This window comes from Paenibacillus sonchi (assembly GCF_016772475.1).
GTDB lineage: Bacteria > Bacillota > Bacilli > Paenibacillales > Paenibacillaceae > Paenibacillus_AQ > Paenibacillus_AQ sonchi.
The window spans coordinates 287,368-402,710 of sequence record NZ_CP068595.1 but is presented as its reverse complement, the minus strand read 5'-3'; the positions used below and the strand labels follow the sequence as shown (position 1 = coordinate 402,710).

The window sequence follows — 115,343 nt, the reverse complement described above, 5'->3', positions numbered from 1 at the left end:
GTGCTGGGGAACCAAGTGCTCGGCAAGCCGGCGGACAAGCAGGACAGTAGAGACATGCTGCAGCTGTTGCAGGGCCGGACACATCAGGTATACACCGGAGTAGCTTGCATAGGGCTGCCAGAAGGGAAGACCGTGGTAGAGCACCGGGTAACCTCTGTAACCATGAGAGCGATGAGCATGGATGAAATCTCCGCTTACATAGCGACCGGAGAACCTGCCGACAAGGCTGGCTCCTATGCGATCCAAGGGCTGGGCGCCACCCTGGTGGAACGGATTGAGGGCTGTTATTTCAACGTGGTCGGATTGCCGTTGTCGCTGCTTGGGGAGATGCTGTCGGGTTTTGGCATCTCGGTGCTGGGCCGGCAGCGGAGCTATTAGGAAAGAGGGATAGGGATGGAGTCGCAAACATTTATGCTGCGGGACCTCCCCCATGAAGAACGACCACGAGAGCGCATGATGCATTATGGGGCGGAATCATTAAGCCAAGCGGAGCTGCTGGCCATTCTGCTGCGTACAGGTACGCGGGCGGAATCGGCTATTCATATTGCCCAGCGGATGCTGGGGGTGGCAGGCAGTCTTCGCGGGCTGGCGGACCTAAGCATTGAAGAACTGACGAATATCAAAGGCATCGGCCCTGCCAAGGCCGTGCAACTCAAAGCTGGCATAGAGCTGGGAAGACGAATGGCAAACTCCCGGCTGACCGAGCCGGTCATCATCCGCAGTCCCCAGGACGCGGCGGAGATATTGACCGAGCAGCTGCGTTACTTGCAGAAAGAGCATTTTGTCTGCCTTTTTCTGAATACGAAGAATCATGTTATTGCGCAGGAGACATTATCCATGGGCAGCCTCAACGCCTCCATCGTGCATCCCCGCGAGGTGTTCAGGGCAGCTATGAAATGCAGCAGCGCAGCAATCATATGCGCACATAATCATCCGAGCGGTGATCCTACGCCCAGTCCGGAAGACATTTCTTTAACTTCAAGACTGCTTCAGGCCGGGGAGATTGTCGGAATCGATGTGCTGGATCACCTGATTATTGGAGACAGCAGATTTATAAGTTTGAAGGAAAAAGGATTCATGTAATACAATGGGCTAGATATACAAGGGAAAAGGAGAATACAAGCATGTTAGGTGGTTTTACGAAAGATTTAGGAATTGACCTGGGGACAGCGAATACGCTCGTCTATGTACGCGGCAAGGGGATCGTTGTCAGAGAACCTTCCGTTGTGGCCATTAATACAGATACCAAGACAATTGAGGCGGTAGGCGAATCTGCCAAAAAATGATCGGCCGCACGCCGGGAAATATCCGTGCCATTCGTCCAATGAAGGACGGAGTTATTGCCGATTTCGATACAACGGCGACTATGATTAAATATTTCATCCGTCAGGCACAGAAGCAGCGCTCGATGTTCCAGCGCCATCCGAATGTAATGGTGTGTGTGCCATCCGGCATCACCGCCGTGGAACAGCGTGCTGTTGAGGATGCTACCAAGCAGGCAGGTGCACGTGAGGCTTATATTATCGAGGAGCCTTTTGCGGCTGCCATTGGTGCAGACCTGCCGGTATGGGAACCGACCGGCAGTATGGTCGTCGATATCGGCGGCGGTACGACCGAAGTAGCTGTTATTTCCCTGGGCGGTATCGTAACCAGCCGTTCGGTGCGGGTTGCCGGAGACGAGGCGGATGATTCCATCATTCAGTACATCAAACGGCAGTATAATCTCATGATCGGAGAACGCACCTCGGAGCAGCTCAAAATGGATGTGGGTTCCGCTCTGCCGCTGGAGAAGACGGAAACCATGGAGATCCGCGGGCGTGATCTTGTAACCGGACTGCCAAAGACCCTGACCATTACCTCAGATGAGATTTGTGAAGCGTTATCGGATACTGTTAATGCCATAGTGGAAGCTGTGAAGGTTACGCTGGAGAAATGCCCTCCGGAGCTGGCAGCCGACATTATGGACCGGGGCATTGTTCTTACCGGCGGCGGCGCCCTGCTGCGCAATTTGGATAAGCTGCTGGCCCGCGAGACCGGGATGCCTGTGATCGTTGCTGAGAATCCGCTGGATTGTGTTGTCATTGGAACAGGCAAAGCGCTGGAGAATATTCATCTCTTCAAAAGCCGCACCGGCTCCAGTCTTCGCTCCAAGCGTTAGAACCTGGCTTGTCTGTGAACGTCAACCCCTAATATGGGAGAAATACGTTTGTTAGAGGGTGTTGAAACTGTTTAAGCTGTTTAATAATAAACGTTTGTTCATATTATTGATTGCCTTGGTCATGTTTATTGTTGTCATGGGTTTCAGCCTGGGGACCAGAAAATCCTTGTCCTGGCCGGAGAATTTCCTGAGAGATACGACCGGTTTCGTGCAGAACCTGTTCTACAAGCCCGCTGGATATGTAGCGGGCTTGTTCCAAGATATCGGGAATTTGCATAAGCTGGCTGAAGAGAATAAGGAGCTCAAAATCCTGGCTGCCCAGTATGCGCGCGAAAAGGCTCAGTATAATTTCATCAAGGCACAGAACGATCAATATCAAATCGATCTTAAGTTTACGAATGCCCAGAAGAATTTGTACAAATATGACTACCGGATTGCAAATGTTGTCAGCTTGACGACGGAGCCAAGCAACAACACGCTGGTTATTGACCTTGGAGCTAAGGACGGAATTAAGCTGAATATGTCCGTGACCTCTGTTGAGGGGCTGGTTGGCGTAATCAGCCAGGTAAGCAATTTCACTTCCACCGTGAAGCTGATGACCATGATGGATGTAAATGATCCGAACTCCCAGCCGCCCATTGCAGCGACCGTCTTCAACAAGGAAGGGAAGACCTTCGGGATGATTGAATCCTACGACCAGCAATCCGGGATGCTGATGATGAATAAAATCCCTGTGGGAAATCCGGTAGCCAAAGGGGATACCATCATATCCTCGGGGATTGGAGGGGTCTACCCGCGCGGGATGACCATCGGAACGGTTGAAAGTGTTAAGGTAGGGGAATACGGGTTGACTTCAACGGCAATCATCAAACCGGCGGCGGGTTTTCAGGACTGGAAGGAACTGTTCGTTGTCTTTACGGAGGAGCGTGCCGAATAGTGAAGATGCGCAGATCCGTCTTAGTACTGCTCTTATTTCTTTTATTTATCTTAGAAGGCACGATTATGCCCTGGCTGCTTCCAGACGCCTGGGAGATGCGGATTATTCCGAATCTTGTTTTTATTGTGATTCTGTTTGTAACGGTATACCATCACCGCCATACAGCTCTGATCTTGGGCTTGACCTTCGGGATGCTGCATGATGTGGTGTTTTATGGCCGGATTCTCGGTGCCCATTCCTTCGCAATGGGAGTGTCAGCTTATTTGATCGGTTTGATATTCCAGCTGCCGCGTGCGCCCTTGCCGCTGATGATGACGGTGGTCCTGCTGGGCAGTCTGCTTGAGGATAGTGTGCTTTTTGCCATTTACAGCGTATTTAATTTAAGCCGGGTTTCTTATGACTGGGCATTGCTGCACCACATGCTGCCCACCATGTTATTTCATTTTGCTGTTGCCCTGCTCCTCTATGTGCCTCTCCGCAAGCAGATTGAACAGCTGAAGAAAGAGACACGCAAGGAAGAGGCTGCATAAAGCCGGACTGCATTTTCTTACATGGGAAAGAAGGAATTTGCCTGGCCCGGCACGAATGAATGAGAATGGGGGGACAGGCAAATGACAGTACAATCCAAGCATGTAAGGATCAAGGGCATCAAGGATGGCCTGGTATTCCTGCTAGACGACAAGTGCCCCTTTGAAGATCTCTTAAGCGAGCTTCGCTATAAGCTGGAGCACAGCCATCAGAATATATTAACCGGACCGATTGTGCATGTGGACATTAAGCTGGGCAACCGTTCGGTGTCCGAAGATGAGAAGGAAGCTGTGCTGGACATTCTGAAGAGCCAGGGCAATCTGCTGGTCCGTTCCGTTGAAGCTTTGGAAGAACCAGGCGACAAGGACACTGATGCCCTGTTTATGGTCAGCGGAATGATTCGTTCCGGACAGGTCCTGCACCATGAAGGGAATCTTTTGTTCCTGGGTGATGTGAATCCCGGAGGGTCGATTACCTGTACGGGTGATATTTATATTCTCGGAGCACTGCGCGGAATGGCTCATGCCGGGGTGGGCGGCAATCAGGAATCTATTATTGCTGCATCCCTGCTGTCGCCTACACAATTGCGGATTGCTGACGTTATCAGCCGCCCGCCGGATGAATGGGAAACCCGGGAAAGCAGCATGGAATTTGCCTATCTATCGAGCGGTGCTATGCAAATCGACAAAATTCATAATATAGTCAAATTACGTCAGGGTTTAAATGTTTTTAAAGGGGTGTAGCCTCCATGGGAGAAGCGATTGTCGTAACCTCGGGCAAAGGCGGAGTTGGCAAAACAACCACTACGGCCAATATTGGCACCGCGCTTGCATTGCAGGGCAAAAAAGTATGTCTGGTCGATACCGACATTGGACTGCGGAATCTGGATGTGGTCATGGGGCTGGAGAACCGTATCATCTATGATCTGGTCGATGTTGCGGAAGGACGCTGCCGTCTGAATCAGGCGCTGGTCAAGGACAAGCGTTTTGATGAGCTGTACATGCTCCCTGCGGCCCAGACCAAAGACAAGACCTCCGTTACACCGGAGCAGGTGAAGGATATCATTCTTGAACTCAAAAAGGAGTATGAATACATCCTGATCGATTGTCCGGCCGGGATTGAGCATGGCTTCCGCAATGCCATTGCCGGAGCAGACAAGGCGATTGTTGTGACTACGCCGGAGCATGCTGCCGTGCGGGATGCGGACCGGATTATCGGCCTTTTGGAGCAGTCGCACGTAGAATCGCCGAAGCTGGTAGTGAACCGGATTCGGCCTGGACTTATCAAAACAGGTGATATGCTGGATATTGAGGATATTCTGCAGGTGCTGAATATTGATTTGATTGGTATCGTTCCCGATGATGAGCTGGTGATCAAGGCAGCGAACAACGGGGAGCCTACCGTCATGAATCCCGATTCGGCAGCGGCAATCGCTTACCGCAATATCGCCCGGCGGATTTTGGGGGATGCAGTGCCATTGATGCAGCTGGACAAGAAGCCGGGGGCCTTCAAGAAGTTGAAGAAGTTCTTTGGTATGGGTTGAACGGACTCAAGGTTCTAGCAGCATAGCAAACTTCAGCACAAAGAGCCTGCCTGCAGATAGTCTGCAGCGGGCTCTTTGTGCTGTAGATCACTTGATTCGGACTCATGCTGTAAAGCCCACACCAAAGCGTATCTGAACCGTTCAGCTTTGTTACTGTTTCTGTTCTCTGTCCCGGCGGGGCTTGTTCTAAATCAGCCCCGGTCTTTCATAAAATAATAGTAAAACAAGCCCGCCGGAGGGATCAACATGGAACAGAAATCAGGTATTAAAGGCCGCCGCAAGGAACGCATCCGCAGCCTGCTGGAGCTGGACGATTCTCCGCATACAGCTGTGCCGCCGCTGTATGCGCTGTCTGACCGGACAACAACTTTCAAGGAATGGGGAGAGGGAGCAGCCCATGATTATTCTACAGATCGCGAGCCTGACCCTGAGGCCCTATGGAAGCAGCGGCGCGGGGGCTGGGTGGATGAAGGGGGAGGGGACAAGCCGCGTTTTGCTTCGGGTTTTATGCGGAGAACCATCGCGAGCATTGTAGTGTTTGGCGCCGTATGGGGAATCTTTGCCATCCAGCAGCCCTGGGCGCTCAAAGCGCAGGCCTTCATTACCGATGCGCTCAGCAGGGATATGGATTTTGCCGCCGCGCAGGTCTGGTACGAGGAGCATTTCAGCGGAGCGCCGGCATTTATTCCGATCTTCGGCGGCGAAGATCAGCCGGCAGAGAAGGTAACTGCCGCGCATGATCTGAGCACCCCGCTTGCAGGCAGTATCGTCCGGCCTTTTGCTGCTACAATGAATGGTGTGGAGATTATGCCTGCAGAAGCTTCTAACGGGACGCTGACAGTCAAAAGTGTAGATACGGGAAGGGTGCTGTCCGTTGCCAAAGAAGCGCAGGGCGGAATCCGGATCACCGTACGCCATACCGGGGATATAACGGCTGAATACGGGCATCTGAGCGGGACGAAGCTGGCAGCCGATGACTGGGTGCAAAGCGGGGATGCTGTGGGCTGGCTGGAGGAAACGGAGAATGCTTCAGTGCCGCTGCTTTTTTTTGCAATTATGAAAGACAAGACTTATATTGATCCCGCTGAAGTGGTATCGTTTGATTAGGATCAGGGGTATCCAGCTGTCGCTGCACCCGCTGTTTGTTCTGATCATGCTGCTCTCTGTGGTCACAGGCCAGTTTCTGGAACTGCTGACGCTGTTCACAATTGTGTTCATTCACGAAATGGGACATGTCTGTGCAGCGCTGCTCTGCGGGGTTCAGGTGAAATCGGTGCAGCTGCTGCCTTTCGGCGGGGTTGCCGTGATGGAGGATCATGGGCGTCTGACCGCTGTCCGGGAGATGGGCATCGCTATTGCCGGACCGCTGCAGAATGTGCTGCTGATCGTCATGGCCTGCGGACTCCGGCAGACCGGATATGGCACCAGTGCGTTCCTGGATTATTTTATACAAGCCAATGCGATTATCGCGTTATTTAATCTTCTGCCTGTCCTCCCTCTGGATGGCGGTAAAATATTTCAGGCGATGCTTAGTCTGCTGCTTCCCTACTATGCTACTTTGCTATGGTGCGGCAGAGTGAGCATCGCGGCGAGTGTGCTGGTGGTCGGTTATGCAATGCTGCCGTTGGGCACAGGGGGAGGGCTTCGGCTGAACCTGCTGATGATCGGGGCTTTTCTGCTCTATTCGAACCTTACGGACCAGCGTAATCTGCCTTACCGCTTTGTCTCCTTTTTGATGAACAGAGAAGCTGTATATGAACGATACCAGCAATCGGGAAGTGCCGCGCGTCCAATTGTTGCCTTTTCCGCGAAACCTTTGGATGATATATTGCGTCTATTTAAACGTAACCAGTATCATTTTATCTATGTGATGAATGAGGATAAGAGCATCGTGGCCGTTGTGCCGGAGCAGAAGCTGATCTCTTCTTATTTTGGAATGTAAAATATGGACTTGAACCATCCCGCTGATGGATGACGGAGAAAGATCGATTGAAACCAGAGGTGAAGCCATGAAGCAAATGATCGTTCATTGCATGCAGCATGTTACCCGGATGGCTCTTCTGGACAATGGGAGTCTGGTCGAATATGCAGCCGAACGTGATCAGCAGCAAGGGCTGGTCGGCAGTTATTATAAGGGACGGGTCATGAATGTGTTGCCAGGCATGCAGGCCGCTTTTGTTGATATCGGACAGAAGAAGAATGCTTTTTTATATGTAGATGATGTGCTGCATCCCCATCTGGAAAGGCAGCCGGAGGTGAAGCCCTCCATTGAAACGCTGCTGCAGCCCGGCCAGGAAATTGTGGTCCAGGTGAGAAAAGAGCCGCGGGGCGGCAAGGGTGCGCGTGTAACGACCCATTATACGCTTCCGGGACGCTGGATGGTGTACATGCCCTTTGCGGATTATGTCGGCGTATCCAAAAAAATCAGCCGTGAATCCGAACGTGTCCGGCTGAAGGCCATCGGCGAGCGGCTGCGTCGGCAGGAGGAAGGAATTATTATGCGGACCGTCTCGGAGGATGAACCGGTGGAGGCCGTGGAAGGCGACCTTTCCTTCCTCCGGTCCCAATGGGAGATGATCACCCGCCGGGCGCAGGAGAGTGCGGCACCGGCTCTGCTTCACTCGGATCTCAGCATTGTCCAGCGATTCATCAGGGATGCCTTCAATCCGCAGCAGGATGAGCTGATGATTGACTCGGCGAAGGCGGTCCGGGAAGCGGAGGCTTTTCTGAACGATATGGCTCCGGGAAAGTACAAGCCCGTCCGCTTCTACCATGGACAGGAGTCGATCTTTACCGCGTACGGGGTGCAGGAGCAGCTGCACAAAAGCTTCGGACGCAAAATCACCCTGGAAGGCGGGGCGACACTGATCTGGGATGAGACGGAGGCACTCACCGTCATTGATGTCAACACTGCGCAATACACGGGCGGAACTTCACTGGAGGAGACGGTCACGCGCACGAATCTGCTGGCGGCGGAGGAAATCGGGCGTCTGATCCGCTTGCGGGATACGGGAGGCATTATTATCATTGATTTTATTGATATGCAGCGTGAAGAGCACCGGAAGATGGTTACGGAACGTCTGGAGAGGGTCATCAGCCGTGACCGCACACAGACGCATATTCTTGGCTGGACCCATCTGGGACTGCTGGAGATGACCCGCAAGAAGGCGAGACATGACTCTGCGGGCTTCGCCCCGGTGATATGCCAATGCTGCGGAGGCAAGGGCAAAGTCGGTGCGTGGCTGGAATAGATCCCGGTTTTACAGGAGCCCGGGTTATAGTTTTTTTCTGCCATTGACTGAACGTAATATGTGTGATACTATCTTCAAGTATGTGTTTGGTTGTTCTAATCCTGCACATGCTGCAACCGCTCCGATCGGGTACATAAGCGCGGTTCCTCCGGGAATTTGCCACCTAGACTAGGCGAGTCTGAGACATGAGGAGGTGCAAGTACAATGTATGCAATTATCGAAACTGGCGGTAAACAATACAAAGTCCAAGAAGGCGACGTATTGTTCATTGAGAAGCTGGATGCTGAAGACGGCGCAAGCGTAACGTTTGACCGTGTATTGGCTGTTTCCAACGACGGCGGTCTGACTGCAGGAACTCCGCTGGTAAGCGGCGCGTCTGTAACAGCTAAAGTCGAGAAGCATGGTAAAGGTCAGAAGGTTGTAGTTTTCAAATACAAACCGAAGAAGAACTACCACAAGAAACAAGGTCATCGTCAACCGTACACCAAAGTAACAATCGAGAAGATTCAAGCGTAAGAAGGTGCGTTAATGATTAACGTGCGGATTACACGGGCTTCTGCTCAAGGTGCGATTGTCGGTTTTGCTGTTAAAGGGCATGCGAACTACGCAGAGATCGGCAGGGATATCGTCTGCGCCGGTGTTTCCACCGTCACGGTTGGAACGGTGAATTCGATTGAAAGTCTGACAGGCGTTGTTCTGGATACTTCGATGAAGGATGGTTTTCTAAGCGGAACCCTGGTTCCGGTGGACGATCCCGAAGTTTCTGCCAAGGTTCAGCTATTGCTGGAATCCATGGTGCTTATGCTCGGTGATATCGCAGATTCATACGGGAAGTATATTAAGATACAGGAAGTCATTATTTAAAGAAGGAGGTTGACCAACATGTTGAAATTGGATCTTCAATTGTTCGCATCGAAAAAGGGTGTAGGTTCCACCAAGAACGGACGTGATTCCCACTCCAAACGTCTTGGCGTGAAACGTGCTGACGGTCAGGCAGTTACCGGCGGCAACATCCTGGTTCGTCAACGCGGAACCAAAATCCACCCGGGCACAAACGTAGGCATCGGCAAAGATGACACCTTGTTCGCTCTGGTTGATGGTGTAGTGAAGTTCGAACGTTGGGGACGCGATCGCAAAAAAGTGAGCGTGTACCCGGTTGATGTCGCTCCGGTAGCAGCGGCACTGGAAGCGTAAGCTTTCGGAAATCGAATTGCAAGTAGAAGCCTCCGGCATGAGTGCCGGGGGCTTTTTTTCAGAATATGAGGGTTTATATGGTTCACTCCACAAATCATCCTTATATTTCTCGCTTGGCTGAAATGCTGGTGATTGCCGTGAAAGCCTGTGTTATACTGGAAAATGGTAATTATCAGTGAAGAGGAACAGTTAAATATGCATGAATTTTGCGAACTGAGGGACGGGGAGAAAGAATGAAATCCTGGAAATGGTTGATCTGGGCAGTCATGTTATCCGTAATGCTTCCTTTAGGCCTCTTGTATTGGCATACTTCCCTTTTGACATGCCTGCTGCTTGCCGTATGGATAGCTGCGGTGCTTGCTTACAGCTTTTTTTACAACCGGCGTCATTTTGAAGAGGAGCTGCGCCTACAGGAGAAGACTTTACAGCAGGCGGCGAACCGGACACTTAATCATCACCGGCATGACTGGATGAATGATCTGCAGGTGCTTTACGGATATATCCAGCTCGGCAAGCCTGATAAATCCTTGGAGTGTGTGGGAAGAATAAAGGAGCGGATTGCCTTGGACAGCCGTATCGCTAAGCTCGGCATTCCTTCGCTTGTGTTCTATTTGCAGTCCTTCCGCACCTTCAGAAGCAGCCTGGAGCTGGAAGTGCAGGTAGAAGAAGGACTGCAGCTGGAGAATAAGCTCAGCCCGGACACGGGGGAAGAGCTGACACAGGTGATTATGCAGACGGTGAGGGCTTATCAGTACAGCGGACTCGCCCCGGAGGGCGATACACGGAAGCTTCTGCTCGGTTTTGCACAGGATGGAGGAGACATTCTGATCTCTTTCGAAAGCGAGGGGGATCATGGCGATCCCGAGCTGCTGCAGGGGCAAATTTATAATATAGTACAAGGGAAAATTATCAAAGCAGAGCAGTCTGGAAGGGGTAAACCCAATGTAGAGCTTCGGCTGCCTCTGGGAATGTAAGGAAGGTGAACATGAATGTTCGTAGATAAAGCTAAGATTTATGTAAAAGGCGGCGACGGCGGCGACGGCCTGGTGGCTTTCCGCCGGGAGAAATATGTGCCGGAAGGCGGGCCGGCCGGCGGTGACGGCGGACGCGGTGGAGATGTGATCTTCCGTGTGGATGAAGGTTTGCGCACATTGATGGATTTCCGTTATCAACGCCATTTCAAGGCGGACCGCGGAGTAAAAGGGCGCAACAAAAGCCAGCACGGGGCGAACGCCGAGCATATGATCGTACGCATCCCTCCGGGAACCGTATTGATCGACGACGATACCAAGGAAGTCATTGCCGACATGACCCGTCACGGCCAGCAGGTAGTGGTTGCACGCGGCGGCCGGGGCGGCCGGGGGAATATCCGGTTCGCCACAGCGGCCAATCCGGCTCCTGAATTGGCGGAGAATGGGGAAGAAGGCCAGGAGCGCTATATCGTGATGGAACTGAAGGTGATGGCGGATGTGGGGCTTGTGGGCTTTCCAAGCGTCGGCAAGTCCACCCTGCTCTCCGTCGTTTCCGCTGCACAGCCGAAGATCGGTGCGTATCACTTCACAACCATTACTCCGAATTTAGGTGTGGTGGATGTAGGGGATGGCCGCAGCTTTGTCATGGCCGATCTGCCGGGACTGATTGAAGGAGCAAGCGAGGGTGTAGGTCTCGGACATGAATTCCTGCGGCATGTGGAACGCACCCGGATCATCATCCATGTTGTGGATATGTCCGGCTCCGAAGGGCGCGATCCCTTTGAGGATTGGGTGAAGATTAATGACGAACTGAGGCAGTACAACGCCGGTCTCATGGACCGTCCGCAGATCGTAGCAGCCAATAAGATGGATATGCCTGAATCGGAGGCGAATCTGGCTGCATTCCGCGAGCAGGTATCGGAGCTTCGGCCGGATCTGGAAATTATGCCGATTTCTTCACTTACCCGTCAGGGAGTACAGGAGCTGCTCTACCGGGCGACGGATCTTCTCGACAGCATCCCGGTGGCTCCGGTTGTGGAAGAAGTAGCAGAGACCAAAGAACGCAAGGTCTACAAGCTCGAGGCGGAAGAGGACAACTCCTTCACCATTACGCGGGATAACGATGCCTTTGTGGTCAGCAGCCCGCGGATTGAGCGGATGCTGAAGCGGATGCAGCTCAGCACACATGATGCCATACTTAAGCTCGCGCGCACACTGCGCCACATGGGTGTGGATGCTGAACTGCGCAAACGTGGTGCGGTGGAAGGGACTATTGTCCGGATCGCTGATTTCGAATTCGAGTTCGTGGAGAACAGCAGTTATTATTAAGCTGCTGCCGATTTGTGGCTAAACCAAATGCCGACTGTGCTTTCCCGGATAAGGGAGGGCATGGCCGGCGTTTTTTTGCAAAAAGAACCCAAATTATCCCTTTGTCGTATACAATAAAGTAGGGGAAATTTCCAAGTCAACAACCGATATATATACTACATACCTATGATCAGGAAAGAAGGATAGGCAGATGGCAATCATTGAAGTTGTAAAATATGACGGGCCTCCTGGCGTATTTGCCTGGAAGTATCCGAACCAGGAACTGGGAACGTGGACGCAGCTGATCGTCAATGAATCCCAAGAAGCGATTTTGTTCAAGGGCGGTCAGGCGCTGGACTCATTTACCGCAGGGAGACACACGCTCAGCACAGCGAACATCCCGCTTCTCTCGAATCTGGTGAACCTTCCTTTCGGCGGCAAATCGCCGTTTACTGCGGAAATTTGGTACGTGAACAAACTGAACTCCATGAACGTGAAGTGGGGGACCAGCGCACCGCTTCAGCTTCAGGACCCGAAATATAAAATGATGATTGCTGTCCGCGCCTTTGGGCAGTTCGGTGTCAGAATCGAAGAACCGCGCAAGTTCTTGTTGAAGCTGGTCGGAACGCTGCCGCAGTTTGATCAGAGTACAATGCTTAGTTATTTCCGCGGGCTGCTGATGTCCAATATCAACGAGCTGATCTCTACCTACCTGGTCCACAAAAAAATCAGCATACTGGAGATTAATGCCTACGTATCGGAAATATCCAAGCATATTCAAGGCCGGCTGGCTTCAACCTTTCTGGAGAGCGGAATTGAGCTGAATAACTTTTATATTGATTCCATTAGCATTCCCGATGATGATCCGGCAACGGTCCGGCTGAAGGAAGCTTTGGCCAAAAAAGCGGAAATGGACATTATCGGCTTCACCTACCAGCAGGAGCGCAGCTTCAATACCATGGAGGAGGCTGCCGGGAATCCGGGGAGTATCGGTGCAGGTATGGTGAATACAGGACTGGGTCTTGGGATGGGGCTTGGTTTTGCCGGTCCGGCTTCCGAGATGATGAACCGGATGACCAGAGGCATCATGGAAGGCGGGGCTTCCGCAGCGGGCAGCACAGTCAAGACATGTCCAAGCTGCGGCGCGGGCAATTCTGCTGAGGCCCGTTTCTGCAGCGGCTGCGGCCGCAGCCTTCAGCAGCCGCAGCCGGAAGGCACTCCCGCTGACCGCACGGCTTGCCGGAATTGTGGGGAGGAGGTCGTGCCCGGCGCCAAGTTCTGTCCGCACTGCGGAACGAGCGTGATTATACCATGTGCAGGTTGCGGGCATGTGCTGCAGCCGGGCCAGAAGTTTTGTCCGGAGTGTGGAACAAGGGCCGGATAAAAGGAGAGTCTCATGAAGAGAAACAGAAAATATGTTAGTTGGTTTACAGGGATTTACGCCGCAGTTGTCATTTTCACGTTAGGGTCTGTGGTTATGCTGGGTTTTGCGGATTCTGTATTCCGTACAGTGGTATCCATGATTGCTCTGCTTATTGCAGAAACTGCAGTGTATGCCTACAGCCTGTTCTGGCTGCGGACAGCCGGGACCGCCAAGCGGACTCCGCCAGTCCTTTTGAGCGGGGCTTTAATTATGGCCGTATATATGGCGGTAGTCTTTTTTCGACAATTGTGCTGGACTGGATGCTGGCGCTGCAGCCTTACTGGTATGCCGGGGAGCAGCTAATCGTGCTGATCCTGAGCGCCATAGCGCTGGGGGCGGTTGGGCTGTACGGGTGGAATGCCGGAGTACAGGAGCAGAGAACGGCTGATGCCAGCCGAAGTCTGCGCCTTCATCTGATGGAGATAACGGAGATTGCAGCTATCGCCCGAACCTGGAGTAACCCGGGAGCGGAAGAATTGAACCAGCTGCTCAAGGATCTGGAAGAACAATTCAAGTACAGCGATCCCGTATCAGACCCGGCAATGTATGAGACGGAGGCTGTCATCAGCCAGCAGATTTCCCTGCTGCATGATCATGTATCCCTTCTGCTTGTATTGCAGGACCCCCCGGCCGATTGGAAAAAAGAAACGGAAACATTGACCGAGAGTATTGCCAGTACGCTTCAGCGGCGAAACCGGGAGCTTGCGGCACTGAAATAGGAGGATTGCAGTTCATGAATATGTTGACCGGGCAGGAGGGCCAGAACACGCTCCGCTTGCCTAAATATGACCGGCCGGTGTTTGATTATGCGATTATCATTATAGGTTATCTTTTTATGCCGCTGGGGCTGGTACTTGCCTTGGTACGCTTTGCGGGCAGCCATTTCAAAAACTACCGTAAGCCGGCCAATATCAGCCTGCTGTACCACGTTTTCGTGGGCGGTTTTATGCAGATGATGGTCTTTGTGATCTATATGGTGACTTCAGCGCCCATCGATACAGTTACCTTGATTACAATATTGATATTGTTTACGGTGCTTCTGCTGCTGCCTGCTTCCGGCTTCGCTGCCAGTGCGGCTAAGGCCAGATTCAAATTTTCACAGCTGGCCCAAGCCTATGTGCAGCTGATCAATGCTGGCGGCATACGCTACCTCGGCAATCTTTCCGAACAAACCGGGCAAAGTGAAAGCGATGTGCGGCGGGATCTCCTGTATCTCCAAAGTCACGGGGTGTTATCTGCTGATCTGGTTATAAGTGAGGGGCGTACCGCTGCAGCACCTCAGGAGCTTTTTCGGGAAGGCTTATCTTCGGTCCCGGGTTCAAGCGGCGGGCAGGCACAGCCTGTTCCACAGCCGGCAGCAGCACCGGCACCGGCACCAACGCAATTGCCCAAATCTGTCCGCTGCCCGGGCTGCGGAGCGCAAAATACCGTTTCGCCCGGCCAGTCGAAGAATTGTGATTACTGTGGAACAACAATAGCTTATAGCTGAGCAGATAATGGTGTATTAAAGGAATTGCCCCCGGATATTCGGGGGTTTTGCTGCATCTATACATAGCGTTATCTATTCAGCTTGCAGCATGAGGAACGGATGTAAACGGGCTGAGATACGGCTTTGGCGGCTTTTAAATGAAAAGTTATTGCAAAATACAGCGGTCATCCCGTATAATGTCCACTATCTAAACACAAAAGTCTTTGGGGTGAGGACGTTCGTGAAAGAACGCTATTATTTGGTCCGTGAGGACATATTGCCTGACGCTGTGCTAAAGACCATGCAGGTCAAACAGCTGCTTGAGGCAGGTGATGCCAAGACGGTACATGAGGGTGTAGAACAGGTTGGGCTTAGCCGCAGTGCATTTTATAAATATAAGGATGGCATTCATTTAATCCATCAGCTGGAACGGGAGCGTATTGTCACGATCTCCATTGATCTGGAGCATGAATCGGGTATGCTGTCCAAGGTGTTGGGGTCAGTTGCTGTCCATGGTGCCAATGTGCTGACGATTCACCAGAGTATTCCCTTGCAGGGGCGGGCCAATGTGGTTATCTCTGTGGAAATTTCGCATTTGAACGAAGAATTAGGCGACATGCTGGACAGCCTGAAGGCGATACCCGGAGTGAAGCGGGCTTTGATTATCGGGCAGGGGTAATGCCGTTTCATGAAACTCAGGTGTATACTTTCAAAGTCATTTCAGTAGTGTGCTCACAAAACTTAAGTTTATGCTTTCGATGTAGTTTTGTTCGAAGCAAATTCAGGAAAGTCATGCTCACAAAACTTTTAGGAGGATTCAAATGAAGCCGGTCAAAGTGGGGTTGCTGGGTCTGGGTACAGTGGGTACGGGTGTAGTCCGTATCGTGGAAGGGAATCAGGAGGATCTGAGCAGCCAGGTGGGCTCCCCGATTCTCATTGAACGCATTGCCGTTAAGAATACTGAGAAACCCCGGGATATCGAAGTGGATGCGGCTGCTATCACCGATGATCCCTGGGACGTTATCCGCGACCCGGAGATTGACGTCATCGTGGAAGTGATGGGGGGAATCGCGGGAACGAAGGAATACATTCTGGAGGCGCTGGAACGCGGCAAGCATATCGTGACGGCCAACAAGGACCTGATGGCTCTTCATGGCTCGGAGATTCTTGCGAAGGCGCAGGAGAAGCAATGCGATGTGTTTTATGAGGCCAGTGTGGCAGGAGGCATTCCGATTATCCGCACGCTTATCGAAGGCTTTTCCTCTGATAAAATCGTGAAGATCATGGGCATCGTAAACGGGACCACCAATTACATACTGAGCAAAATGAGCCAGGAAGGCGCATCCTATCATGATGTGCTGAAGGAAGCACAAGAACTCGGATATGCTGAATCGGACCCGACCTCCGACGTCGAAGGCCTGGATGCTGCACGCAAAATGGCTATTCTCGGCACACTTGGCTTCCGGACCAACGTGGAGCTGAGTGATGTCAGTGTCAGCGGCATTTCCGGAGTGAGCAAGGAGGATATCGCTTTTGCCAAAAGGCTGGGGTACGAAATGAAGCTGCTGGGCATTGCCGAGAGTCATGAGGATGAATTCAGCATCAGCGTGCAGCCGACAATGATCCGGACCGGTCACCCGATCGCTTCCGTCAACGGTGTGTATAATGCGGTATATGTATACGGTCAGGCTGTTGGAGAAACGATGTTTTACGGTGCAGGAGCAGGCGCTATGCCTACAGCTACATCCATTGTAGCGGATCTGGTCGCCGTTATTAAGAACCTGAAGCTGGGCGTTAACGGGCTGAAGCAGATTGTGCCTTACAAACAGAAGAAGCTCAAGAGTGACGAAGACATCTTTTATAAGAATTTTCTGCTGCTGCATGTAGATGATAAGGCCGGTGTACTGGCCAAAATTACGCAGGTATTCGCGGAGTATGATGTCAGTCTTGATTCGGTGGTGCAGCAAGCCAATCCGAGTAATCCGGATGCGGAGATTATTATTGTGACGCACAATGCCAGCAAGGCGAGTATGAATAAAGTAATGCGGCATCTGGAGCAGCTTAAAGTCATTCACCGGATTAAGAGCCACTATCGGGTAGAAGGCTAAACCTTGAATTCGTGCTGACAGCTAGACGCAAAAATAATGAAGGAGATTTACCAGCTATGAGTATGTACGGAAGGTCTAGAGTTAAAGTACCCGCCAGCACTGCTAATCTGGGGCCGGGATTTGATACGCTGGGCATGGCGCTTTCACTATATGCCTGGATTGAAATGGAGGAATCTGCAGAGACCGAATTTCATCTTTACGGAGACGAAATGGCAGGTGTGGCCAAGGATAAAAGCAATTTGCTTTATCAGGTAGCACAAATGGTTTTTTCGGAAGCCGGGGTAGTCGTTCCGGAGCTTTCCATCACCATGTACTCGGATATTCCGCTTACCCGCGGACTGGGCAGCAGCGCTTCAGCGATTGTCGGCGGAATGGCGGCGGCCAATGCCATGATTGGTTCCCCCTTGAGTAACGCCAAACTGTTCGATATGGCCACAGCCCTGGAAAAGCATCCGGATAATGTGGGCGCCTCGCTCTTTGGCGGCATCATCACAGCCGTGTGGGACGGTGAGCATGCGGATTACATCCGGATTGAGCCTCCCGAGGAGCTTGAGATTCTTGTAGTCATACCTGAATTCGAGCTGTCGACCACCAAAGCGCGCGGGGTGCTTCCATCTCAGATCACGGTGGGGGATGCTGTTCATAATATCAGCCGGACCTCGCTGTTAACGGCTGCCCTGGCGGCAGGCCGGCTCGATCTGATCGGCCGCGCCATGCAGGACCGCTTGCATCAGCCTTACCGGGCACCATTAGTGCCCGGGATGGAGAAGCTGCTGGCCGAGGCGGCAGGGCATGGTGCACTGGGCATTGCGCTGAGCGGTGCCGGGCCGACGCTGCTGTGCATGGTTGACCGGCAGGAGAGCCGCAAGCCGGAGCTGGAGCTTTTTCTGAAGCAAACGATGGAGGAGCATGGTATCCCTGCGCGGACCTGCTGGCTGCCGCCTAGTTCATCCGGTGTGGCCGTAGAACAGATTGAAACAAACCAGATGCAAAACAGATCATTTTTGGATATGATAAAAGGAGAAAAACAGTTATGAAATCAATAGCAGTGTTGCCGCAGGGCTCGGTGTCGCATGAAGCGCTGCTGCATTTATTCGGTGATGAGCCTGTAAATATTGAGCATCATAAGCTAATCTCCAATGTATTTCTGGCTACGGCCAATGGAGCGACGGACTTCAGCGTGATTCCGATTGAGAATACTATTGAAGGTTCGGTAAGTCTGCATATTGACTGGCTCATCAATGAAGTGAACCTGCCTATGCAGGCGGAGTGGATTTTCCCTTCTATACAGAATCTTATCAGTAATCCCAAGGAATTTGTGGACGCTGAGGGCCATAAGGATTACAGTAAAGTGGTCAAAATCCTTTCTCATCCCGTTGCCATGGCGCAATGCCTGCAATTTATCCGTAATCACGCTCCCTGGGCCGAACTGGAGTCCGTCGGAAGCACATCCGAAGCCGTGGAGATTGTTTCGAACAATCCCGGCAAAGGCTGGGCGGCGATCGGCACAGCTCTTGGTGCGGCTACGCATGGGCTTGAGGTTGTAGAACGGCAGGTGACAGACCATAATAACAATTACACGCGGTTTGTGCTTGTTGGACATCAGAAGCTGGAGCTTCCCCGGAAGAGCAGCGGTGACAAGACTAGCATCCTGGTGACCCTGCCGGAAGATTTTCCCGGAGCGCTCCATCAGGTGCTGGCTGCATTTGCTTGGCGGCGGCTGAATTTATCACGTATAGAGTCACGGCCGACCAAGAAGAAATTAGGTACTTATTATTTTTATATTGATGTGATGGAACCGATCGAATCGGTCCTGCTGCCTGCGGCGATTGAAGAGATCAAAGCCTTGGGCTGCCAGGTGCGGATTCTGGGCTCGTATCCCACATACACCTATGAGGAAGAGAAAGCGGAGGTGCAGTAAATTCATGGCTGAGCAATGGATCTATCTGGATGGACAACACGTAACGAAGGAAAATGCAAAGGTATCCGTGTTTGATCACGGATTTCTATACGGAGACGGTATATTCGAAGGCATCCGTATCTACAACGGCAATATTTTTAAATGCAAGGAGCATCTGGACAGACTCTATGATTCAGCCAAGTCCATTATGCTGGATATCCCGCTGACTTATGACGAAATGCTGGAAGCTATGGCTGAAACGATACGTCTCAATGATATGCGCAATGGATATATCCGCCTGATCGTTTCCCGCGGCCCCGGCAATCTGGGTCTGGACCCCCGCCGCTGTCCCAAAGCCAGTGTCATCATTATTGTTGAACAGCTGGCCATTTATCCGGAGCAGGCCTATCTGAACGGACTTCGTGCAGTTTCCGTCTCCCAGCGCCGCAATATTCCGGATGCGCTCAACCCTAAGATCAAATCGCTGAACTATCTCAACAACATCCTCGTCAAAATTCAGTCCAATCTGGCGGAAGCCGACGAAGCGATCATGATGAATGCCCAGGGGTATGTAACCGAGGGTTCAGGAGATAATATTTTTATTGTCAAAAGAGGCATAGTCTACACGCCGCCGTGCTACCTGGGCGCACTGGAAGGTATTACCCGTCTGGCAATCATCGAGCTATGCGGCAAGCTGGGACTGACTCTGAAAGAAGAGCCGTTTACTATGCATGACGTGTATATTGCAGATGAAGTTTTCTTCACCGGCACAGCTGCCGAAGTGATTGCGGCACGGGAAATCGACGGCCGCGTTATCGGCGCAGGGCATGCAGGCCCTATTACGCTGCAGCTGCTTGAAGAGTTCCGCAATGTTGTTGATAAGGACGGCTATAAAGTTTGGGAATGATCCTGGACTACAGTACAAGCTCAGGTTTACAAGCACAAATCCTTTCATGCTATGCATGAGAGGATTTTTTTGTTTGAGGGATGTCAATCGCCCATAGCCTGCATAAGATGTAGTAACGAAGGAGGCGGCTGTACCGCATATCAAGATGCTGGAAGCAGAATAACCTGAGGAAGGCTTTCGGCACCGGAGTTTGCAGCATAGCTGTACAGGATGCATGGCTTCAGGGAATTTAAGCCTATGCTTCTACACAATTTTAGTACAACGCCGTTTACAAAAGTATAAGCCTACACAACTGGCGTATGCTTTCGAAGCAAGCTTTGATGCTCACTAACAAAACTTTTAGGAGGTTATTGCTGCGTGAAAATACACATGGTCAAATCAGGCGATACGCTGTATGCCTTATCGCAAAAGTACGGGGTGCCGCTGCAAAAAATCATCGAGGCTAACCCGCAGATCAGCAATCCTGATGTGCTTGCCGTTGGGGATAAGGTGAAAATCCCTGCGGCTACGGTACCCGTTCCGGAGAATAATGAGGTCTATTACAAACATACTGTCAAGCAAGGCGATACCTTGTGGAAGCTGTCCAAAGCATGGGGAATTAAACTGAAGGATATGATTGATGCCAATACACATTTGAAGAATCCCAATGCCCTCTTGGTTGGTGAAATTGTCAATATCCCCAAAAAGGGAGATCCTGTTGCTGTTGAGCCCCAGTCCGCAGCCAATGCTATCATTGACAAAACAAAGCTGGGTGCTAAAGATTATACCGGCGTCAAAGAGCAGCCGCCTGCTGAGGTATCACCCGTCACAACGAATCTGCCGGCGCCTGCTCCAAACAAAGAGCCTGAAGTAGCTCCTATAATTAACAAAGTACCGGAAGTATCACCTGTCGTGAACAAAGTACCGGAAGTATCACCTGTCGTGAACAAAGTACCGGAAGTGTCACCTGTCGTGAACAAAGCACCGGAAGTGTCACCTGCCGTGAACAAAGTACCGGAAGTGTCGCCTATCGTGAACAAAGCACCGGAAGTATCACCTGTCGTGAACAAAGTACCGGAAGTGTTGCCTGTCGTGAACAAAGCACCAGAGGTACTGCCTGTCGCGAACAAAGCTCCAGAGGTGTTACCTGCCGCGAGCAAGGCACCGGAAGTGTTGCCAGTTCATGAAATGATTCATGAATCCCAGAGTTTGTTTGTGCAAATTTCAGTTCCGGCTCAGGAAGCGATGACCTATGAGATGCCTCCCCAGGGAAAATCCAAATCAGGGGTCGAGCCAGCTTACTTTCAGGAAAATAAGCCGTCGTCCTGCGACGATTCATTTGGCTACCCGGGCTTAAGCACAAATCCATATTTCATGGATTCTCCAACGGCATATCCGTACTATGAACCTATGGCTGTAATGGGAATGAACTCGGCCCCGGACTTTGTCCAGCCGGCAAGCTATATGCAGGATTGTCCTTCCCCATATGGCCTGTATTCGGCAACGGAGTTCCCGGGAGCCTGGTACCCGAACACAGCGCCGATCTATGAGAACATCAGTCCTGTCAGTGAAAATTTATCATATGTTATGCCTCAGTACAGCGAACCGTCCATGAATCTGCCATGGCCATCATGCGGTTGTGGTGCAGAGATGCCGGTACAATCAGTTCAACCGTATTCCTATGAGCAGCCCATGTTTAACAATTATCCCGGTTATATGCAGCCGATGCCAGGAATGAGCTCTCCATACGGAATAGATATGAGTCCGCAGGCGTATTCAGTAGCGCCAAGTACATTCGCAGCACCTATGGTCTCTAGTATTCCGGCGTATCCGGTGTACCCGGGAATGGAGAACCATGCGCATAACAGGGTGCCTGAAATTCAGGAGCCTGAATTTTTTCAGCAGGAGACAACTCCAGTAGCAGTGGCAGAACGTTCTGAACCTGCGGTGATCAGTAAAGACAGTACCAAACCGTCTGCAGCAAAAGTTAAGACATCAGGTCTGCCCGCCAACGCCAGCAGCAAAAGTTCTGCGAAACAGCGCACCAGCCAGAATGCCCGTAAAAACAAAACGAAAAAAAGCAAAAATCCATGGATTTCGAACTAAATTATTTATAAGCTAGGCTCATCAAGCATGCAGCACTGCATTAGCACAATGCAGTGCTGCATGCTTCTTGTGATTATTGGTGGGTAAATGGTCATGCATAGTGAAACTTAAGAGGGCATATGGCCCAGTTGATAATTGGTAATATTTGAGGTTGTATTTAGCGGAAGATACGTGTTATATTATAAATCCAGTCGCAAACGTTATATAAAAGTTTGTGGATGGGAATCATGGATATTTGATTAATAAGCTAACTTCTTTTGAAAAAAAAGTTGCAATTGATCGATAAACATGGTATATTATAAGAGTTGCTGGTGACGAGATAATCATCACCAACAACGAGTTTGATCTTTGAAAACTGAACAACGAGTGAGTAGGATTTCACGGAAGTGAGATCCAAAACAGATGAGTTTCACAGCGTGTTTCACGCTTTAGAAATTTCATCGAGAGAATGCAAATTCTCGTCAGATGTTTCAAAATGAGCTATCGCTCTTTTCAATACTTTTTGGAGAGTTTGATCCTGGCTCAGGACGAACGCTGGCGGCGTGCCTAATACATGCAAGTCGAGCGGAGTTATGAAGGAGCTTGCTCCTGATTAACTTAGCGGCGGACGGGTGAGTAACACGTAGGCAACCTACCCTCTAGACTGGGATAACTACCGGAAACGGTAGCTAATACCGGATAATTCCTTAACCCTCCTGGGTTTGGGATGAAAGGCGGAGTAATCTGCTGCTAGAGGATGGGCCTGCGGCGCATTAGCTAGTTGGTGGGGTAACGGCCTACCAAGGCGACGATGCGTAGCCGACCTGAGAGGGTGAACGGCCACACTGGGACTGAGACACGGCCCAGACTCCTACGGGAGGCAGCAGTAGGGAATCTTCCGCAATGGGCGAAAGCCTGACGGAGCAACGCCGCGTGAGTGATGAAGGTTTTCGGATCGTAAAGCTCTGTTGCCAGGGAAGAACGTCCGGTAGAGTAACTGCTATCGGAGTGACGGTACCTGAGAAGAAAGCCCCGGCTAACTACGTGCCAGCAGCCGCGGTAATACGTAGGGGGCAAGCGTTGTCCGGAATTATTGGGCGTAAAGCGCGCGCAGGCGGCTGCTTAAGTCTGGTGTTTAAACCTTGGGCTCAACCTGGGGTCGCACTGGAAACTGGGCAGCTTGAGTACAGAAGAGGAAAGTGGAATTCCACGTGTAGCGGTGAAATGCGTAGAGATGTGGAGGAACACCAGTGGCGAAGGCGACTTTCTGGGCTGTAACTGACGCTGAGGCGCGAAAGCGTGGGGAGCAAACAGGATTAGATACCCTGGTAGTCCACGCCGTAAACGATGAGTGCTAGGTGTTAGGGGTTTCGATACTCTTGGTGCCGAAGTTAACACAGTAAGCACTCCGCCTGGGGAGTACGGTCGCAAGACTGAAACTCAAAGGAATTGACGGGGACCCGCACAAGCAGTGGAGTATGTGGTTTAATTCGAAGCAACGCGAAGAACCTTACCAGGTCTTGACATCCAACTAACGAAGCAGAGATGCATTAGGTGCCCTTCGGGGAAAGTTGAGACAGGTGGTGCATGGTTGTCGTCAGCTCGTGTCGTGAGATGTTGGGTTAAGTCCCGCAACGAGCGCAACCCTTGACTTTAGTTGCCAGCAGGTAAGGCTGGGCACTCTAGAGTGACTGCCGGTGACAAACCGGAGGAAGGTGGGGATGACGTCAAATCATCATGCCCCTTATGACCTGGGCTACACACGTACTACAATGGCCGGTACAACGGGAAGCGAAGCCGCGAGGTGGAGCCAATCCCAGCAAAGCCGGTCTCAGTTCGGATTGCAGGCTGCAACTCGCCTGCATGAAGTCGGAATTGCTAGTAATCGCGGATCAGCATGCCGCGGTGAATACGTTCCCGGGTCTTGTACACACCGCCCGTCACACCACGAGAGTTTACAACACCCGAAGTCGGTGGGGTAACCCGCAAGGGGGCCAGCCGCCGAAGGTGGGGTAGATGATTGGGGTGAAGTCGTAACAAGGTAGCCGTATCGGAAGGTGCGGCTGGATCACCTCCTTTCTATGGAGAATCGTCACCTGCGATGGTGACATTCAAATCGGAAGCTTAGCTTCCAAAACTCAGGTTTAGGCCTGTTACTCACTCGTTGCTCAGTTTTGAGAGTTTAAGCTCTCAAAGGACATATTGGTTTCCAGAACTTGCTTGTAGCCAAGCAGCTTGGAAACATGATATGATCTTCTTCCGGGGTTCAATCCGGAATCACTTGATCCTTGAAAACTGGATACCGAAACGAAAATGCGTTTTAGAACATCTTTTAGCTGAAACTTGTGTGAACAAGTTGAAATAGTTATTAGTGACCGATATTTTCCTGACGGAAGTAAAGAGCTTTGAATTCATTCAATGTTCGATATTTCTCCTACGGAGAAAATCGTGGTTAAGCTAATAAGAGCACACGGAGGATGCCTAGGCGCCAGGAGCCGACGAAGGACGTGGCGAACAACGAAACTGCCTCGGGGAGCTGTAAGCAAGCTTTGATCCGGGGGTGTCCGAATGGGGAAACCCGGCTGTGGTAATTCGCAGTCACTCACATCTGAATACATAGGGTGTGAAGAGGCAGACCAGGGGAACTGAAACATCTAAGTACCCTGAGGAAGAGAAAACAATAGTGATTCCGTCAGTAGCGGCGAGCGAACGCGGAACAGCCTAAACCAAGGAGCTTGCTCCTTGGGGTTGTGGGACGTCTCACATGGAGTTACAAAGGAATATGGTAGGCGAAGAGGTCTGGAAAGGCCCGCGATAGAGGTAAAAGCCCTGTAGCCTAAACCCTGTTCCCTCCGAGACGGATCCCGAGTAGTGCGGGGCACGTGAAACCCCGTATGAATCCGGCAGGACCATCTGCTAAGGCTAAATACTACCTGGCGACCGATAGTGAAACAGTACCGTGAGGGAAAGGTGAAAAGCACCCCGGAAGGGGAGTGAAATAGAACCTGAAACCGTGTGCTTACAAAAAGTCAGAGCCCATTGTAGGGGTGATGGCGTGCCTTTTGTAGAATGAACCGGCGAGTTACGTTTAACATGCAAGGTTAAGGTGAGAAGCCGGAGCCGCAGCGAAAGCGAGTCTGAATAGGGCGATTAAGTATGTGGACGTAGACCCGAAACCGTGTGATCTACCCCTGTCCAGGGTGAAGGTGCGGTAACACGCACTGGAGGCCCGAACCCACGTACGTTGAAAAGTGCGGGGATGAGGTGGGGGTAGCGGAGAAATTCCAATCGAACTCGGAGATAGCTGGTTCTCCCCGAAATAGCTTTAGGGCTAGCCTCGGTGAATGGAGTCGTGGAGGTAGAGCACTGATTGGGTGCGGGGCCCGCAAGGGTTACCAAGCTCAGTCAAACTCCGAATGCCATGGACTTCTTGCCGGGAGTCAGACAGTGAGTGCTAAGATCCATTGTCAAAAGGGAAACAGCCCAGACCATCAGCTAAGGTCCCCAAGTGTGTGTTAAGTGGGAAAGGATGTGGAGTTGCACAGACAACCAGGATGTTGGCTTAGAAGCAGCCACCATTGAAAGAGTGCGTAATAGCTCACTGGTCGAGTGACTCTGCGCCGAAAATGTAACGGGGCTAAACACACCACCGAAGCTATGGCTTGATGCTTGCATCAGGGGTAGGGGAGCGTTGTGTAAGGGTTGAAGGTTGACCGGAAGGACAGCTGGACATTACACAAGTGAGAATGCCGGTATGAGTAACGAAAAGATCAGTGAGAATCTGATCCGCCGAAAGCCCAAGGTTTCCTGAGGAAGGCTCGTCCGCTCAGGGTAAGTCGGGACCTAAGGCGAGGCCGACAGGCGTAGTCGAAGGACAACAGTTTGAAATTACTGTACCACCGTAATCCGCTATGAGCGATGGGGTGACGCAGGAGGGTAGTGACGCGGACTGATGGATGTCCGTCCAAGCAGTGAGGCTGGTGTGTAGGCAAATCCGCACACCATAAGGCTGGGCTGTGATGGGGAGCGAAAATTACAGTAGCGAAGGTCATGATCTCACACTGCCAAGAAAAGCCTCTAGCCAGGAGAAGGTGCCCGTACCGCAAACCGACACAGGTAGGCGAGAAGAGAATTCTAAGGCGCGCGGAAGAACTCTCGTTAAGGAACTCGGCAAAATGACCCCGTAACTTCGGGAGAAGGGGTGCCTCGGTAGGGTGAATAGCCCGAGGGGGCCGCAGTGAAAAGGCCCAAGCGACTGTTTAGCAAAAACACAGGTCTGTGCGAAGCCGCAAGGCGAAGTATACGGGCTGACGCCTGCCCGGTGCTGGAAGGTTAAGGGGAGCGGTTAGGAGGCAACTCCGAAGCTGTGAACCGAAGCCCCAGTAAACGGCGGCCGTAACTATAACGGTCCTAAGGTAGCGAAATTCCTTGTCAGGTAAATTCTGACCCGCACGAATGGCGTAACGACTTGGGCGCTGTCTCAACGAGAGATTCGGTGAAATTTTAATACCTGTGAAGATGCAGGTTACCCGCGACAAGACGGAAAGACCCCATGGAGCTTTACTGCAGCTTGATATTGAATTTGGGTACGATCTGTACAGGATAGGTGGGAGCCGTAGAAGCCGGAGCGCAAGCTTCGGTGGAGGCGCCGTTGGGATACCACCCTGATCGTATCTAGGTTCTAACCTGGTACCCTGAGCGGGTACGGGGACCGTGTCAGGCGGGCAGTTTGACTGGGGCGGTCGCCTCCTAAAGAGTAACGGAGGCGTTCAAAGGTTCCCTCAGAATGGTTGGAAATCATTCGAAGAGTGCAAAGGCAGAAGGGAGCTTGACTGCGAGACCTACAAGTCGAGCAGGGACGAAAGTCGGACTTAGTGATCCGGTGGTACCGCATGGAAGGGCCATCGCTCAACGGATAAAAGCTACCCTGGGGATAACAGGCTTATCTCCCCCAAGAGTCCACATCGACGGGGAGGTTTGGCACCTCGATGTCGGCTCATCGCATCCTGGGGCTGAAGTAGGTCCCAAGGGTTGGGCTGTTCGCCCATTAAAGCGGTACGCGAGCTGGGTTCAGAACGTCGTGAGACAGTTCGGTCCCTATCTGTCGTGGGCGTAGGAAATTTGAGAGGAGCTGTCCTTAGTACGAGAGGACCGGGATGGACGTACCGCTGGTGCACCAGTTGTTCCGCCAGGAGCATGGCTGGGTAGCTACGTACGGACGGGATAAGCGCTGAAAGCATCTAAGCGTGAAGCCCCCCTCAAGATGAGATTTCCCAGTATGTAAGACCCCTTGAAGACGACGAGGTAGATAGGTTGGAGGTGGAAGCACGGCAACGTGTGGAGCTGACCAATACTAATCGGTCGAGGGCTTATCCAATAAACTAACACGCCATTTTCGTTTCGGATTCAGTTTTCAGGAATCAAATTCCTGAAGCATTTACGCTGTAAATGCCCGTTTGGTGGCGATAGCGGAGGGGTTCCACGCGTACCCATCCCGAACACGACCGTTAAGCCCTCCAGCGCCGATGGTACTTGGACCGAAGGGTCCTGGGAGAGTAGGACGCCGCCAAGCACATGAAGCCATTGTTGAGTAATCGACAGTGGCTTTTTTTGTTTTGTGAAAAATCATGATATTCTATAAAAAAGTGGAATTTGCCTGGTGTGATGGAAATCGTCAGATGAGAGATCCTTTTCTAACTGGTGCTTGCTCAACTGCTTCCTTGCAAGCGCTAGTTGGAAAAAGGGAACCTATTTCTCTGAAAAATCAATAATCGTGAGAAATAATTGGAGAAAGGAAACTTAATTGGGAAATATTACTATTTGAGAGGCGAAATGAGCTGAATTAGTTGACCTTTTTCCACTTGGAGCCGCCTAGGGGTTCATGGAGGGACCTCCAGCAACTCAACTGAAACCCCAAGCAGCTACGTTGACCAGGAGGACGGGGAGTTATTTTGTTTTTTAGAATAGAGAGTAAGTAGAAGGATAATCTTCGGAGGCGATGCCATGATTCTTTGGATAAATGGAGCTTTTGGTTCGGGAAAAACTCAAACGGCTTTTGAGCTAAATCGCAGAATCCCGCATTCCTTTGTGTTCGACCCGGAAAATGCCGGCTACTACATACAGAAGAACATACCTTCAAGGCTGAAGAAAAATGATTTTCAAAATTACTCTCAGTGGCGTGAATTTAATTATTCCATGTTACGATATATTGCCTCCGAATTTGAGGGGATCATTATTGTGCCAATGACGATTGTCGAGCCTGATTACTTTAGGGAGATCGTTGGACGACTGAGAGAGGACGGGATCAAGGTGCATCATTACACCTTGTGTGTATCGCGGGATCGGCTCCTGTCCCGGCTGAGAAGCCGTGGAGAAGGAAAACACTCATGGGCTGCCAATCAGATCGACAGATGCCTTAAAGGGCATCAGCATCCTATATTTGCCGAGCACCTGGTTACAGATAATATGAGTATTGAGCAGGTGGCAGAAGCCATAGCCGCCAAACTTCAGATTTCGCTGCTGCCCGCTGCACCAGGGAGGATGATAAGATTTATTCAACGCTTAAAAGTGAAATATCAGCACATTCGTTTGTTTGACAGATGAAGCAGATCTCCCAACTTTTCTTAAGAAACTATTGCTATATACCTCTTTGTTTGATATAATATTTTTTGTTGTCAAATGTTAGTTCTGCATTATGGCCCGTTGGTCAAGGGGTTAAGACACCTCCCTTTCACGGAGGTAACATGGGTTCGAATCCCATACGGGTCACCAATTACATCTTAGAATTCTGGGATGAGAATCCATAGGGTTCGTTGAAGCTTAGGCTTCGTAAGGAATACTTTGCAATCTCGAAACGGAGTGGAGAGTATCCCATACGGGTCATTATTTTATTCAACACACATTTTCACGACTTGCTTTTTTCAACTAACTGTGCTATGATCATTAAGTTGCTTCTTTCATGGAGGCTTAGCTCAGCTGGGAGAGCATCTGCCTTACAAGCAGAGGGTCGGGGGTTCGAACCCCTCAGCCTCCACCATGAGGCTCCAATTGAATATTTTTTACTGACGCGGGGTGGAGCAGCCCGGTAGCTCGTCGGGCTCATAACCCGAAGGCCGCAGGTTCAAATCCTGCCCCCGCAATTTAACCCCAAAAAGTGAAGATATGCTTTGTAGTGTATTCCGATTACTTTCCGGGGACCCTAGTAGTGCTTAATTTGGAACCGTGGTGTAGTTGGCCTAACATGCCTGCCTGTCACGCAGGAGATCGCGGGTTCGAATCCCGTCGGTTCCGCCATCAAAATTTACTTCAGGGATGAGAATCCATCATAGTATTACAGCATAAGCATCAACTGCTATACATACCGTGTGCGGACGTGGCTCAGCGGTAGAGCATCGCCTTGCCAAGGCGAGGGTCGCGGGTTCGATTCCCGTCGTCCGCTCCATAATTTGCGCCCTTAGCTCAGCTGGATAGAGCGTTTGACTACGAATCAAAAGGTCGGGAGTTCGAATCTCTCAGGGCGCGCCATTTTTATTCTAACATCAAATTTTGCCGGCGTGGCGGAATGGCAGACGCGCTCGACTCAAAATCGAGTGGGAAACCGTGGAGGTTCGAGTCCTCTCGCCGGTATCATTTTTACTAAGAACAGTTCATTAGATGAAAAATCTAATGGGCTGTTTTTATTTTAATCACTTCATTCATTCGGTTTGCGGAAGTGACTTTATGGGCATATGAGTTTACGTACGGTTTACCGCTTCGTGACAGTATAACAGAATTCCAATCTGGGCGCGGCAGCATATCCATACCTATATCCGCTGCCGGAGGAACACCCTAAAAATGTCGTTGGGAATTTTACTCCCACGCGGTTTCCTGCGCCAAATGACATTTTTGCTATTCTTGCCTTTACAATACTCCCAAATCTTTATTCAATGAAAAAACAAAGGGAGGCCATAGTTATCACTCCTGATAAGTAATGATGTCATTGCAAAGGACTATATCTTCATATGGTATTTGTTTACGAAAATATATTCAACTGATAGAATAAAACCACAGAAAATCAAAGTGCATCTACTGCTGCCAAAGCTGGATGTAATGGGGAGTTTGGGGGCCGAGGGTTTACCTCCGGCTTCCTTCAGATTCCACCTCGCGACGGACACCCTTGCCTTCAGCTAACAGTTCCTACTGCCAAGCCTGTAGCGGACTTTCACCGCCTAGTTATCGCCCATGCCGGGCACACTATAAAAAGTCCGCAGAATTGTATGATGTACATTCCTACGGACTTTTCGTGTAATACCGGCGAGAGGACTCGAACCTCCACGGTTTCCCGCTCGATTTTGAGTCTCTTTGAAATGTCGGAGACCTAGACGTTACTTAACGTTTATCGTGTATAAGCGAGATAAGGGAAAGTATAACTCCTAACAAAAATAGTACCCCGCTCGCTGTAAAAAAACACTTAGATTGAAATACTCAGAAGAAAATAATATATGCCAAAATCGACTCCCACTCCACTGATGGACTTCAAGCACAAGTGGAACCGCACATACAATTTGAACAAGCATACTTGCCATTCCTAAAACGGAAAAGGAAAGCCCCACAATCATTTTTCTCATATTCAAATACCAATTCTAACAACAAGATGATCTATGATGATGTGTCACTTGATTATGTTGACCCAGAATTAATATGGACAACTAATCCAAACTCTGTACAAAAATCTATTACAGCGGATGGATTAATTACACCACAAGCAACATATGTTAGTAGTGTATATGAATTTTTATATGCTTCGTTAGAAACTTTGCTGATGCAGAAAAGGTTAGTATTAATCTGCCACTTCCGAAGCTGAGCAGGGATATATTGACTTTATGAAAAGAGTAATAGAGCATCACTGGTGAAATCATTATTCACTGATGACAGAGTATTTTCTAAAAATATAAAAGAGGTGTTTATTTATGCTAAAAAAGTTAAAATTATTAAGTTTAATTGTTTGTATGCTCGCCAGTCTTTTAGCTGTCGTTCCTTTGACAGCAAGAGCGGCGGGTACAATTGTAACCTATCCATTACCGTCGAGCTATACCACGACCAGTCAATACACGGTAACAGCAGACTCTACAAATATACCGGTAATCGACACTTCGGAAGTATTTGTAAACTATAATTATTGTAATTTCTCTTTTTCAGGTACTACTACAATCACAATAACAGCAAGCGAGACAATCAATACCTATAATATTTCTCCCAAAGCTTTGGGAATCACTGCAACAAAGAGCGGAAATACACTTACCTTTACACTTTCATCACCAACCTATCTTATAGTTAAAATCAATAACCTGAAAGATCTGGTTATTGCATCAGATGCTCTTGAAACCAATGTACCGGCTTCATCCGGTACAGGTATATACAATGTTAAAACTCAATACGGTGCCGACAGTACCGGTGCCGCTATGGCTACAACTGCAATACAAAACGCCATAAATGCGGCTAACGCAGCAGGTGGCGGTATAGTATACGTTCCAGCCGGAGTTTACAAGAGCGGAAACCTTGTTTTAAAAAGCAATGTTTCGGTTTATCTGGAGGGTGGTTCTGTTATAAGGGGTTCAGGAAATCCAAGCGATTACACTACCCATTTCCATAAGAATTCTCTGAATAAGGATGGAACATGGTTTATTTATACCGAAACAAATGCAAACAATATTAAGATATACGGCAGGGGGACTATTGACGGCAATGGCCATTATATGAGAAATACAAACAATTATTTGAACAATATTCTTGTACCCTTGCAGTGCAGCAACTTCACGGTTGACGGCATAACCATAAGAGACAGCGGTGGCTGGGCTACAATCGTTACAAGATCTAATAACGTAACATTCCAGAATACAAAGCACTTCAACAACAATGAACTTGATTATGAAAATGATGCAATAGACGTTCAAGAGAGCCAGAATGTACTCATAAAGCACACTGTAGCAGTATCGGAGGATGACACCTACTCATTTAAGACATGGGATGTAGCAACTACGGATATAGCTGCAAACTGGCCTGGAAGTCCTGAAAACCAGTCAAATGTAGTTGTGGATGATGCTTTGGCTTGGAGCAGATGTGGAGCATTCAAGGTTGGAGATGGAGTGAAACAGCTTCAGGATGGCATAGTTGTTAAAAACTCTTATGTATACCGGTGCTGGCGTGCTTTAGCAGTAGGTCATCTTTATGGAACTCCAGCAGCACAAAACATCATATTTGACAATATAGATGTAGAAGGCTTCTGGCCAAGATCCGGTGTTCACTCCAGATGGTTTGATCTTTCTGCAAAAACCGGTCCGATAAAAAATGTGGTCTATAATAATATCAATTTACGCGCTTTAGGTGAAGTTTCAATAATGAAGGGTTGGAGTGATACATCTACTGTCTCCGGAGTTACATTAAACAATGTTCGCGTCGGTGGAGTTCCGGCAACTACATTGGCAGAATTGAAAATAACAGATACGAACAGCTATGCTGCAGCTCCCAAATTCAACACATTGAAATTTGAAGCGGAAGGCTATAACCTTAGTTCAGGTGTTATATCCTATGAGGCAAGCACTGATGGTGGGCTGGATGTTGGTGGAGGAAGTAATGGCGACTATATAGCATTTAAAAATGTAGACTTTGGTAGTACAGCTAAAACAAGTATTGATTTGAAGGTTGCATCCGCTAACTCCGGCGGAAGGATCGAATTCCACTTGGACAGTCCTACAGGCACTATGCTGGGTTATTGGACGGCAGAAAGCACAGGCGGATGGCAGACATGGTCAGTCAAGAATATCCCGCTTAATGCCGGGACAGCTGTAGGAACCCATACTGTATATGTTACTTTTGTTAAATCAGATTCAACCACAGTTGCAAATTTAACTTGGTTCCAGTTCAAATAGAATGGAAACTGTTTGATTTAATTGCAATAAGATGGATAAAGGGGTATATCAAATGATATGCCTCTTCATTCAGCTAAAGTTTTTTTCTACGACTGACCAATTAACACACAATATCTACTGGAGCGGGCCGGTCTGTTGTTGTTCTTTCTGAGTTCTTCCTGAGTTCTTCCCAAGTTCTCTCCAACGTCCAAAAATGGCTTCATTTTGACCTGATGCCGGGAACCCTTACGGGGCTTGGGCAAAACCCAAAAAACCGCGAAAAACCTTGATTCTACAAGGATTTTCGCGGTTTTTAAATTCCTCTTCTTGGACTTAACTTCTGCTATCTTCTTAATAACAGTCGCGGCTCAAAATCGAGTGGGAAACCGTGGAGGTTCGAGTCCTCTCGCCGGTATCAAACAAAAGGCTCATGACATTGTACAAAATACAATGTATGAGCCTTTTTTATTAGTGGCTTTAGCCAGTTGAGTACGCGAAGCGTGCGAAACAAAAAACCACCTGCTATGCGGGTGGTGTAGTGATGCTTATAGCAAAAAACCGCCTGATGCGATCGTTATAATAGGAGTGTTCAAGCTACTATGTCTAACGAAAGGAGAAGGTGGTTTTTGTGGCACAAGCCAGAGAAGGCATGGCACAACCCAAGTGGATGTGCAAGTACCCTATCGTATTCACCCCAAAGTATAGACGAAAGGTGATCTACAATCAATACAAAGAAAGTATCCGAGATATCCTAAAGCAACTCTGTGGCTACAAAGGAGTAGAGATTATCGAAGGACACCTCATGCCCGATCATATTCATATGTTGGTGAGTATTCCACCGAAAATGAGCGTCTCGAGTTTTATGGGATATCTGAAAGGGAAAAGTGCGCTCATGATCTTCGATAAGCATGCAAACTTGAAGTATAAGTACGGGAATCGCCATTTTTGGGCAGAAGGGTACTATGTAAGCACGGTAGGTCTCAATGAAGCAACGATTAAAAAGTATATCCAGGAGCAGGAAAGTCACGATATTGCACTGGATAAGCTGAGTGTGAAAGAGTATGAAAACCCCTTTAAGGGGTAGCTGGTAGTCCAAGCACCCCTTCAGGGGTAGGCAAAAGAGGCAAAGGCATAGTGGCTTGAACGAAGTGAAAGCCAGCGCCTTTAGACGCTAGCCGGCACCAGAGGCTTATAGCCTCAGAGCAAACCACCCGTTGGACGGGTGGTTATGATTGTTGCGTGCCCAGCTAAGCACGGATCGTCTAGCCGGTGAAAGTCCGGTCGTGGGAGGGGCCAAGCCCCCACGTAGCTAGGATTCTTGCGCATGGTGAAAGCCGTACGTAAAAGCGAATCGACAAAAGTACCTGTCAGAGATAGGGCGAGCAAACTGCCAGGCCGTAACATGAAGTGAATCCTGCCGCGTTGTCAAAAAGGCCTTGCAAGAGGGAAGAGAGGAAGCCGAGCCTCGAGCAATTGGGTGAAGGCCAAGGAAGCTGTCAAGAACTTGGAGCAACAGGGAAGAATCCTCCAGCGTAAAGGGATCGGCATGGTAGTAAAGAGGATGCAGTGATACTTACGAGACCCTCCCCCACACGGAAATTTTTTTTTTAGGAATCCGTAAAGAGGCGCTCTATAAGTCCAAAAGACGAAATGAACCGCCTGTGGGAAGGGAGTCCGAGGGGCTCATAGTACCAAAGAATCTAAGGACAACATAACCTTAGGGATGGAAGGGGCCCTGCTTTGTTTATGCATTTGGAGGAGGAAAGAGTGAGTGAATGCCAACCGGCTAACGACACCCAAGGAAAAAGTTCAAGAACTCCAAGAAAAGCTAGGTCATGCGGCCAAGGAGAACAAGAAGCGTAAATTTCATGCGCTGTATGACAAGGTCTACTGCCCGGATGTGCTGTGTGAAGCATGGAGACGAGTGAAGGCAAATAAGGGAGCGGCAGGAGTAGATGCGGTGACGCTGGCAGACATCGAGGAACGAGGAGAAACGAACTTCCTTAAGACCTGTGAGCGAGAATTGAAAGAAGGCAGCTACCATCCGCAGCCCGTGCGGCGGCACTATATCCCAAAGAAAGACGGGAAGCCAAGGCAAATGGGCATACCCACCGTGCGCGATCGAGTCATACAAATGGCAACGAAACTTATCATTGAACCCATCTTTGAAGCGGATTTTGAGGACGTATCCTTCGGATTTCGCCCGAAGCGAAGTGCAAAACAAGCATTGGAACGAATCCGGAAAGCCTGCAACCGTAAAGGAAATTGGGTAGTCGACGTCGATATCCAAGGCTACTTCGACAACATTAATCAAGAGAAGCTCATGAAGCTGGTACAGATGCGTATCAATGACAGGAGAATCTTGAAGTTAATACGGAAATGGCTTCAGGCGGGGGTTATGGAAGAAGGAAACGTGAGGCGTTCCGATTTAGGGACACCACAAGGTGGCGTCATCTCACCGCTACTCGCGAATATCTATCTGAACTACTTTGACCGGCTATGGGAAAAACACGGAAGTGGAGTGGGAGAACTGACCAGGTATGCAGACGATTTTGTAGTGGTCTGTAAAACCAAAAAGGACGCCGAACATGCGTATGAACTTATCCGCAGAATCATGGAACGTCTGGAACTCACGCTACACCCAACCAAAACCCGCATTGTCGGTCTATGGACAGGAGACGAAGGATTCGACTTCTTAGGAATGCACCACCGAAAAACGAAAGCAGAAACGTCTCAAGGGAAGGTATACTATACCACGCAGCAGTGGCTAACGAAGAAGGCAGAGGAACGTATTCGAGGCGTGGTCAAAGAAAGACTAGCCTCTCCGAGCATGCGCTCAAGAACGTTCGCGGAACAGGTGGAATGGCTCAATCCAAAGATTCAAGGATAGAGAAATTATTACTACACGAATTACAGCCAAAAGAGATTAGCTAAGTTGGATTGGTATATTCTGCAGAGATTAACCAGGTGGTCACGTACGGTTTGATGAGGAGGGGCTGGTTTGAATCCAATCCCTTTACTCTAGTGACTTCATCGTATGGAGCGTTCTGCGCGTCATGCCATTTTATTGCACCAAAACTATAATAGCTGATTGAGCTTGCTTTCAGGCTCTTCACCATTCTCTATACGTTTTATATTATTTATAAAGAAATCATATCTTTTTTTATGAAATTTTCGGCCATCAGGCATTCCTGCTGTATGGGGAGTAAGTATCACATTACCCAGATTCCGGAGCTCACTGTCAATAGGAAGCGGTTCAGATTCAAACACATCCAGGCATGCGCCTGAAATATCCCCGTTTTTTAATGCATCAATCAAGTCTCTTTCGTTGACAATCCCGCCGCGGGCTGTATTGATAAAAAGAGTGGTATTTTTCATTTTTTTGAATGCTGCTTTGTTGATCAGCTGTTTGGTTTGCTCATTCAAGGGTACATGTACACTGACTATATCCGATGTGCTTAGAAGAGTATCGAAATCCGTCATTTTTACAATACCGTCAGATTGTACGGCGGCCTTTCTTGCATAAGCCTGCACATTCATATCAAAAACCCTGCAAAACGCAGCTACTTTTTTTCCGATAGCGCCAAAACCGATAATCCCAATCGTTTTGCCCTTTAATTCACTCCCTGTATAGTCCAATTGGCTTTCATCCATCTTGTTTTTCATGAAAGTATCAAGAAACGGTATGTTTTTATAATAAGACAATATCAGTGCCATTACGTGCTCGGCCACTGCCTGCGCATTCACTCCTGCAGCATTGGCCACCCAAATGCCGAGCTGTGTACAGGCAGGGACATCTACATTATCAAATCCTGCACCCGTCTGTACCAACTTTAATTTTTTCGCGATAGAAAGCAGGCTGTGATCCACTTTAATATGTTCAGGGATGATTACCTGGCAATCTTCAATATGATGCAGCATTTCTTTTCCGGGCGGGACAACTACAACGTTCCAGTCTTGCGGAAAATACTTTGCAATATTTGATTTTGCGGTCTCGTTAAAATGGCCGACGATGAGAATCTTCATTGCTAAACCACCTTTCATAACCTTTACCATTCTAGCAGCAATCAGGACGAGGACTCTCCGTGAAAAAACATTTGACCCCTCGTCTTTATTAATGATAATTTTAAACATAAAGAATAATGTTGTAAAACTCAAATATTTTGTGAACTATATTAATTATTTCTATATATTAAGGAGATATTTTATGTATTTTCCTGGGATTGAAGCGTTTTTAGCTATCGTACGGACCGAGAGTATAAGCAAAGCGGCCGAATTGCTGCACCTGTCACAAGCTACGGTAAGCTATCGGTTAAAGACATTGGAGCAGGAAATGGGCGGCCTTTTGGTTGAGCGAAGAAAAGGGGCACCCAAAATCAGTCTGACCCCAAAAGGGGAAAACTTTTTTAGCATTGCGGAAAGATGGGATGCTCTCTGGAGGGAAACACAAATCTTACAGGCTAGCGGTTCGCAGTTAAGTCTGGCAATAAGCGCTGCCGAAAGTATAAGTCACTTTGTTTTGCCTCCTGTATATAGAATGCTTAATCAGTATTCCCCGTCAATCCGACTGCAAATTCGTACGCAACATACTCAGGAGGCTTTTGATAGTATTGAGCGGCGCGAGATGGATGTGGCGTTTGTAGTGCGGGAAATCGTGTCGCCTAGTGTCACTGTTAAACCGTTTTTTACTGAAGAAATAGTGCTGTTGCGCCTGGCTGTGCCGGGGCGGCAGGCTGGAGATACTGTGGAAATGGAAGAACTGGCGGCAGAGCACGAAGTCTTCATAAATTGGAATAGAGAGTTTCAATTCAGACATGACCAGTGGTGGGACCCTCTTTGCCCGTCCCGTGTTCATCTGGACACAGCGGGACTAATCACTACTTTTTTGAAGGACGCCAGACAATGGACGATCGTTCCCGCTTCGATTGGCGCACATATGATGCGGATGGGAGATTTTGTTCTTCAGAAACTATCGGTATCGGTGCCTCCAAGAACATGCTATAAGGTAACTCATAAGTTTCCAAACCAGGCTTTACACGAGCCCCTTCGTATTCTTGATAACTATCTGCAAAATGTATTTGGAATACAATGATCTGACCTGTCGAGATATTAGTTGCAATTGATTATGGGCCTGCAAACTGAAGCTTAAAAATGATTTACCTTGCCAGGAAATGGAGAATTTTGAAGTCTTCATGACGAAATTTTTGCAGGCTTGTTATAATAAAAGTAATGGAAGTAAGGAACCGAGAAATGGAGTGAACAGTATGGCGGATTCTTGGAATAAATCCTACACACTCATGCACAAGAATGAACCCGTGGCTGAGATTGAACTGGATGAAGCGACAGTCTCTATTTCAGCAATTGGACAAGTGTATGCGAAGCAGCATGTACCCGTTGGGATACCTGTTAAGAAAGGTAAAATAGACCGTGCGGGATTGAATGAATGGTGGAGAGGCCGTGCAATTCCGGCTAGCCGGGACGGGATTAAAGAAGCGCTGCTTGAACTGAACTTGTCTGCGACACAAAAACTGCTGGATAAAAGCTACGGACTCAGCTTGTCCGATCAATATTGGATTCGCCCGTCAGCCTCGGCGTTAAAGTGGAACACCATTAACTTTTTCGGCAATCCCTTTTCGGAGGATGTGGGGAATGTGTTGTTCGGGAAAGGCTCGTCAGATGCTGTGAGCCTGGTGTCACCGGACAATACCTCCGATGGCTGGCTGAAAAAGAAATGGGCCATTATTAATGGCAAACGTTGTTTGATCAAAGGGGGAAGCGGGGCCACCCAGCAAGAACCATACAATGAGGTAATTGCCAGCAAGATCATGGAACGGCTCGGAATTCCCCATGTCCCCTATACGCTGATGGAGCAAGAAGATTACCCATATAGTGTGTGTGAAAACTTCATTACCCCTCAGACAGAACTTATTACCGCCTGGTATGTGATGCACACCCAGCAAAAGCCGAATCATGTTTCGGTGTATCAGCATTACGTGAGCTGCTGTGAGGAGCTGGGCATTCCCGGCATTGTTAAGGCGCTTGACCAGATGATGGTAGTGGACTACCTGATTGCCAATGAGGATCGTCATCAGAACAATTTTGGTGTGATTCGCCATGCAGAGACGCTGAAGTGGATTGGGCCATCGCCGATTTATGATAGCGGATCATCGCTTTGGTTTTCCAAGCCGCTCGGCTTGATTCGTGCAGATGGTAAGCTGACCTGCAAGCCGTTCAAGCCGGATCATAGTGAGCAGATCAAGCTGGTGACCTCCTTCGATTGGCTGGACTTGTCTGCACTGGACGGCATTGAAGAAGAGGTGCAGGATATTTTCCGTGATTCGCTCTTTGTGGACGAAGCCCGCTCAAATGCTATTTGCCAGGCTCTGCGCGGGCGAATTGAGCGTTTGCTGGAGATTATTCATACTCGTGGACCACAGACATGGGTGGATGACCATAGTACCGATGTGAAAGAGAACATTGCGTACAGTGGTCTGCAGGAGGAAGAAGATTAGTGGGAAAGATAGATATATGGTGGATTTTCGCCCAAATCCTTGAAGAATGGGGTAAGCAAGCGTACTGAGTTCCGTTCCTTTGGAGCGGTTTTCTTTTTTCATAGGTTGTCCCGCATTATCCGGAGATTCAAGCTGGCAGGGTTGGTGTTCCGGGGGCTGAGCGGATCTTAATGCAATCTTAATGCGGCAGCCAAAGTCATAATACGATGCTGATTTTGCACATGTTATACTAAGTAGATGAAGGCGTGTGCAACCAAAGTGATAAGCAGAAAGCGGGCAGGGGATGGAGATCAATCAGACCGGTGACGGTTCCATACTTGAACAGTTAACAGGCATGAAGACAGGACGACGAAGAGGAAGGCTGAAAATTTTTATTGGGTATGCGCCGGGTGCAGGAAAAACCTGTGCGATGCTGAAGGCGGCCCATGAGGAGCAAAAAGAGGGGACCGATGTGGTAGGCGGGTTTATAGAAACCCATGCCCGGCCGGATACTCTGGCTATGCTGGAAGGCCTGGAGCTTGTACCTCCAATAAAAATGTCCTATGAAGCTTCTGTCATTCCGGAATTTGACCTGGACCGTGCACTCCAGCGCAGCCCTGAGCTTATTTTGCTGGACGATTTGGCTCATGCGAACACGGCCGGATGCCGCCACAAAAAAAGATATCAGGACGTGGAGGAGCTTCTCCGCGCGGGAATTCATGTCTATACGACGATTAATGTCCAGCAGATTGAGAGCCTGACGGACATTGTCTACTCTATTACCGGTATGACTGTTCAGGAACGCATTCCGGATAGCGTATTCGATAGTGCGGATCAGGTGGAATTGGTTGATATTGAACCTAATGACTTAATAGACCGTTTGAATAAAGGGAAAATTTATCGTGACAATGCTGATGAACAGGCAATAGGGCAGTTGTTCACCAAGGAGAAGCTGACGGCGCTGCGTGAAATTGCTCTGCGCAATACGGCAAGCCAGCTAAACCGGATCGCCATACAAATTAGTGAACAGGCGAAGAAAAATGATTATGATACCAAAGATCATATTTTGGTCTGCCTATCCTCGGCCGCTTCCAATAAGAAAGTGATCAGGGCGGCTGCGAGAATGGCTGAAGCCTTCCATGGACAGTTTACGGCACTTTTTGTAGAAACACCGCAAACCCAAAAATTAACCCAAAAAAACAAAACCGAGCTGAGGGATAATTTAAGGCTGGCTGAGCAAATGGGGGCGAATATCGCGACGGTGTATGGAGAGGATGTTCCGGGACAGATCGCGGAATATGCCAAAACAAGCCGGGTTTCCAAAATTGTCCTCGGCCGCTCTCCCTTTAAAAAGAGAGGGTATGCTAAATCTAATCTCGTAGATAAGCTCACCACTCTGCTTCCCAATATTGAAATCTATATTATTCCCTATACTCAACCCTCTTTTTACAAAAGATTACCTCTATACGCGAGATATCCCAAGCTGTCGCTGGCAGATACCAACAAGACGATTGCCATTCTAGTGGTCTGCACCCTGATCGGCATCTGGTTTCGCTATCTGGGGTTTCTGGAATCCAATATTATTACTGTATATATTCTGGGGGTTCTGTTAAGCGCAATTGTGACCAAGGGAAGGGTGTACAGCGCCGTTTCTTCGGTGATGAGTGTGCTTGTGTTCAATTACTTTTTTACCGAGCCTTACTATTCTCTGAATGCGTATGAAGCAGGGTATCCGGTTACTTTTCTGGTGATGCTGGCGGCCTCGTTCATAACCAGTACACTGACCATGCGGGTAAGCGAGCAGGCCCGTCAATCCGCACAAAAAGCCTACCGGACGGAGGTTCTTCTGGAAACCAGCCGGAAGCTGCAGCAGGCGAAGGATTCCCCGGCGATCATTGATGAAATGGCCCATCAGATGGTTAAGCTGCTGGACAGGACGGTTATTTTTTATTCGGTTCAGGAAGGCGCATTGAGCACACCGCTGATTTTTCCAAAGGAAGGCTCTGAAGTTGATCCGCATACGTACACGGGCAGCAATGAACGTGCCGTTGCAGATTGGGTATTGAAGAACAACAAGCGTGCGGGAGCGACCACGGATACATTTTTTGGCGCAAATTGCCTGTATCATGCTGTGCGCGGAGGCGACACGGTTTTTGCAGTGGCCGCTATTGTGATGGAGCAGGAAGAGCCATTAGAGGTTTTTGAGAAGGGCCTGATGATTGCCATGCTGGGAGAATGTGCACTTGCGCTGGAAAAAGAAAAACTGAACGAAAAACAAAAAGAAATTTCCATGCAAATTCAGCAGGAGCATCTGCGTGCCAATCTGCTCCGCTCGATCTCTCATGATCTGCGGACCCCCCTTACCAGCATCTCGGGGAACGCAGGAATTCTGGTGGGAAATTCCGGGGTCCTTAGCGAGGAACAGAAAAAAGGACTGTACACGGATATTTATGATGACTCTATCTGGCTGATTCATTTGGTGGAAAATTTGCTGTCGATCAGCCGGATTGAAAATGGCACACTGAATCTTAATTTTCAGGCAGAATTAATGGAGGAGGTGATCTCCGAAGCACTCCTTCACGTGAACCGCAACAGTGAGAAGCATGTGATTCACACGAAACTCGATGATGAGCTTCTTATGGCCCGGATGGATTCCCGGCTGATTGTGCAGGTTCTGATCAATATTGTGGATAACGCCATTAAGTATACCCAACAGGGTTCCCACATTACGGTTTCGGCCAGACAGGACGGGCATCGGGTCATTGTGGAAATCTCCGATGATGGTCCGGGTATTTCTGAGGAAGCCAAGGCCAGGCTGTTTGAGATGTTTTATACAGCGGATAACATTCGCGGGGATGGCCGCCGTGGCCTGGGCCTGGGGCTGTCTTTGTGCAAGTCCATTGTGAATGCCCATGGAGGGACGATAGGCGTGAGGGATAATGTCCCCAAAGGCACGGTATTTTATTTCACCCTGCACGCTGAGGAGGTCAATGTTCATGAATAAGCCTTTAATTCTTGTCGTGGAGGACGACAAGCCCATCCGCAAGCTGATTACAACCACGCTGGAGACCCAAGGGTATAAATATCATACGGCTGAGACGGGCGAAGCCTCCATATTAGAAGCGGTATCCAGCCAGCCGGAGCTGATGATCCTCGACTTGGGGTTGCCGGATATGGATGGTGTGGACATCATTAAAAAGATCCGCACATGGTCGAATTTGCCGATTATCGTGGTCAGTGCACGCAGCGAAGACCGGGACAAAATAGAGGCGCTGGATGCGGGGGCGGATGATTATCTGACCAAGCCCTTCAGTGTGGAGGAACTGCTGGCCAGACTGCGGGTCAGTCTGCGGAGAATCCGGTACGACAGTGACAAGCTTCTCAAGGATGCATCCAGCTTCGTCAACGGAAACCTGAGGATTGATTATGCCGCCGGATGCGTATGGATCGGTGAAGAAGAAATCCATCTGACCCCAAGTGAATACAAGCTTCTGTGTCTGCTGGCCAAAAATGTAGGCAAGGTGCTGACCCATAATTATATCCTGCATGAAATTTGGGGCAGTCCTACCGTGGATATCCCTTCCTTGCGGGTATTTATGGCAACCTTAAGGAAAAAAATCGAAAAAACCCCCGCGCAATTCAAGTATATTCAAACACATATCGGAATTGGCTACCGGATGCTTCAAGTCGGTGACGATAGCTGACCGGTTTTAATTTAACCTGCGTGATCAACCATGCCCTTTTGAGGGCATGGTTTTTTGGCGTTCCACTTCCCATTTGAATCTTTAGATGATCTTAATACCTCCAAGAAAACCCTAACCCTAAACTTATGGCGGAAGTGTTACTCTGAATCTCGGAAGCAAAAGCATAAGTCGGGCTGGCGGATCAGGAAAGAGGTGGTGGGGGATGGAAGGATTGTTAAGAAACACGGGGCTGATCTCAATTCTGCTGGTGGTGCTGTATTCGATAAAAAAACTATACGATGTTGCCGACATGCGGAAGGCGGGAGTGCAAGGCTGCTATGAAAATAAAGACATTTATAAAGCGGCCCGAAAGTTCGCCCAGGGAGCGCCCGAGGACGAGGTTAGAGAAATCCTGTCAGGCAGCTATGAGCTGGACGGCAGGCAAATCGGGCAGACGATGCTGCTGGCGCTGGCTTCCCGGCAGGATAGGGATGGAGGTTATGCAGCCTTCCTCAAGGCTGTGAACCAGGTGCTGGGCGAAGACAGATACTACGTTTGACAAGGGGTTAACCTCAGAAAGAAGGGAAATGATGGGCCAGAATGCCATGGTATTGGTGTTCGCTCCTAACCCGGCCGGAGAACAGTTTGTACTAACGCTAAGTGAGGAGAACAAGTCGTTTGCTGCTCTGGCATGCAGTCCGGGTGAACGAGAACGCCTGCAAGAATTGGGAGTATTGAATGTTATTGATGCAGACATTAAAAAGAAGCAGTTAGGGCAGCTGCCAATAAATGAGTTCACCGCAGTGTATTTTTTTGAAGAAGCACTCGGCCCATGCTGTGAGTTGCTTGAGCTCATCCGCCAATGGACACACGGAACCATTTACATCATCACGAAAAATCATTACCCGCAACTCATTTATAAGGCACTGGGTGCAGATTTCGTGATTCGAACGACCAGCAATAACCATTCTTTTTTGCTGGATAAATGAAAATTTCAGAAGGAGGTCTATACACATGTTGGACATTTATATGATTGCCGCACTAATCATACTCACCCTGCTCATGGTCGGGCTGGCGCAATGGGCTTCCGGAACCATCGATAAAGGGAGTGACCAAGGATGATGTGGGTACTGGGAATAATCGTAGCAGCTCTCTTTGTGTATTTAACTTACGCGCTGATTAATCCGGAAAAATTCTAGTAACGATTTCAGGAGGGATTTAAGTGACCATGATTTCTTATATCGCAATTGCTATAACCTTATTGCTCTCCTTGCTGCTTGCCCGTCCTGCGGGACTGTATATGGCTCAAGTCTTCAATTATGAGCGAACAGGGCTGGACCGCTGGTTCGGCTGGCTGGAGAAACCGATTTATGCGATTGGCGGAATACGTAAGGAGAACTATAACTGGAAGCAATACGCTCTGGCTGCGGTCCTCAGCAATGCAGTGATGATGCTGCTGGTCTATCTGATTTTCAGGTTTCAGGGTGCGCTGCCGTTAAATCCAAGCGGGATTGCTTCGATGGAGCCGACACTTGCTTTTAATACGGTAATCAGCTTTATGGCAAATACTAATCTTCAGCATTACAGCGGCGAAAGCGGGCTATCCTATCTGTCGCAAATGCTGGCTATCGTATTTATGATGTTTACCTCCCCCGCTACCGGGCTTGCTGTGGGAATCGCCATTATCCGCGGTTTGACCGGGAAACCCCTGGGGAACTTCTTCGTGGATATGGTCCGGGCAATCACCCGGATTCTGCTGCCGATCTGTTTTGTCCTGGCATTTGTTTTCGTGGCTCTTGGTGTGCCCCAAACGCTGGAGCCTACTGCTCTGGGCCATACGCTGGAAGGTGTGACACAAGAGATCGCGCGCGGTCCTGTAGCCTCTTTCCTGTCCATTAAAGAGCTGGGCAACAACGGCGGCGGATTCTTTGGTGTCAATTCTGCCCATCCTTTCGAAAATCCGGATGCGGTCAGCAACCTGCTGCAAATTCTGCTCATGCTGCTGCTGGGTACGGGGCTTCCTTTTACCTACGGGAAAATGGTCGGCAATAAAAAACAGGGCCGGGTGCTGTTCGTATCGATGGCCATGATGTTCATAGTCTTCCTGGGGATTTCGCTGGCGAGTGAAAATGCAGGAAATCCGGCCGTCAACGCTCTGGGGATTCAGCATCAGCAAGGCTCCATGGAAGGGAAGGAGGCCAGGTTCGGCGTTGCCCAGTCTGCCCTGTACTCGGTTGTTACGACAGCATCAGAGACAGGAGCGGTCAATACGATGCATGATACGCTGACGCCTATAGGCGGATTGATTACGATCGGCAATATGATGCTGAATACAGTATTTGGCGGTGTCGGGGTAGGCTTTGTTAACGTGCTAATGTATACGATGATTGCCGTATTTCTATCGGGTCTGATGGTAGGACGAACACCGGAGTTTCTTGGTAAAAAAATAGAAGGTAAGGAAATGAAGCTGATTGCAGTCACGCTGATTATCAATCCGATGCTTATTCTGCTGCCTACGGCCCTGGCGCTGCTCACCCAGTCCGATACCCTTTCGAATCCCGGCTTTCACGGGCTGACACAGGCGCTGTATGAATTCACTTCCGCTGCCGCCAACAATGGCTCCGGTTTTGAGGGGCTTGGCGATGCAACGCCGTTCTGGAATATCTCCACCGGAATTGTGATGTTCCTTGGCCGGTATTTCTCCATCATTGCGATGCTGGCTGTAGCCGGTTCACTGGCAGCCAAGAAAACTGTACCGGAAACCTCAGGGACGTTCCGTACGGACAAGGCTCTGTTTGGTACTGTTTTTCTGGGTACGGTACTGATTGTCGGGGCATTGACATTCTTTCCGGCGCTTGCACTGGGACCGATTGCTGAATTCTTGACGCTGAAACCTTAGAGGCTATGGATGGAGGAAAGAAAAATGAGTACAAAGAAAAGTGCAATCAATAAAGATATCGTCATTCAGGCTGCCAAGCAGGCGTTTATTAAGCTGGACCCGCGCATTATGCTGCGCAATCCGATCATGTTTGTGGTGGAGATCGGCTTCATCATTACCTTATTTCTTGTATTTGTGCCTGATGCATTTGGCGGGGATGTCTCCACGGGCTTTAATCTTGCGGTAGCGTTCATTTTGCTGTTCACGGTACTCTTTGCCAACTTTGCGGAAGCACTGGCTGAAGGCCGGGGCAAGGCGCAAGCTGATTCCCTCAAAAAATCAAAAAAAGAGATCACCGCAAACAAGGTGAGCGGAAGCTCGGTCAAAGAAGTGCCTTCCACGGAACTGCGCAAAGGCGATGTTGTTATTGTGGCCCAGGGTGAAATGATTCCGGGTGACGGGGAAGTTATTGAGGGCCTGGCCTCGGTCGATGAATCGGCCATTACGGGCGAATCTGCTCCGGTGATCAAAGAGGCTGGCGGTGACTTCAGCTCTGTAACCGGAGGAACCAAGGTAATCAGCGACCGGATTAAGGTCCGCATTACCAGTGATCCCGGAGAGTCTTTTCTGGACCGGATGATTTCTCTGGTGGAAGGGGCCAAACGTCAAAAAACACCAAACGAGATTGCGCTAAATACCGTGCTGGTCAGTCTGACGATTATTTTCCTGATTGTAGTCATTACGCTGCCTTTCTTTGCCGATTATCTGGATATCCGCCTGGAAGTTCCTGTGCTGATTGCCCTGCTGGTCTGCCTGATTCCCACCACCATCGGAGGGTTGCTGTCGGCCATCGGTATTGCCGGAATGGACCGGGTCACACAGTTCAATGTATTGGCTATGTCCGGTAAAGCGGTGGAAGCATCCGGGGATATCAACACGATCATTCTTGATAAAACAGGGACCATTACTTACGGAAACCGCATGGCCAGTGAATTTATCCCGGTAGGCAAGCACTCCCTGCAGGATGTGGCGGCTTGGGCAGCCTTAAGTTCAGTTCGCGATGAGACGCCTGAGGGGCGGTCTGTGCTGGAGCTGCTGAAGAATCAGAATCTGTCTTTTCAGGAGTCCGTTGCTGATGGTGCGGAATTCGTGGAGTTCAAGGCGGAGACCCGCATGAGCGGCATTGACCTGCCGGATGGACGCCATATCCGCAAGGGGGCGGTAGATGCGGTAAAGCAATGGGTCGCCGGCCAGGGCGGGATCATCCCGGACGATTTGCAGGCTAACAGCAACGCTATTGCGTCGGCGGGGGAACACCGCTTGCTGTCGCGGTCGATCAGACGATATACGGCCTCATTTACCTGAAGGATACTGTAAAACCAGGGATGCGGGAACGGTTCGAGCAGATGCGGAAGATGGGAATCAAGACGATTATGTGTACGGGGGACAATCCACTGACAGCTGCGACTATAGCCGCTGAGGCTGGAGTGGACGATTTCATCGCCGAAAGCAAACCGGAAGATAAAATTGCAGTTATCCGCCGTGAACAAGCGGAAGGCAAGCTGGTAGCCATGACCGGTGACGGCACTAATGATGCTCCTGCCTTGGCCCAGGCCGATGTGGGGATTGCCATGAACAGCGGAACGGTTGCTGCCAAGGAGGCCGCCAACATGGTGGACCTTGACTCCGATCCTTCCAAAATTATTGAAGTGGTCTCTATCGGCAAGCAGCTGCTGATGACCCGCGGAGCATTAACTACATTCAGTATTGCGAATGATATCGCCAAATATTTTGCGATTATTCCAGCGATGTTCATGGTGGCGATTCCTGAAATGGAAGTCTTGAATGTGATGAGACTGCATTCCCCTCTGTCTGCCATCCTTTCGGCCTTGATCTTTAATGCGGTGATTATTCCGCTGCTGATTCCGCTGGCGATGAAAGGGGTAGCTTATAAGCCGATGAGCTCGTCACAGCTTCTGAGCCGCAACCTGATTATTTATGGCTTGGGCGGTGTGATTGTCCCGTTTGCCGGCATTAAGCTGATAGACTTGGTTGTCCAATTCTGGGTATAGAGAGGATGAATGCGGTATGAAGACTATCGCTGTTTCAATAAGAACAACTGTCGCACTCATGATTATTATTCTGGCGTATCAGCTGGTTGTGACGGGAATTGCCCAGGCAGTCATGCCGGATAAGGCGGATGGAAGCCTGATCTATAATGATAAACATGAAGTCATTGGCTCCAAATGGATCGGACAGAATTTCACGTCCCCGGGTTACTTCCATGGCCGGATCTCTAGTATTGAATATAACGCGGTTTCCTCAGGTACGCCGAACTATGCACCTTCCAATCCGGATATGCTTGAACGCACGAAGGCGTCAGTAGAGGCCTGGAAGTCGGAGAACCCCGGGATTCCCGTGTCTGAATTGCCGGTGGATCTGATCACCAATTCCGGCTCCGGATTAGATCCGCACATCAGTGTGGAGGCGGCGCAGGTTCAAATCCCGCGTATCAGCCGAAGCACTGGCATACCTGAAGAACAATTGAAGGAATTGGTAGCCAAGCATACCCAGGAAAGAGAACTAGGAGTCTTGGGAGAGCGGGTTGTCAATGTGCTCCTGCTCAACATCGATGTGCAGAAGACGGTGAATGGAAAATAAATCGGAACGTGAGGAATGGACAAGGTGGAAAACTTCAAGCGGAAAAGTCCGGAGGAAATCTTGTTATCCATCTCCAAGCTGCATCGCGGACGGTTGAAAATTTTTATTGGTGCAGTAAGCGGGTCGGGCAAAACCTATCATATGCTGCGGGAAGGAACAGCGCTCCAGCAGCAGGGAATAGATGTCGTCATCTGTGCGGTATCCACGCTCCAGCGTCCTGAAACGATTGAACAAATCGGGCAGCTCGAACGGATCCCGAGCATTCATTGGGTCCACGACGGCACGGAAAAAAAGGATCTGAATGTGGAAGCCTTAATCCAGCGGAATCCGGAGGTGGTGCTGGTGGATGGCCTGGCGCACCGGAACCGTCCAGATGCGGTGCATAAGACCAGACTGGAAGATATCCACTTTCTGCTGGGTCACGGAATCAGTGTAATGACTACGGTAAACGTATATGAGCTGGAAGGCGTAAGGGAACTGGCCCAGAAATATATGGGGATTGAGGTGGAGGAGACTGTCTCTGCCCATACACTGGAGCTTGCAGATGAAATCCGTCTGATTGATGTAACGCCTGAAACGCTGCTCCAGCGTGTCTCGGAAGGGCATGTGCGCAACAGCAAAACCGCCGCACTGTTTCAGCGGGGAACGCTGGGGGTGCTGCGCGAGCTGGCTCTGCGGCTTGTGGCGGAAGGGGTGAATGACTCCCTGGAGAAGCACCGTGAGCAGATGGGAATGCTCGGTCCGTCCGGCGCGGCGGAACGCATCCTGGTCTCCACCCAATATCACTGGAACGGCTCGATTTATGTCCGGCGCGGCCAGCAGGTGGCGAAACGGCTGAACGGTGAACTCATTATCATTACCTTTACGAACCCAAAACGTCCGCTGACGAAAGAGCAGGCAGCTTTTAAGGAGTCGCTCGTTAAGCTTGTCCGGAAGGTCGGGGCAGCGTTCGAAGAACTGCCTTTCCATTCCCGGAGAAGATTGCCGGAGCGGCTGATCCAGTATGCGCTTGAACATAATGTTACCAGGATTATGCTGGGCCATTCCCGGCAGTCGAGGTGGCAGGAGTTCTGGCAAGGCTCTGTTGTCAATGACATCATCCGGAAGTCCAGGAATATGGATATCTTCATGGTTGCCGACCGGGCGGAGCACCAAGGGGAGCGGATCCTGCCCGCAAAACTGGCCGTTCCCGCGGATAACCCGCTGTATCACCGGTTAAGCTCACGGGAAGTAGACGAAAAAATCGGGCGGATCCGGCGGGGGCGGTTCAAGGTCTTTATTGGTGCGGCACCCGGAGTAGGCAAAACCTATACCATGCTGCGGGAAGGCAATCATCTGCTCAAGAAGGGAGTGGATGTTGTTATCGGCCTGCTGGAAACGCACGGCCGGCAGGAAACGGGCCAGCAGGTGGCTGAACTGCCGCTTATCGAACGGGCAAAAATCAAATATTCAGAAACTGTGCTGGAGGAAATGGATACCGGGGCCATCCTGAGGCGCAACCCTGAAGTAGTACTGGTCGATGAGCTGGCTCACACTAACGTTCCCGGGAGCAAGTACAAAAAGCGTTATGAAGATGTAATGGAAATTCTGAACGCGGGCATTTCCGTGATTTCAACCGTCAATGTGCAGCATCTGGAAAGCTTGAATGATGCGGTGGCCCAAATCACCGGGGTTCGTGTGAGGGAAACCGTCCCGGATTCCATTCTCCGGCTGGCGGATGAGGTGGAGCTTATCGATGTGGCGCCACAGGCGCTGCAAGCCCGCATGAAGGACGGGAAGATTTATGCCCGGGAAAAAATCGATCAAGCGCTGGACAACTTTTTTAAAATAGGGAATTTGATTGCCTTGAGAGAGCTGTCGCTCCGGGAAATTGCCGATGACGTAGATGAACGGCTGGAGGCATGGGAACGTGTCAGCTCTCTGCGCGGGCCCTGGAATAAGCAGGAGGTTATTTTTGTCTGTGTGAAGCTTAGCCAGAGTGCCGGGAAACTAATCCGCCGGGGATTCAGGACGGCTTTCCGGTTGAAGGCGGATTGGATTGTTGCTTATGTACATTCAGCGAAAGAACTGACCGAGGACGAGCTGAAAATGAAAGCGAGCATTGAAAACCTGACCCTTCGGCTGGGCGGAAAATTTGAAATGATCTCCTCATCAGGGCCTTCATCAAGGCTTGCGGAGGTCATTCAGGCGAAAGCTGACGAACACCATGCCACCCAGCTTATTATCGGCCAATGTGACCGACCGGCATGGAAGCGGTTATGGGAAGGCACGATCATCAAAAAACTGCTGCGCACCGCAAGGCATATGGATATTCTGATTGTTGCCAACTACGATCCTCACATCAAGCGGGATATTCTTCCTGAGGCTTCTGCGCATGAGTAATGCTGCCGTGCCTGGACTTGGCTATGCCAATCAGCCCTGCACCGGTGATCGTGATGGCGCATAACAAGGCAAAGACGGGAAATCCGGCCTGTACTCCGAAATGGCCCAGCAGGCGGGTTCCTGCTAATGGCCCGGCGATGGTCCCCGCCTTGATCAATTCCGAGCAGCCGAAATACAGGCCTTTGACCTCTGCTCTGGCCAGCTCATCCACCAAGGCATCGAAGCGGGCGCCGATCAGCAGCTCTCCCACACTGAAGAGGACGATAAATGCAAGGAGCGGCAGCACAGCAGGCGGTAAGATAAAGGGCAAAAAGCTTAGGCCGATCAGCAAATTGCTGACAAGCACGACGGTAAAGGGATTCCAGCCGGAGATCCAGCGCAGCAGCACAAATTGGGCAGCGAGGATGATCAGGGCATTGGCAGATAGAAGGGTGGAGTACAGTTGAACGCCATTCGTTAAAGCACTGGTGTTAGCCAGATACTGCGAAACGGTTGCATTCAGCTGGGAATAACCGAAGAAAGAGAAGCTCATGCCGGCCAGCAGCAGAAGGAAAACATGATCTTTGCGGATTATGGTGAAGGCTCGCGGGCGGGGGAGCGGTACGGGCGGCGAAGCTGGTGCTCCGGCCGGCATATCCCGGAAGAAAAACCGGGTTGATACCCCATATAGAATATACAGAATGCCTAGGATCACGTAGGGAAACAGTGTCAGCTTCATATTGAAGAGCAAACTTAGGAGGGGGCCGATAAAAGCTCCCAGATTAATCGCGGAATATCTCAGGTTGAATACCAGCAGCCGGTTGTCCGGGGCGGTTTGGGCAGACAGCACTTTTTTGCTGGCAGGCTCAAAGATAGAATAGCACAAGCCGTTAAGGCCGCTAAGCAGAAGAAAATGCCAGAAGCTGCCGGCAAAATAAAACAGGATGAAGGCGGAACCCCAGACAAGCGGGATTCCGCCTATTATTTTTTTCAAGGAGAGCTTATCAGCAAGCCTCCCGCCAAAACTGCCGAACAACACATTGATGAGCGGATTAATGCTGAGAATATAGCCGGTGTGGAGGAGGGAAATATCCTTTTGAGTCGTCAGAAATATGGCCAGAAAAGGAGTGCTCATAAAGAGTGCCGTTCTGGTGAAAAGCGTTCCAAGCAAGATATTCCATACTTTGCTGTTCAGTTTCCGGTTTGCCGGATTGTTCATACCGATCCTTCTTCCTGTAATGTATTTTTCATTGGCTCGAATGTAGCATACAATGAAAAATAGGTAAGGAAATTGTGCTGTATACTCACATTTGCGGGAGTGAAGTGAAATGGGAAGGGTTCTGGGGGAGACGGTTAAGCGGATTCGAAAGTCTAAAGGGATGAATCAGTCGGACCTGGCAGGGGGAATTATGAGCCGTTCCAATCTGTCACGTTTTGAAGGAGGAAAGTATTTCCCCGGTTACGACAAGCTGATTCTGATTCTGGACAAGCTCGAAATGTCTCTGGAGGAGCTGTTATTCTTGCATCATGACTATGCCCAGCCGGTCAAACGGACACTCCACCTGACCCTCGTTGAAGCGGGGAACCGTTACGAATTCGAGAAGGTCAGGGACGTCAGCTATGAATGCCATATGTTGTATAAGACTACGCGGACGGAAGCTTTTTACCATCTGTATTTGCTTGGACAGGGACTGCTGATTCAGTATGGCCACGGGGATCAAATCAGGCAACTGAGCGAGATTGCCGATTACATCAAACCCTATCTGCTTGGGGTAGATACCTGGTATCTGTATGAATTCAAGCTGCTTAACAACTTTTTGTTCACACTGAACAGTGACGATGCCATCTTTTTTGGACTGAGAGCTGTGCAGGAATTTAATAAATATCATTGCTTTGCCGAGAGCAGAACCATCCAGCAGCATTTGCTCCAGAACATCTCCAATATCTGCCTGGCGGAGCGGAATTATGAGAAAAGCCTGTTTTTTCTTACAAAGGCTCTGCCTTTGGCGGATAAAACCAATCTGCTCTACGACAAGATCGTGACCTTAGTGTTATATGAAATCACTGTAATCTGCCTGAAGCAAAGTCAGGACACGTCAAAATTATGCAGCTATTTGTCCATTCTGCAGCAGCTTGATTTCATGGACAGCTATCATGCTCTTATGGATGTGTGCCGTAAGCATCTTTCTATGGGCCTGCCGCCGGTAAGCTTACATATGCTATAGTTTGTTATATATTTACACAGATGAACGAGACAAGGAGAGCGTGAATATGTTCAGAATCATGATTGTGGAAGATGATCCGAAGATTGCGGACCTCCTGCTGTCAGCGGTTAAAAAGTACGGATATGATGTGGTAAAGGTCGAGGATTTTGCTCAGGTGCTCCAGGAATTTGAACAGATAAGACCGGAGCTGGTTCTGCTTGATGTGAATCTGCCCAGCTATGACGGCTATTACTGGTGCCGGCAAATCCGCAATATCTCTACTTGCCCTGTGCTGTTCATCTCCGCGCGGGACGGTGAGATGGACCAGATCATGGCGCTGGAAAACGGGGGATGATTATATCACCAAGCCGTTCCATTCAGGGATTGTGCTCGCCAAAATCCACAGCCACCTCCGCCGGGCTTACGGGGAGTATGCGGCCAAGCGTGAGGAGCTGATGCTGGAGAAGGAAGGGCTGGTCCTGTATCCTGAAAGGCTCGAATTGCTGTATGGACAGGCGGTCGTGGCCCTCACCAGAAAGGAATCAGATCTTATAGAGAGTCTTATGGAGCGTTATCCAAGGGTGGCCAGCCGGGAGGCCCTGCTGGAGAAGCTGTGGGACCCGCAGGCTTTTGTGGATGAGAACACGCTTAATGTGAATATTGCACGGGTCCGGAAGAAATTTCAGGAGCTTGGGATTGAAGATGCCGTGCTTACTGTCAGAGGTTCAGGATACCGGCTGAACATCAGCTGGGCAGAGGCTACGCCATGAAGCTGTTTATCCGTGAGCATGCGTTGCTGTTCGCTGTTCAGATCGTGCAATTCGGCGCAATGTTGTCGATTTACTGGCTTGACGGCTATCGCAATCTTCCGACCGCGCTCTATTCAGTCTTTATTGGTTTCTTCTTTCTCAGCTGCTACTTGATCTATCAATATCTTAGCAGGCGCCGCTATTATCTTCGCCTCAGCAGACCTCTTGAGACGCTGGACGAATCCTTTCAGAAGATTGAGAATAACCCCGTTTCCAAAGCGCTGGAGCTGTTGCTGCACACACAATACCGCCACTATCAGCAGCAGCTGACTGCGGTGAAGCTGCAGCAGGAGCAGCACTTAACCTTTATTGACCAATGGGTGCATCAGATGAAAACACCGCTGTCGGTGATTGAGCTGACTGTACAGAATATGGACGAGCCCGAGTTTGCCAGTATCCGTGAGGAGCTGGAGCGTATGCGCGGCGGTCTGCATACCGTTCTGTATATGGCCAGGCTGCGGGCTTTTGAAAAGGATTTTCACATCAAGCCTGTCGTCCTGCCGAAGCTTGTGGGCGAGGTCGTCCATGATCACAAACGGCTCTTCATCCGCAATCATATCTTTCCCGAGGTAAAGGCCGCCTCTCCCGGAATTACCGCCCAGACCGATGAGAAATGGCTGTTCTTTATGCTGTCGCAAATTATCAACAATGCCATCAAATATTCAGCAGCAAAAAATACGGGGGCGGCCAGAAGATTAATGTATCCTGTTATCTCAGGGGAGCGGATGCAGTCATTGAGGTTAAGGACCAGGGGATCGGCATTCAGAAGTCTGATCTCAAACGGGTATTTGACCCCTTTTTCACCGGCGACAACGGGCGCGGACTGCGGGAGTCTACGGGAATGGGGCTGTATTTGACGAAGGAGTCTGCCGACCGTCTCGGGCACCGGCTTGAGCTGGAATCGGCGGTTGGCGAGGGAACGGTGCTGCGGATTATTTTGGCGGCGAATCCTTTGCTTACAAGCGTGTAATAAAAGTGAAACCTAAATCGATAGTTGATGTGCTGCCGTCTCCGGTATATTGGTTACAGAACCAATGCTGTGCATACCAAGAAAGGGGCGTAAAGCCATATGCTTGAGGTAAGGCAGGTCAGTAAAATATATGAGGGAAACGTGGCTTACCGGGCTTTGACCGATATTGATCTAACCATAGAAGCCGGTGAATTCGTGGGCATTATGGGGCCGTCCGGCAGCGGAAAAACAACCCTCCTGAATATGATTGCCACGGTTGACAGCCCGACTACCGGAAGTATTATGATCGATGGCAAGGACACCGGCAAGCTGGATAAAAACGAATTGGCGGTATTCCGCCGGCGGGAGCTGGGATTTGTCTTTCAGGATTTCAATCTGCTGAATACCCTGACAGTGGAGGAAAATATGGTCCTGCCGTTGACGCTGGATGGAACCCGGGTGAGTGAAATGAAGCAGAAGGCCCAGGAGATTGCCGGGAAGCTGGGGATCAGCGCCATTATGAAAAAACGCACCTATGAGATCTCCGGGGGACAAGCCCAGCGGACAGCGATCGCCAGAGCGATGATCCATTCCCCTAAGCTGCTGCTAGCGGATGAACCTACCGGCAATCTGGATTCCAAAGCAGCCAAGGATGTGATGGATCTGCTGGAAGCGATCAACCGGGAGCAGTCAACGACGATGATGCTCGTTACACATGATGCTGTAGCCGCCAGCTATTGTCACCGTGTGGTGTTCATTAAGGATGGAAGATTCTATACAGAGATCCACAGCGGGAACAACCGCCAGAGTTTTTTTCAGAAGATTATCGATACACTTTCGCTGCTAGGAGGATACAGCAATGACGTTCCGCCAGTTCGCATTCCGTAACGTCACCCGGAACAAAAGGCTGTATACCGCCTATTTTCTCAGCAGCATGTTTACGGTGATGGTCTTCTTTACCTTTGCCATTTTTGCCTATCATCCGGTGCTTAGCGCGGAAAACTTACAATCGAGTGCGGTTATTGGGCTTTCGGTCTCCAAGTGGATCATCTATGTGTTCTCCTTCTTCTTCGTGCTCTACTCCATGAGTGCATTTCTGCAATCGCGGAAAAGGGAGTTCGGGCTGATGATGATGCAGGGAATGACCACCCGGCAGCTGCGGCGGATGATTTTTTGGGAGAATATGCTGATCGGGTTAAGCGCCACTGCCGGCGGCATCGGTCTCGGGATTGTATTCGCGAAGGGGATTCTGCTTGCGGGGACAAATGCGCTTGCGCTTAAGGAGCCATTGCAATTCTATTTTCCAATCAAGGCGATCCTGCTGACACTGATTTCGTTTATGCTGCTCTTCATTCTGATCTCCCTGTTTATTTCGGCGGTGCTCCGCAGCGGCAAGCTGATCACGCTCATCAAAGCAAATAGTCAGCCCAAACAGGAGCCGAAGGCTTCGCTTCTGCTATCCTTGCTGGTGGTATTGCTGCTGGGGACGAGCTACTTCCTGTCTCTTCGGGCAAGCGGGTTGAATGTGGTCATGCTGCTCGCTCCGGTTGCCATTATGGTCATTATCGGCACCTATCTGCTGTTCACCCAGCTCAGCGTGTATCTGATCCGCAAGCTGAAGGGCCGGGAGCGTTTTTTCTGGCGCAGAACCAATATGCTGCTGCTCTCTGACCTTTCCTACCGGATGAAGGACAACGCGCGTTCCTTTTTCTGGTCGCCATCATCTCAACCGTTTCCTTCAGCGCGATAGGGGCATTGTACGGGTTTCAGTCCATGCTGAACGGAGCGCTTACGCAGAAAAATCCCTATCTTTTTACGTATATGTCTGCGGACGGAGACGGCCAGGCCCAAGCCCATATACAGCTTATTGACCAGAGCCTCAGCAAAGCCGGGATTGCTGCGGAAAAAACGGGTTTGGAGCTTAACTATTACCAAGCTGCGGATAGCAGCGAGACACTAATTCTAGTGAAACAATCCGAATATAACAACGTAGCAAAGCTGATGGGGCTTAAGTCCATCCAGCTTACCGCAGGGAAAGCCGCAATTGTAGATTTCGGGCTGTCGCGCAAGGGGGAGGAGATGCTTCACCAGCCGGTAAAGCTGCAGCCAGGGATAGTCATCGAGGCGGATCAGGCCGTTGTGTCTCCGGCGGTACGGGCTTTCAGCGGTTATTACGTTGTCTCCGATGAACTGATTGGCCGGCTTGTACAGCCGCTGAAAGTGAGCCGCTATTACGCTTGGCACGGGGCGATTGGACAGCAGGGAGTACAGACAGTGGGCGGCAAACTGACGAATGAGCTTCCCTATGATGAGCACTATAATTTCTATGCGCTCGAGTATCAGACCTCCAAAATTAATGATAACTTTGGGCCGCTGATGTTCATGGGGTTTTTTATCGGGATCGTATTTTTTGTCTCGGCCGGCAGCTTTCTCTATTTCCGGCTGTACAGCGATCTGGATGAGGATAAACAAAAGTTCAAGGCTATTTCCAAGCTGGGGCTGAGTGACAAAGAGCTTGGCAAAATACTGAACCGCCAGATCGGCCTGCTTTTCTTCGCACCCATTGTTGTTGCGCTTGTGCATGGAGCCGTGGCCCTTACAGCGTTGTCACACATGTTCCAGTATTCTATGTTCCGGGAATCCCTGATTGTGTTGGGGTTGTTCTTCTTCATTCAGGTCATCTACTTCTTCATTGTCCGCCTGTTCTATACCAGACAGATCAGATCGGCGCTGTCCGGATCATAAGGGAGGATATCAATCAAAAACGAGGGGGTGCCCCAAGCCGCAATTCCGGCTTTTGGGGCACCCCCTTTAGCTAGTTACACCTGATTCGGAATCTCGACCGCAGGATCGGTATCGGCTTCGTAATCCACGCCTTCGGTCTGGAAGCCGAACAGATGGAAGAAATCTTCGCGGTAGCCTTCCAGATCGGCAAGCTCAGGAACACTGCCGGTTTCGAGCTCGTTCCAGCGCCGTATAACTTCGATCTGCACATCCTCGCGCATTTCCCAGTCGTCGATACGGATCAGGTGGCTGCCGTCCGCGGACGCTTCACCGCCGTTATACAGATGATCCGTGAACAAGCGATACATTTGCTGAATGCAGTTTTCGTGCAGATCCTTTTCCTTCATCACTTTATACAGAGCGGAAATGTACAGTGGAACCACCGGAATTGCGGAACTCGACTGTGTAACAAGGGCTTTGTTGACTGAGACAAAAGCGCGTCCGCCCGTTGCACTCAGCTTCTCATGGAGCGCGATGGCGGTCTGCTCCAGGTCGTTTTTGGCCAGCCCAATCGTTCCATCCCGGTAGATCGGATGGGTGATCTTCGGTCCAACATAGGAGTAGGCTACCGTGGTTGCCCCGTCGGCCAGCACACCGGCCTCCTGCAGCTGGTCAATCCACATTGCCCAGTCTTCCCCGCCCATAACGGCGATGGTCTGGCGGACTTCATCCTCCGTTGCCGGCTCAATGGTGACCGTGGATACCTCTCCGGTATGGAAGTTCATTGTCTTATTCGTGTAGGCGGCGCCAACCGGCTTAATCACGGAGGAGAAGGTTTCTCCCGTTACGGGATGTGTGCGGCGCGGGGATGCGACGCTGTAGACCACAAGGTCTACGGTGCCGTATTCCGCTTTGATCAGGTCAATCGTTTTGGTCTTGATGGCATCGGAGAAAGCATCTCCAACAATGCTGTGGGATTTGAGGCCCTGCTGTGCAGCAGCCTTCTCGAATGCGGCCGAGTTGTACCAGCCTGCCGAAGCAGTCCGCGTACCTTCAGCGGCTTTGTCGAAGAAGACACCGATGGTATTCGCTCCAGCGCCGAAAGCGGCAGTAATCCGTGAAGCCAGCCCGTACCCGGTGGAAGCGCCGATAACAAGTACGTTCACGGGTCCGGTCAGCTTCTTTTGGGCTTTTACGAAATCAATTTGTTCCTGTATTTGTTTGGCGCACCCTTCCGGATGGGCGGTTGTGCAGATGAAGCCGCGTGTTTTTGGCTGAATGATCATCAAGGATTACCCCTTTATTTTAGTTTTTAACATTTTCGCTAATATAGAGTATAGCAAATGATGGCTTAGAAAGATAAGTATGAATGTATTTTTTATATTTTGCACTTGCTTATAATGGCAGCGCCGGGGAGACGGCGGAATCTGTGGGAACCCCCTTCCACATGACAGTGGACCGGCCCTTTCTTTTTGTGATCGAAGACCGGCAGACCGGAGTCTGGCTGTTCCTCGGTGCGATCGAAAATCCGCTGTTGTCCCAGTAGAAAACAGAGCAATTAGTCAAACTTTCAGGGCTAAGCGCATAATTGCTCCCTTTGCAGGTCACAATAGGAAAAAAGCAGAATGAAGGGATCAACGTGAATGCTTTTCGCTTAAAGAAACAATTGTGGCGGCGTTGGAGACGTTGGAAAAAAGCCCCCTGGGTAGGAGCGGCCTGTATTGTCTTAACGCTGCTTGCTTGGCGCGGCATGCAGGTCCCGGAAGAGCTCAGCGGCTTGCTGAGTAATACGGCATGGAATGTGCCTGGCCATCTGAGCGGGCTGCAGGAACAGGCCTCATCCGGTGATCCGGGCGGAAGCGTGCCGGCTGCAGCGGCTGTGTACAGCCAGGCCCAAGAAGAAGGGACTGAAGGGACTTCAGCTCTGGATCGTAAGCAGCTGCTGGAGGCCCTTGGTCAGGAACCGGTCAGCCGGACGGTTCACTTGAAGACAACCTATATTTCCGGGGAGGAGATCGTAACCCTTCCCGGGACAAGTCCCTCGTCCAGCTTAGGCAGGTCATCGCTGCACATCCGGGCTGGAACGGCTGGATCAGCGCAGACGGGGATCTCTGGTTGGAGCGTATGGTCAACGACTTATCGCCGCTGATTAAGAAGGACGCTTTTATCGGTGTGGACGAGCATGGCAATCTGACCTTGTTCAAAGGTCCGCCGGCGCAGGAGAAGGTGCTGAAAACCTTTTTTCAAATGGACATGGGCTCGATGAAGTCTTCGCTGCCGGATGATATCTTAGAGCAGCTCCATGAAGGCATCCGCGTGCAGGATGTAGAAGAGTACAACAGCGTGCTGTCCACCTTCAGCGATTATGCGCGGGACTCGTCGGAACAGGTGATGCAAAGCGAAGAATAACAGATAGGGTATGAAGGCCGCCTCTTTAGCTGATATATGGCTGGGGCGGCTTTTTTGTGCTGTAGTAGGGCGTGCCCGGACACTCCAGCTTTTTTCCTTGCGGATTAGCGGATTCTCTGTCCGCAAGCCGGTGTTGACCCTGGAGATTGACCTTCTTTTCCCGGGCGGCGGCAAACTTTTATTCTCCCGGAAGAAGGTTTTTTGCTATAATGGTTAGAAGGAATACATATGTTCGCTTCAAGGCGGAGAAATGGATGAAACAGCAGGAATATCCTGCCTGCTTAGAGGAGAGATTGGATTTGCGCATCCTGGGCATTGACCCGGGGCTGGCGATTGTCGGCTTCGGCTTCGTGGATAAGGTAGGAAACAAATTAACGCCGGTTCAGTACGGGTGCATCCAGACGGAGGCGCACACGCCGGAGGAGGAACGTCTGCTGCATGTCTACGAGGGTATGGTGCAGCTTATTGATAAATACCAGCCTGATGCGGTCGCGGTGGAGAAGCTGTTTTTCAGCCGCAATGTAACCACTGCACTGCCGGTGGCGCAAGCAAGAGGTGTGCTGATCCTGGCTGCTGTCCAGCGCGGGCTTCCCGTCGCGGAGTATACTCCGATGATGGTGAAGCAGGCTGTGGTGGGCTATGGCAAGGCCGAGAAGAAACAGGTGCAGGAGATGGTCAAGCTGCTGCTGAAGCTCGCGGCTGTGCCGAAGCCCGATGATGTGGCGGATGCGCTGGCGGTGGCGGTATGCCACGCCCATTCGGTGAGTCTTAATTCCAAATTAAATGAGGTATTGCGAAAATGATAGATTACTTAAGAGGTCCGGTTGTCCATTTGGAGCCGGAATATGTGGTGGTGGATGTCCAGGGCATAGGGTACCGGGTATTCTGCCCGAATCCGTATGCTTTTGCCAAGCTGGAGGGGCCGGTGACGATCTACATTCATTACCAGACACGCGAGGATGCTACCCTGCTCTTCGGGTTCCCGACAAGAGAAGAGCAGAAGCTGTTCCGCAAGCTGATTGAAGTATCCGGGATTGGCCCGCGCGTAGCCCTGGGGATTCTGACCGGCGGAACACCGGATCAGCTGATCTCGGCGATTTACCAGGAGAATATCACCTTCCTGACCAAGCTGCCGGGGATCGGCAAGAAGACGGCCCAGCGGATGATTCTGGATCTGCGGGACAAGCTGGACGGCCTGAGCGCGGTATCCATGCAGACCGGATTGTTCGCTGTAGCGGCTGAAGCCCAGGCTGCGGCGGAGGCGCTGCCTTGGGAGGAAGCCCGCGACGGGCTGAGGGCGCTCGGTTATACCGAAGCCGAACTGGACCGGGTATGGCTGACCATGAAGAAGGAAGGTGCCGATTCAGGGCCGGTTGATGTGCTGATGAAGAAGGCGTTGGGATTGCTGTATACAGCCAAATAGGCTGCTTGACAGAACGGAGTGATGGATAAATGGATGACCGGATTATATCGGCTAACCTGATGATGGACGAGCAAGCTGTAGAATTGAGCCTGCGCCCCCGCTATCTGGGAGAGTATATCGGACAGAACCAGGTGAAAGAGAATCTGAAAATATATATAGAAGCTGCCAAAATGCGCAGTGAAGCGCTGGACCATGTGCTGCTGTACGGGCCTCCCGGTCTGGGCAAAACGACACTCGCGAATATTATCGCCAATGAGCTTGGTGTGAACCTCAGGACAACATCCGGGCCTGCCATTGAGCGGCCCGGCGATCTGGCCGCGCTGCTGACCAATCTCCAGCAGGGCGATGTGCTGTTCATTGACGAGATTCACCGGCTGCACCGGACGGTGGAAGAGGTGATGTATCCGGCGATGGAGGATTTCGCGCTGGATATTATGATCGGCAAGGGGCCGAGCGCCCGCTCGGTGCGCCTGGACCTGCCGCCCTTTACGCTAATCGGCGCCACTACCCGCGCCGGGCTGTTGTCTGCGCCGCTGCGCGACCGTTTCGGAGTGGTCAGCCGGCTGGAGTATTATACGATCGACGAGCTGAGCTTCATCGTATCCCGCAATGCCGAACTGCTCGGCATCGAGATTCTGGGCGATGCTGCCGAAGAGATCGCCCTGCGGTCCCGGGAACTCCGCGGATTGCCAACCGCCTGCTGAAGCGGGTCCGCGATTTCGCACAGGTGCGCGGCGACGGGATCATTACGCCGGAGATTGCCGGAGAATCGCTGAAGATGCTGCAGGTGGACCCGCGCGGGCTGGACAGCATCGACCACAAGATGCTTCATTCCATGATCAGTTCCTTCCGCGGCGGACCTGTCGGACTGGATACCATAGCTGCGACGATCGGAGAAGAGAGCCAGACCATTGAGGATGTATATGAGCCTTATTTGCTGCAGATCGGATTTCTGCAGCGGACGCCTCGGGGGAGAGTTGTGACTCCTGCCGCTTATCAGCATTTGGGCCTTCCGCTTCCTCCGCAGCCGCAATAAATCTTTTTTTGCTATCATCTCTATTAATAGGAGGCATCAAGATGAATCTTGCCAGGTGGAAAAAGACAGGAATGAGCCTGCTTGCAGGCGCCCTGATGGCAGGCGGCCTGCTGCTTCCTGCCGCTGACAGCCATGCCGATCCGAACGCAACCATCCGGGTTGCGCTGTTTGCCGATATTGGCAGCAAATATAAATCTACCGTCCCTTTCGTGACGCTGAGTTCGACGATGGGCTTCAGCCTGATGTCAGGCAGTGCGCAGCTGCTGCCCATTCCGGCAAATAACAAAATCCGCGTCAGCCTCGACGGATACAAGGTCAAGGTGATGGACAGCCCTACATGGCAGGCGGCCGCAGAAGCCGCCAAGAAGCTTCAATCAACCTCCGATAAGCCGATGCTGTTTGTGGCTTCGCGGAATGGCGCGACGGTCTATCAGCTGTACACGGGCCCTTACACCAGTGAAAGTGCGGCGAAGGAAGGGCTGAACCGGGTAAGCAAAGCAGGCTTGTCCCTTGCCCAGGGACAGGCTCCGGCCTTGGCTGGAAGCAAACATCTGTCCGCAGGCTCCTTTGCTACCCAGGAGGAAGCGGATGCTGTGGCCGGCACGATTACAGCGGCTGGTTTTGATGCCTGGAAGACGCTGGTGAGCGGATCAGACGGCAGCGCACAAGTGGAAGTATGGGTCGGCGAAGCGGCAAACGACAGTGATCTTGCCGCGCTGCGGACTGCAGTTACAGCTGCGCTTCCGCAGCTTGCCGTATCCGCCGGAGCGGCTGCGACACCGGGGATGATGATCCGTACAGATGCGGGACTGGACTGGAGCAGCGAAAGCCAGGCGTTTCATTACCAGGTGTCCGGTACAGGAGCCAAGTTCATAGTCTCCGGCAATTCCGCCGGGATTCAACTAGCTGAGCGTTCCAAGCGCGTTTACCGCGGCAATCTGGAGCTCAGCGGACTCTCAGGATCACTGGCTGTCATTAACGAAGTTCCGCTGGAGCAGTATTTATATGCGGTTGTCGGCGGAGAAGTTTCTTCAGGCTGGCCCGAAGAAGCGCTTAAGGCCCAGGCTGTAGCGGCGCGGAGCTATGCGCTGTCGCAGGGCAACCGTTTTGATGTGGCGAATGTGGTGGATACCACACTCAGCCAGGTGTACTACGGTATTGGTGCTGAAGCACCCACAATTACTAAAGCTGTAGATGCTACCGCCGGCGAGGTGCTGATGAGCGGCGGCAAGATTGTGGAGGCAGTGTTCTCCTCCAACAGTGGCGGTGTGACCGCCGACCCTTCGGAGGTATGGGGTAACGGCGGTGCCACCTTTGTCAGTGTTGCCAGTGCTGAAGACTCCGCTGCAGCGGCATCAAAGAAATGGTATTATTTGCTGCTGGCCAGCGGCGTCTCGGGTTATGCCCGGGAGGACAATATCCAATTGACCGGCGGCAAGACTGCGGCTGGCCTGGCTATAGCTACTGCGAGCACCAAAGATGTGAACATCCGCCCGCTGCCTGTCGTTGAGAGCAGTACAAGTCCGCTTGGCAAGCTGAATCCCGGCGAAAATGCCGTAGTTCTGGATCAGTTCTATGAGAACGGAAGCTACAGCTGGATTAGAGGGCCTTACACTTCAGCGGAGCTGCTCAAAAGCCTGTCGGGCAAGGTCAGCAATTCATTGCCCTCTTCCATCAGCAGTCTGCAGGTTTCGCAGCGCGGGCCTTCGGGTAGAGTCACTCAAGTAAAAGCCAACGGGGAGATTCTGCAGGTGAAATATCCTGATCTGTTCCGTTCAGCGTTCGGCGGATTGCCGAGTACTTTGTTTGATATTGTACCTGCCGGCAGTTATACTGTATTAGGCGCTAACGGCTCTACGGCAGCGGTTAACAGCTCCCAGAGCGCTGGAATACTCTCTGCTTCCGGCAAAGGAACAGCGGGCGGCAGCGGTACGGTAGTTATGGGCGCAGATGCTTCGTCCAGAGTAGTCACGGCCAGCCCCGGATTCTATTTTATGGGCTGGGGCAACGGCCACGGGCTTGGCATGTCCCAATGGGGCGTAAAGGGCATGGCCGACAAAGGGTATGATTACAAGCGAATATTGCAACACTACTTTAATAACGTTACTATAAATAAGGAATGAAGACTGACCATGAATGTAGATGATTATGACTTCCATTTGCCGGAGGAGCTCATCGCCCAGACTCCGCTGTCCGACCGCAGTGCATCGCGGCTGCTGCTCGTGAACAAGGAGAATGGCCAACTGGAGCACCGGCATTTTACGGATATACTGGAGCAATTTCAGCCAGGTGATACGCTGGTTCTGAATGATACACGGGTGATTCCCGCCCGGCTCTTCGGCGTCAAGGAAGACACCGGTGCGAAGGCGGAGGTCCTGCTGCTGAAGAGTCTGGGCGAAGACCGCTGGGAAGCGCTGGTGAAGCCCGGCAAGAAGCTGAAGACCGGAGCTGTGATTATCTTCAGCGAGGAGCTCAAGGCAGTGATTGAAGACGAGGCTGACATGGGCGGGCGGACACTCCGCTTCATCTATACAGGAATATTTCAGGAAATTCTGGACAGATTGGGAAGCATGCCGCTTCCGCCGTATATCAAGGAGACGCTGGATGACCGCGAGCGTTACCAGACGGTGTATGCCAAGCATGAAGGCTCGGCGGCCGCACCGACCGCAGGCCTGCATTTCACCCGGGAGCTGCTGGAGCAGATCAAGGCAAAAGGTGTAACGATTGCCTATATTACGCTTCATGTCGGACTAGGCACCTTCCGTCCTATGTCAGTAGAGAAGGTGGAAGAGCATGTGATGCATGCCGAGTATTTCGTCTTGTCCCAGGAGACAGCGGATATGCTCAATGCTGCCAGAGCCCGGGGCGGACGGATCATAGCCGTGGGCACAACGTCCTGCCGGACACTGGAAACGGCCGGCAGACAGGCCGGAGGCGGTCCGATTCAAGAATGCAGCGGCTGGACGGATATTTTTATTTACCCGGGCTATACATTTACCGTTGTAAACGCACTGATTACCAATTTTCATCTGCCCAAGTCTACACTGGTGATGCTGGTGAGCGCTTTGGCCGGACGGGAGAATATACTTGCCGCCTATGAAGCCGCGATTCAGCAGCGTTACCGCTTTTTCAGCTTCGGCGATGCAATGTTTATCTATTAAGCAAGAGGAAGGGTTAAACCTATGGCAGCAATAACTTATGAACACATCAAGACCTGCAAGCAATCCGGTGCGCGGCTCGGCCGGGTGCATACCCCGCATGGCGTAATTGAAACGCCTGCTTTTATGCCTGTAGGTACACTCGCCACCGTCAAAACAATGAGTCCTGAAGAATTGAAGCAGATGGATGCGCATATTATTTTGAGCAATACGTACCATCTGTTTCTCCGTCCGGGCCATGATATTATCCGCGAAGCCGGCGGCCTGCACAAATTCATGAACTGGGACCGGCCCATCTTAACAGACAGCGGCGGTTTTCAGGTTTTCTCGCTGAGTGACATGCGCAAAATTACCGAAGAAGGCGTGCATTTCCGTTCCCACTTGAATGGGGATAAGAAGTTCCTCTCGCCGGAGGTGGCGATGGAGGTCCAGAATGCACTGGGCTCTGATATCATGATGGCTTTTGATGAATGCCCGCCGTATCCGGCGGAATATGATTACGTCAAAAAGTCACTGGAACGCACTACACGCTGGGCCGAAAGATGCCTCAAAAGCCATGCCCGTCCTGAAGACCAGGGGCTGTTCGCGATCGTTCAGGGAGGCATGTATGAGGATTTGCGGCGCCAGAGTGCGGCTGATTTGACTTCCATGGATTTCCCGGGGTATGCTATTGGAGGGCTCAGCGTCGGAGAGTCCAAGCAGCTTATGTATGAAGTGCTGGATTATACGGTTCCGCTGCTGCCGCAAGGGAAACCGCGTTATTTAATGGGCGTAGGTTCACCGGATGCGCTGTTGGAAGGATCAATCCGTGGAGTGGACATGTTCGACTGTGTTCTGCCTACACGTATTGCCCGCAATGGGACAACGATGACCAGTCAGGGAAGACTTGTAGTCCGCAACGCGCAGTATGCACGCGACTTCGGGCCGCTTGATCCAGAGTGCGGCTGCTATACCTGCCGGAATTATTCCCGTGCTTATTTGCGCCATCTGATCAAAGCCGATGAAACCTTCGGCCTGCGGTTAACGACATACCATAATTTGCACTTCCTGCTGGATTTGATGCGTAAAGTGCGTGAAGCCATCAGGGAAGATCGGCTGCTTGATTTTCGCGATGAGTTTTTTGCGCAATATGGATTATATGATAATCTAAAAGGATTTTAGGTAATGGGCAGTGTTTCATTGTCTTTTGAAAGGGGGAGAATTATGTTACAGTTTCAATATGCAGCAACAGCAGGGAGCGGCGGAAGCATCCTGGGTCTTGTAGGCCCGTTTGTGCTGATGTTTGTGGTGTTCTACTTCCTGCTCATCCGTCCGCAGCAGAAGAAGACCAAAACGCGCAACGCAATGCTGAAAGCTCTGAAAAAAGGCGATAAGGTAGTGACCATTGGAGGCCTTCACGGGACGATCATGGAAATTTCCGATGACATCGTAGTCCTGCGGGTAAACGATGTGACCAAACTGACCTTTGACCGGGGTTCCATCAGCCATTCGGTTGTGGATGTAGAAGATAAAGAGTAGCCGTTTAGTACAGCATTACATAAAAAGCGCCGTTTCTCACAAGAGAGACGGTGCTTTTTTCGTGGTATAGGAAACTATGATTACTTCCGCATGTGTGTAAAAGTATGATTAAAGTTCTTGGAAGCCTCAGAGGATATAAGCGATGCAGAAGGATTGGGCTCCATCCGCAGGCTGAAGCGGACAGAGGAGCCCTTATTTTGCCAAAAATCTTACTTTTTCAGCAGTTACGGACTCAGGAGTCGTTATATCGTTCGATGGAGCCTGGAATAAAGGGAAAAGGAACAAATAAAGGCATCTCAGTCCGAAGTCCTGCGGAATAGCCGAATCTTCTCTCAATAAAGGCTTTCCTGTCCGTAACGGCTGCGGATCGATCACGAAGGAATGGGGCGATCCGTCTTCAGCATGCACCCGTTGATTTTGGAGCGGTGGGGAATCTCTGCGGCCGTAAGCCCCGTGTTGTTATTCACCCGCCAGGGTGATTTTGTTCTGGTACTCATGTCAGCCCGAAGCTTCGGGTTGGCCTATTTTACATATTTGCAAAAATAAAAACACAATAGTATATTGATTAATTGGATAAATGAGGAATAAATTTAAATGTTCAACAATTATAGTTTAGCTGTCATAAATAAATATACTAAAAATTGAAATATAGTAAAAATATGTTTACAATTTATATCGAAAGATGTAGAATTGGCTTTGCAAGTGAAAGTTATTACAAAGTGTAAAAACATGAAATAAATAATTTATTAATTAAATATTACCATCAGAGGTATGGCTTATGAAATCCATAGTTAATAAAAAGGATATCGGTTTGCTGAAAAGATGTTTGATGTATCTCTTTCCTTACAAATTGCGTGTGATTACTACTTTTTTTTGTATTGTGTTTTGTCTGATTCTGCAAATTATTGAGCCATTGATATTAGGTAAGGTCATAGCGTTATTGTTCTCTAAGGAATTTGAAAAGCTCAGTGTAATGTTAATTTATCTGTTTATAACAGAGCTTTTTGTAACCATTCTAAGTTTCTTTCAATCCTATTTATTTTCCTCACTAAGTGAAAATATTATTTATGACTTGAAAAGAGATATGTTTCAAAAGATCATTGAACTTCCTGTAAAGGCTTATGACCAAATGAAGGTGGGGGAATTTATATCCCGTTTGCAGGGAGATACTGCGACTGTAGCCAGCATCCTCACCAACCAATTGATTAATACTGCAATCGACATTCTTCGAGTGGCCATCATATGTATTGTTGTTTTTCAAATTAGTATTCCACTATCTTTGGTGATTCTAATAAGCTTTCCGGTTACATTTTTTATTTTCACCTTCTCCGGGAAAAAAATAAGGAAGCAAAGTGAAGAACTGGCTAAGTTAAACGATAGCTATTTCAGTAATCTACAGCAGTCCATAACCGGGATCAGAGAGATAAAGAGTTTGGGCATCAAGAAGATAAAAATTAATCAATTTCTGGATCTGGCCATCCTGCTTAAAGGAAAAAATATAAATATTAATATTATAAGTACTGTGGCCCGGTCATTATCACAGTTCACTTCTTTTCTCTCACAGCTTAGTGTTATGGCTATAGCAGGGTTTCTGATATATAAAGGACAGCTGAACATTGAATACTTTATTGCATTTACCTCTTACTCCAGCCAGCTGACGGGTTCATTAATGAACATTACCCAAATCAGCAGCAACATCCAGAAGGCGCTGACTTCGCTTGAAAGAATATTCAACTTGCTGGATGAATTTGGATATAAGAGAGAAAAGTTTGGGGATATGGAAATGCAGCATATTGAGGGGGAAATTAAGTTTTGTAATATTTCCTTTGGGTACGGAGACGATTTGCGGGTTGTTGACAACCTGAGCTTTACCATCGCAAAGAATAATACAACAGCAATTGTAGGCAGCAGCGGCGGCGGGAAAACTACAATTTTTAATCTGCTGCTCCATTTTTATGAGGCTGATACAGGAGCCATTCTGATTGATGGAATAGATATTAATCATTTTAATGAAGAAACACTGCGCCAGCATATATCGGTAGTGCACCAAGCTCCATATTTATTTAATGCAACATTTGCTGATAATATGCTGATCGCGAACCAAGAGGCAACTGAGGAAGAAATGATAGCCATTTGCAAACAGATAAAAATTCATGATTACATCATGAGTCTTCCGCATGGATATAAAACAGTCATTGAGGAGAATGGCGCGAATCTGTCAGGCGGCCAAAAACAAAGGATAGCCATCGCAAGAGCGATGTTGAAAAAATCCAAAATTATTTTATTCGATGAAGCAACCTCATCATTGGATAATGAAACCCAGCAGCTGGTCAAGGAATTAATAAGTTCCATTTCTCATGACCATACCGTTGTCGTGATTGCCCACAGGCTGTCAAGCATTATTGATTCAGATGAAATTCTGGTTATTGATGCCGGCAAACTGGTAGGCCAAGGAAGCCATAGAAATCTTCTGAATAACAATTTTACATATAAAAAGTTATATGAAAGCGAACTGGAATGCAGAGAACTGATTAGTTGATATACTTTTCGGAGTGCCTGTCACTCTGGAATTTATATAATCTATTACATACGAAGGGAGGCGAAATGAATGAGAAAATTAAATAAAAAGAATTTTTCGCAAATGCATACTGTTGAGGCTTATGCCGATTGCCATCTTTCTTGTGCATGTTATTGCGCCACTTGCAGCTGCTGGGGTCCTGATTTCTTGCATGTTAGCAATACTAGCGCGGATAGCGGATCGCAAAACTACACTCCGACTGCAACCGCTCAAGTGAGAGGTTAACCGAAAATGCTAGGGTTCTAAAGACAAAGCTACCTGTCAGCAGAGCCCTAGTCTTTTTATTCCTTAAGCAGAAGCATGACTACAAAACGGTAAAGGAGACAGTTCATTGTTGACCAAAGAAAATCCGTTGATCTATTCGTTCGAAAATATGGATAAGTATTATTTTTTTGATGTAAATAAAAATAAAATTATCAATGTCGATGAGGATACTTATCAAATTATCAATGATCCTGACGCAATACGTTCAAGCGGGCATCCGGTTATCCAAAAATTAAAGGATCAAGGATATCTGTCAAACAACCGCGTAGAAGAAATAAAGCATAGCAATGGAAAAATGCTTGATGAGCTTTTAGGCTATAATTTAAAAAAAATCATTCTTCAAGTCACCCAAAATTGTAATTTCAGATGCAATTATTGTGTGTATTCCGGGTCTTATGTAAATCGGGTACATAGCAATAAACGAATGGATTTTGCCACTGCCCAAAAGGGAATAGATTTTCTGATCGAGCATTCTAAGGATGCCAAGGACATCGATATCAGTTTTTATGGCGGCGAGCCGCTGCTGGAGATGAACCTGATTATTCAATGTATGGACTACGCGATAAAAGCGGCAGAAGGGAAAAACGTTTCTTTTAGTCTGACCACGAACGGCAGCCTGCTCAATGAAGCTAATGTGAAGAGATTACTGGGCTACAATTTGAGAATTACCGTCAGTATGGATGGGCCTCAAGAAATTCATGATAAGCACCGTACGTTTGCCTCAACCGGTTGCGGAACCTTCAACGCTGTGTATGATAACATCAAAAGAATTGTGGAAAAGTACCCGGACATCAAAAAAAATCTCTCCTTTTCTATGGTTATGGACCCAACAGCACAATTTAATTGTCTGGATGATTTCATCGCCAGTGAAGAAGAATTTTTCAATGAATCAGCGGTGATCGGAAGTTTTGTATCCAATAATTACCGGAATGACCGCGTTCAATTCAGCGAAAATTTTGTAGGGGAATGGGAATACAGCAAATTTAAATATTTGTTGTTTGTATTGGGAAAGGTTTCCAAAGCAAACAATTCACAATTAATCAGAGCCGCCTACCGGGAGCATTTTGAGTATATCAGCAACTCGCACCGGAATATTGCCCCATTAGCCAAACAGGATCACCATTCCGGACCTTGCGTACCGGGACAAATCCGGTTGTTTATGAGTACGGATGCCCATTTTTATCCATGTGAAAGGGTTAGTGAGACATCGGATATTATGAGAATCGGCAATATTGAAGAGGGGTTCTTTTTTGACAAAATAGAAAAATTATTGAATGTAGGACAACTTACGGAAGAAAGCTGTAAGGAGTGCTATGCATTCCGGAACTGCAGAGTATGTGCTTCATTGTCCGATGATGGAAATCAACTGAGCAAGGAAGCAAAACAAAAAGCCTGCCGGGATGTCCGCTACAATTTTGATGAAATGCTGAAGGACGTATGCACCCTTAAAGAATGCGGATTGAAAAAAGAAATGGTTCAGAAGATTACAGGATAATGATTTGGAGGGAAGTATGTTGAATAAAGAAAGTGTATTAATTTACCCTTACGACTCCCATTTTACTCCCTTGTTAAGAGACAAAGGTTTTGTTGACCATTATAGCGATATCCAGCTTTCCTCTTTACCCGGATGGGGGTTATGCGGCAAGGATGCCAGCTATGCTGATGGCGGCGGATTCCTTGGCATTACTGTGAATCAGGAATTTGAACAGATTTTGGGTGGAATTGATACTGTAATCTTTGCTGAAGCCGACAATTCATATACGCTGGAAAAGAACATCTATCCCAAACTCTTGAGTGCAATTGAAGCAGGGAAAAATATTATTACTCTAGTTCCATTGAATGAGAAATTAGAAGAAGTACAAGAAAAGTGCGGGAAGAAGGGCAGCTATTTTATAAATTATGGGGACAATCATCTGGGTCATGCAGATTTCTTAAATGATCTGGTGTTTGGACAAAAAGAAATTATAGATTGTACTACCCCCATCCTTGCAGTCGTTGGGATAGCCGAGAACACTCATAAGTTTCAATTGCAATTGGATTTAAAATCCACTTTTGAAAATATGGGTTATAAAGTGAGTGTGGTTGGCTCCAGATCCTATTGTGAATTTTTGGGGTTTCATTCGTTTCCGGGGTTCATGAAAGAATTAATAAGTGAATCAGATAAAATCTTGTGCTATAACCGGTACATCAAACAGATTGAATCCACTGAGGAACCTGACTTAATTATCGTAGCCGTGCCTGGCGGCTTTATGCGCTATAACAACAAAATCACCAATGGCTTTGGAATTACGGCATATGAAATTTTTCAGGCGGTTGTTCCCGATGCTGTAGTAGTAAGCCTGTTTCACGAGAAGTATACAGCAGAATATTTGGATGGAATTATAAATTCCATCAAATATAAATTCGGCTTGGATATTGATGCCTTGAATATAACCAACAGGCAGATTGATTGGGTCGAAATGACGAACTCTAAGCCAAGTTCTGTAAACACATTAACGCTTAATCAAGATTTTATGCAAAAGAGCATTGAGGAATGCAGTGTTGTATCTTCAGTACCTGTATTTAATGTTCTGGATAAAGGAGACACGGCGAAAATTGCCGATTTAATTGTAGACAAATTATCGGAAGCTGAAATGGCAGTCAATTTCTAGAAGCTTAATTATTAGACATCGCAAACCGCCAGGAAAGGGATGGTACACTTGGGGACTATAAGCCAGGAAATCACTGTTAAAGAAATCGCAGAGTCGCTGGATAAGATATTAAAGAGCAAACTGCTGATTGATACCGATTTATGGGGGCAAGACAAATATAACCGGAATTTTCTGGAACGGGACGTGAATTTGAAAGCAAGGCATCTGCTTAAATTATATATTGAAATTGAAGAAAATTTCGGCATTTCTATTCCGGAAAAAGATATTGTTTCGGGCGGATTCAACACCATATCCAATATTTCTGCAATTATTCTTCGGGAAATGAAAAATAAAACTACTAGGTAGTGGTAGTGGAATGAAAGGGCACAATCCGATAGATGTCTGCCTCATTGATGACGGAGTAAATGAATACCCGTTTCAGATTGGCACTCTGAAATATAATAAAGAAATAAAAGGTAATTTAAAAATTATCGATCGGAAGCATTATGATAAGCATCTAAAAAGCCACGGTACGGTTTGTGCGGGCATCATTAAAAAATATGCACCCGCCGCCAGACTCTCCAGCGTTAAAATCTTAAATGAAAAAAATAACCGCAAAGGCACAACCAAACAATTGATCACAGCATTATATTGGTGTCTGGCTAACCATATCAAAATCGTCAATCTCAGCTTAGGGTCAACCTATTTTTTGGATTTTGCTGCCATTCGGGATTGTGTAAATGAAGTGGCGGAACAGGGCCTTATTATGGTAGCCGCCTCTAATAATAACGGTCTCTTTACTTTGCCGGCCAGTTTAACCAATGTAATTGGAGTAAAAAGTTCTGATGACCTAAACTCCAATCCATATGTTTTTGATCCTTATCCTTATGATGGAGTAGATGTGATTACAAGCGGTAAACATTCTATTCCATCAGAACAAGGTGAAGTTTTTGAGACGAATAGTTCCAACAGTTTCGCTGCTCCTTTTATAACCAGCAGAGTTCATGGGATACTCACTGAGAATCCCTTTTTTACTGTAGAAGATATCAAAAAAGAACTTTATACTCATTCAATTTCAAATGAAAGCAGCTATAACCCTTACTTAATTATAAGTACAGATTGTATGATGAAAAAAAGGAATACAGCATATCTGCCGTAAAAGATGGTGTTCATGAAATAAGAATGCTCTCACCAGGGAACTTGAACGATCCAAAAGTTAGGATATGGAGCAGTGAGTTCTATGGAGCTTATATCCATAAGTTGCTGGAAAAAATGAAAACGGTTGATCCTCCTGTTCCTGTCATATTAATTAAAGGTTACTTAAGAAAGGAATTCTCAATTATCCTTAATCATTTTTTCCATAAGGATAAATTCTACTCAGTGATTGTTTCGGATCATTCTCCCGATATCTTTGATGGGTTCGAATACTTATCTGAAGGTATCGGCTGCTCAGCGTTTTTCGGATTCATTCACCAAAAATACAAATGTGATGTAATTATTTTTGCAAGTGAAGCCTCTGATTCAGAAGACGTTGAACATTACCAGTTTGATATTACAATTCATCTGTTGGAAAGAAATGATTCGCATAAAAAACATTTTGTTTATGATTATAAACTACAAGAGGAAATTATGGGCGTTTCGGTATATGCAGATCAAAAGTCATTAAGCAAAGACGTTAGAACCACTTATAAATCCATTCAAAAAGTATTAACAAGTTGAAGGAAAAAGGCCGGGAACCCATGGTATGGGCTCCCGGCCTTTTTCTATAAAGTAATCAGCGTGTATCCGTTGCCCGGCTGGGAATGGTCAGCCGTCCCTCGCTGCTGCGCAGCGTCAGCTTGGCGAGTTGAACGGCAACTGTGGTTGACAGCACGGCCAGCAGGGTGCCGCCAAGCATGTCAGTCAGCCAGTGAATGCCGAGATAGAAGATGCCGAACACTATAATGACTGCAGACACAGTGGTGATCGCCATCCAGCGGCGGTTGCCGGAGCGGAAGGCGAGCAGGGCGGTGGTTACAGAGATTGCGGTGTGAAGGCTCGGGAAGCAATTGTCCAGACCTGAGAGCGGCCTGTACTCCTGCTCAAATCTCGGGAAGACATCCAGCATGGTAAACCGGACGCCTGCCGGTACATAGGACCATACTTCATTCACCGGGAAATACAAATAAAACGGAATGGCAATGGCATAGTTGATGATAATCGCATAGCAGGTTGCGTAGAGCATGACACGGTTCTTATCAAGCAGGTAGACACCCAGAGAAGCAGCCAGCACGGCTTGAAGCATAAAAATGTAGAAGAATACAATGATTGGCGTCAGCCAGGGAGCAAAGAACAAATGCTGCAGGTCCCTGACAAAATGACCTTCAAGCCCAAAAACAAAAGACGTGTAATCGGAAGTAATATGAAGCTTTTTCTCAATTTGCAGTTCGTATTTATTTACGGCCAGCACACCGAACATTCCTGCTACGAGCAGCAGAAATTTATAAGAGTGGATAAGTTCCTTTCCGATCTCCACAAAAGCCAGCAGAGGATTGCGACGGGCACCGAGCCACATCAATACAGCTACAATTACAACGGTGTACAGCACTACATAGTTCATAGATTGGTAAAGCAAAACAATCGAAGCCTCCTTGATCCCGCATGTAAAGTCAGATGCATCCAGTTTACCATATTTTCAGGAGCAGGATTCGATTATATTGAAATTTTAGGATTTATGTAAATTAACCCCGAATATTCCGCCGAATGCAGCGATGCCCGCAGCTGCCAGAACCCACAAGCAATCGATGCCGGCAGGAGCACTATCCAGCGCCAGAAAGCCAATCAGCAGGACAATAATACCGTAGAACGCTCCCGTAATTCCCCCATGATACCAGCCTTTGCCGGGGGCTCTCCGTCCTGCCGTTAATCCGCCGAAGGCGGCAGCAATACCGTGTACGATATAAGTGTACATAGTAAGGTCCTGTTCTTCCAGTCCGCTTCCCCAGAGTAAAAGGGAGAGAACCATCGCCCCCAGCAGCATCCACATAAAAGCGCGGCATAAACCTGATAACACTGGACTAGATATTCTCCACGAGAATAGACGCCGGATTAAATACATGGTACGACCTCCTAAAAAGTTTTTAGTACACAAGGTATGATTACTAACTATTGTATGGGGGGGCTTGCCCCAATAGTACACGAAAAGGGCTTAAAGCCCTTTTACCATTAATTAATAAGCCCGCTTCCGAATGTTCCCTTGGTTGAGGGGCCAGAATAGGGGTACATTATTTTGCCCGGTACGATGGCGGCGGGTGACCAATGGAAGGAGAGCGAAGAAAATATGTTCCAGCATATTTCTGGCCGTATCTTGATGACTGTGCTGATGTATATCTTCATTTTCCTGTGTATGCGTATTATGGGCAAACGGGAAATCGGCAAGCTCTCGGTATTTGATTTGACGATCTCCATCATGATTGCCGAGATTGCCATATTTTCGATAGAAGATATTGAACGCCCGATTTATGATGGGTTGGTGCCAATGGCAACCTTGGTGCTGATTCAGGTCCTGGTGGCCCAGTTCAGCCTGAAGAGCAGAAAGCTGCGGCTCCTGATCGACGGCAAACCCAGCATTCTGATCTCCAATGGCAAGCTGCATCGCGGGGAAATGCGCAAGCAGCGGTATAATATTGATGATCTGCTGCTTCAGCTTCGCGGACAAAATATCGACAGTCCCGCCGATGTGGAGTTTGCAATCTTAGAAACCAGCGGACAGCTAACAGTTATTGAAAAGAACAAGGGAATATCCTCCAGCAATCAGAGCGGCAACAGCAGTTCAACCGCCGAAGTCAGAGAGAAGACCAAGCCTTCCGAAGAGAATAGCGCAGGCAGCGTTAAGCTTCCGAGCCATAAAATCAGATATGAAGGCCTGCCGATTCCGCTTATCATGGACGGCAAGGTTCAGGACCACAATCTGGAGATGATCGGCAAGACGCGATTCTGGCTGAGAACCCAGATTCGCCAAAAAGGCGTCTCGGACTTCAGGGATGTGTTTCTCTGCTCCATTAACCATAAGGGAGAAATTTATGTAGACCGTATGGATATGCGTTGAAGCTTCAGCGCCATTTTTTGATAAAAGGCACCCGGTCCAGATCCCGGATGGAGATTAGGCCCGATAAGAGGCAGATTCCGAAATAGAGCGCCATCCCGCTGCCGGCGGCGAACAGGAATTGGGCCCACTGCGCAGGGGCGATTGGCACAGAGGTATAGATATAAGACATTCCGGCAGCCATGATAATCATCGCAGCAAGTGTCTTGAGCAGATCGGCCAGCCTGATTGACAATGATATCAGCCGGACCAGGCTGTACCCATGAAGCATAGTCACCAGAATACTGTTGACGATAATAGCGATGATTGCCCCGTAGATGCCATACTCGGGCTGTGAGGCAAGAAGAAGGATAAGCGCGATTTTGACGACCGCTCCAATCAGCGTGTTAACCAGTGCCCTGCCTGGGCGCTCCATAGCCTGCAAGGCAGCCTGCAAAGGTGCTTGGACATATAAAAACAATGCAAAAGGGGCCATCATCCGCAGCATCGGAGCCGTGTCGGCATTGCCGTACATCAGCGTACAGAGCGGTACGGCAAAAATGTACATAACCGCAGCAAACGGGGCGCCGGTCACCATGGCCAGGCGCAGCGCCTGGTGCATTCTTTTGTGAATCGTGGGCAGATCACGGCGCGCCGAAGCTTCCGACAAGGAAGGCACAAGCGATACCGCAAGCGAAGAGCTGAGCACCCCCGGCAGCAGCAGCAAAGGAATCACCATCCCCTGCAGTGACCCGTACTGCGCTGTAGCGGCTGCCGTGGCAATTCCGGCGAGGGCAAGACTGCGGGCGGTGATAATGGATTCCAGCAGATAAGAGAACGAACCCACCAGCCGTCCGGCAGTGACGGGCACGGAAATTCGGATCAGCCGCTTGAAGATGGAATGATTTTTGGCAGGAGCGGCTGTTTTTTCCGGGTTTTCAACAGGGGCCGGTGTATTTGCTGTAGGAGATAAGTCTGCTTTCTTGTCCCTTTTTACGATATAATAATATTGCCACAAGAGCGCCAGCATGCCGACAATCTCTCCAACCGTTACACCCAGCATCGCTCCTGCCGCCGCATAAGCAACCCCTCTGGGAAGCAGCAGCCAGGAGAACCACAGCATAAAAACAATCCGGATGACCGATTCCAGGACCGAGGACAGCGCCGAAGGAACCATGTTCTGTCTGCCCTGAAAATACCCCCTGTAGATCGCAGAAACGGCAACTATAGCGATCATCGGTGTCATGCTGACAAAGGTGTAATAGACACGGCTGTCTGTCAGAATCACATTGGAGACCCAGGAAGCGCTGAACAATGCGAGCAGCGTGAAAAAAACACCAAGTCCAAGACTAAGGGCCAGTCCGCTGTGCAGAATCCGCCGGGATTCCTCAGGGCGTCCTTCTCCTTCGGCCTCAGCGACCATTTTGGCAATGGCCAGCGGAATTCCGCCGGTGATGATCGTAATCAGCACAATGAAAAACGGATATCCGAGCTGATACAGACCTACCCCCTCGGCGCCGATCACACGCGGCAGAATAATTCGCGGAATAAAGCCGAGCATCCGGTTAATGATGCCTGCGGCCAGCAGTATCAAGGTTCCTTGAATAAAGCTCTGTTTCCTCAAAGGGCACTCCTTCTTCCCACAAGTAGTCTCTCTTACATTGATATGCGGATGATAGGCTTTTCCATGACAAGCTTTATCCGTGACAACTTTTCAGCCGGAAGAAGGAAACAAGGGAAGTCTGGTCGAATACCTATTTGTGAACATGCATAAGCGAGGTATCTTTGGAGGTGTCAACACGTGGAATCGGAAGAGTGGAGTTATGAACAGCTTAGTGATGAAATCGAAGCCATGTGCCGCAGCAAAGCGGAGGAATTTCGGCTCCTCGGCTATGAATATGTAACGGGCAAGGATATCTGGGACTGTGTCAGCCGCAATTATGACAAGGAAGGCAGACCCGCCCTGCATAAGCTGGTGAATGATATCTATTCACTCAAGGCTAATAGTTATATGAACTATTTGACTATTGCCGCTTATCGCGGTTTGAACGTATAAAAAGGAACGATTTACTTTTGCAAACAGGTTCAGGAAGCGTTAAAGTAAGAGAAGAGCATTCAGCATTTCCTATGATAAACGGATGGCTTGCCGCTTGAGCAGAGCCGGCCGTTTCTTTGTGTGAGAACCGTAACGTCATTTCTGCTTGAATTGACGGTGATTTCGCACGTAGCTATAATAGGAATATTGAGTAATGAAAGGGGAACTAGCAAGAGCATGAAGAGAATGTTGAGCTTTATTATTACCGTGCTCGTATTAACCGGGGTTATGGTATTTACAACTCCCGGGCTGCTGGACAAGGTCCGTCTGGGGCTTGACCTGAAGGGCGGCTTCGAGATTCTGTATCACGCCGAGCCTATGGAGGCGGGAGCAGAATTATCCCGTGCTTCGCTGCAGAAGACTGCAGAGAGCCTGGAAAAACGGGCGAACGCACTCGGAACAAGCGAGCCTGAGGTTACTACAGAGGGAACGGACCGCATCCGTCTGAAGATCGCGGGCGTTACCGATGAGGCCGAAGTCCGCAAGAAGATGAAAGAACCCGCAGTTTTGACCTTCCGCAGCGCTGCTCCGGGGGATCCGCAAGGCACCTTCAGCAAGATTGAGCTTGTAGGAAGTGACTTTGTTGAGGGAGCGGCGGAGGTTCAACGCAACAATTTGAATCAGCCTGAGATCAGCATCAAGATCAAAGATAAAGACAAATTTGCGGAAATTACCAAGCGTTTGCTTGGTAAAGAAATGGCTATCTATCTCGATGATCAGCTGTTGGGTAATCCACCAGTCGTTAGAGCGGTATTGACAGACGGCACTGCTTCAATCTCCGGTAATTATACTATAGATGGAGCACGCGAACTGGCCGATACCATTAACCTTGGTGCTTTGCCGCTGAAGCTGACGGAGAAATATTCCCAAAGCGTTGGCGCAACCCTCGGTAAACAGTCTCTTGACCAGACCATCAAAGCCGGCCTTGTAGGCTCTGTAATCATTCTGATATTCATGATCGGCATGTACCGGTTGCCGGGTCTTCTGGCCAGCTTCGCGCTGATCCTTCATACCTGGCTGCTGATTGCGGTATTCGTCGTTGCCGACTTTACCTTGACTCTCCCCGGTATCGCCGCATTTATTCTCGGTATAGGGATGGCGGTCGATGCCAATATCATTACCAATGAACGGATAAGGGAAGAAATGCGCAACGGCAAGAGTATTTTGTCTTCTGTCAAGGCAGGGAACAAAACCTCTTTCCGCACAGTTATGGACGCGAACGTAACCACTATTATCGTTGCGGCCGTAATGTTCGCTTTTGGTACGGGTGCGGTTAAGGGCTTTGCCCTGATCCTGATCGTGGAAATTGTGCTTAGTATCGTGACGAACCTTTATTTTGCCCATTGGCTGCTTACCGTGCTGGTCAAAGCCGGCGCTCTGAAAAAGCCGAAGCAATTTGGGGTAAAGGAGAGTGACATCCGTGCGCTTTAAGAAAGAGCTTGATTTTGTACATCTGAGCAGATTTTTCTATATTTTCTCCATTGCCATTACGGTAGCCGGCCTGATCTTTCTGGCAACCATGGGTCTGAATTACAGCGTTGATTTCAAAGCAGGCTCTAATGTGGACGTGGCGCTGTCGAAGAACATCACGCTGGAGCAGCTTAAGCCGGCTCTGAAGGATCTGGGCATCTCCCATGAGCCGGACATTACCTTAGGTGAGAACCGGGTGAACATCCGTTATGATGAAGTGCTTGACAGTAATCAGGACGAGGCTTTGAAAGCTGCGGTAACCAAGCTGGATGACAAAGCTTCCTTCGAGATCAACACCGTCGATACGGAAATGGCCAAAGAGCTGGCGCGCAATGCCATCTATTCGGTTCTAATCTCTTGTCTCGGGATTATCATTTATGTAAGTATCCGTTTTGAATGGCGGTTTGCCTTGGCTGCGATTGTGGCCCTTGTGCATGATGCTTTTATCGTCGTAGCCATCTTCTCGATCTTCCGCCTGGAGGTTGACCTGACCTTCATTGTCGCGGTGCTGACGATCATCGGTTATTCGATCAACGATACGATTGTTATCTTTGACCGGATCCGCGAGAATCTGCGTTTCGGCAAGCAGAAGACCTATGAGGATCTTAAGGTGCTGGTTAATAAAAGTGTGGCCCAGACGCTTATGCGCTCTCTGTACACAGCCTTTACGGTATTTATTGCCGCGTTCTTCCTGCTTGTTATGGGTGGAGAATCGATCAAAATGTTCTCGCTTGCTATGGTTATCGGTTTGCTCTTCGGAGCCTACTCATCGATCTTTATCGCAAGTCCGCTTTGGCTGCTGCTGAAGAAACGCCAGAAGCAGCCCGTGAAGAGCAATCCGGCGAAAGCCTAAAGCCGTCACACCCGAAAAGCCGCGTCAAAGACGACGCGGCTTTTCGAAATCTTTGGAGTGGGATGTCAGGGCGGAGCGGTCAACATGAGATACTTGCCAGTGGTAAGGAGGGCCTCGTAATGAATGACAAACAATCACCGCAAAGTGATAAAATGGTCTGGACGGGGGTTGCCAGTGATCTTGCGCTGGCTGCAGCCAAAGGAACCATGGGTTATCTTTCAGGCAGTAAGGCATTAATGGGCGATGCGTTATATTCGGGATCGGATGCAGCTGCCAAGCTGGCAGAGATTCTTCCGTTTCCGTGGCGTAGGGAACCAGAGAAGAAGAACAGGATAGCACCACGCAATCCCCAGAATAATAAAGGACCGATTATTGCCATACTTTTTTCCGTGCTGATCTTGATGGGCGGATTGCAAATTGCCTTCTCGGCGATTCGGGATCTGACCAGAGGACATCTGTCCGCACCCGGGCAGGCAGCACTTATCACCGTTCTCATCTCTATTGTTGTGAAAGAGGCAGTTTTTCAGTACCAGTACCGTTATTTCAAAAAATTGGGCGATGGCAGTCATGCCGCATATGCAGATAACCACCGCTTCAGTCTATATACTTCTATTACTGTATTTATCGGGATATCACTGGCCATGGCCGGAGGGGCGTTCAACTTGCATCCGCTGCTGTACATGGACCCCATTGCAGCTCTGTTGACCGGATGTCTTATTATCCGCAAAGGCTATTCGCTTATAGCAACTTCTGTGTATGGCAAGAAGCTTCAGGAGCTTCCTTCCGAGGAGGCTGCAGGTTTCATTGAAACGGTACAGCGCGTACATGGTGTAATCCGTGTGGAATATTTGCAGGCTCTGGAGCAAGGGCGTTATGTAAATCTGCAGGTCAAAATCAGTGTGAATCCGCGCATCACAGTTATGGAGGCCCAGGACATTTCGGAATGTGCCAGAAAGCTCCTGCAGCACCGTTTTGTCCATGTGGGTGAGGTTCATATGGATGTTGTGCCGTATGATCCGGGTTATCCTTACAAAAGCAACCATGAGCTTGTAGATAATGAAATCCCTACGCTGCTTCAGTAGCCCGCTAAGGGAGAAAAAGGTGAAATCAATTGCTCCATTCAAAATCAAGATGGCAATCTCCGGAAGCCGATCCTGAAGTAGTCCGGAATTTGGCCCAGAGCCTTTCGGTTTCTCCGCTCTTGTCGTCGCTGCTTGTCAAGAGAGGCATGAACACGCCTGACAAAGCGCTTCTGTTCATGGAGGGCGGGGACGGCGAAGGGCATGACCCCTTCCTGCTTAAAGGGATGGCGGAAGCGGTTCCCCGAATCAGAAAGGCGCTGCAGGATGATGAACATATTCTGGTATATGGCGATTATGATGCGGACGGAGTGTCCAGTACTGCGCTGATGATCTATTTGCTGCGCTACCTGGGCGCTTCTTTTGATATTTATATTCCACACCGCGCAAATGAAGGCTACGGGCTGCATAATCATGCTCTGGACTGGGCGAAGCAGCAAGGCGTATCACTTATCATCACTGTAGATACCGGAATCAGTGCGTACCATCAGATTGCTTATGCAAATGAGCTGGGAATGGATGTGATCGTGACAGATCACCATGAACCGCCGGAGCTTCTGCCTGAAGCGTATGCCTTAATCAATCCTAAGCTGCCGGACTGTCCTTACCCGTTCAAGGGATTGGCCGGAGTCGGAGTGGCATACAAGCTTGCTCAGGCGCTGCTTGGGGATAAGGTTCCGGTGGAGTGGCACGAAATCGCTGCCATTGGCACGGTTGCTGACTTGATGCCGCTTCTGGACGAGAACCGGAGTATTGTGCGGAAAGGCCTCTCAAGCATGCGGAACTCCCCCTTCCCTGGTATCCGGGCTCTGCTTGGGGTGAGCGGAATCCCGATGGAGACCGTGAGTGCGGTGAATATTGCTTTTGGCATGGCACCGCGCATCAACGCCAGCGGCCGTCTGGATCATGCCGGGCGGGCAGTTACTCTGCTGACTACGGAGAATCGAGATGAGGCTGAAGAGCTTGCCGGAGAGCTGGATTTGCTGAACAAAGAACGCCAGCTGGTCGTCGAAAGAATTGTAACGGAAGCTGCCGCCATGCTGGAGCTGCAGATTCAGCAGGATAAGCTGCCCGATATCATCGTGCTTGCCCAACAGGGCTGGAATGTCGGGGTAGTGGGCATCGTTGCCTCCAAGCTGCTGGAGCGTTATTACCGGCCGGTGATTATTCTGGATATTCACCCGGAGACAGGCATGTGCAAAGGGTCGGCCCGTTCCATTCCGGGCCTGGATATCTATGAGGCTTTATCCTCATGCGCAGATTTAATGGATCATTTCGGCGGTCACCCGGCTGCTGCGGGTATGAGTCTCCATCAGGATAGGCTGAAAGAATTTGCAGCGGCATTAAATGACTATGCCGCTAAGGTACTGACACCGGAGCATTTTCTCCCAGTGACGGATGCTGACGAAGAGGCGGCTATTGCCGATTTGTCGCTGCAGGCTGCGCTCGAACTGGATAAGCTGGCTCCATTCGGTATGGCTAATCCGGTACCGAAATTCATTGTCCGCGGCGCAGCTGTCAAAGAAACCCGCAAGATGGGGCAGGACGGCAAGCATTTGAAGCTTGTCCTTCAACAAGGCGGCCATACGATTGAAGTGGTTGCCTTCGGCAAAGGAGGGCTTGCCGAACTGCTTCCAGGCGGAACGCTGATTGATATTCTGGCAGAACTGTCGGTGAATGAATGGAACGGCTCGCGGAAACCGCAGCTGATGCTGCAGGATTTGGCCGTGCCGAAGCCACAGCTCTTTGATCTGCGCGGTGCAGCGGATGCGGTGAAGCAGGCCGCACAGCTTCATGAGCTGCTCAAGCCTTATAGCGGTGCTAAGCCGCTCAGAACAGCGGCGGTCTTCCAGAACAGCCGTTTATCCCCTATGGGCGCTCTCCAAGGAATGTCCCTTTGGGTATATGATGAAGACGCTGGAATCTCCCCGGTTCGGCATCATCCGGCGGATTCAGAGGATGCACAGGTATCTTTGCTCTGTCTGCTTGATATGCCCGAAACGCCGGAGCAGCTTGATGCGCTGCTAGCTGCGTTCCCGCAGGCGGACAACATTGCCCTGCTGCATTCGATCCGGGATGGCCGCGACCGGCTGCAGATGCCGACACGAGACCATTTCAAAGTACTTTATAAATCAATAGCCGCTCTAGCGACGGCTCCGGTTCCTGAGCATGAGCTGCTGCGGCGGCTTACCCGGCAGTCTTCCATGGGGATGCGGATGCTGGCCAAAATGCTCGACGTGTTCGAGGAGCTTGAGTTCATAGACCGCAGCCGGGGGACGATTATGTTTGTTACGCAGCCCTCCGCTAAAAGCCTTACAGCTTCGCAGCATTTTGTGAGGCTTGGCAAAACTGCCGAAATGGAGCAGTATTTCATGGAGAGCAGCCGCAGTGAGCTGCAGGAGTGGATGTTGTCCCGCCGCCTGGATGTATCCCGGGTGGGATAATGCGGTATGCTTCCGCAGTAAGTTTGTCCGAAGATCATTCAGTGAGGTAACGCTCACAAACTAAGCGTATGCTTTCGAAGCTAGTTTTGTACGAAGATGTCGCTAAGAAGCTATGCCAACAAAACTAAGCGTATGCTTCCGCTGCAAGTTTGTCCGAAGATCATTCAGTGAGGTAACGCTCACAAACTTTTAGGAGATGACAATATGGATTTTAAAAACAATATTCGTGTGATTCCGGATTTCCCGCAGCCGGGCATCAGCTTCAAGGATATCACGACTTTGCTGAAGGATGGCGAAGCTTACCGCCGCGCCATTGATGAGCTGAAGGCTTTGGTAGCGCATCTGCAAATTGATGTGATTGCTGGACCTGAGGCCCGCGGATTCGTGGTGGGCGCACCTCTGGCATATGCACTGGGCGTCGGTTTCGTGCCGATCCGCAAAAGCGGCAAACTGCCGTATGATACGATTGAGGTAGGTTATGATCTGGAATACGGCAAGGACACACTGGCTATCCACACGGATGCGGTCAAGCCTGGACAGAACGTACTTATTGCCGATGATTTGCTGGCAACGGGAGGCACCATCGCCACTTCGGTCAGCCTGGTGAAACAGCTTGGCGGCAATGTGGCCGGAGCAGCCTTCCTGATCGAATTGACCCAGCTTGCCGGACGGAACAAGCTTTCCGGTATCGAGGTTCATTCGCTCCTTACTTACGAAGACTAAGCAGACCCGGTTATCTTTTCCCGGGAAATAAAAAGCGGACAGCTGTCGATTGTTGACAACTGTCCGCTTTTATATTGGAGCTTATAAATCAAATTGGCCTGTTGAACTATTTATGGTTAATGTGCAGATTTTTCACTGTCCTGCTCGTTGGACAAGCCGAGAACCTCGATTAATTTGAAGAGCAGGGACAGAACCATGCCGACAATGGTCGCCAGCGCCATACCTTTAAGCTGAACACCGCCAATGGTAAGCGAGATGCCGCTGATGCCGACCACCAGAACCAAAGTAGCCAGGATCATGTTGGTCGCCTTGGAGAAATCAACCTTCTGCTCGACAAAGATGCGCAGACCGGATGCAGCGATTACACCGAACAGCAGGAGCGACACACCGCCCATAACCGGCTGGGGAATATTGGCTATAATCGAGGAGAAAGTTCCCGAGAACGAGAGCAGGATCGCAATTACTGCCGCACCGCCAATGACATAGACCGAATATACTTTGGTCAGCGCCATAACGCCGATATTTTCACCATAGGTGGTATTGGGTGTGGAACCGAAAAATCCGGAAAGAATAGTGGAAATCCCGTTGCCCATCAGCGAGCGGTCAAGTCCAGGCTCCTTGGTCAGGTCTTTGCCGACAATGTTGCTCGTAACAAGCAAATGGCCGATATGTTCAACAATGACAACAAGCGATACCGGAATAATGGTGAAGATAACCTGCCAGTCGAAGGAAGGAGTGATAATAGTGGGATGGGAAAAGAAGTGCGCGCTGGAAATCGCATCTGTGTTTACCACTTGCATAATATAAGCCAGAACATAACCGGTTACGATACCGATGAGGATATGAATGATTTTGGGAAAGCCGCGGAAGAGCACTGCACCAATAACAGTTACGCCCAGTGTTACCATGGAGAGGGTGATCGCTTTGCCATCCGGCGTCCAGTCGGTTGCACCTTCAGGAGCAATGAGCCCCGACATGCGGGCTGCAACCGGCACCAGCTCCAGTCCGATGGTCGCTACGATAGCGCCCATAACCGCCGGAGGAAAAACAACATCAATCCAGCCGGTTCCGGCATAACGGACAATCAATGCGACAAGGATGAAGATCACGCCAGTTACGATAAAAGCGCCCAGAGCAAGCGAATATCCATGCTGATGATCACCCTGATGCTTTTCCAGCACGCCTAGCACCGGAGAGATAAAGGCAAAGCTTGAACCGAGATATGCCGGAATTTTGCCGCGGCAGATCAGGATATAGAGCAATGTGCCGATACCGTTCATCAACAGGATCATACCGGGGTCTACCCCGAACAGGTTAGGAACAAGCACCGTGCTGCCGAACATGGCGAACAAATGCTGCAGACTCAGCAGAAAGCCCGGGCCCCAAGGGAGTTTCTCGTTAACTTGAATTTCGCGTTGCAATGGTGTTCACTTCTCTTTCGTCTCTATTTTAGGTGAGGTTCCAAAAAACCGCCTTTACTAGATTAAATAGAACGGCGTCTTTTTACAACAACATTTTTCAAGTGCCACGAAATTGTCTATTCTTGACACATTCTTTTCCCCTGGTGCCATGCTATGGCAAGTGTTGACGTAATCCATCGCAAGCGTCATAATTATAGACAACTTTAAATGCGCTAGCGCAGATTTGGACATATGGAACCTGCAAATTCTGCAATGCTTGCGGGTTCATTTTATTATAGAAAGGAAACGGATACGACGAGAATGGGCATAGAGCAATTAACCGAAAAGGCCGGCGCCTATATAAAAGAAAAAGATCTTCTCCGCATCCGGGAAGCTTATGAGTTTGCCGATCAGGCTCATCACGGGCAGGTTCGGAAATCGGGGGAGCCATACATCCTGCATCCGCTCGCGGTCGCAGATATTGTCGTCAATATGCAAATGGATGTCATCTCCATTATTGCTGCGCTTCTGCATGATGTCGTAGAGGATACCACTGTCTCCCTGGAGCAGATCCGCGAGAAATTTGGCGATACCTGCGCGATGCTGGTGGACGGTTTAACCAAGCTGGAACGCATTCGCTTCCGCTCCAAGGAAGAGCAGCAGAACGAGAACTACCGCAAAATGTTCATCGCCATGGCTCAGGATATCCGGGTGATTGTGATTAAGCTGGCGGACCGTTTGCATAATATGCGTACCCTTAAATATCAATCCGAAGAAAGCCAGCGCCGTATTTCTTATGAAACGCTGGAGATTTTTTGTCCCATTGCGGACCGGCTGGGGATTTCGGCAATCAAATGGGAGATGGAGGATATTGCCCTCCGCTATTTGAACCCGCAGCAGTATTACCGCATTGCCAACCTGGTCCACAAGAAGCGGGCGGAACGGGAGCAGTTCATCGACAGCGTGATCGGCCGCATCCGTGCCAAGCTGGACGAAATGGGGATCGAAGGGGATCTCTCGGGCCGTCCGAAGCATATTTACAGTGTCTATAACAAGATGAACACCAAGAACAAGCAGTTCAATGAAATCTACGATCTGCTTGCCATCCGCATTATCGTCGACAATATTAAGGATTGTTATGCCACACTCGGGATTATTCATACTCTTTGGAAGCCAATGCCTGGCCGTTTCAAGGATTATATTGCTATGCCCAAAGCGAATATGTACCAGTCGCTGCACACCACTGTGGTGGGCCCGGGCGGAGAGCCAACAGAAGTGCAGATCCGCACGTGGGAGATGCACCGGACTGCTGAGTTCGGGATTGCGGCCCACTGGGCTTACAAGGAAGGCAGCAGCAATAATGTCAATCCGGAGAACCGGATGCCGTTTTTCCGCGAGATTCTGGAGCTGCAGCATGAAGCCAAGGATGCCGAGGAATTTGTTGAGTCGCTGAAGATGGACTTTTTCTCCGATCTCGTGTTTGTTTTTACACCCAAAGGCGAGGTTGTGGAGCTTCCGGCAGGTTCTGTACCGCTCGACTTTGCCTTCCGGATTCATACTGAGGTAGGGAACCGGACGATCGGTTCCAAGGTGAACGGGCGGATCGTGCCGCTCGATCATAAGCTGAAGACCGGGGATATCGTGGAGATTCTGACCTCGAAGAACTCTTATGGCCCAAGCCGGGACTGGCTGAAGATTGCCCAATCTTCCCATGCCCGCAGCAAGATCAAGCAGTGGTTCAAGAAGGAGAAACGTGAGGAGAATGTTGAAAAAGGCCGGGAAGCGATCGAACGGGAGCTGAAGCGTCAGAACGTGGAGGTATCGGATTGGCTGACAGAGGATAAATTGTCGGATGCGGCCAAGAAATTTGCTTTCAATGATGTCGAAGATATGCTCTCGGCCGTGGGCTTTGGCGGAATTACCGCCGCGCAAATCGCTTCCAAGCTTACAGAGAAGCTGCGCAAGGAACAGGAAGAAGCGGCAGGACATCTGGAGCTTACCACCCAAATGAAGGAAATCAAGTCCAGCGGGGAGAAGCGCAATCAGCCGACCAACGGGGTCCGTGTAAAAGGCATCGACAATCTGCTTGTCCGCTTTGCCCGATGTTGCAATCCGGTGCCCGGCGATGATATTGTCGGCTATGTGACCCGCGGCCGCGGCGTTTCTGTCCATCGTGAAGACTGTCCGAATATTCCTACAGATGGTGATGGAGAGGAGTCGGCGCGGGTGATCGAAGTGGAATGGGAAGGCAGCATGGAGGCTAACTACAGCGTGGACATTGAGATTACCGGCCATGACCGCAACGGGCTGCTCAATGAGGTGCTGCAGGCAGTGTCGGAGAGCAAGACCAATATATCGGCCGTCACCGGACGAAGCGACAAGAACAAAATGGCGATGATTCATATGACGATTCTGATCCGCAACACCGATCATCTGCAATCTGTGGTTGATCGGGTGAAGCGGGTCAAGGATGTATACACCGTTAACCGCATTATGCAGTAAAGCAAGGAGCTGAAAGACGTAATGAGAGTAGTGGTGCAGCGCTGCAAGGAAGCCAGGGTAAGCGTAGAGGATACAGTGACCGGAGCGATCGGACAAGGATTGATGCTGCTGGTCGGCGTTACCCATGAAGATACAGAGCAGGACGCCAAGTATTTGGCGGATAAAATTGCCGGACTCCGCATTTTTGAGGATGAAGCCGGCAAGATGAATTTCAGCGTCACCGATACAGGAGGCGCGATATTGTCCGTGTCACAGTTCACGCTGTATGGAGACTGCCGCAAAGGCCGGCGGCCGAACTTTATGGCTGCGGCTGGACCTGCCGAAGCAGAGCGGCTGTACGATTACTTCAATCAGGAATTGCGGAACGGCGGGCTTCAAGTGGAGACCGGTGTTTTTGGAGCGATGATGGATGTGTCCCTGACCAACTGGGGGCCGGTAACGCTTTTGCTGGACAGCCGTGGCTAACCCCTGTAGCCTTCAGCACGGACTTAACCAATCGATAGAACATATTTGCGATAAGAGTGTCATGCGGGATTCCGGGAGGGATGGGCAATGGCACTTTTTTTTGCTGTCCAGATCGGCTCAAATCAGAAAGTAAAGATCCCCTTCTCCGCAATTGTGCGGATAGGGCCACCACGGGGTGGGTAAACTATGGGGAGCGGGTATTTACGAATAACAGGGAGTCTGGGCATGAGACAATCAGAAAAAGCGCGGTGCTGGAGCAGCATTCCGGCCTATAATGTTGGCTGCTGTTCCGAAGCGGTGACGGCGGCGAAGGGTGCTGAAGACTATAAAGAGCTTCAAGTGTTAAAAGGGAACAGCCGCAGCCTTCTGCCGCGCACCTGAGAACTAGGGGATGGCGGCTTGCTGTAAATAATACCGGAGTTGTTCTTAAATCGTTAGAAAGCCTGTGAATGCGGGTAATAGAATGACGAAGACAGAATGTAGCTAGAACAGAACCCGCAATAATGCGTGAGCTGCTCCAGGTGTTGTAATACATGATATCGAGGCTTAAGGATTCAATGATCTAACCATTCATAAGGAGGGAACGACCATGACTACAAGAATTCAAGCGTATTTCAGAACCGAAAGTGAAGCAGAAGGTGCGAAGACGGCTTTGATTCCTTACGGTGTGGAAGGCATTGAGGTATCCGAATTAACAGATCCTTTGGATAAAGGCGACCACCGGAGCCGTAATATTCTGCTGCCGTTTGTTCCTTACAACAATTCAGCCATGACGGGCGGTGCTTATGGCGTTGCAGGTGCAACAGGCACGGTTTCTGGAGCTGCCATTGTACCGGGCATCGGGGTAGACAATGATCTTGGCGACAATACCGACACGAGCCGTGCCGGAGATGTACGCAGTGCCACGGATGTGGATGACAGGGATTTGAGCGATGTACATTACGTCATGGACCTTAGAGTCCCTGAAGAGAAGCGCAATGAAGTCGTTGAGGTTCTGCGCGGCAAACAAGCTTTTGTAGAGATTTTTGAAGGGTAGTTAAGTAAAAGTCCGGATAAGCAAAAGACCGCATATCTTGCTATATAAGCACCAAATCAGTATTGGATGTGGCTATCAAAAAAAGCTCCAAGAAAACCTGGAAGGGTTTTCTTGGAGCTTTTTTGAATATAATGATTAAAAATTGTAATAAATTTCTGGACAGAGAATAATGTTGTAGTGTAAAGTGGTTTTTGGGCAGGAAACCGGGGAATGTCCTAAGAAATAAAACGCTTTCTTTTCTGCAATGTAACCGTAATAATTCATTCATGATTCCTTAATATAGCCTGTTTATAATAGAAGCATGACCCCCTTTTTTATAATATATGATGATGGACCTGCAGCAATCGGCTGCAGGTCATTTTTTTTGAAAAGATAAGAATTTATATGTTTTGGGGGAAGCGACTTCCCCCTTATTTAACTGTAATACAGTGTAAAAAAGTGTGGTGGAGATCTTGGAAGCCTCACAGAATATAAGCGATGCAGGAGGATGGGGCTCCATCCGCGGACTGAAGCGGACAGAGGAGCCCTTATTTTTCCAAAAATCTTTGGGGATGAAATTTGCGGCTGTATTTTATTTCACTCCTTGACTTTAGTGCAGTGGTTCAGTAGAATCTAACAGTATACGATATGTTATAGTGTTTTGATGACGGGACCAAGTAATCCGTAACCCATGACTCCAGAGAGGAATCCCACAGAACCGGCTGCACATCCAGTAGGAGGTGTGAACCGTTTCTGCCCAGGCTGTAAGGATTCTGTTAATGAACGGATGAATGACTTCCCCGAGAACGCACGGCGAAAGCTGGCAGTCACAGGATTGCCGCCGTCAGTAGCCGGAGCGCGTAGGCGGGCGTTAACCGCTTAGAGCGGGTGTAGGGCAGTTTGCCTGAATCCGGAATGTGGGTGGTACCACGGGTGAATTATTGGTTATGATAATCCCTCGTCCCTGTTTGTGCACAAACAGGGTCGGGGGATTTTTTGTTATTTTCAGGAGGGATAGGCTGTGGCAAAGGAAAGATTCGAGAAACCTACGGGCACGCAGGATGTGCTGCCGGGTGCTGTGGAGAAATGGCTGGTTGTGGAGAGCAAGGCAAGAGATCTCTGCCGGCGTTTCAACTACCGTGAGATCCGCACACCGATGTTCGAGCACACAGGACTCTTCGAACGCGGCGTTGGGGAAACAACAGATATCGTGGAAGGCGAAATGTATACCTTCAAGGACAAGGGTGACCGTGATTTGGCGCTTCGTCCCGAAGGGACAGCAGGTGTAGTACGCGCCTACGTTCAGAACAAGCTTTATGGTGAACCCGATGTCAGCAAGCTGTATTATATCGGACCGATGTTCCGGTATGAACGCCCGCAGGCGGGAAGATACCGCCAGTTCCACCAGTTCGGGATTGAAGCTTTTGGAGCGGTAGATCCGGCCATTGATGCAGAAGTGGTTTCGATGGGATATCAGTTCTACAAGGATCTGGGGCTTAAGGACGTGAAGGTGGAGCTGAATTCCGTAGGGAATGCGCCCAGCCGCGCGGCTTACCGGGAGAAGCTGCTGAATTTTCTGCGGCCGATGAGAGATACCTTGTGCAGCGACTGCCAGCGCAGAATGGAACGCAATCCGCTGCGTGTGCTGGACTGCAAGGTGGATCAGGACAAGTTTGGCGGCGCTCCGTCCATTCTGGACAGCTTGGACGAGGAATGCACTACACATTTTGAGCAGGTCAAGGCCCACCTGGATGTTATGGGTGTGGAATACAGCATTAACCCCCGTCTTGTACGCGGACTAGATTATTACACGCACACCGCGTTTGAATATAAAGCGGCAGGCATCGGCTCCATCGACACGGTTGGCGGTGGCGGCCGGTACAATGGACTGGTGGAAGAAATCGGCGGGCCCGATCAGCCGGGCATTGGCTTCGGAATTGGTCTGGAGCGGATTCTGCTGATTCTGGAGAACCAGGGTGTAGAGCTGGAGGCGGCCAAACCGCTGGATGTGTATTTTGTTGCTCTTGGCGAAGCTGCAGATAAGGAGATTACGAAGCAGCTGTTCACCCTGCGCAGTCTGGGGTACGCGGCGGAACGCGATTACCTCGGCCGCAAGATGAAGGCGCAGATGAAATCGGCGGACCGGATGAATGCACGGTATACGGCAATTCTGGGTGAAGATGAGCTGAACAGCGGCGTTATTGCCCTGAAATCCATGGCAACTGGCGAACAGCGGACTGTGAAGCTGGAAGACCTGGCTGCGTCGCTGAATTAGCATTTTTATGAGAAAATATGTATTTTAACCAAAAAGGGGTAGGATAAATAATGAGTAGAAGTCATAACTGTGGACAATTGACGCTGGGCCATATTGGCGAGACGGTAACGCTGAACGGTTGGGTCCAGACCCGCCGCGACCTGGGAGGCGTGCTGTTTATCGACCTGCGCGACCGTACCGGAATTGTGCAAGTTGTGTTTAACCCGGACTATTCCGGTGAAGCCCTGCAGATTGCTGACAAGGTGCGCAGTGAATACGTGTTATCCGTTACGGGTAAAGTTGTAAAAAGAGATGAAGAAACCATTAACCGCAACCTGCCTACCGGTGAGATTGAAGTGCAGATTACAGAAATCGAAGTGCTGAATGCGGCTAAAACGCCTCCGTTCTTCATTGAAGATGGTGTGGAAGTTGATGAATCCCTGCGTATGAAATACCGTTACCTCGACTTGCGCCGGCCTGAAATGTACAAGACGATGCTGCTCCGTTCCAAGGCGGCTAAGATATTCCGTGACTTCCTGGACAGCGAAGGCTTTATCGAAATCGAAACGCCAATCCTGACCAAAAGCTCCCCGGAAGGCGCACGCGATTATCTGGTGCCAAGCCGTGTGCATGAAGGTGAATTCTTCGGGCTCCCGCAGTCGCCGCAGATTTACAAGCAGCTGCTGATGGTCGGCGGCATTGAGCGCTATTACCAAATGGCCCGCTGCTTCCGCGACGAGGACCTGCGTGCTGACCGCCAGCCGGAATTCACCCAGTTCGATATTGAGACCTCATTTATGCCTCAGGACGAACTGCTGTCTTTGATGGAAACCCTCATGCAGCGCCTGCTGAAGGAAACCGTTGGCGTCGATGTGGCCGTTCCCTTCCAGCGCCTGACCTATGCCGAAGCCATGGGCAAATACGGCTCGGATAAACCGGACCTGCGCTTTGGTCTGGAACTGGTGGAAATGAATGATATCGTGGCCGCCAGCGGTGTGAAGGTGTTCGCCTCCGTCATCGAGAAGGGCGGAGAGGTGAAATGCCTGAACGCCAAAGGCTGCGGCACATGGACCCGCAAGGAAATTGATGATCTGGGACCTTACGCTGCACGCTACGGTGCGAAAGGACTGGCCTGGATTCAGGTGAAGGACGGAGAATTCAAAGGTCCAATCGTGAAATTCTTTACGGAGGAAGAGATTGCAGCTGTGAAGGAGCGTACCGGCGCTGAAGAAGGCGACCTCTTGCTCTTCTCCGCTGACACTAAGAAGGTAGTGGCAGATGTGCTTGGGGCGCTGCGCCTTAAGATCGGCCGCCAGCTTGGCCTAATTGACGACAGTGTCTTCAAATTCGCCTGGGTGACTGAATTCCCGCTGCTCGGCTATGACGAAGACCAGAAGCGTTATGTGGCGGAACATCATCCGTTCACCCGTCCGATGGATGAAGACCTGCACCTGTTCGACACCGATCCTGGAGCCATCCGCGCACAAGCCTATGATATTGTGCTTAACGGTTATGAGGTGGGCGGCGGTTCCCAGCGTATATATAAACGTGAAATACAGGAGAAAATGTTCGACGCGCTTGGGTTCACAACGGAAGTGGCCTACGAGAAGTTCGGTTATCTGCTGGATGCCTTTGAATACGGCACTCCGCCGCATGGCGGAATCGCGTTTGGCTTCGACCGCCTGATTATGCTGCTTGCCGGCCGCACGAACCTGCGGGAAGCGATTGCCTTCCCAAAAACAGCAAGTGCAACCGACCTGCTGATGGACGCTCCGGCACCGGTCGATGCAATACAGCTGGAGCAGCTGCACATCAAGCTGGCGCCTAAACCGGACAAAGAAAAGAAATAAATATATTTGTAGGAGGCTGTATATCATGCTGCATCAGTTCTCGCGTACAGAGCTGGCGATCGGACCGGAAGGTCTGGAGATAATGAAGAACAGCACCGTAGCAGTGCTCGGGATCGGCGGTGTGGGTGCCATGGCGGTTGAAGCTCTGGCCCGTACCGGAATCGGCCGCATTATCCTGATTGACAAAGATTCGGTGGATATCACCAATATCAACCGCCAGATTCATGCACTGACCACTACCATCGGCCAGAACAAAACGGATCTGATGGTCGAGCGCATCAAACTGATTAATCCGGAATGCGAAGCAATTGCGCTGAACATGTTCTATACGGAGGAAACGTATGAGGAGCTGTTCAAGTACAAGCTGGATTACGTAATCGATGCTTCAGATACTATTATTTACAAAGTTCATATCATCAAGGAGTGTCTGGCCCGGGGAATCCCGATGATCTCAAGCATGGGTGCGGCTAACAAAATGGACCCGACCCGCTTTCAGGTTGCCGACATTTCCAAGACCAGCATGGACCCGATTGCCCGGGTCATCCGCCAGAAGCTGCGCAAGGAAGGCATCAAGAAGGGCGTAAAGGTGGTCTTCTCAACCGAAGAGCCGGTTAAGCCCCGTGAGGATGTTACAGAACAGATTGTCCCTGCCAATGCTCCGGACAGACGTAAGGCCAAACAGCCGCCGGCCAGCAATTCATTTGTGCCGCCTGTAGTAGGACTTATTATGGTCAGCGTTGCCGTACGCGACCTCCTGGAGGCCGGCTCAGCGGATAAATGAAGCGAATCAGATAAGCAGGAAATATAAATGAACAAAGGGCGTACAGCCGCCAGCCGGCGGTTTACGCCCTTTTATTGCGGCATAGGGAACAGAGTGTCGTACCCGTGATTTCACTATCAGTGGAGGTTTTTATATGAATTCGAAGGTGTGGCGAAACAGGGTAGGCCTGGAGCCGGGCGATAACTGGAAACGGGAACTCTCGGCAGGCATCCTGTCCTATTTTGCTTCTGTATATATTGTGATGGTCAATGCGGCGATTCTGCATGATGCGGGAATGCCGCTGCGGGCCGGAATGGTGGCAACGCTGCTGACGGCAGTGGCCGGGTGCCTGCTGATGGCTTTTGGCGGCAAAACACCGATTGTAGTGGTGCCGGGTATGGGGATTAATGCTTTTTTTACGTATACGCTTGTGCACTCCATGAAGCTGGACTGGCGCGAAGCACTTGCAGTAGTGGCCGTAACAGGTGTGCTGTTCGCCATTGTGGCGTTCACCTCGCTGTACCGGATTTTGAGCGACGCGATACCGCATAATCTGCAGCATGCGATCACGGTCGGAATCGGCCTGTTTCTGACATTTATCGGACTGCAAAAAAGCGGGATTGTCATTGCCCACCGCACGACCTTCGTCGCTATCGGCCATTTCAGTGATCCGGCAGTCATCACCTCCTGTGTGACTTTGATTCTGGCGCTGGTGCTGTTCATCCGCGGCACACGCGGAGGACTGCTGATCAGTATGCTGGCGGGCACAGGGATGGCCTATTTGCTGGGAGCGGCGCATGTACCGGAGAATACGGATTCCGGGCATATGTTCGCGGGTTACAGCGATGTGTTTGCCGGCATGGACTGGGGCAGAGGCCTCAGCCTCGTCTTCTGGATTGCCGTATTCCTGCTGCTGTTGATTGTGGTTTTTGAAAATATCGGTCTGATCTCATCCCAGACGCTGATGGCGGGCCGGCCGGAACGCTTCAAAAGCAGCCTGCGCGCGCTATCGATTGCCAATATCGCAGCCGGGTTGTTCGGCAGCAGCCCCGCAGTTGCGGCTGCCGAATCCACAGCCGGGATCGCAGCAGGCGGGCGCTCCGGTCTAACCTCGCTGATCACCGGCCTGCTGTTCGGGGCCACGTTCCTGTTCATTCCGCTGCTGGCCTACGTGCCGGACAGCGCCATCGCGCCGATTCTGATCGTCATCGGCGGCCTGATGGTGCAGAATGTGCGTGAGATGGACCTCAGCGATTTGACCGAGCTGTTTCCGGCATTCCTGATCATGGTGATGATTCCGTTCACCTACAGCATCGTGGACGGCATGGCTTTTGGCTTCATTACCTATCCGGTTGTCAAACTGGCCATGGGCAAAGGCAAGGAGGTTCCGCCCGCACTGTATGGCATTGCCGGCCTGTTCATAGCCAACTTTGTGCTGCATGCTTTTATGGGATAGGCCTTCCAGTCACTATGTTATGGTATTCCAGAATCTGTTGTGATATGATAAATATCCTTTTTGTGTGACTGAAGCCAGTCTTGCACGAGGCAAATCAGGGTGCGCTTGGCAACACAGGCGTATGCCCGCATAACTTTTAGGAGGTAACTGAAATTGGAGGACAACTTTCAAAGTGCCTATCAAGAGGAAGAAGACAGGCTGAACAGCGCGCTTACGGAGATTGACACAGTTCTTGAGAGGCTGCGCGGCATTCCGGTATACACAGGGCATGATTATACGGAGCAGGCGCTGGAGGCCTCAAGGGAACAGCGGCGCAAAGATCTTGCCAAGCTGCGGCAGGAGCCTTACTTTGGACGGCTTGATTTTCAGGGCAAGGATGAGGATGGGCGCAAGGCGCTCTATATCGGTAAAATCGGTGTAGACCGGGAACAGGTAAGCGACCGTCCGCTGGTCATAGACTGGCGGGCACCGGTGGCGAGCCTGTTCTATTCGTTTACCGGCGGCACGGAGCCGGCCTCCTACGAAGCCCCGGAAGGACTGGTCGAAGGGCTGGTCTATTTGAAGCGCAACGTGGTAATCCGCAAGCAGATCCTGGAGAGGGTGGCGGATACTTATAACCGCGACAGTGACGGGCCGGCTGTCTCGGATGAATTTCTCGTCTACCGGCTGGGGGAGAACAAGGACAACCGTCTTCGTGACATCGTCTCGACGATTCAGCAGGAGCAGGACAAGATTATCCGGGCGGCGAAAAACACCGCACTGATTATCCAGGGCGTGGCAGGCAGCGGGAAAACCACGGTCGCGCTGCATCGTCTGGCCTTTCTGCTGTATCAATACAAGGAGCAGGTGTCAGCGGAGAAAATGATTATTTTCGCACCGAACCGGATGTTCCTCGATTATATTTCGGACGTGCTGCCCGAGCTGGGCGTCGGCAATATTGCCCAGAGCACCTTTCCCGACTGGGCTGCGGATGTGCTTGGGGTTGTGCTGCCGGAGCAGAATGCTGCAGAAACCATGAGCTATTGGTTCGAAAAAGAAGGCGGCATGCCGGAGATCACCGAAGAAACCCCGGGCCGCTTCAAGGGATCGACTGCACTGATGGGAAATATAGAATCGGTCATAGGCCTGCTGGAGAACGGTGCGGTGCCGGCAGGGGATTTTTGTCCATGGGAGGGCTCGGTGCTGCGCCGCTCCATGATTGTACGCTGGCATAATGAGGAATACGCCCCATATCCGCCTGCCAAGCGCAAGGAGCGGGTGATGGCGCGGATTCACCGCTGGATCGAAATGGAGCTGAAGAAAAGCCCTTCGGCTGCGGCGCTAAAGGACCGCAAGAAGAAAAGCGCGGCACGTGAGAAGGCCTACAGTGCCAAATGGCCGAAATATGACCCGCTGACGATTTACAAGCAGATCTTCCGTGCAGTGAAGGTGCCTGAAGATTGGCCAGCGGAGGCACCGGAGAGCATTCCGCAGGGAGTGCTGGCATCAACAGTCAAGGACCTCAAAAAAGGCATTCTGCATGAAGAGGACCTCCCTCCGCTGCTCTATATTCATTATTTGCTGAACGGCAATGAAGGCGGCAGCCGCTTTGATCATATCGTGATTGATGAAGCCCAGGATTTCTCGCCTTTTCAGATTGCTGTGCTGGACCTGTATGTAAAAGGGCATTCCTTTACCATCCTGGGCGATCTGTCACAGGGGATTCATGCCTATAAAGGCGTCCATGCCTGGGAAGAAATGCAGAACCTGTTCGCCCCGGAGCACACGGCTTACCACGCGCTGACGCGAAGCTACCGTTCAACGATGGAGATTATTGAATTCGCCAACGGCATTCTGTCTGCCGGAGTCGGCAGCAGCCTGCTCGCCGTGCCTGTCTTCCGCAGCGGAAATCCCGTGCGGCTGGTTTCCTACGGCCAGCCGCTCCCGGCCCCCGCTGCAGGCGGAGACCGCCGGATTCAAGCCGTTAGAACAGCGCTCGCCTCGCTCTCGGGCCGGGAATACCGCACGGTGGCCGTATTAACCCGCAGCCTGCGGGAAGCCGCTGAGTTGTACACAGAGCTTGCTGGACATTTCGAGGATATTCATCTGATCGACGGCAGCATGACTGAATACCGGGGAGGACTGTCTGTGCTTCCGGTTTATCTGTCCAAGGGGCTGGAGTTCGACGCCGTCATCCTCGCCGATGCGGATTCAGACCATTACGGTGGCGCAGCGTGGGATGCGAAGCTGATGTATGTAGGCTGTACCCGGGCCCTCCATGAGCTGTGGATACTGCACGGAGAAGGGCTTCCCCCATATTTGCAGAATGGAGAAGGGACCGTGCAGGGCTGGCCGGAGTAAGAAATCCCATGTACCGGATTAAGCTCTCATCTACAACAAGGACCGCCCCCGGTGAAGAGGGCGGTCTAAATTATACATAATGCTATGGAAAATTGCATTTTGGACGAATTTGTAATGAACAACGGCAGAAATGCCGTTGTTGGAGAGCCGTCGGCCGGCTAGGCTGGAAACAACGGCAGAAATGCCGTTATAGGAAAGTCGAAGGCCGGCTAGCCCGGTAACAACGGCAGAAATCCCGTTGTCGAAATGCCATCGGCGGGATTGGCCGGTCTAGATATCCTAATCCCAACCAGCACTCGCTTACCAGGCTTCTTCGCAGGCGCTAGTTGGAAAAAGGGAGCTTATTTTTCCGGAAATTAAAAAATCCTGAGAATTAAGTGGAAAAAGTAAATCTAATTAGGCCACTTTTCTTGTCCAATGGCGAAATGAGCTGAATTAGTGTACCTTTTTCCACTTCATCTGTCGAGGACAGGATACTCTAGCAAAATTAGTTTTCCTTTTTCCACTTGTCGTCGTTTAGGAAATTACGCCATACCAAAAAATGTGAACAACCTGGAAGTTTAGCATAAATAAGAAACTTGGGTTCCCCTGAGAGAGGGGTTAACCCTCGAACATCTTGCACGGAATACAACAAAGTATGTCTTAAGCAGGCCGAATCGATGAACATCTTGCACGTTATACAACAATCTGTGACTTAAGCACGCTAAATGAACAAAAATCTTGTAAATTGTACAACAATGTGAGCCTGACTGCACCAAATGGATGCTCAATCCTGCATATTGTACAGCAAATGCGGACTTCATAACCTCCAAGACCTTATTTACCTGCCAAGGTGATTTTGTTCAAATATTAACGTACTATGTTTCACTTCATCAATCATCCTTATATTTCTCACAGTAGAGGCTGTCCCAAGCATTCTTTTCATGGCTTTGGGACAGCCGTTTCCACTTGCATATGAAGCTGCTTACTGGCCTTTGTGCTGTGCCGTGAACTGGAAGCGCTCCACCTGCTGCTGCATATCGGATGCCATCGCGGACAGCGCTGCGGAAGAGGAGGTGATCTCCTCCATGGAGGCAAGCTGTTCTTCCGTCGCCGCCGTAACGCTTTGGAAGGAATCCAGCGCCGCCTTCGCAATGTTGGCCATTTCCTGTACCGAGGCGGCTACCTCAGCGGAGCTGGCCGACATTTGTTCGGTAATCGCCGAGACTTCATGGATTTGCTCTCCCACGTGGCGGGTAGACTGCTCGATTTGGGTAAAGGCCTCACCGGCCTCAAGTGCCAGAGTCATGCCCTGCTCCACATCCGCAACCACTTGATGCCTCATTACATCGTAGACGCTCGCGATCAGACCGACCATCTCGGAGATGGTTTCCTGGATTTGTCCCGCGCTTACCTTGGAAGCTTCGGACAGCTTGCGCACTTCTCCGGCCACAACGGCAAATCCTCTGCCATGCTCTCCGGCCCGCGCGGCTTCAATCCCCGCATTCAGCGACAGCAGATTGGTCTGCTTGGCGATGGACGCAATAGCCGTGCTGGTCTCCGCTACCTTGGCGCTAAGCCCGTTCAGATCGGCGATCAGGCTGCTTGACTGCTGCACTGAGCGGTGGATCGTCTGCATTTGGTTCCCGACATGCTGCACCTTGGCGCTGCCGTTGTCGACATCCTTCTCTGTCAGCAGTGCCGCGCTGACAATGGATTGCGAGGCTGAGGCGATTTTGTGGATCGCTTCGGACATTTCATCCATCGTTGCAGCCACTTCGGCGGACGCGTAAGCCTGGGCCTCCACGCCGCGCGTAGAATCCTCTATCAGCTCGGTGACATACTCCACGGCCTTGCTGTTCTCTCCGGTGCTGGCGGTAAGCTGCTCACTGGCTGCCGCCAGATGCCCGGATGTCTCCGATACATCCTGCACCATGGTGCGGAGCGATTGCACCATGGCGTTATAATTCCCGGCAAGTTCGCCGATCTCATCCTTGCGGCGGGTCGTAACGGATTCATCCAGCTGGCCTTCACTTACCCGCTTGGCGGAACGGTTCAGCGCCTCCAGCGGTGCAGTGATCCGGCGGATTATAAGGAAGGTAACAGCAATCGCCACAATTAAGGCAACCGCCAGAACAATTGCCGATTTGTACAGAATAGGATACACCGCCCGCGTGTATTCGTCCGCTGGAAGAACTCCAACTATTTTGAAGCCGGACAGCTCATTAGTTACATAGTAGCCGTCCATTTGCGTATCGGCCGTAGTGTCTTTGTACGACACCTTGCCCATGGGGGCAGTACTCAGGGCATCCAGCAAAGCCCCTGTGACGGGTGTGGCAACCTCCATCGCAGGATGATAGATGACCTTATTCTGGCTGTCCAGGATATAGACATAGCCGCTCGAACCGAGACTTACCGTCTTGGCCAGCTCCATCAGGCCGTTCATGCTGAGACTGATGGAAACGGCTCCCTTACCATCCGGAAAGGCCCGCGAGATCGGCAGAATAAATGATCCCGCCACTTTGGAATAAATCGGGTCAATCACAGATGCGGACTCAGGAGCTTTTCAGTGCAGCAATATACCAGTCCCGTACCCTGGGATCATAATCCTTCGGATCGGATGTGGGGGACAGCATAAATTTGCCGTCAGTGTTGCCCAGGGCAACGATGTCAATTTCGGGATGCTCCGCCTTGAATTTGTCAATCAGCTTGCGGACCCGGGCGGAACCGCTTGTCACATCTGCTGCGGAAATCTGGTCAGCCAGCTCATTGACACTTGCGCTTTCCAGCTGAATCAGCTGGGTCAGCGTTTTATCGAGGATATGGATGCTGGAGTTTGTGGTGTCCTCCATTTTGGAGCGCAGCTCTGTTTTGGAAGTTTCCGAGGAGATGACAGCCAGGGCAAGAGAAGGAATTACAATGGCGGTAATAATGAACAGCATCAACTCAGTTCTGAGTTTCTTGATGTGAAAAAAACGTGTTAAAGCACTCCGGACAGCTGTCATAGTAATTTCCCCCATATCTCAAAATAAATAGATAAATTATTATTTATTTCGACATTTATCGACTTATTATTTAGTGTTTCGTCAAAATATTCTTTTGCATTTTGGTGGAGAACGATTATAACTATTCTTGAACTTGTAACTGTGGCTGGCCTATGGCTTAATAATAAGTGTCCGGCCGGGCAAGATTACTTCTGGAAGGAGGCTGATTGCAATGATTTCAGAATACGAGGTGGTTTCCGTCTAGTACGGAAGCCTGCATATGAGGAGGCCGCGAGGCCTCCTTATCATTTATGAACACAGACACGGAGCCGGCTGCTGGACAGAAGGGGCTTGCTGCCGTGAAATGACTTTGAATGTAGACGCTAACCACGGGTTTTTATATAATGAAATTACGGTTTTACCAAATATGAGGAGATGAAAGGAGGCAGGTGACATGTTGCTGATGAACAGCGCAATGATCGGACTTAAGGGAACACACCTGTTGAAGGAGGAAACATTAAGTGAGTTATGTAAATGGAAAGGATGTGCTCCCCCGGGCCTGCTCGAAGAGCTGCAGGGATATATTCAGGGTGAGCTGCTCTACATCCCTAAGAAAACAGAGCAACGCGTAAAATGGGGCGAAAACAGCGGCTCCCGGCAAGAGATTGCCAGCCGCAACGAGGAGATTTTCTGCAGTCACAGCAGCGGCTGCTCGGTGAACGAGCTGCAGAAGAGATACCATTTATCTGAGGAAAGCATCCGCAAAATCATCTCAAAAATGCGGCTGGCGATGAACCGCTAGTCTAAACTTTGAACAAAGAGCATGGCACCCGCCGGGAGGGCGAGGTCATGCTCTTTTTTAAAATATATTTATATGCTTACGCTATAAATTATCCTTCTATTTCTCGCTGAAACGGGTACCTGAAAGCGATACCCTGTATCGCTGCTTCGAAAGCATAGGCTCCTGATAAGGACGGCGTAGCCGTTTCTACTTGTGGCATCTCTTGATTGCTGCCGCTGTGTGGTATGATAGAGAGCAGTAATGTTTGGTTTAGATTACAAGATTACAGCAAGGAAGTGGAATCATGGATTTATTTTCTTTCGGTGAGGATACGGCGGGGGGCCGTCTGCTGGCAGACCGGATGCGGCCGGAGAATCTCGATGAATATATCGGCCAGGAGCATATTGTTGGCCCAGGCAAGCTGCTGCGCCGCGCCATTGAAGCTGATCAGGTGTCTTCCATCCTGCTTTACGGCCCTCCCGGCTGCGGAAAGACGACCCTGGCCCATATCATTTCCCATCACACGCAGGGCGAGTTTGTGCGGCTGAATGCAGTGGAAGCCTCGGTCAAGGATGTGCGCGAGGTGATCGAGCGGGCCCAAAGCAATAAATCGCTGTACGGCTCGAAGACGATACTGTTCCTGGACGAAGTGCACCGTTTCAACAGTTCCCGCCAGGATGCGCTGCTGCCTGCGGTGGAGAAAGGGACGATTATTTTTATCGGCGCGACCACCGAGAATCCGTTCCATTATGTGAACGGGGCGCTTATGAGCCGCTCCACGCTGTTTCAGCTGGAATCCCTGACCAGTGAACACAGCCTGGTTGCGATGCGGAGAGCACTTGCCGACGAGAAGCGGGGGCTCGGATTCATGCAGCTGCAGGCCGATGAGGAAGCACTGCAGCATATAGCGGATATGGCGAACGGCGATATCCGGCGGGCGCTGAACGCGCTGGAGCTGGCGGCGATGACCACAGCGCCGGAGCCTGACGGCAGCGTGCATATTACGCTTGCGGTGGCGGAAGAGTCGATCCGCCGCCCGATTGTCAAAGCCGACGAGTCGACCCAGTATGACGTTCTGTCGGCTTTTCACAAAAGCATCCGCGGCTCCAGCGATGCCGCCCTGTTCTGGTTTCTCTATGCCGTAGAGAAGCTCGGCATGGACCCGATGACCTTCATCCGCCGCCTGATTGCGGCCAGCAGCGAAGATATCGGCCTGGCCAATCCGCAGGCGATGGTGCAGGCGGTCAGCGCACTTGAGGCCTACCGCAACAATGGCTGGCCGGAGGCCAAGCTGAACATCGCCCAGGCGATCCTGTTCGCGGTCGAGAGTCCGAAGTCGAACGCCGTGGTTATGGCGATTTCCAGGGCGATGGACAGTATTGAAGAGCTGAAATCCGCCGAGGTACCGCTGCATCTGCGCGATACACACTACAAAGGCTCGGCGGCGCTTGGGCATGAGGGATACCAGTATCCGCATAACTTTCCCGGCCATTATGTGAAGCAGGAATATTTGCCGAAGGCGATTAGCCGGAGGGTATTCTACCAGGCTACCGAGCAGGGAAATGAAGCCAAAATCCGCCATAATCAGGGTCTGCGGCGTGGGCAGTAGCACTCAAGGAGAAGTAGCTATTGAAAAACCGTTTGTACTTAATAACCTGAAACCACGCGGTATCGGCTCTTGAATACTGTCAATATCCATTTTCGTCCTGTGATATATCATGAATTACCCCGGTTTGCTCGTAATACCGTAAGGTGTGTGCGCTTAATCATGTCTCTTCAGCAACTTGTTCGCTCAAAAATATTTTCTCCATACTTAGATTTATAGCATTGATATAGAGTTCACCCGATACTTTGGACGGTTCCTGGGGCTTGCCGGGGATCGTCCTGTTTTATGTCCGGGAGACTCCGGCGTGTTCTATCCTGCAAATAACGATGTCCCATTCATATGACATTGTTAGGGAAGCCTCGAATTTGGCGAAGCCCAATTGAGGGCCTTCTCCGGGATTTCATCGTCTGAAGTGCCGCCAATAGGCGGCATGAAGGTTCTATTGGATCGGAACATTAATATTATAGATTTCAGGTTCAATCAATTTAGAGCGGAAAATATGACCGAAATGGTAATTTTTTTACAAAAACTCCGGTTTCTCATATATTTTAGATGTAAATATATAGAATTAATTACCTGTATATGGTATGTATTGAGGTGGGATGAGCTAAACCTGACATCACTATGGGAGGTGAAGGATGGATTTGGCGGTATAAGGCGGTAAAAGATGTCCAAACCTGAAGTCCGGGGAGGTATCGGTACGTGAAGAAGCCGATGGAGCAGGAACGGAAGCAGGAAGATCAGATGGAGAAGGGAGCTGGGTTTGTATGAGTCCAAGGAAACGGAAGCAAGGCCTTATTTTATCCTTGAGTGTAATGTTAACGTGCACAATGTTCTCAGGGGCGTTATTTCACCCGTCTGTCAGCAAAGCGGAGGGAAGCGGATACAATTATGCAGAGGCACTGCAGAAATCCATCTATTTCTATGAAGCCCAGCGATCGGGCGAGCTGCCGGATAACAACCGTGTGGAATGGCGGGGCGACTCCGGGCTGCAGGATGGTGCGGATGTCGGCCATGATCTGACCGGGGGCTGGTATGATGCGGGAGACCACGTCAAATTCGGGCTTCCTATGGCGTACACGGCGACAATGCTGGCCTGGTCGGTGTATGAGTACAAGGATGGTTATGTGCAATCAGGACAGCTGGATGAGATTCTGGACAATATCCGCTGGGCCACAGACTATTTTATGAAAGCGCATACCGCACCCAATGAGCTGTGGGGACAGGTCGGCAACGGCACAGCGGATCATAACTGGTGGGGAGCCGTAGAGGTCATGCCGATGGCGCGCCCTTCGTACAAAATTGATGCGGCTCATCCCGGTTCTGATCTGGCGGCGGAAACTGCCGCCGCGCTGGCATCGGCAGCAATTATTTTCAGGGATTCGGATGCCGCATATGCGGACAAGCTGCTGCTCCATGCCAAGCAATTATACAATTTTGCCGATACGTACCGGGGGTATATTCCGAGAGCATCACGGATGCGGCGCAGTATTACAAATCATGGAGCGGTTATGCCGACGAATTAAGCTGGGGCGGAGTCTGGCTGTATATGGCGACCGGCGACCAGACTTATCTGGACAAAGCCGTAACCGCGAGCAATTCGTGGGTCACCAATCAGTCCGGGCAATGGGGCTATCAATGGACACAATCCTGGGATGACAAGCATTACGGTGCCCAACTGCTGCTGTCGCGCATCACAGACGATCCCAAATTTATTCAATCCACGGAACGGAATATGCAGTTTTGGACCACCGGAGTGAACGGGACAGCCGACAGGGTTGCCTATACTCCCGGGGGACTTGCGCATTTGGACCAGTGGGGGGCGCTGCGCTATGCGGCCAATCAGGCATTTCTGGCTTTTGTCTATGCGGACTGGGTAAGCGACCCGGTGAAGCAGAATACAGCCCGGACATTTGCCGAACGGCAGATTACGTATATGCTGGGGGATAATCCGCGGAGCAGCAGTTATGTCATCGGCTTCGGCAGCAATGCGCCGCAGCATCCGCATCACCGGACCTCACATGGTTCCTGGAGCGACAGCCAGACGACCCCTGCCGACCACCGCCATGTGCTGTATGGTGCGCTGGTCGGAGGACCTTCCAAGACCGACAGCTATACGGATACGATCAGCGACTATGTCTCCAACGAAGTTGCAACTGATTACAATTCAGCCTTTACCGGCGCTTTGGCCAAAATGATGCTCTTGCACGGCCAGGGCCAGCAGCCGCTGGAGAATTTCCCTCCGGCTGAAACGCGTGAGGATGAGATGTTCACCGAGACTTCGGTGAATGCGAGCGGCAGCAATTTCGTGGAGATCCGCGCATTGCTCAATAACCGCTCGGGCTGGCCGGCACGTTCCAGCAGCCAGATGTCCTTTAATTACTATGTGGATCTTAGTGAAGCTGCCGCTGCCGGGTACGGGCCGGAGGATATCACGGTCAAGGCAGGGGGCTATAATCAGGGCGGAACCGTTTCGCAGCTGCTTCCCTTTGACGAGGCCAACCATATTTATTACACGAAAATTGACTTTACCGGGACACCGGTTTATCCTGGCGGACAATCCGCCTACCGCAAGGAGATTCAGTTCCGGATCAGTGCTCCGCTGAACACGGCCTTCTGGGATAACACGAATGATTTTTCCTTCAAGGGTGTGGCTTCCGGTGCCTCCTCTCCTGTGAAGAATCCGTTCATTCCGGTGTTTGATGCAGGCGTCAAAGTGTATGGGGAACTGCCTTCCGGCGGCAATCCCGGTGAACCCCAGGTGCCGGGCCGTCCGTCCGGACTGCAGGCAACCGCCGGGAATGCCAGTGTCTCCTTGACCTGGAATGCTGTCAGCGGTGCGGCAGGCTACACGATCAAACGCTCGCTGGTAAACGGAGGGCCTTATGCCGTCATTGGGACAGTAACAGGAACGACCTACAGCGACAGCGGGCTGGTGAACGGAGTGGACTATTACTATGTTGTAACCGCTTCTAACAGTGTAGGGGAGAGTACCGCATCTGCACAGGCCACGGCCCGGCCGCGTGAGACTACGCCGCCTGCCAAAGGAGATTTGCGTGTGCAGTACCGCACCAATGATGCAAGCCCCGGCGACGCGCAGATCCGCAGCCAGTTCAAGATTGTGAATAAGGGAAAAGAAGCGGTAGCGCTCAGCGGACTGAAGCTCCGTTACTATTACACCGTGGACGGGGACAAGCCGCAGGAATTTCATTGCGACTACGCGGTCCTTGGCAGCGGGAATCTGAGCGGAAGCTTTGTGAAGCTGGCTGCACCGGCCGCACTGGCGGATTCTTTTGTGGAGATTGCTTTTGCCCCGGGTGCCGGAAATCTTGCTCCGGGCGCGGATACGGGAGAAATCCAGGTGCGCATCAACAAAACGGATTGGACGCCGTACAATGAGAGCAACGACTATTCCTACAGCGGAACTCAGCAGGCCTTCGCCGATTGGGACAAAGTCACACTTCACCGTGAGGGAACCTTGGTTTGGGGCTTGGAACCATAATTCATTCCAGAGAGGAAGCATGCCGAAATGAAGAAGCTAAGTTCAATCAAAAAGCCTATTTCCTTAGCCATGGCTGCAGTCCTGACGCTCACCCTTGTAACCGGTATCTTTAATTTCAGACCCGCAACGGCACAGGCCGCTTCAGTCGAACAGACAAGGTTTCTGCAAATGTACAGCCAGCTGAAAGACCCGGCGAACGGCTATTTTTCGGCTGAAGGCGTTCCGTATCATTCGGTGGAGACCCTGCTCAGCGAAGCGCCTAATTATGGACATATGACTACCTCGGAGGCGTACAGCTATTGGATGTGGCTGGAAGTGCTGTATGGCTATCATACGGGAGACTGGAGCAAGCTGGAGTCTGCCTGGGACAACATGGAGAAGTACATTATCCCGGTTAATGAAGGGGATGGTGCGCAGGAGCAGCCGACAATGAGCTATTACAACCCGAACAGCCCGGCGACCTATGCCTCCGAGTTCGGACAGCCGGATCAGTATCCAAGCCCGCTTAACGGCAAATACAGTCCCGGAAAAGACCCGCTGGATGCCGAGCTGAAGTCCGCTTACGGCAACAACCAGACCTATCTGATGCACTGGCTGGTGGACGTCGACAACTGGTACGGTTTCGGGAACCTGCTGAATCCTTCGCATACGGCTGCTTACGTGAATACTTTCCAGCGGGGCACCCAGGAATCTGTCTGGGAGGCTGTACCGCATCCTTCACAGGATGACAAATCGTTCGGCAAAACCAATGAAGGCTTCATGAGCCTGTTCACCAAAGAAAGCAGTGTCCCTGCGGCACAGTGGCGGTATACCGATGCTACCGATGCTGACGCGCGTGCTGTACAGGCTATGTACTGGGCCAAAGAGCTTGGCTACAACAATACTGTATATCTGAACAAAGCCAAGAAAATGGGCGACTATCTGCGGTACGGCATGTATGACAAATATTTTCAAAAGATCGGCAGTGCCGCAGACGGCACACCGGAAGCCGGAACAGGCAAGGATGCCAGCCATTATCTGCTGGCCTGGTATACCGCATGGGGCGGCGGACTGGGCGCCAGCGGGAACTGGGCCTGGAGAATTGGCGCCAGCCATGCGCATCAGGGCTACCAGAACGTAGTCACGGCGTATGCCCTTTCTGATCCGGCCGGCGGACTGGTTCCGGCTTCGGCAACAGCAGGACAGGATTGGAGTAAATCCTTAACCCGCCAGCTGGAATTCTACAATTGGCTGCAGTCCTCCGAAGGCGCTATAGCAGGCGGAGCCACGAACAGCTATAACGGGTCATACAGCGCTTATCCAGCCGGTACAAGCACTTTCTACGGCATGGCCTACGATGAAGCTCCCGTCTATACCGATCCTCCGTCCAACGATTGGTTCGGCATGCAGGCATGGAGTGTGGAGCGGATAGCTGAGCTGTATTACATTCTGGCATCGGGTGGGGACACCACCTCGGCTAATTTCCAAATGGCCAAACGTGTGATAGAGAACTGGATTGACTGGTCCGCCGATTATGCCTTTGCCGGCAGCCGTCCGCTTGCGGACGCCGAAGGCTACTATTTGAACAAGCAGGGACAACGGATTCTGGGCGGAGATGATCCTGAGGTGGCCACGGTATCCGCACCCGGCGAGTTCTGGATTCCAGGCAATGTGGAGTGGCAGGGACAGCCTGATACGTGGACCGGCTTCAGTACGTTCGGCGGCAACAGCAATCTGAAGGCTGTAACCAAGAATCCGGGCCAGGATACAGGCGTGCTGGGCAGCTATATTAAGGCGCTTACGTTCTTTGCCGCAGGGAACAAGGCAGAGCACGGCAGCTATACTGCGCTTGGCGGAACGGCCTCGCAGCTGGCTAAATCACTGCTGGATACGGCATGGGGTTATAATGACGGGGTGGGTATCACCACAGTAGAGAAGCGTGCGGATTATTCCCGCTACTTTACCAAAGAAATGTATTTCCCGGCAGGCTGGACCGGCACTTTTGGTCAGGGGAATACGATACCAGGCAGCACGACAGTGCCCTCAGATCCGGCAAAAGGCGGCAACGGAGTGTACGCGAGCTATACCGATGTGCTCCCGGCGATCAAAAATGATCCTAAGTGGAGCTATCTGCAAGGAAAGTACAACAGCTCCTACAACCAAACGACCAAAACATGGGACAATGGAGCACCTGAATTTACGTACCACCGTTTCTGGTCGCAGGTGGATATGGCAACGGCATATGCTGAATACGACCGTCTGATCAACACCGGCACCGAAGAACCGGCTGCCCCAAAAGCGCCTTCCAAGCCGGCAGCGGCTGCCGGAGATAAAGTGGTTGCGCTGAGCTGGAACAAGGTAAGGGGCGCAGACAGCTATACGGTTAAACGGGCCACAACCAGCGGCGGGCCATACACTGCATTAGGGAATGTCACGCAGGCCACCTACAGCGATGCCAGCGTGGTCAATGATACGACCTACTATTACGTCGTAAGCGCCGCCAACACAGCAGGGACCAGCCCGGACTCACCGGAAGTCTCAGCCAAGCCAACAGCTGTGCCCATACCAACTGTGGGTGATTTAGTGGTTCAATACCGCACAACGGATACGAACCCTGGCGACTCCCAGCTCCGGCCACAGCTGCGGATTGTTAATAATGGAACCACAGCGGTAGAACTCAGCAAGCTCAAGCTCCGTTATTATTACGCCGTTGACGGGGACAAGGCGCAGCAGTTCAATGTGGATTATGCCACAGTGGGCAGCGGCAATGTGCTGGGCAGCTTTGTGAGGCTCGTTCCCGCTGCCGCAGGAGCGGATTATTACGTGGAAATTTCATTCAGCCCGGCAGCCGGGAGCCTCGCACCAGGTGCGAACACCGGAGAGATCCAGCTGCGCATCAACAAAACGGACTGGAGCAATTACAATGAGACAGGGGATTATTCTTACGATCCGGCCAAAACCGCCTACACCGACTGGAGCCGGGTGCCGTTATATTTGAATGGGGTGCTGGTATGGGGACTTCAGCCTTAACTCAGCGGGTGGTCTGATACAGGCATGACCTAAGAGGCCCTGCATTTCCCAAGCCAAAGGATGAAAAAGAACCTTCAACTCCACTGTTTCTGTGGGTCTGAAGGTTCTTTGGTTTATTTCCTATCGTAAGCAGCTGTAAAATGAAGTTTACAGCTGCGGCAGCGGGGCAACTTTCTCGGCAGCCTCGATGGTTCCGCCGCCCAGGCATTGTTCGCCCAGATAGAATACTACAGCCTGGCCTGGGGTAATCGCCTTTTGCGGCACATCAAAGGCTACATGCACCGTTCCGTCTGCCTGCGCAGTCAAGGTCACGCCCTGATCCGGCTGGCGATAGCGGAACTTCGCGGTGCATTTCAGCGGTGCAGTCCCAAGGGTGCCTTCTTCGATCCAGTTCACGCCCGAAGCGGTCAGACTGGTAGAGTACAGGCTTGGATGCTTGTCGCCTTGAACCACATAGAGAATGTTGCGGTTCAGATCTTTTTCGGCTACGAACCAGGGCTCACCGGTCCCGGAGCCGCCGATGCCAAGACCTTGGCGCTGACCCAGCGTATAGTACATGAGGCCCTCATGCCGTCCTTTGACTTCGCCGGTGGCGATATCCACCATGTCACCGGATTGTGCCGGCAGGTACTGGCTCAGGAATTCCCGGAAGTTGCGCTCGCCGATGAAGCAGACGCCGGTGCTGTCCTTTTTCTTGGCGGTGTACAGTCCGGCTTCTTCGGCAATCCGGCGCACTTCAGGCTTCGGCAGATGACCGATCGGGAACATGGCTTTGGAGAGCTGGTACTGGTTCAGCGCATTGAGGAAATAGGTCTGATCCTTATTGCTGTCCACTCCGCGCAGCAGCTTGAAAACGCCGTCTTCTTCAATTACCCTTGCATAGTGGCCGGTGGCAACATAATCTGCGCCAAGCTGCAGCGCCTTATTCAGGAATTCCCCGAACTTGATCTCGCGGTTGCACATCACATCCGGATTAGGCGTCCGTCCGGCCTTATATTCATCGAGGAAATAGGAAAAGACTTTATCAAAGTATTCCTTCTCGAAATTAACGGTATAGTAAGGAATATCAATCTGCTCGCATACGCGGCGGACATCCTCGGCGTCGGTCTCGGCTGTGCACACGCCGAACTCATCGGTATCGTCCCAGTTCTTCATGAAGATGCCGATGACGTCATAACCTTGCTGCTTAAGCAGCAGCGCTGTAACGGAGGAATCGACCCCTCCCGACATGCCGACAACGACACGTGTATCCTGATTTGCCTTTGTCATCGAAATCACCATTTTCTATGCAAAAAATACCGGTATCCTTGCAGAAACACCCGGCTCATTGTGTATTATAACATACCTGTCTACCCCAGACTGCACAAGACAGGGCAAATGGCAGCGGATCAGGCGGGGAATTTGACAATTTGTCCACCACTGGCGAACATTATTGCAAAAAGTTACAGTTTGCGCTCCAAATATGCCCAAGGATATGATAACATAAGCTGAGAGCAAACATCGGAATACGTTGATATGACATTTCTCATGTCAAGCCAGCGATACCAGCAACTAAACCGAAAGAGGTGCACCTTTGAAGATATCAACAAAAGGACGCTATGGATTAACCATTATGATGGAGCTCGCCCTGAAATTTGGCGAAGGTCCCACATCCCTTAAGAGTATTGCCGAGAAAAACGGGCTGTCCGAGCATTACCTGGAGCAGCTGATCGCCCCCTGCGCAACGCAGGACTGGTGAAGAGTATCCGCGGAGCCTACGGCGGCTATATTTTGTCACGTGAAGCCGGTACGATCACCGCCGGAGACATCATCCGCGTGCTGGAAGGGCCGATTTCGCCTGTGGATTTCACCGAAGAGGACGACCCGGCGAAGCGCGACCTCTGGCTGCGCATCCGCGACAGCATCGCCGATGTCCTGGACTCCACCACCTTATCCGACCTGATCAACTTTAAAGAAGAGAGTCATGCGGATAATTATATGTTCTATATTTAACAGGAACTAAAACTCCGTTGATTTCAAAGGGATTTTTGAAAAACGTTACCCACACTTTATTGATTTATAGCCCATTCAAAGTCGTCTGCGATTCAATTTGACGCTGCTTTGATACGTGGAGAGAGATCAGTTCAGTTACCTTAGAATTACTCTTATGACCAAAACTTATCACTCGCTCACTTTGATCATTCTTTGGCGGAATGAAAGAGTAGTTTCGTACACTCGAACCGTATAGCTGTTTGTTTACATCTAAGGACTAACCTGCACAATTGAAGAAATGCTTTTAACTCGTCCTTCTCAAGAAACTTGGGGAGGACTTTAGCATGCCCAAACATCAATGATGCCGCTGTATGGACGGAGGTAATTGTACTGCGACTCTTCCCTCTAGTCTTCAGCTTGTACAAAAACTCCTGATAAAGGCTTGGTGTTACTTCTTTCAAAGTAAGCCACCAAATTGGTCCAATAACACTCTGAGACCATATTCCCTATTTTTTTTCGAGTTTTTAGCCGATTCCCGTTCCAAAATGTATGCTTTTTGAGACTGCGAAATGGCTGGTGATTATTTCGTTTCAAAAAGCCATAAAATCAGTTATGAAACGTCTCAGTGATGCAATGTATCATTTGAGACGTTTTTTTTTAATTAGGAGGGTTCCTATTGAAGATCGCTTACGGAAGAGTTTCGACCAAGGAGCAAAATGTAGAGCGGCAGCTCTTGAAATTCCGAGAGTTGGGGATTGAAGAGCGATTTGTTTTTGTCGATAAGCAGAGCGGCAAAAATTTTGATCGTCCGCGTTATCAGGCGATGCGGCTCATGATTCGGGAAAATGATTTGGTTTACGTGGATGCTCTGGACCGGCTGGGACGGGACTATGACGGTATCATTGCAGAGTGGAAATACATTACGCGCGAAGTTGGTGCGGACATTGTGTGCCTGGATAATGAAACGTTGTTTGATTCCAGAAAGTTCAAAACGATGGGGGACTTTGGAAAGGTTATGGAGGATCAATTTCTTAGCCTGCTGGCATATGTGGCCGAGCAGGAACGGAAAAAGAATCGTTTAAGGCAGGCGGAGGGCATTGAGGTAGCTCGGACGGAAGGAGTTATGTTTGGTCGCCCCAAACATGAAATTGATAACAGATTCATTGAAGTGTATGAGGCATGGAAATCCGGTGAGTTTACTGCTACGGAAGCGATGGGAAGGATCGGAATGAAGAAGCCCACATTCTATCGCAGGGTGAAAGAGTATGAAAGTAAGTAATTTATTTAGTTACCTGTATTTTGTTTGTCCCAGAATAATAAAGTATTAGACTGGACTACTGGACAGATAACTAAAAGATTTATTGAAAAACAAGCTCCTAGGAATTATCCTGGAGCGTTTTTCTACGAGTATAGGCTCAATTTTAGATCACTGGCCCTATAAAGACAAAATATTTACCATGAAAATAATTAAAACCGATATCAAGATCAGTATATTTCTCATCTTGGGTTTCAGTTTTTGAGAGCTATGAGCAAGAAATTGACGATGAATTACAAATAATATAATAAGATCTGCGATCAATAGAAACACCATATAAACGAAGTTGTTTACTTGCTTGATTAAATTTTGTTGGAGGAAATTTAAGGAGAATAATCCAATAATCAGAAACACAATATTGCGAATCAATTCTACTATAAAACTAATGCTTCTCATTCACTTCACCTTCTTTTATGTTGTTCATATGTTAGATGAAACCTGAAAAATTAATAAAGACAATGGCCAAAAGACGTTACTTAATATAAGTATACGTCTTTTGGCCATAGGTTAGTACTAGAAATTATTTTTTTTAGTTAAAACTAACACTGATTTTTTGTGAAGACTGGGCATCTTTAACAAATCCAAGAGGGACAGCTTGATAATACGCTACACTAGCGAGAAAGCTTCTTTCATCTAGGAATTTGTGGAAGTTAGCGTTTGAATTTTCTCCTTCTAGTGTGAAATCGGCAACAATACCAACGCCATCACTTCCGACTATTCCAAAACCTGTGAATTTAAGACTGTTTCCTACTTTTTCGTGATATGTCTGGTTAGTGTCCGAAGTGTTCATGTTTACGGATACTGTATTATTTACAATTCCAATATCTACTTTGACATACCCCTCGGTTCTTAAGGCAGAATAATTTCCTAATCCGTAACCAAAGAAATGATTTCCTTCACCCCAAGGAAGCGAAAATGTCGTTAAATCAGTATTTACGGGTGTAGCATATTTTTTTACGAAAGCTGCATCTTCCGGGGAAAATGGTTCGTTCAATTCATACTTTT

Annotated in this window: 87 protein-coding genes, 7 tRNA genes, 3 rRNA genes, 9 pseudogenes and 1 other annotated feature (2 of these 107 only partly in view); of the genes and pseudogenes, 94 read left to right on the top strand and 12 right to left on the bottom strand. The window is 50.2% G+C overall.

The window, feature by feature from the left end; translation table 11 throughout:
- From JI735_RS01870 to ltrA, 39 genes and pseudogenes are all read left to right on the top strand, one after another.
- Positions 1-378 carry the 3' portion of a Maf family protein gene (locus JI735_RS01870; protein WP_051051642.1) on the top strand. It extends 216 nt beyond the left edge of the window, so only the last 378 of its 594 coding nucleotides appear in the window; its start codon lies beyond the left edge, outside the window; it ends in the stop codon at positions 376-378.
- Positions 379-393: 15 nt separating this feature from the next.
- Positions 394-1,083, top strand: a complete 690-nt coding sequence (gene radC, locus JI735_RS01865; RefSeq protein ID WP_020429304.1) for a RadC family protein — start codon at positions 394-396, stop codon at positions 1,081-1,083.
- A 41-nt stretch (positions 1,084-1,124) separates the two neighbouring features.
- A pseudogene (locus JI735_RS01860) lies at positions 1,125-2,158 on the top strand (rod shape-determining protein).
- Positions 2,159-2,216: 58 nt separating this feature from the next.
- A complete protein-coding gene (gene mreC / locus JI735_RS01855) occupies positions 2,217-3,095 on the top strand; it encodes a rod shape-determining protein MreC (protein ID WP_039834182.1) in 879 nt (292 codons plus the stop codon).
- A complete protein-coding gene (gene mreD / locus JI735_RS01850) occupies positions 3,095-3,625 on the top strand; it encodes a rod shape-determining protein MreD (RefSeq protein WP_039834183.1) in 531 nt (176 codons plus the stop codon). The genes mreC and mreD overlap by 1 nt, the downstream gene beginning before the upstream one ends.
- 81 nt (positions 3,626-3,706) lie before the next feature.
- On the top strand, positions 3,707-4,366 hold the full coding sequence (gene minC / locus JI735_RS01845; RefSeq protein ID WP_039834184.1) for a septum site-determining protein MinC: 660 nt from the start codon (positions 3,707-3,709) through the stop codon (positions 4,364-4,366).
- A 5-nt stretch (positions 4,367-4,371) separates the two neighbouring features.
- Positions 4,372-5,166, top strand: coding sequence for a septum site-determining protein MinD (gene minD / locus JI735_RS01840; RefSeq protein ID WP_020429295.1), 795 nt, complete (start codon positions 4,372-4,374; stop codon positions 5,164-5,166).
- Positions 5,167-5,412: 246 nt separating this feature from the next.
- On the top strand, positions 5,413-6,273 hold the full coding sequence (locus JI735_RS01835) for a M23 family metallopeptidase (protein WP_039834185.1): 861 nt from the start codon (positions 5,413-5,415) through the stop codon (positions 6,271-6,273).
- The gene (locus tag JI735_RS01830) at positions 6,266-7,108 is read left to right on the top strand and encodes a M50 family metallopeptidase (RefSeq protein WP_039834186.1); all 843 of its coding nucleotides are present in this window, start codon (positions 6,266-6,268) and stop codon (positions 7,106-7,108) included. Before JI735_RS01835 ends, JI735_RS01830 begins: the two co-directional genes overlap by 8 nt.
- 67 nt (positions 7,109-7,175) lie before the next feature.
- A complete protein-coding gene (locus tag JI735_RS01825; RefSeq protein ID WP_039834187.1) occupies positions 7,176-8,417 on the top strand; it encodes an Rne/Rng family ribonuclease in 1,242 nt (413 codons plus the stop codon).
- A 104-nt stretch (positions 8,418-8,521) separates the two neighbouring features.
- Positions 8,522-8,607 (top strand) — a sequence feature (ribosomal protein L21 leader region).
- A 14-nt stretch (positions 8,608-8,621) separates the two neighbouring features.
- The gene (gene rplU / locus JI735_RS01820; protein ID WP_020429286.1) at positions 8,622-8,933 is read left to right on the top strand and encodes a 50S ribosomal protein L21; all 312 of its coding nucleotides are present in this window, start codon (positions 8,622-8,624) and stop codon (positions 8,931-8,933) included.
- Between the two features lie 12 nt (positions 8,934-8,945).
- Positions 8,946-9,281 carry a ribosomal-processing cysteine protease Prp gene (locus JI735_RS01815; RefSeq protein WP_039834188.1) on the top strand — a complete coding sequence of 112 codons (336 nt, stop codon included), beginning with the start codon at positions 8,946-8,948 and terminating at the stop codon, positions 9,279-9,281.
- A gap of 18 nt (positions 9,282-9,299) precedes the next feature.
- The gene (gene rpmA, locus JI735_RS01810) at positions 9,300-9,611 is read left to right on the top strand and encodes a 50S ribosomal protein L27 (protein ID WP_020429282.1); all 312 of its coding nucleotides are present in this window, start codon (positions 9,300-9,302) and stop codon (positions 9,609-9,611) included.
- A 233-nt stretch (positions 9,612-9,844) separates the two neighbouring features.
- Positions 9,845-10,585, top strand: a complete 741-nt coding sequence (locus JI735_RS01805) for a Spo0B domain-containing protein (protein ID WP_039834189.1) — start codon at positions 9,845-9,847, stop codon at positions 10,583-10,585.
- A gap of 15 nt (positions 10,586-10,600) precedes the next feature.
- A complete protein-coding gene (obgE, locus tag JI735_RS01800; protein WP_039834190.1) occupies positions 10,601-11,911 on the top strand; it encodes a GTPase ObgE in 1,311 nt (436 codons plus the stop codon).
- A gap of 190 nt (positions 11,912-12,101) precedes the next feature.
- Positions 12,102-13,274 (top strand): SPFH domain-containing protein, encoded by a 1,173-nt coding sequence (locus JI735_RS01795; protein WP_202676974.1) that lies wholly within the window; start codon positions 12,102-12,104, stop codon positions 13,272-13,274.
- Between the two features lie 12 nt (positions 13,275-13,286).
- On the top strand, positions 13,287-13,616 hold the full coding sequence (locus tag JI735_RS01790) for a hypothetical protein (RefSeq protein ID WP_202676973.1): 330 nt from the start codon (positions 13,287-13,289) through the stop codon (positions 13,614-13,616).
- Positions 13,562-14,032, top strand: a complete 471-nt coding sequence (locus JI735_RS01785) for a hypothetical protein (protein WP_202676972.1) — start codon at positions 13,562-13,564, stop codon at positions 14,030-14,032. Before JI735_RS01790 ends, JI735_RS01785 begins: the two co-directional genes overlap by 55 nt.
- A 14-nt stretch (positions 14,033-14,046) precedes the next feature.
- Positions 14,047-14,802 (top strand): zinc ribbon domain-containing protein, encoded by a 756-nt coding sequence (locus JI735_RS01780; protein ID WP_039834194.1) that lies wholly within the window; start codon positions 14,047-14,049, stop codon positions 14,800-14,802.
- Positions 14,803-15,022: 220 nt separating this feature from the next.
- On the top strand, positions 15,023-15,460 hold the full coding sequence (locus tag JI735_RS01775) for an ACT domain-containing protein (RefSeq protein WP_020429271.1): 438 nt from the start codon (positions 15,023-15,025) through the stop codon (positions 15,458-15,460).
- A 142-nt stretch (positions 15,461-15,602) separates the two neighbouring features.
- Complete coding sequence (locus JI735_RS01770) at positions 15,603-16,889, top strand: homoserine dehydrogenase (protein WP_039834195.1); 1,287 nt, start codon at positions 15,603-15,605, stop codon at positions 16,887-16,889.
- A 56-nt stretch (positions 16,890-16,945) separates the two neighbouring features.
- Positions 16,946-17,926, top strand: a complete 981-nt coding sequence (thrB, locus tag JI735_RS01765; RefSeq protein ID WP_039834196.1) for a homoserine kinase — start codon at positions 16,946-16,948, stop codon at positions 17,924-17,926.
- Positions 17,923-18,810: a prephenate dehydratase gene (gene pheA, locus JI735_RS01760; protein ID WP_039834197.1), complete on the top strand. Its 888-nt coding sequence runs from the start codon at positions 17,923-17,925 to the stop codon at positions 18,808-18,810. The genes thrB and pheA overlap by 4 nt, the downstream gene beginning before the upstream one ends.
- Positions 18,811-18,814: 4 nt before the next feature.
- Positions 18,815-19,696: a branched-chain-amino-acid transaminase gene (ilvE, locus tag JI735_RS01755; protein ID WP_020429264.1), complete on the top strand. Its 882-nt coding sequence runs from the start codon at positions 18,815-18,817 to the stop codon at positions 19,694-19,696.
- Positions 19,697-20,053: 357 nt separating this feature from the next.
- Positions 20,054-21,781 carry a LysM peptidoglycan-binding domain-containing protein gene (locus JI735_RS01750; protein ID WP_202676971.1) on the top strand — a complete coding sequence of 576 codons (1,728 nt, stop codon included), beginning with the start codon at positions 20,054-20,056 and terminating at the stop codon, positions 21,779-21,781.
- Positions 21,782-22,280: 499 nt separating this feature from the next.
- Positions 22,281-23,839: ribosomal RNA gene (locus JI735_RS01745) — 16S ribosomal RNA — on the top strand.
- A gap of 371 nt (positions 23,840-24,210) precedes the next feature.
- Positions 24,211-27,137, top strand: a 23S ribosomal RNA gene (locus JI735_RS01740).
- A 78-nt stretch (positions 27,138-27,215) separates the two neighbouring features.
- A 5S ribosomal RNA gene (gene rrf, locus JI735_RS01735) occupies positions 27,216-27,332 on the top strand.
- Together the 16S, 23S and 5S rRNA genes form the textbook arrangement of a ribosomal RNA operon.
- Positions 27,333-27,763: 431 nt before the next feature.
- Positions 27,764-28,363, top strand: coding sequence for an AAA family ATPase (locus JI735_RS01730; protein ID WP_039833135.1), 600 nt, complete (start codon positions 27,764-27,766; stop codon positions 28,361-28,363).
- A gap of 93 nt (positions 28,364-28,456) precedes the next feature.
- Positions 28,457-28,531, top strand: a tRNA-Glu gene (locus JI735_RS01725).
- Positions 28,532-28,720: 189 nt separating this feature from the next.
- Positions 28,721-28,796 (top strand) — tRNA-Val (locus JI735_RS01720).
- Between the two features lie 29 nt (positions 28,797-28,825).
- A tRNA-Met gene (locus tag JI735_RS01715) sits at positions 28,826-28,899 on the top strand.
- Between the two features lie 76 nt (positions 28,900-28,975).
- Positions 28,976-29,053: transfer RNA gene (locus tag JI735_RS01710), tRNA-Asp, on the top strand.
- Between the two features lie 73 nt (positions 29,054-29,126).
- Positions 29,127-29,201, top strand: a tRNA-Gly gene (locus JI735_RS01705).
- A 6-nt stretch (positions 29,202-29,207) separates the two neighbouring features.
- Positions 29,208-29,284 (top strand) — tRNA-Arg (locus JI735_RS01700).
- A gap of 23 nt (positions 29,285-29,307) precedes the next feature.
- Positions 29,308-29,386, top strand: a tRNA-Leu gene (locus JI735_RS01695).
- Positions 29,387-30,708: 1,322 nt separating this feature from the next.
- Positions 30,709-32,667, top strand: a complete 1,959-nt coding sequence (locus JI735_RS01690; RefSeq protein WP_202676970.1) for a carbohydrate-binding protein — start codon at positions 30,709-30,711, stop codon at positions 32,665-32,667.
- A gap of 628 nt (positions 32,668-33,295) precedes the next feature.
- On the top strand, positions 33,296-33,730 hold the full coding sequence (tnpA, locus tag JI735_RS01685; RefSeq protein ID WP_202677603.1) for an IS200/IS605 family transposase: 435 nt from the start codon (positions 33,296-33,298) through the stop codon (positions 33,728-33,730).
- Between the two features lie 687 nt (positions 33,731-34,417).
- Complete coding sequence (gene ltrA / locus JI735_RS01680) at positions 34,418-35,536, top strand: group II intron reverse transcriptase/maturase (protein ID WP_167330816.1); 1,119 nt, start codon at positions 34,418-34,420, stop codon at positions 35,534-35,536.
- Positions 35,537-35,724: 188 nt separating this feature from the next.
- On the opposite strand, the gene JI735_RS01675 is transcribed toward ltrA, so the two are convergent.
- On the bottom strand, positions 35,725-36,702 hold the full coding sequence (locus JI735_RS01675; RefSeq protein ID WP_233476206.1) for an NAD(P)-dependent oxidoreductase: 978 nt from the start codon (positions 36,700-36,702) through the stop codon (positions 35,725-35,727).
- A gap of 61 nt (positions 36,703-36,763) precedes the next feature.
- Here JI735_RS01675 and JI735_RS01670 point away from each other — a divergent pair, with 61 nt between their 5' ends.
- The 11 genes and pseudogenes from JI735_RS01670 (at position 36,764) to JI735_RS01620 (ending at position 50,741) form a co-directional block, all read left to right on the top strand.
- Positions 36,764-37,738 carry a LysR family transcriptional regulator gene (locus JI735_RS01670; protein ID WP_233476205.1) on the top strand — a complete coding sequence of 325 codons (975 nt, stop codon included), beginning with the start codon at positions 36,764-36,766 and terminating at the stop codon, positions 37,736-37,738.
- Between the two features lie 172 nt (positions 37,739-37,910).
- Complete coding sequence (locus JI735_RS01665) at positions 37,911-39,158, top strand: HipA domain-containing protein (protein WP_039835917.1); 1,248 nt, start codon at positions 37,911-37,913, stop codon at positions 39,156-39,158.
- A gap of 283 nt (positions 39,159-39,441) precedes the next feature.
- Complete coding sequence (locus JI735_RS01660) at positions 39,442-42,141, top strand: sensor histidine kinase (protein WP_039835916.1); 2,700 nt, start codon at positions 39,442-39,444, stop codon at positions 42,139-42,141.
- On the top strand, positions 42,134-42,841 hold the full coding sequence (locus JI735_RS01655) for a response regulator (RefSeq protein ID WP_039835915.1): 708 nt from the start codon (positions 42,134-42,136) through the stop codon (positions 42,839-42,841). The genes JI735_RS01660 and JI735_RS01655 overlap by 8 nt, the downstream gene beginning before the upstream one ends.
- A gap of 202 nt (positions 42,842-43,043) precedes the next feature.
- Positions 43,044-43,379, top strand: a complete 336-nt coding sequence (locus tag JI735_RS01650) for a hypothetical protein (protein WP_039835914.1) — start codon at positions 43,044-43,046, stop codon at positions 43,377-43,379.
- A 31-nt stretch (positions 43,380-43,410) separates the two neighbouring features.
- Positions 43,411-43,809, top strand: coding sequence for a hypothetical protein (locus JI735_RS01645; protein ID WP_039835913.1), 399 nt, complete (start codon positions 43,411-43,413; stop codon positions 43,807-43,809).
- Positions 43,810-43,938: 129 nt separating this feature from the next.
- Positions 43,939-44,019, top strand: a complete 81-nt coding sequence (kdpF, locus tag JI735_RS37670; RefSeq protein ID WP_039786108.1) for a K(+)-transporting ATPase subunit F — start codon at positions 43,939-43,941, stop codon at positions 44,017-44,019.
- A 32-nt stretch (positions 44,020-44,051) separates the two neighbouring features.
- Entirely contained in the window at positions 44,052-45,719 is a 1,668-nt protein-coding gene (gene kdpA, locus JI735_RS01635; RefSeq protein WP_039835921.1) for a potassium-transporting ATPase subunit KdpA, read from the top strand.
- Positions 45,720-45,743: 24 nt separating this feature from the next.
- Positions 45,744-47,770, top strand: a pseudogene (gene kdpB / locus JI735_RS01630) (potassium-transporting ATPase subunit KdpB).
- A 16-nt stretch (positions 47,771-47,786) separates the two neighbouring features.
- Complete coding sequence (kdpC, locus tag JI735_RS01625; protein ID WP_039835911.1) at positions 47,787-48,359, top strand: potassium-transporting ATPase subunit KdpC; 573 nt, start codon at positions 47,787-47,789, stop codon at positions 48,357-48,359.
- 24 nt (positions 48,360-48,383) lie between these two features.
- Entirely contained in the window at positions 48,384-50,741 is a 2,358-nt protein-coding gene (locus JI735_RS01620; RefSeq protein ID WP_039835920.1) for a histidine kinase, read from the top strand.
- Here the strand turns inward: JI735_RS01620 and JI735_RS01615 are convergent.
- On the bottom strand, positions 50,701-51,855 hold the full coding sequence (locus JI735_RS01615; protein WP_233476440.1) for an MFS transporter: 1,155 nt from the start codon (positions 51,853-51,855) through the stop codon (positions 50,701-50,703). The two genes, JI735_RS01620 and JI735_RS01615, sit on opposite strands and share 41 nt — an antisense overlap.
- A gap of 193 nt (positions 51,856-52,048) precedes the next feature.
- Here JI735_RS01615 and JI735_RS01610 point away from each other — a divergent pair, with 193 nt between their 5' ends.
- The 5 genes and pseudogenes from JI735_RS01610 (at position 52,049) to JI735_RS01590 (ending at position 57,427) form a co-directional block, all read left to right on the top strand.
- Complete coding sequence (locus JI735_RS01610; protein ID WP_039835909.1) at positions 52,049-52,945, top strand: helix-turn-helix domain-containing protein; 897 nt, start codon at positions 52,049-52,051, stop codon at positions 52,943-52,945.
- 46 nt (positions 52,946-52,991) lie between these two features.
- Positions 52,992-53,694, top strand: a pseudogene (locus JI735_RS01605) (response regulator transcription factor).
- A pseudogene (locus JI735_RS01600) lies at positions 53,691-54,703 on the top strand (sensor histidine kinase). The pseudogenes JI735_RS01605 and JI735_RS01600 overlap by 4 nt, the downstream one beginning before the upstream one ends.
- A gap of 99 nt (positions 54,704-54,802) precedes the next feature.
- On the top strand, positions 54,803-55,570 hold the full coding sequence (locus tag JI735_RS01595) for an ABC transporter ATP-binding protein (RefSeq protein WP_039835906.1): 768 nt from the start codon (positions 54,803-54,805) through the stop codon (positions 55,568-55,570).
- Positions 55,542-57,427, top strand: a pseudogene (locus JI735_RS01590) (ABC transporter permease). The gene JI735_RS01595 and the pseudogene JI735_RS01590 overlap by 29 nt, the downstream one beginning before the upstream one ends.
- A gap of 74 nt (positions 57,428-57,501) precedes the next feature.
- Here the strand turns inward: JI735_RS01590 and fabV are convergent.
- On the bottom strand, positions 57,502-58,692 hold the full coding sequence (gene fabV, locus JI735_RS01585; protein WP_039835904.1) for an enoyl-ACP reductase FabV: 1,191 nt from the start codon (positions 58,690-58,692) through the stop codon (positions 57,502-57,504).
- An 83-nt stretch (positions 58,693-58,775) separates the two neighbouring features.
- Between fabV and JI735_RS01580 the strand changes: the two genes are divergently transcribed.
- The 10 genes and pseudogenes from JI735_RS01580 (at position 58,776) to yajC (ending at position 66,950) form a co-directional block, all read left to right on the top strand.
- Positions 58,776-58,952 (top strand): serpin family protein, encoded by a 177-nt coding sequence (locus tag JI735_RS01580; protein WP_157771401.1) that lies wholly within the window; start codon positions 58,776-58,778, stop codon positions 58,950-58,952.
- A gap of 93 nt (positions 58,953-59,045) precedes the next feature.
- Entirely contained in the window at positions 59,046-59,555 is a 510-nt protein-coding gene (locus tag JI735_RS01575) for a hypothetical protein (RefSeq protein WP_233476204.1), read from the top strand.
- On the top strand, positions 59,531-59,815 hold the full coding sequence (locus JI735_RS01570; protein ID WP_202676968.1) for a BofC C-terminal domain-containing protein: 285 nt from the start codon (positions 59,531-59,533) through the stop codon (positions 59,813-59,815). The genes JI735_RS01575 and JI735_RS01570 overlap by 25 nt, the downstream gene beginning before the upstream one ends.
- Positions 59,816-60,114: 299 nt before the next feature.
- Positions 60,115-60,618 (top strand): crossover junction endodeoxyribonuclease RuvC, encoded by a 504-nt coding sequence (ruvC, locus tag JI735_RS01565; RefSeq protein WP_020426620.1) that lies wholly within the window; start codon positions 60,115-60,117, stop codon positions 60,616-60,618.
- Positions 60,615-61,238, top strand: coding sequence for a Holliday junction branch migration protein RuvA (ruvA, locus tag JI735_RS01560; protein WP_020426619.1), 624 nt, complete (start codon positions 60,615-60,617; stop codon positions 61,236-61,238). Before ruvC ends, ruvA begins: the two co-directional genes overlap by 4 nt.
- A gap of 29 nt (positions 61,239-61,267) precedes the next feature.
- Positions 61,268-62,274: pseudogene (ruvB, locus tag JI735_RS01555) on the top strand (Holliday junction branch migration DNA helicase RuvB).
- Between the two features lie 41 nt (positions 62,275-62,315).
- Positions 62,316-64,397 (top strand): SpoIID/LytB domain-containing protein, encoded by a 2,082-nt coding sequence (locus JI735_RS01550; protein ID WP_202676966.1) that lies wholly within the window; start codon positions 62,316-62,318, stop codon positions 64,395-64,397.
- A 9-nt stretch (positions 64,398-64,406) separates the two neighbouring features.
- The gene (gene queA, locus JI735_RS01545) at positions 64,407-65,435 is read left to right on the top strand and encodes a tRNA preQ1(34) S-adenosylmethionine ribosyltransferase-isomerase QueA (protein WP_039835894.1); all 1,029 of its coding nucleotides are present in this window, start codon (positions 64,407-64,409) and stop codon (positions 65,433-65,435) included.
- Between the two features lie 21 nt (positions 65,436-65,456).
- Positions 65,457-66,593 (top strand): tRNA guanosine(34) transglycosylase Tgt, encoded by a 1,137-nt coding sequence (tgt, locus tag JI735_RS01540; protein ID WP_039835893.1) that lies wholly within the window; start codon positions 65,457-65,459, stop codon positions 66,591-66,593.
- A gap of 42 nt (positions 66,594-66,635) precedes the next feature.
- Positions 66,636-66,950 carry a preprotein translocase subunit YajC gene (gene yajC, locus JI735_RS01535; RefSeq protein WP_020426614.1) on the top strand — a complete coding sequence of 105 codons (315 nt, stop codon included), beginning with the start codon at positions 66,636-66,638 and terminating at the stop codon, positions 66,948-66,950.
- Between the two features lie 371 nt (positions 66,951-67,321).
- Here the strand turns inward: yajC and JI735_RS36780 are convergent, their stop codons facing one another.
- Positions 67,322-67,447: a hypothetical protein gene (locus tag JI735_RS36780; protein WP_267919110.1), complete on the bottom strand. Its 126-nt coding sequence runs from the start codon at positions 67,445-67,447 to the stop codon at positions 67,322-67,324.
- Positions 67,448-67,728: 281 nt separating this feature from the next.
- Between JI735_RS36780 and JI735_RS01530 the strand changes: the two genes are divergently transcribed.
- The 7 genes from JI735_RS01530 to JI735_RS01500 all read left to right on the top strand — a co-directional run bounded on the left by JI735_RS01530 (position 67,729) and on the right by JI735_RS01500 (position 74,141).
- Positions 67,729-69,489, top strand: coding sequence for an ABC transporter ATP-binding protein (locus tag JI735_RS01530; RefSeq protein ID WP_039835891.1), 1,761 nt, complete (start codon positions 67,729-67,731; stop codon positions 69,487-69,489).
- A 69-nt stretch (positions 69,490-69,558) separates the two neighbouring features.
- Entirely contained in the window at positions 69,559-69,753 is a 195-nt protein-coding gene (locus JI735_RS37665; protein WP_081487258.1) for a CLI_3235 family bacteriocin precursor, read from the top strand.
- Between the two features lie 106 nt (positions 69,754-69,859).
- Positions 69,860-71,287, top strand: coding sequence for a Cys-rich peptide radical SAM maturase CcpM (gene ccpM, locus JI735_RS01520; protein ID WP_202676965.1), 1,428 nt, complete (start codon positions 69,860-69,862; stop codon positions 71,285-71,287).
- Positions 71,288-71,303: 16 nt separating this feature from the next.
- Positions 71,304-72,443, top strand: coding sequence for a TIGR04066 family peptide maturation system protein (locus tag JI735_RS01515; protein ID WP_039835886.1), 1,140 nt, complete (start codon positions 71,304-71,306; stop codon positions 72,441-72,443).
- A gap of 48 nt (positions 72,444-72,491) precedes the next feature.
- Positions 72,492-72,788, top strand: a complete 297-nt coding sequence (locus tag JI735_RS01510; RefSeq protein WP_039835885.1) for a hypothetical protein — start codon at positions 72,492-72,494, stop codon at positions 72,786-72,788.
- A 10-nt stretch (positions 72,789-72,798) separates the two neighbouring features.
- Positions 72,799-73,581 carry a S8 family serine peptidase gene (locus tag JI735_RS01505; RefSeq protein WP_202676963.1) on the top strand — a complete coding sequence of 261 codons (783 nt, stop codon included), beginning with the start codon at positions 72,799-72,801 and terminating at the stop codon, positions 73,579-73,581.
- Complete coding sequence (locus tag JI735_RS01500; protein ID WP_202676962.1) at positions 73,542-74,141, top strand: hypothetical protein; 600 nt, start codon at positions 73,542-73,544, stop codon at positions 74,139-74,141. Before JI735_RS01505 ends, JI735_RS01500 begins: the two co-directional genes overlap by 40 nt.
- A gap of 55 nt (positions 74,142-74,196) precedes the next feature.
- On the opposite strand, the gene JI735_RS01495 is transcribed toward JI735_RS01500, so the two are convergent.
- Entirely contained in the window at positions 74,197-75,036 is an 840-nt protein-coding gene (locus tag JI735_RS01495) for a phosphatase PAP2 family protein (RefSeq protein ID WP_233476203.1), read from the bottom strand.
- 90 nt (positions 75,037-75,126) lie between these two features.
- A complete protein-coding gene (locus JI735_RS01490) occupies positions 75,127-75,519 on the bottom strand; it encodes a TIGR04086 family membrane protein (RefSeq protein ID WP_039835883.1) in 393 nt (130 codons plus the stop codon).
- Between the two features lie 222 nt (positions 75,520-75,741).
- Between JI735_RS01490 and JI735_RS01485 the strand changes: the two genes are divergently transcribed.
- A complete protein-coding gene (locus tag JI735_RS01485) occupies positions 75,742-76,509 on the top strand; it encodes a YetF domain-containing protein (protein ID WP_039835888.1) in 768 nt (255 codons plus the stop codon).
- 4 nt (positions 76,510-76,513) lie between these two features.
- Here the strand turns inward: JI735_RS01485 and spoVB are convergent, their stop codons facing one another.
- Positions 76,514-78,109, bottom strand: a complete 1,596-nt coding sequence (gene spoVB, locus JI735_RS01480; RefSeq protein WP_202676961.1) for a stage V sporulation protein B — start codon at positions 78,107-78,109, stop codon at positions 76,514-76,516.
- Positions 78,110-78,286: 177 nt separating this feature from the next.
- On the opposite strand from spoVB, the gene JI735_RS01475 reads away from it, so the two are divergent.
- The 6 genes from JI735_RS01475 (at position 78,287) to JI735_RS01450 (ending at position 85,149) form a co-directional block, all read left to right on the top strand.
- Positions 78,287-78,541 carry a post-transcriptional regulator gene (locus JI735_RS01475; RefSeq protein ID WP_039835880.1) on the top strand — a complete coding sequence of 85 codons (255 nt, stop codon included), beginning with the start codon at positions 78,287-78,289 and terminating at the stop codon, positions 78,539-78,541.
- A gap of 216 nt (positions 78,542-78,757) precedes the next feature.
- Positions 78,758-80,011 (top strand): protein translocase subunit SecD, encoded by a 1,254-nt coding sequence (gene secD / locus JI735_RS01470; protein ID WP_039835879.1) that lies wholly within the window; start codon positions 78,758-78,760, stop codon positions 80,009-80,011.
- On the top strand, positions 80,001-80,903 hold the full coding sequence (gene secF, locus JI735_RS01465; protein WP_039835878.1) for a protein translocase subunit SecF: 903 nt from the start codon (positions 80,001-80,003) through the stop codon (positions 80,901-80,903). Before secD ends, secF begins: the two co-directional genes overlap by 11 nt.
- A gap of 119 nt (positions 80,904-81,022) precedes the next feature.
- The gene (locus tag JI735_RS01460; RefSeq protein WP_039835877.1) at positions 81,023-81,985 is read left to right on the top strand and encodes a cation diffusion facilitator family transporter; all 963 of its coding nucleotides are present in this window, start codon (positions 81,023-81,025) and stop codon (positions 81,983-81,985) included.
- Positions 81,986-82,014: 29 nt separating this feature from the next.
- Entirely contained in the window at positions 82,015-84,426 is a 2,412-nt protein-coding gene (gene recJ, locus JI735_RS01455) for a single-stranded-DNA-specific exonuclease RecJ (RefSeq protein ID WP_202676960.1), read from the top strand.
- A gap of 204 nt (positions 84,427-84,630) precedes the next feature.
- Complete coding sequence (locus JI735_RS01450) at positions 84,631-85,149, top strand: adenine phosphoribosyltransferase (RefSeq protein WP_039835874.1); 519 nt, start codon at positions 84,631-84,633, stop codon at positions 85,147-85,149.
- A gap of 116 nt (positions 85,150-85,265) precedes the next feature.
- Here the strand turns inward: JI735_RS01450 and uraA are convergent, their stop codons facing one another.
- Positions 85,266-86,570 (bottom strand): uracil permease, encoded by a 1,305-nt coding sequence (gene uraA, locus JI735_RS01445; RefSeq protein WP_039835873.1) that lies wholly within the window; start codon positions 86,568-86,570, stop codon positions 85,266-85,268.
- Positions 86,571-86,870: 300 nt separating this feature from the next.
- On the opposite strand from uraA, the gene JI735_RS01440 reads away from it, so the two are divergent.
- The 9 genes from JI735_RS01440 (at position 86,871) to JI735_RS01400 (ending at position 99,191) form a co-directional block, all read left to right on the top strand.
- On the top strand, positions 86,871-89,051 hold the full coding sequence (locus JI735_RS01440; protein WP_039835872.1) for a RelA/SpoT family protein: 2,181 nt from the start codon (positions 86,871-86,873) through the stop codon (positions 89,049-89,051).
- Between the two features lie 21 nt (positions 89,052-89,072).
- Positions 89,073-89,516 (top strand): D-aminoacyl-tRNA deacylase, encoded by a 444-nt coding sequence (dtd, locus tag JI735_RS01435; protein ID WP_039835871.1) that lies wholly within the window; start codon positions 89,073-89,075, stop codon positions 89,514-89,516.
- A 225-nt stretch (positions 89,517-89,741) separates the two neighbouring features.
- A complete protein-coding gene (locus tag JI735_RS01430; RefSeq protein WP_157771399.1) occupies positions 89,742-89,897 on the top strand; it encodes a hypothetical protein in 156 nt (51 codons plus the stop codon).
- A 208-nt stretch (positions 89,898-90,105) separates the two neighbouring features.
- Positions 90,106-90,552 (top strand): hypothetical protein, encoded by a 447-nt coding sequence (locus JI735_RS01425; protein ID WP_020427874.1) that lies wholly within the window; start codon positions 90,106-90,108, stop codon positions 90,550-90,552.
- A gap of 1,000 nt (positions 90,553-91,552) precedes the next feature.
- Positions 91,553-92,806: a histidine--tRNA ligase gene (gene hisS / locus JI735_RS01420; RefSeq protein WP_020427873.1), complete on the top strand. Its 1,254-nt coding sequence runs from the start codon at positions 91,553-91,555 to the stop codon at positions 92,804-92,806.
- Between the two features lie 50 nt (positions 92,807-92,856).
- Positions 92,857-94,635 carry an aspartate--tRNA ligase gene (aspS, locus tag JI735_RS01415; RefSeq protein ID WP_039835870.1) on the top strand — a complete coding sequence of 593 codons (1,779 nt, stop codon included), beginning with the start codon at positions 92,857-92,859 and terminating at the stop codon, positions 94,633-94,635.
- Between the two features lie 25 nt (positions 94,636-94,660).
- Positions 94,661-95,416, top strand: a complete 756-nt coding sequence (locus tag JI735_RS01410) for a tRNA threonylcarbamoyladenosine dehydratase (RefSeq protein WP_039835869.1) — start codon at positions 94,661-94,663, stop codon at positions 95,414-95,416.
- Positions 95,417-95,549: 133 nt separating this feature from the next.
- Positions 95,550-96,851: an NCS2 family permease gene (locus JI735_RS01405; protein ID WP_202676959.1), complete on the top strand. Its 1,302-nt coding sequence runs from the start codon at positions 95,550-95,552 to the stop codon at positions 96,849-96,851.
- A gap of 153 nt (positions 96,852-97,004) precedes the next feature.
- On the top strand, positions 97,005-99,191 hold the full coding sequence (locus JI735_RS01400) for a HelD family protein (RefSeq protein WP_202676958.1): 2,187 nt from the start codon (positions 97,005-97,007) through the stop codon (positions 99,189-99,191).
- Between the two features lie 964 nt (positions 99,192-100,155).
- Here the strand turns inward: JI735_RS01400 and JI735_RS01395 are convergent.
- Positions 100,156-101,715: a methyl-accepting chemotaxis protein gene (locus tag JI735_RS01395; protein WP_202676957.1), complete on the bottom strand. Its 1,560-nt coding sequence runs from the start codon at positions 101,713-101,715 to the stop codon at positions 100,156-100,158.
- 10 nt (positions 101,716-101,725) lie between these two features.
- Complete coding sequence (locus JI735_RS01390) at positions 101,726-102,112, bottom strand: PDC sensor domain-containing protein (RefSeq protein ID WP_233476202.1); 387 nt, start codon at positions 102,110-102,112, stop codon at positions 101,726-101,728.
- Between the two features lie 563 nt (positions 102,113-102,675).
- On the opposite strand from JI735_RS01390, the pseudogene JI735_RS01385 reads away from it, so the two are divergent.
- From JI735_RS01385 to JI735_RS01370, 4 genes and pseudogenes are all read left to right on the top strand, one after another.
- Positions 102,676-102,956, top strand: a pseudogene (locus JI735_RS01385) (CD3324 family protein).
- Between the two features lie 283 nt (positions 102,957-103,239).
- Entirely contained in the window at positions 103,240-104,544 is a 1,305-nt protein-coding gene (locus JI735_RS01380) for a replication-associated recombination protein A (RefSeq protein WP_039835861.1), read from the top strand.
- A gap of 827 nt (positions 104,545-105,371) precedes the next feature.
- A pseudogene (locus tag JI735_RS01375) lies at positions 105,372-108,043 on the top strand (glycoside hydrolase family 9 protein).
- Between the two features lie 27 nt (positions 108,044-108,070).
- Positions 108,071-111,052, top strand: a complete 2,982-nt coding sequence (locus JI735_RS01370) for a glycoside hydrolase family 48 protein (RefSeq protein WP_202676954.1) — start codon at positions 108,071-108,073, stop codon at positions 111,050-111,052.
- Between the two features lie 147 nt (positions 111,053-111,199).
- On the opposite strand, the gene mnmA is transcribed toward JI735_RS01370, so the two are convergent.
- On the bottom strand, positions 111,200-112,321 hold the full coding sequence (gene mnmA / locus JI735_RS01365; protein WP_167330815.1) for a tRNA 2-thiouridine(34) synthase MnmA: 1,122 nt from the start codon (positions 112,319-112,321) through the stop codon (positions 111,200-111,202).
- A gap of 304 nt (positions 112,322-112,625) precedes the next feature.
- Between mnmA and cymR the strand changes: the two are divergent.
- A pseudogene (gene cymR / locus JI735_RS01360) lies at positions 112,626-113,044 on the top strand (cysteine metabolism transcriptional regulator CymR).
- Between the two features lie 655 nt (positions 113,045-113,699).
- Positions 113,700-114,302 carry a recombinase family protein gene (locus tag JI735_RS01355; protein WP_202676953.1) on the top strand — a complete coding sequence of 201 codons (603 nt, stop codon included), beginning with the start codon at positions 113,700-113,702 and terminating at the stop codon, positions 114,300-114,302.
- Positions 114,303-114,867: 565 nt separating this feature from the next.
- On the opposite strand, the gene JI735_RS01350 is transcribed toward JI735_RS01355, so the two are convergent.
- Positions 114,868-115,343: the 3' portion of a hypothetical protein gene (locus JI735_RS01350; RefSeq protein WP_039832784.1), read on the bottom strand. The gene runs 148 nt beyond the window's last position; 476 of the gene's 624 nt are visible here — the last part of the coding sequence; the start codon falls outside the window, past its right edge — the gene reads right to left on this strand; the stop codon is at positions 114,868-114,870.

Bases quoted from the DNA above. Each gene is read 5' to 3' on its own strand.
- rplU (WP_020429286.1), top strand. From the start codon at position 8,622: ATGTATGCAATTATCGAAACTGGCGGTAAACAATACAAAGTCCAAGAA.
- JI735_RS01380 (WP_039835861.1), top strand. From the start codon at position 103,240: ATGGATTTATTTTCTTTCGGTGAGGATACGGCGGGGGGCCGTCTGCTG.
- JI735_RS01815 (WP_039834188.1), top strand. From the start codon at position 8,946: ATGATTAACGTGCGGATTACACGGGCTTCTGCTCAAGGTGCGATTGTC.
- dtd (WP_039835871.1), top strand. From the start codon at position 89,073: ATGAGAGTAGTGGTGCAGCGCTGCAAGGAAGCCAGGGTAAGCGTAGAG.
- aspS (WP_039835870.1), top strand. From the start codon at position 92,857: ATGAGTAGAAGTCATAACTGTGGACAATTGACGCTGGGCCATATTGGC.
- JI735_RS01425 (WP_020427874.1), top strand. From the start codon at position 90,106: ATGACTACAAGAATTCAAGCGTATTTCAGAACCGAAAGTGAAGCAGAA.
- JI735_RS01490 (WP_039835883.1), bottom strand. From the start codon at position 75,519: ATGTATTTAATCCGGCGTCTATTCTCGTGGAGAATATCTAGTCCAGTG.
- JI735_RS01730 (WP_039833135.1), top strand. From the start codon at position 27,764: ATGATTCTTTGGATAAATGGAGCTTTTGGTTCGGGAAAAACTCAAACG.
- JI735_RS01675 (WP_233476206.1), bottom strand. From the start codon at position 36,702: ATGGTAAAGGTTATGAAAGGTGGTTTAGCAATGAAGATTCTCATCGTC.
- JI735_RS01660 (WP_039835916.1), top strand. From the start codon at position 39,442: ATGGAGATCAATCAGACCGGTGACGGTTCCATACTTGAACAGTTAACA.
- queA (WP_039835894.1), top strand. From the start codon at position 64,407: ATGAATGTAGATGATTATGACTTCCATTTGCCGGAGGAGCTCATCGCC.
- JI735_RS01405 (WP_202676959.1), top strand. From the start codon at position 95,550: ATGAATTCGAAGGTGTGGCGAAACAGGGTAGGCCTGGAGCCGGGCGAT.
- JI735_RS01390 (WP_233476202.1), bottom strand. From the start codon at position 102,112: ATGCTGTTCATTATTACCGCCATTGTAATTCCTTCTCTTGCCCTGGCT.
- JI735_RS37665 (WP_081487258.1), top strand. From the start codon at position 69,559: ATGAGAAAATTAAATAAAAAGAATTTTTCGCAAATGCATACTGTTGAG.
- fabV (WP_039835904.1), bottom strand. From the start codon at position 58,692: ATGATCATTCAGCCAAAAACACGCGGCTTCATCTGCACAACCGCCCAT.
- ilvE (WP_020429264.1), top strand. From the start codon at position 18,815: ATGGCTGAGCAATGGATCTATCTGGATGGACAACACGTAACGAAGGAA.
- JI735_RS01670 (WP_233476205.1), top strand. From the start codon at position 36,764: ATGATAATTTTAAACATAAAGAATAATGTTGTAAAACTCAAATATTTT.
- JI735_RS01805 (WP_039834189.1), top strand. From the start codon at position 9,845: ATGAAATCCTGGAAATGGTTGATCTGGGCAGTCATGTTATCCGTAATG.
- JI735_RS01580 (WP_157771401.1), top strand. From the start codon at position 58,776: ATGTATTTTTTATATTTTGCACTTGCTTATAATGGCAGCGCCGGGGAG.
- tgt (WP_039835893.1), top strand. From the start codon at position 65,457: ATGGCAGCAATAACTTATGAACACATCAAGACCTGCAAGCAATCCGGT.
- JI735_RS01615 (WP_233476440.1), bottom strand. From the start codon at position 51,855: ATGAGCACTCCTTTTCTGGCCATATTTCTGACGACTCAAAAGGATATT.
- JI735_RS36780 (WP_267919110.1), bottom strand. From the start codon at position 67,447: ATGAGTACCAGAACAAAATCACCCTGGCGGGTGAATAACAACACGGGG.
- JI735_RS01460 (WP_039835877.1), top strand. From the start codon at position 81,023: ATGAATGACAAACAATCACCGCAAAGTGATAAAATGGTCTGGACGGGG.
- JI735_RS01780 (WP_039834194.1), top strand. From the start codon at position 14,047: ATGAATATGTTGACCGGGCAGGAGGGCCAGAACACGCTCCGCTTGCCT.
- JI735_RS01595 (WP_039835906.1), top strand. From the start codon at position 54,803: ATGCTTGAGGTAAGGCAGGTCAGTAAAATATATGAGGGAAACGTGGCT.
- JI735_RS01655 (WP_039835915.1), top strand. From the start codon at position 42,134: ATGAATAAGCCTTTAATTCTTGTCGTGGAGGACGACAAGCCCATCCGC.
- JI735_RS01825 (WP_039834187.1), top strand. From the start codon at position 7,176: ATGAAGCAAATGATCGTTCATTGCATGCAGCATGTTACCCGGATGGCT.
- kdpC (WP_039835911.1), top strand. From the start codon at position 47,787: ATGAAGACTATCGCTGTTTCAATAAGAACAACTGTCGCACTCATGATT.
- pheA (WP_039834197.1), top strand. From the start codon at position 17,923: ATGAAATCAATAGCAGTGTTGCCGCAGGGCTCGGTGTCGCATGAAGCG.
- tnpA (WP_202677603.1), top strand. From the start codon at position 33,296: ATGGCACAACCCAAGTGGATGTGCAAGTACCCTATCGTATTCACCCCA.
- JI735_RS01430 (WP_157771399.1), top strand. From the start codon at position 89,742: ATGAGACAATCAGAAAAAGCGCGGTGCTGGAGCAGCATTCCGGCCTAT.
- JI735_RS01835 (WP_039834185.1), top strand. From the start codon at position 5,413: ATGGAACAGAAATCAGGTATTAAAGGCCGCCGCAAGGAACGCATCCGC.
- minC (WP_039834184.1), top strand. From the start codon at position 3,707: ATGACAGTACAATCCAAGCATGTAAGGATCAAGGGCATCAAGGATGGC.
- JI735_RS01795 (WP_202676974.1), top strand. From the start codon at position 12,102: ATGGCAATCATTGAAGTTGTAAAATATGACGGGCCTCCTGGCGTATTT.
- JI735_RS01530 (WP_039835891.1), top strand. From the start codon at position 67,729: ATGAAATCCATAGTTAATAAAAAGGATATCGGTTTGCTGAAAAGATGT.
- JI735_RS01370 (WP_202676954.1), top strand. From the start codon at position 108,071: ATGAAGAAGCTAAGTTCAATCAAAAAGCCTATTTCCTTAGCCATGGCT.
- kdpF (WP_039786108.1), top strand. From the start codon at position 43,939: ATGATGTGGGTACTGGGAATAATCGTAGCAGCTCTCTTTGTGTATTTA.
- JI735_RS01515 (WP_039835886.1), top strand. From the start codon at position 71,304: ATGTTGAATAAAGAAAGTGTATTAATTTACCCTTACGACTCCCATTTT.
- JI735_RS01410 (WP_039835869.1), top strand. From the start codon at position 94,661: ATGCTGCATCAGTTCTCGCGTACAGAGCTGGCGATCGGACCGGAAGGT.
- JI735_RS01550 (WP_202676966.1), top strand. From the start codon at position 62,316: ATGAATCTTGCCAGGTGGAAAAAGACAGGAATGAGCCTGCTTGCAGGC.
- mnmA (WP_167330815.1), bottom strand. From the start codon at position 112,321: ATGACAAAGGCAAATCAGGATACACGTGTCGTTGTCGGCATGTCGGGA.
- JI735_RS01690 (WP_202676970.1), top strand. From the start codon at position 30,709: ATGCTAAAAAAGTTAAAATTATTAAGTTTAATTGTTTGTATGCTCGCC.
- JI735_RS01650 (WP_039835914.1), top strand. From the start codon at position 43,044: ATGGAAGGATTGTTAAGAAACACGGGGCTGATCTCAATTCTGCTGGTG.
- JI735_RS01450 (WP_039835874.1), top strand. From the start codon at position 84,631: ATGGATTTTAAAAACAATATTCGTGTGATTCCGGATTTCCCGCAGCCG.
- yajC (WP_020426614.1), top strand. From the start codon at position 66,636: ATGTTACAGTTTCAATATGCAGCAACAGCAGGGAGCGGCGGAAGCATC.
- JI735_RS01610 (WP_039835909.1), top strand. From the start codon at position 52,049: ATGGGAAGGGTTCTGGGGGAGACGGTTAAGCGGATTCGAAAGTCTAAA.
- radC (WP_020429304.1), top strand. From the start codon at position 394: ATGGAGTCGCAAACATTTATGCTGCGGGACCTCCCCCATGAAGAACGA.
- JI735_RS01790 (WP_202676973.1), top strand. From the start codon at position 13,287: ATGAAGAGAAACAGAAAATATGTTAGTTGGTTTACAGGGATTTACGCC.
- JI735_RS01645 (WP_039835913.1), top strand. From the start codon at position 43,411: ATGGGCCAGAATGCCATGGTATTGGTGTTCGCTCCTAACCCGGCCGGA.
- JI735_RS01485 (WP_039835888.1), top strand. From the start codon at position 75,742: ATGTTCCAGCATATTTCTGGCCGTATCTTGATGACTGTGCTGATGTAT.
- obgE (WP_039834190.1), top strand. From the start codon at position 10,601: ATGTTCGTAGATAAAGCTAAGATTTATGTAAAAGGCGGCGACGGCGGC.
- minD (WP_020429295.1), top strand. From the start codon at position 4,372: ATGGGAGAAGCGATTGTCGTAACCTCGGGCAAAGGCGGAGTTGGCAAA.
- JI735_RS01440 (WP_039835872.1), top strand. From the start codon at position 86,871: ATGGGCATAGAGCAATTAACCGAAAAGGCCGGCGCCTATATAAAAGAA.
- ruvA (WP_020426619.1), top strand. From the start codon at position 60,615: ATGATAGATTACTTAAGAGGTCCGGTTGTCCATTTGGAGCCGGAATAT.
- JI735_RS01505 (WP_202676963.1), top strand. From the start codon at position 72,799: ATGAAAGGGCACAATCCGATAGATGTCTGCCTCATTGATGACGGAGTA.
- JI735_RS01770 (WP_039834195.1), top strand. From the start codon at position 15,603: ATGAAGCCGGTCAAAGTGGGGTTGCTGGGTCTGGGTACAGTGGGTACG.
- JI735_RS01665 (WP_039835917.1), top strand. From the start codon at position 37,911: ATGGCGGATTCTTGGAATAAATCCTACACACTCATGCACAAGAATGAA.
- rpmA (WP_020429282.1), top strand. From the start codon at position 9,300: ATGTTGAAATTGGATCTTCAATTGTTCGCATCGAAAAAGGGTGTAGGT.
- thrB (WP_039834196.1), top strand. From the start codon at position 16,946: ATGAGTATGTACGGAAGGTCTAGAGTTAAAGTACCCGCCAGCACTGCT.
- JI735_RS01570 (WP_202676968.1), top strand. From the start codon at position 59,531: ATGGTCAACGACTTATCGCCGCTGATTAAGAAGGACGCTTTTATCGGT.
- secD (WP_039835879.1), top strand. From the start codon at position 78,758: ATGAAGAGAATGTTGAGCTTTATTATTACCGTGCTCGTATTAACCGGG.